The organism is Bacillus sp. FSL K6-2431 (assembly GCF_038005165.1).
Lineage (GTDB): Bacteria > Bacillota > Bacilli > Bacillales > Bacillaceae > Bacillus > Bacillus pumilus.
Genome location: NZ_JBBOSQ010000001.1, coordinates 2,359,777 through 2,475,119, shown reverse-complemented (window position 1 = coordinate 2,475,119; position 115,343 = coordinate 2,359,777). Strand labels below are relative to the sequence as shown.

Below are 115,343 nucleotides of genomic sequence, written 5' to 3'. Positions count from 1 at the left end.
TTTTGAGGACCGGTTTATGAGGGTTATTTCTCTTCCTCTTTATCGTCTAAATCGTCTTCGTCAATTTCTGTTAAGCCGTCATCATCTTCGTCATCATCTTCGTCGAATTCTTCTATATCTTCCTCAATTTCCTCATCATCGTCTAGGTCGAGATCATCGTCGTCTTCAACAAGATCAAGGTCTTCTTCAAGCTCTTCGATTTCCTCTTCCTCTTCAATTTCATCGAAGTCTTCTTCAACGACAGCTGCTTTTGTTTTTTTCTTTTTCGCTTTTGTTTTCACAGCTGGCTGAACTTCTTCTTCGATTTGATCAACTGGATACCAGCTGCGAAGTCCCCATCTCTGATCACCTAACGAAATAAAGCGGCCATCTATATTTAAGTCTGTATAAAATTGAGCAAGGCGATCATCAAGATCAGATTTTTGTATTCCTTGTAAACGGACCATTTCATCTATTAACTCGGAAAACGTAATCGGTGTTTTGCTGTCTCTGAAAATTTCATAGGCAAGTTCAACTAAAGACATGTGCTTGAGCTGTTCCTGTGAGTATTCTTTCAAACTCAAGGTCAGACACTCCCTTTCTATTACATGTATGTATCCATTTATCAGTGAAATAATAAGTGTTTATCCCTTATTTTTACGACAAACCATACCTCTCATTATAAACAAATTAGGGGAGTTTATGCCACCTTTAATCATGTTAATTTTTGATTTTTTCTCAAGGGGCTCATCATCTGCATGAAATGGGTCTGGCTTTTGTGTATGGTATGCTTTTTGTCTTTTAGTTTGTTCATCTCTATTTTAAAACGGGATTCTCTGAATGAATAAGATCACGATAGCAATCGTACATACCATTCCCGCAGGCATGAGGACAAATAGTTTTCTGCGGCTGTTTTCTTTTTCTTCCTTCTTTTTTGGAGACTTTGAAAGCTCTGTGGAGACCATAATCCAAATGATCATTGTGACTAATCCTAAAATACCCATAAATGTTGTGTTCATCATGAAAACCTCCATATTGATACTTTTGCCAATTTTATCATAATGATAAGGTGGCATGGGACAATTTTGGAAATAATTTAACATTTGAGGACTAATTTTCGCACCAAAACAGACCACCTCACATCAGGTGGTCTTTGCTTTGTTTCTACATATCTAGCAGTTTGCGCGAGATGACTAGGCGCTGGATTTCCTGTGTGCCTTCATAAATTTGGGTGATTTTCGCATCACGCATGTATCGTTCGACTGGGTAATCCTTTGTATAGCCGTAGCCGCCGAAGATTTGGACGGCTTCTGTTGTTACCTTCATGGCTGTATCTCCAGCAAAGAGCTTGGACATAGCTGATTCCTTTCCATACGGGAGCCCTTTCGTTTCGAGCCATGCTGCCTGATAAGTGAGCAGCCTGGAGGCTTCAATTGCGGTCGCCATATCTGCTAGCTTAAAAGCAATTCCTTGCTGCTGAATGATTGGTTTGCCGAATTGCTTGCGCTCCTTCGCATAATCGACTGCCGCATCAAGAGCGCCTTGTGCAATCCCAACTGCCTGTGCAGCAATGCCGTTTCTGCCGCCATCGAGGGTCATCATCGCTATTTTAAAGCCTTCTCCCTCTTGTCCGAGCCGGTTCCTTTCATGAATCCGGCAATCTTCAAATCGAATTTCGGTCGTTGGCGATGAACGAATGCCCAGTTTGCTTTCCTTTTTGCCAACAGAGAAGCCCGGTGTCTCTTTTTCTACAATAAAGGCGGTCGTATTTCGAGATGTAGCTTCTTGGTCAGTCACAGCAAACACAATATAATAATCCGCAATGCCTCCATTTGTAATAAAGATTTTCGCACCGTTCAGGACGTATTCATTGCCTGCCTTTACTGCCGTTGTCTTCATTCCGCCGGCATCTGAACCCGAACCGCTCTCAGTGAGTGCATATGCCCCTACCTTCTGTCCTTCTGCAAGCGGCTTTAAATAGGTCTCTTTTTGTTCATCTGTTCCGAAAGTATAGATGGGCCACGAGGCGAGAGAGGTGTGGGCGGAGAGGGTGACGCCTGTAGAGGCGCACACTCTTGAAAGCTCCTCCACTGCGATGACGTAGGCTAAATAATCACTACCGATCCCGCCTACCTCTTCCGGCCAAGGGATCCCCGTTAAACCGAGCTCCGCCATTTGGCGAAAAATAGTTGGATCATACGTTTCTGTCTCATCCCGCTCTGCTGCTGTTGGCTCTACTTCATTTTTCGCAAAATCCCTCACCATTTTTTGAATCATTTCATGTTCATCACTTAATTGAAACTGCATCATGAGCCACCTCGTTTCATATTAGCTGTTTACAAATGACCAGCCTTTGAATTTCACTTGTTCCTTCATAGATTTCACAAACTTTCGCATCACGAAAGTAACGTTGTGCTTGATAGCGATTCGAATAACCATCCATGCCGAGCAAATGGATCACTTCTGTACTGATCTCAACTGCCGTTCTTGAGGCAAATAGCTTTGCCATGGATGCTTCCTTTGTGACCGGACGATTCGCCTCTTTATAAGAAGCCGCTTGATAGACTAATAGTTTGGCTGCTTCAAGCTTCGCTGCCAAATCACCCAGCCGAATGGTCGTTTCTAGACCTGCCGGGTGCTGCTTTAAATAAGTCACTGCCTCAGTTAATGCGGCTTCTGCAATGCCGAGGCTTTGAGCCGCGATACCGATTCTCCCCGCATTTAAACTAGACATGGCTATGTGAAAGCCCTCTCCTTCTGCACCGAGCAGCTGCTGTTTTGGAATCCGCACAGCATCAAAATGAAGCGTAACGGTTTTTGACCCGTGCAGTCCCATCTTTTTCTCATCTTTTCCGATCGTAAATCCTGGTGTATCTTTCTCAACAATGAATGCCGATATATTTTTTTTCGCAGAAGCAGGATCTGTCACGGCAAAGACAAGATACAGTTCTGCTTCCCCGCCGCTTGTGATAAACATTTTTGTACCATTTAACACATAATGGTCGTCTGCCCGCTTTGCCCTTAGCTGAATACTGGAGGCATCTGAGCCTGCCTTCGGTTCAGTCAGGCAAAATGCTCCCAGCTTCTGCCCAGATGCAAGCAGCGGAACATAGGATTCTTTTTGCTCATTCGTTCCAAAAGCCAAAATAGGCATCGTCACAACAGATGTATGAACGGACACAATGACACCGATGGTCGCACTCACTTTGGATAATTCATGAATGGCGATGATATACGTTGTAAAATCTGCTCCTAAGCCTTGATACGATGCTGGTATTGGAATCCCCAGAAAGCCTTGTCGTCCCATTTCTGCTAAAAGTGTTCTTGGGAACTGACCTTGTTCCATGGCTTCCACTTCAGGGAATATACGCTGTCTTGCAAATTCTGCTGCCTGTTCTCTCCAGAGTCGCTGTTGATCCGTAAGCAAAACATCCATTTTGACTCCCCCTATGAGTGGTCGTGGTATGTGTAAAAACCTCTCTTTGTCTTTTTGCCCAGCCAGCCTGCATTCACGTATTTTTTCAAAAGAGGACAAGGTCGATATTTGCTATCCCCAAGTCCCTCATGAAGGGTATTCATAATAAATAAACATGTATCTAGTCCGATGAAATCAGCGAGACGAAGTGGCCCCATTGGGTGATTCATTCCAAGCGTCATGACACCGTCAATGCTTTCTGCATCTGCCACGCCTTCATAAAGGGTGTAAATGGCTTCATTGATCATTGGCATCAATATGCGGTTTGATACAAACCCTGGGAAGTCTTCCACTTCAATTGGGGTTTTGTTTAATGTCTTTGCTGTTTCACAAACGAGTTGATACGTGTCGTCACTCGTTTGCAGCGCTCGAATGACCTCAATGAGTCTCATGACAGGCACCGGATTCATAAAGTGCATGCCAATCACTTGCTCCGGTCTCCCCGTAACAGCTGCTAATTCAGTGATCGACAAGGAAGATGTGTTTGTTGCAAATATCGTCTTCGCCTCTGCAAATTGATCAAGTGTTTCAAAGATTTGTTTTTTTACACTCATTTGTTCAGATGCAGCTTCAATCACTAAGTGAGCCTGCTGCACGTCCTTTAAATCTGTAGATACAGCAAGCCGCTGCGTAATATCTCGGACTGCCTGATGGGCTAGCTTTCCTTTTTCTGCCCGTTTCGTCAGTTGTTTGGTCATGGAGGAAATGGCCCGATGAATCTGCTTTTCAGATGCATCATGCAGCAGGACTGTGTAGCCAGACTGAGCAAAAACTTGGGCAATGCCTGATCCCATTTGACCAGCTCCAACGACCATGACGGTTTCTTCTGTACTCATGACGATGAACGCCTCCCTTTTAATCTACCTTTATCATGATGGCATCTCCTTGACCGCCTCCACTGCAAATCGCCGCAATGCCAATACCGCCGCCTCTTTGTTTCAATGCATGAATCAATGTCAGTATGATACGTGTTCCGCTTGCCCCAATGGGATGACCAAGCGCCACTGCCCCACCGTTGATATTCATTTTGCGCCGGTCCAGCCCGGTTATTTTTTCACATGCCAGCGCCACTGCTGAGAAGGCTTCATTGATTTCAAATAAATCGATATCCTCTAGACGCTTACCTGTTTTCTGTAAAATTTTCTCGATAGCAAAGGCTGGTGTTTTCGGAAAATCCTTTGCCTCTACAGCTACCTGCGTATGACCAAGCACGACTGCCATTGGCATGACGTCATGCTGCTTTGCATATGTGTCTTTCATTAAAAGAAGCGCACTTGCTCCATCATTGACACCTGGTGCATTTCCAGCGGTAATGGTACCAGTTTGATCAAAAACAGGCATGAGCTTTGACAGCCGTTCATATGACGTATCACGCCGCGGGGATTCATCTTCTGTGATCAGCCGCTCTCCCGTTTTCGTCTTGACGGTGACGGGAGTGATTTCATGCTGAAAAAAGCCGTTTTTCTGCGCTTCGATCGCTCGTTCATGACTTCTTAATGCCCAAAGGTCTTGCTCTTCCCGCGTGATACCGAGCTCCTTCGCAGCCATGCTCCCATACTCACCCATATGAACGCCTGTAAACGAACAGGTTAATCCATCTAAAATCATCGCATCTTGTAGCGCACCATCTCCCATTTTGTAGCCCCATCGCGCTTTTTTTAGCAAATAAGGGGCGTGTGACATGGATTCCATACCGCCCGCTACGATGACCTCCGCATCTCCAGCTCGGATGATTTGATCTGCTGTGCTCACACTGCGCATTCCTGATGCACAGACTTTATTGATGGTTTGCGTCGGAACGGACCACGGAAGATCAGCATATCTTGCTGCTTGCCTTGAAGGAATCTGACCTTGTCCTCCCTGCAAAACACTTCCCATGATGACCTCATCCACATGATGTGATCCCTGCACTCTTTCCAGCGCAGCCTTGATGGCCCTTCCGCCTAGTTTTGCGGCAGTCAACCCACTGAAAGCACCGCCTAGTTTTCCAAATGGTGTTCTTGCTCCAGATACAATGACCGTCTTACTCATGTATGTCCCCTCCAGTTTGTTACCGCTTACATATTGTCTAAACAGCAGATGTACAGCGCCATGTATAAGCCGATGAACATTCTATTCATCGGCCTGTTTTGTTTACGAAACCTGCTTTCCAGCCTCGCCAAACACTGATTTTTCAAGAAGCTCTGCGACATCAAATGTACCTACCTGATCCTCTACTTCCTTTGCCTTCGTGCCATCTCCCAGCATCGTTAAGCAATAAGGACACCCTGAGCTAATGATGGACGGCTGCACCTGTAACGCCTGCTCCGTTCGGGCAGTGTTAATTCGGGTACCTGTCTCTTCTTCCATCCACATTAAGCCCCCGCCTGCACCGCAGCACATACCAGTTTCACGATGACGTTCCATTTCTCTCAGCGTCACACCAGGGATGGCTTTTAAAATGTCTCTCGGCGGATCATACACTTCGTTATATCTGCCTAGGTAGCAAGAGTCGTGGAAGGTGATGACCTCATTCACTTCATGTACAGGCGTTAGCTTCCCTTCTTTCACTAGCTCTGCCAGTAATTCTGTATGATGGTACACTTCTGCCTCAAGTCCGAAGTCTGGATACTCATTTTTAAATAAATTATAGGCGTGCGGATCAACCGTAACGATCTTTGTGACACCGTTTTTCTGGAATTCTTCAATGTTTTTCGCAGCAAGCTCTTGGAATAAAAATTCGTTTCCAAGCCTTCTTGGTGTATCACCAGAGTTTTTCTCCTTATTGCCTAGGATGGCAAAGGAGACTCCTGCTTCGTTGAGAAGCTTTGCAAAGGCAAGCGCAATCTTTTGGCTTCGATTGTCGTATGCCCCCATTGAACCAACCCAGAATAAATAATCGAAGGTTTGATCTGCTTTTTTCAGCTCTTTTACTGTCGGCACGTGCACATCTTCTCTCAGTTCACGCCAATTTTCTCTTTCTTTCCGGTTCAATCCCCACGGGTTCCCTTGGCGCTCTATACTTGTCATGGCACGCTGTGCATCTGCATCCATTTTCCCTTCGGTCAGCACAAGATATCTGCGCATATCAATAATCTTGTCGACGTGTTCATTCATGACAGGGCATTGGTCTTCACAGTTTCGGCACGTCGTACATGCCCAAATTTCTTCCTCTGTAATGACTTCACCAATAAGAGAAGGATGATACATCGAGCTGGCAGCCGATTCCTCTGCACCTGCTCCTCTCGCCTGCAGCGCCAGTTGATTTCCTGTTGTCTGCCTGAAGGCAAGCTGCGGAACCCAAGGCGTCTTTGATGTAATGGCGGCCCCTTTATTGGTTAAATGATCTCTTAACCTTAAAATCAAATCCATAGGAGACAGCATTTTCCCTGTACCTGTTGCTGGGCACATATTTGTGCAGCGCCCGCATTCCACACAGGCGTAAAGGTCGATCAGCTGTGACTGACGGAAGTCTTCAATTTTTCCCACACCGAAGGTCTCTTGTGTCTCATCTTCAAAATCAATTTTTTGCAGCTTGCCTGGCGAGTCTAATCTGCTGGCAAATACGTTCACCGGCCCTGCAATGAGGTGAGCATGCTTTGACTGCGGGACATACACTAAGAATGTCAGCAAAATCAGGAGATGCACCCACCATGCGACATAAAAAACGACCGTTGCCGCAAGAGGTGAAATACCGCCCAGCAAGAAAGCAACACTGGATGCGATTGGCTCAGTTGGTGATAAAGAGTGTCCATGCCAGATGATATTCATCCCGTTCCCAAGTAAAACGGTCAGCATCAAGCCGCCAATAAATAAAAGCACTAGACCGGATTTAAAGCCACGCTTTAAACGGACAAGCTTCTCCACATACCTTCTATGGAACGCCCAAACAACAGCTACTAAAATGAGAAGTGTGACTACCTCTTGGAAAAAGGTAAAGACACCGTAAAGCGGACCTAAAGGGAGTCCGCTATCTGGAACGAGTCCCTTCATAATAAAATCAAGGGCTCCGAACTGTACAAGGATAAACCCGTAGAAAAACAGCACATGAATGATGCCGCTCTTCTTGTCCTTTAACAGCTTCTTTTGCCCAAATACATTGACCCAAACACGCTCTAAGCGTTTTTTCATGTCTTGTTGGAACTCTTCTTTTTTACCAAGACGAATGTACGCTGCTCGTGTTCGAATGAGATAAATAAACAAATACACAGCGTAAGCGGTCACCGCCGCAAATGCGATCATGTTCATGATTAAAAGGCTATTCATCTTGCTCCCCCTTTCATTCCCCAAAACCCACTTTGTTCCGTTTCCATGTTGTACCTCTATCATAAATAATGAATGAGTATTCAGTCAATATTTTTTACACGTTTGGGTACACTATTGAAATATGCAAAAAAGGAGGAAGCAACATGATCGCATTGATCATCCTACTCGTACTCATTGTCATCGTTTGTCTCATATTGTTAGACCTTTATATGGGAAAGAAATATTTTTCTACCCGCGCTTTTGAACGATCTTTTGATCAAACAAGCGGTGATGCCGCCTTTTATCATGATGGCGAACCACTCTTTGATCAGCTGCTCACCGATATTCAGCACGCCTCTTCTTCTATTCATATGATGTTCTTTATTGTAAAGAACGACAAGATTGGTCAAAGGGTGTTACAAGCTTTGAAAACAAAAGCGGAACAAGGGGTTTCAGTCTTTTTGCTGACCGATCGACTAGGGTCCTATCCGTTTGATCAAAAGTCCATCGACATGCTAGAGAAAAGTGGCATCCAATTTTACTTTTTAAATAAGCCTCGTTTCCCTTTTTTGATTTATCGGTTAAACATGAGAAATCATCGTAAAATCACGGTGATTGATGGAAAGATTGGCTATATTGGCGGGTTTAATATTGGCGATGAATATGTTGGGAAAAAGGGTCGGTTTGGCATTTGGAAGGATTATCATTTGCGCATGACGGGGCAAGTTGTCGCAGATCTCCAGCATGTGTTTTTGAATGATTTATACCGGTCATCTGGTATTCATCAGCTGCAATATGAGGTTTTTCCTGCTTTGGAACCGGGAACACTACAATGCACAACACGCGCGACTGCTGGTTTTTCTTTAGAAGCTTTGTTCCTCAAAGATATTCAGCAGGCGAGGAAACAGATCATCATCTGTACGCCTTACTTTATTCCATCTGCTCCTCTTCTGAGTGCACTGCTTGATGCACGCAAGCGAGGCGTTACGGTTGAAATCATCATCCCAATGAAAGCAGATCATCCACTCGTCAAAGAGGCTGGATTTCATTATTTGAAGGACCTCATTGCCTCCGGCTGCCTTGTTTATCGTTTTTATAAAGGATTTTATCATGCGAAAGCCATTCTAATTGACCAGAGACGCTGTATGATCAGTACGGCAAATTTTGATAAACGCAGCTTGTTTTTAAACGAGGAAGTAGACGTCGCCATTGATGATACCGATTTTACTGCCCACGTAGAGGAAAGGATTCGCGAGCACATAGAAGTGTCTGAGCTTATGACAGAAGAGAAATTGGCACAGCGTCCGCTTCTGTCACGTCCGCTGGAATGGGTTGCCGCCATGTTCTCTTATTTTTTATAAAGGAGATGACCTATGCGTTATCGATTCGGTTATGTATCCAATGCCGTCACCTTGTGGGAGGCTTCTCCTGCCAAGTCGCTGACCTTTGCAAGATACAGCAAGCTCTCAAAGGAAGAAGGAAAAGAGGCGTTATTACGAACAACAAAGGCCAATCTCGTGAATACATTAAGAACGCTTTATTTCGCCATTGCTCATGATATCCCGCTTTACCGTTTTTCGAGTTCGATCGTCCCGCTTGCGACCCATCCCGAGGTACGATGGGACTTTGTGACACCTTTTCAAAAGGAGTTTCTTGGAATTGGCGAGTTGGTGAAACGGCATGGGCTTCGTGTGAGCTTTCACCCCAATCAGTTCACCTTGTTTACTAGCCCCAAGCCTTCAATCACAGAAAATGCCGTGATCGACATGGCGTACCATTATCAAATGCTTGAGGCGATGAAGCTTGAAAAGGAAGGCTATATGAACATTCATGTGGGCGGTGCGTACGGTGATAAAGAATCGGCGCTTCAACGTTTTGATGACAATATCAAACAGCTTCCGGCTCATATTAAGGCGAGAATGACGCTTGAGAACGATGACAAAACATATACGTCGCTGGAAACGCTTGGTGTATGTGAAAAACATGACATTCCGTTTGTTTTTGATTACCATCATCACGTGGCCAATAAAGATGACGATGCCGCGCTTGAAGACATCCTGCCAAGAATGTTCGGCACTTGGACGAGCACTGGTATTCCGCCTAAAATTCATTTATCCTCACCGAAATCAGAAAAAGCCATACGCAGTCATGCAGATGGTGTAGATATGTCCTTTGTCTTACCGCTTTTTCATGCATTAAAACCGTATGGGCGTGATGTAGATTTTATGATTGAGGCGAAGTCAAAGGATCAGGCCCTTCTTAGACTCGTCGAAGAACTATCTGCGATAAGAGGCAACAAGCGAACCGGCGGAGGAACCATTGAGTGGAAATCATAGAGAAAGGTTTATCTCTGTGCAAACAGGGGTAACAAAGCTATTGTGAGAAAGTAATCAACAGGAGGATATGAAGATGTCTCAGATCTATTCAATCCAAATCGCTGCGAAAGCATTGAATTTACATAAGCTTATTTCTCTTTATGAAAAATGCCACCAGGCTCAACATCGTCTATATGTGTATTCTAAAAAAACAATGTGTAACATCAAGAACATCGTAGAGCTTGAAACCTTCAGGCTCACTCATTTAGAATCTGACTACTTAATTGTCGTAGAGGGAAAAAAAGCGCAAGATCTCTTGCAGCCATTTGAAAAAGAGAAGGTTTCATAAAAAAGAGCAGCCATCAGGCCGCTCTTTTGTTATATCCACTCTTTCGTTAACCACACTTGTTTTGAAGCTGCATCCATTTTCACTTGTGCCCCAATTGGCATCGTAAGCATCGGGTGTGTATGGGCACAGTCAAAATCTGCGATGAGCGGTTTCTTTGTCTCTCCAAGCACCTCAAGTAAAATCTCGTAAGGTTCTTTGCCCGTTCCCTCATCATCAAACAGCTCATGTTTCCCCAAAAGAATCCCTGATACCCGCTCAAACACTCCATTTACTTTCAATAAAGAGAAGTTTTTTTCTACAACTGAAGCGGTTTTCATGCAATCTTCAATGAGGAGAATGTCTCCTGTTTGGATCGCTGGCATGAATTCACTGCCCCATATGCCGTACATTGCATTCAGGTTTCCGCCGATCAACCTGCCTTCTACCTGTCCTTCTATGACGCACAGCCAATCGTTCGGACGCTGCCCTTTATCACGTGTCTTTTCTTCCCAATTGATTCGTTCATCCGTCCAAAAGGGTGGTTTTTTGATCTGATAAGGAATGAATTGAGGCTGCATCAGGATGTCTTCGAACGACTGATATGTATAAGCAACGAACGGTTCAAACTCCCCAAAAGATGGAACAAGCGCCGGTCCGTAGAATACAGGCAATCCCGTTTTTTCGTAAGCGGCTAAAAGAATCGCTGTCGCATCTGAATAACCGATCATGATTTTCGGATGTTGTTTCAGCAGCTCAAAATCAAGATAAGGCAGCATACTATTTGAATTTGTCCCGCCAATCATTGACATGACGCACGCCAAGTCCTCTCGAGCCATTAGCTCATTCAACTCATTGGCTCGTTCTTGAATTGTACCTGAACGGTAGTGGTCCTCTTTCCCTGTTAATGATCCTGGTACCACAATGAATCCTTTTTGCTCAAGCCACTCCTTCGCCCGCTCATACCTAAGTGGCGAGGTCGCTGATGCAGGACTTGAAGGTGAAAAAATACCGATCTTATCGCCTTTTTGTAATCGCCGAAGCCCCTTCATTCCATCAGATCCTTCCTACACGAGTTTTTTCTATCCTAACAAAAAAAGACCCTTATCAAAAGGGCTTTATCTTTCTTTTTAATGACCAAACTGCGCTTCGTGCAGTCTGCTATATACGCCGCCCATTTGAATTAAATCTTGGTGGCGGCCTTGTTCTTCAATACCTTCCTCTGTCACGACAATGATACGATCGGCGTGTTTAATTGTTGCAAGGCGGTGGGCAATGACGAGTGTCGTCCTGCCGACAGCTAGTTCGCTCAGTGCATCCTGTATGGCTTTTTCTGTTTCTGTATCAAGTGCTGATGTGGCTTCATCTAGAATGAGAATGGACGGGTTTTTCAGGAACATCCGTGCAATTGATAGACGCTGCTTTTGACCGCCTGACAGTTTGACGCCGCGCTCACCTATCACGGTATTTAACCCTTCTGGGAAACGCTGAACGAGTTCCTCTAAATGCGCACTTCTTACAGCCTCCCAAATCTCTGCATCGCTGGCTTCTAAGTTCCCGTACGCAATGTTTTCACGAATGGTGCCTGAGAATAAAAAGACATCCTGCTGCACAATACCGATCTGCTGCCTTAAAGAAGACAATGTCATCGACTTTGTGCTTATACCATCAATCGTGATCTCCCCTTCATCCACATCATAAAAACGAGGCAGCAGACTGCAAATTGTTGATTTCCCCGCTCCTGAAGGGCCGACAAACGCAACCGTCTCTCCTTGTTTGATCTTTAAATCGATATTCTTTAACACATGACTGTGTTCATCGTAGCCAAATGTTACGTTTCGATATTCAATTTCACCTTTCAATCCGTGTACATCACGTGCTCCCTCTGTATCCTTCACATCCGGCTCTGTGTCTAGCAAATCGACATAGCTTTTAAAGCCCGCAATGCCTTTCGGATACATTTCAATGACCGTGTTGATTTTATCAATCGGTCTAAATAAAACATTTGTGATCAGAACAAATGCGATAAAGCCACCTGCCGTTAATTGACCTTGCAGGACAAACCATGTACCTGCGAGAAGGACAAACAGTGTCACAAGACGTGTGAGAATATAGCTAATCGATCCATTGACCGACATAATTTTATAAGAAAGAAGCTTCGCCTTACGAAAACGGTTGTTGTTTTCCGCAAAACGCTTTTTCTCGAAATGTTCATTGGCAAAGGCTTGAACAAGACGAATGCCCCCAATATTGTTTTCAACCCTCGCATGAAAGTCTCCAATGTCATTGTTGAGCTGTGTAATCGCCTTCGTCATCTTTTTATTAAAATGTAGGGCGAGCCAAATGATGACAGGCATGATGAGGAAGGTTAAAATGGCCAGCTGCCAGTTAATCATCAGCATGACTGCAAAGGCACCAAGAATCGTCATAATCGCTATAAACAAATCTTCAGGACCGTGATGCGCCACTTCTCCAATGTACATGAGGTCGTTTGTCATCCGTGACATGAGCTTCCCCGTTTTGTTGTTGTCAAAGAATTTAAAGGATAGTCGCTGAAAGTGATCAAACAGCTTTTTCCTCATATCTGTTTCAATATTGATGCCAAGCATATGCCCCCAATACGACACAATAAATTGCATAACCGAGCTGAGGGCATAAATGACAAACAGCGCAAGTGCCGTCCAGACAATGACTGTCCAGTTCCCTGTTGGCAACAATGTATCAATGAAGTAGTTCACGATAAGCGGGAAACCCAGTTCCATCAATCCAACGGCGACAGCGCAAAAGAAATCTAAAAAGAACAGACCTCGATAGGGCCTGTAATAGGCGAAAAAGCGTTTTAACATATGTAAAAGAACCTCATTTCCTCTATAATTGATAATCATTTTCAATTATAGAGGAATCCTCTTCAAAATACTAGATTAGGAAATGATTTCTTTGACTAGAAATCCTCATAGAACGCCAGAAAACAACCGAGCAAATGATTCCTTTAATCGCTCTTTTAAGCCTCTTTTATAAAAATGAACAGGTCCCATTTGCTCACATTCTTTCATATCTTCTTCATAATGTGCCATCAGCTGCTCAATAGGCTTTTTCGCGGCCGTAAAGACATTGACCTCAAAATTGAGCTGAAAGCTTCTCATATCCACATTTGCGGTACCGACAGAGGCAAGTTCTCCATCTGCAATCATCACTTTTTGATGCATGAAGCCCTTTTGGTAGTGATACACCTTGATGCCCTCTTTTAGGAGCTCAGAAAAATAGGACCGTGTGGCGTATTGTGTGAGAAAGCCATCATTGATCTCCGGAACCATCACCCGGACATCCACCCCTCTTGTCGCAGCAATTTTCAATGCCGTACGAAGGGATTCATTTGGGACAAAATAAGGTGTCGCAATCCAGACAAATTGTTTCGCATTTGAGATGAGTGCATCATATAAATCACTCATACTTTCTTTCATATCGGGTCCAGTTGGTACAACCTGAATGACATCCTCTCCCGTCACAGGATGCGGCGTATGATATTTCGGATCATCAATTAATACTTCATCTGAAACATACTCCCAGTCGAGCATAAACACAGAGTGAAGGGTTTGGACAGCCTCACCCTTTAACATCGTATGCGTATCACGCCAAAAACCGATATTTTCATCACGTCCGACATATTCTTTTCCGACATTTAACCCGCCAACAAATCCTGTCTTCCCATCAATGATCACGATTTTTCGGTGATTGCGGAAATTGATTTTTTGATTAAAGAAACCATATTTTAAAGGCAGAAAAGGAGCGACCTTGACCCCTGCCTGCTTCAAGCGTTTAATATCTTTTCGGGAGAAGCGAATGCTGCCAGCCGCATCATAGATGAAGCGAACCTCTACCCCTTCTTTCACTTTTTCTATCAAAATCTCCATCATCCGGTGCCCGAGGAAATCCGATTTGAACATGTAGTATTCTATATGGATGAACGATTTTGCCTTTTTTAATTCTTCAAAAATACGGGGAAACGTCTCCTCCCCATTTTTTAAAATGTCCATATCACTATTTGTGTTCACATGCATGCCTGTTGCTTTTTCTGTGTAATGAAAAAAAGTCCGCTGATTTTCGGTTAGACTTGATTCATCCGGCTTGCTCTCAAGCTCAGATATTCTACGTAGTTTTTCACGGTTGTACATTCTTTTTGATTTGAATAAATGACCTTTCACATAGAGCTGTCCCGAGAACAAATAAAACATATAGCCAATGATTGGGAAAAAGATTAGCACATACATCCATAAGAGTGTGTGCTGTGATGTACGGTTCTCTAGCATGAGCGAGATGATACTAAATAAAATAATGGCGATATAAACTGCTGCGTACAACTGGACACTCCACGCCGGCACCGGCCACCAATACACCACATATGCCCCGAATATCATAAAATATAAAAATAAAAATTCCAGTCTCCTCTTTTTCACATTCTTCGCCCTCATTCTGTCTTTTTCTTTTCCATACCCTTTGCACAGCTTGTATGAAACGCACGGTCCACTTCTTTCTTCTAGCTTTTACAGACTTGGACCATTTGATCCGATATAATGGATAAATATGTGATGGAAAGGAAGATTTGTTTATGCATACACCACCTCCTTTAAAAAAAGACAGTCATCTTCGTGTCATTGCCCCAAGCCGAAGTGCCAGCATTTTATCAAAAGAAGGAATCGCTCAGGCAAAAAAGCGTTTAGAGATGTTAGGTTTCACTGTTTCCTTTGGACAGCACACGTTTGAATGTGACCTTCACTCCTCTTCATCTATTGAGCACCGCTTGTCTGATCTGCATGAGGCGTTCATGGATGATGAAGTTGACGGTATTTTGACAGCAATCGGAGGCTTCAATTGCAATGAGCTCTTGCCTTATATTGATTACGACTTGATTCGTCAGCACCCAAAAGTTCTTTGCGGCTACAGTGATATTACCGCACTCGCAAGTGCTATTACTGCCAAATGTGAGATGGTGACATACTCTGGACCCCATTTCTCCAGCTTTCAAATGGAACAGGGACAAGAGGAGCAGACCGCTATGTTTCAAGCCTGCTTGATGAATGGTAGTGAGTCTTTTAATGTGAATCCTTCGACAAAGTGGAGTGATGATGCGTGGTATCTTGATCAAGCGAACAGACAGTTTCATCCGTCGAAATGGGGAATATATCAGGAAGGAACAGCCGAAGGTACCTTGTATGGCGGTAACCTTTGTACACTGAACTTACTGCAAGGGACATCGTTTATGCCTCATATTAAGGATGCCATCTTATTTGTGGAGGATGATGATTTGGTTTTCCCTGAAATGTTCGCCAGAGACCTCACATCCCTCTTACAGCATGCAGAATCCATTAAAGGGCTGATCATCGGACGCTTTCAGAAGAAATCCAAGATGACAGAGGAACATTTGAGATTCATCCTAGATAAGCACCCAATGCTCAAACACATTCCAGTGATCTACGATGTCGATATCGGACATACACAGCCGGTCTTCACCTTACCGATTGGCGGAAACGTTCAGCTAGCGTGTGAAAATGGAGACGTGAAACTGCGTATTCATTCATAACTAATAAAAGCCAAAAAGCACCCGAATACGTGGTGCTTTTTTCTATGCCACCAACTTTTTTAAAAATTTTTTAGAAAAAGTGATCCAACCCTCCATCCCCTTCGTTAAGTAGATGTAAAAAGAAAAGAGAGGAGGCAAAAACATGTTTTCTGATGTACTTAGCCAATTATTTGATTCTATTTCTAACATTATTAATACGCTTGGGTAATGTTCAACATCCGCTGTCCTTAGAAGATAGCGGGTGTTTTTTCATATTAAAAAGCCCCACTCCTATAGTAGAGCGGGGCTTATTTGTATTACATCTTTTCCGGAGCCGATACACCAATTAGTTTTAATGCATTCGCAAGCGTAATTTGTGTTGCTTTCATGAGTGAAAGACGTGCTGTTGTTTTTGTTTCGTTTTCTACATCAATGACCTTCTCGGCATTGTAGAAGCTGTGAAGGGCTGATGCAAGGTCATAAATATAGTTCGTCACGCGGTGCGGAATACGCTTTTCAGCTGCTTCTGCTACAACTTCTGGGAAGCTACCAATGATTTTGAGAAGATCGTATTCTTTTTCCGATTGAATGTGAGAGAAATCTGCTTTTTCAAGGTTTGGCTCGTAGCCTTTTTCTTCCCCTTGACGCAGCATGCTGCAAATTCTCGCATGGGCATATTGTGCGTAGTACACAGGGTTTTCGTTAGACGTAGAAATCGCTAAGTCTAGGTCAAAGTCCATATGTGTCGCCGCACTTCTCATCGCGAAGAAATAACGAGTGGCATCTAGGCCTACTTCTTCAATCAGATCACGCATGGTGACGGCTTTTCCTGTACGTTTACTCATCTTCATCTTTTCACCGTTTTTGTATAGGTGAACGAGCTGAATGATTTCTACTTCAAGCTTGCCAGCAGGATATCCAAGTGCTTGAATCGCCGCTTTCATTCGAGGGATATAGCCGTGATGGTCCGCTCCCCAAATGTTAATGAGCTGATCAAAGCCTCTGTCTAATTTGTCTTTATGATATGCGATATCTGGAAGCAAGTAAGTGAAGCTGCCGTCTTTTTTAATGAGCACGCGGTCCTTGTCATCGCCAAAATCAGTTGAACGCAGCCACGTTGCGCCGTCTTCTTCAAAGACATAGCCTTTAGCGCGAAGTGTTTCCAGCGCTGGTTCGATTTTACCGTTTTCATATAAAGAGGTTTCTGAATACCATACATCAAATGGGACACGGAAATTCTCAAGGTCTACACGTAATTTCTCTAACTCATATTTTAAGCCGTATTCACGGAAGAACATCATACGCTCTTCTTCTGGCTCATGCACGAAACGGTCACCAAATTCATCTGCCAGCTTTTGCCCGATGCCTTTGATGTCTTCTCCTCTATAGCCGTCTTCAGGCATCTCTTTTTCAAGACCGAGCGCCTCAAAGTAACGTACCTCTACAGATAAAGCGAGGTTATTGATCTGATTGCCTGCATCGTTGATATAGTATTCACGGCTCACCTCGAACCCTGCTTTATCAAGGATGTTGCAAAGAGAATCACCTACAGCTGCTCCGCGGGCATGTCCAAGGTGAAGGTCACCTGTTGGGTTGGCTGAGACGAATTCAACTTGCACCTTTTGGCCGCCGCCTGTATTCGTTTCACCATATGCCTCTTTTGCTTCAAGGACAGCTGGGATCAGCTTTGTTAAATACTGATTGTTCATATAAATATTAATGAACCCTGGACCTGCGATATCCAGTTTTTCAATAGAAGCTTTCCCTTTATCAAACGCTTTGACAATGTCCTCTGCGATTTGACGAGGTGCTTTTTTTGCAATGCGGGCAAGCTGCATCGCCATGTTGGTGGAGTAATCACCGTGAGTTTTATCTTTCGGCACTTCTAAAAGGACATCTGGTACCTGGCTTTCATCAGCAAGTCCTGCTTTGACGACTGCCGCAATAATTTCTTCCTTTAACGCATCTTTGACCTGTTCTGCGATATTCATGAACGTAAATCCTCCTTATACGAAATCGATAATGTATGTAAATGCTTTTGATCTTCCCCTGTCAGCATATCGTACGTAATGTGCAGCAGTCCCTTGTCCACATCGAGATCAATGCCATGTGTGTGTACATCAAGCTGTAGTGTACCGAATGGCATCGTGTAATGTGTGACGGTCGTTTCTCCAATGAGAAAGCGCTGCTTCATTTGAATGGCCCCTGATCTCATGACAAAAATTTCTTTTTCACTCATTTTCACAACGGTTTTTACTTGACCCATTTCATGTTCTTCATGGTAAGTGAGATACGTTTTGTCATTCTTTTCTTGATACGTTCCAGTCGTGCGGAATTCGATCGTTTCAGCCGGCTCCGTCTCTGGTTTCATCACTGACTTTACATGAATTGAAATTTGGTTTTGTGTCATTTTGCACTTCCTTTGCTAAGACCCGTTTAACTAAACTAGTATACCATATTCATGATCGCCTATCATACCATCATTTCTCTTCTTCACTGCGATTAAACTTCGTTTTTGATCTTACACCATCCCTTTAGAAAAAAAGAAACAGGAAACTCACTAATACCACCAATCCAGCCTTTACGCCCATGTCTTTTCTTTTGATTAAATAAAAAAGAGCTTGTACGCCTGAACTTGCCAAAAATGCCTGAAAAAAATCAAATGGCACGATCTGTGCTCGCTTAAATACCACCTGCATGAATAACGCAATGGCCGTCAGATAGAAAAAGCCTCGATCTTGAAACAACCCCAACATCTCTTCCTTTGCTACCTTTTTCGAAGCAAAAACGGGCGGCGCAGCTGCGAGCTCTCGTTTCAGAGTGAGAAAACCCGCCGCTAACACACAAAAGGCGAGAAGCACCATCAATATAGAAGAAAACATGAACTGCCTCCTTTATTTTTTGATCCATGTAAAAAAAGAGCTTGTCCACATGAGATGACAAGCTCCTCTATCAAGGTGTTATTTCACAAATCCAAGCAGCATTTCGCGTAAAAGCTTGCTCGCTGTATTCGCTGTTTGGTCGGAATGATCGTATACAGGTGCTACCTCTACAAGGTCTGCACCGACTACTTGAACCTCAGATCCTGCAATGGCATGAATGGATGCAAGCAGCTCTTTTGATGTAATACCGCCAGCATCCACCGTGCCTGTACCAGGTGCATGAGCTGGGTCGAGTACATCAATGTCGATCGTCACATAAACTGGACGCCCCTTCAGCTTTGGCAATACTTGCTTCAACGGCTCCAGCACTTCAAATTTAGAAATGTGCATACCCGCTTCTTTTGCCCATTCAAATTCTTCCTTCATCCCAGAACGAATCCCAAAAGAGAACACATTCTCAGGTCCAATGAGTCCTGCTACTTTACGAATCGGGGTAGAATGAGACAGAGGCTCACCCTCGTATTCCTCACGAAGATCCGTATGTGCGTCCATATGGATAATCGCCAAATCAGGATATTTCTTATGCATCGCGCGGAAAACCGGCCAAGACACAAGATGCTCGCCGCCCATTCCTAATGGAAACTTCCCTTTTTCTAAAATGCTGTCGACATACTCTTCAATTAAGTCCAAGCTTTTCTGAGCATTTCCAAAAGGAAGCGGAATGTCACCGGCATCAAAGAATGGTACTTCGTGCAGCTCACGATCTAAATAAGGACTGTATTCTTCTAATCCAATCGAAACTTCACGAATACGGTTTGGACCAAAACGTGAGCCTGGTCTATAACTGACGGTCCAATCCATCGGCATACCGTATAAAATGACTTTTGCATCTTCCCATGTCGGATGACTTCCAATAAACACTTTTCCTGAATAAGCCTCGTCGAATCTCATGCAAGATTCCTCCTTTTACGCTTCAAAAAATGCGCAAACTGTTATTTGCGCATTTCCTCTTCGCTTCATTTATTTGATTAAGTCGCTCACAAATTTCGGCAGAACGAATGCTGCTTTGTGCAATTCTTTTGTGTAATATTTAGTGTCAATATCAAAGAAACGGCTGTCTTCTACAGCAAGTGGATCATATTTTTTTGAACCGATGGTAAATGTCCAAAGACCACTTGGATACGTTGGAATATTCGCTGTATAAAGCTTCGTGATTGGGAAAATCTCTTTCACATCACGCTGTACATTTGTAATCAGCTCAGGTGTGAACCAAGGGTTGTCCGTTTGTGCCACGAAAATACCGTCTTCTTTGAGTGCTTTTGAAATTCCTGCGTAAAATCCTTTAGAGAACAGGTTCACAGCTGGTCCAACTGGTTCAGTTGAGTCCACCATGATAACATCGTACTCATTGTCAGCTTCAGCAATATGCATAAAGCCGTCTCCAACTTTGACATCTACACGAGGATCGTCTAGTTTCCCAGCAATCGAAGGAAGGAATTTTTTCGAGTATTCGATGACTTTGCCATCAATATCAACAAGTGTCGCTTTTTTCACACTTGGATGCTTCAGGATTTCACGAATGACACCGCCGTCTCCTCCACCTACGACAAGAACATTTTCCGGGTTTGGATGAGTGAAAAGAGGAACATGTGCCACCATTTCGTGGTATACAAACTCATCTTTCTCAGACGTCATCACCATACCGTCTAAAAACAGCATATTGCCAAACTCTTCTGTTTCCACCATTTCTAAATGCTGAAAATCTGTTTGTTCTGTGTGAAGGGTTTTGTTCACCTTCAAAGTAATACCAAAATTCTTCGTTTGCTTCTCTGTATACCAAAGTTCGCTCATTGTCCATCTTCCTCTCATCCAATAATAAACAAACATCTATTGTTAGCGCCTTTAACGGCTATGACTATATCGATTGTCCAAGAAAAAAGTATAGTGGATTCATATCAAATTGTAAAGAACTGCATGAGTTCTCTTCAATTTTAATGCACGCTCTTGCAATCATTTGTTTAAAACGGTTTTCTTTGTTCCATACTGATAAAAAACCGTCAAAATGGGGGCTTTGCATGGACACAATCATGAGTAATAAAAAAATCCGCATGACCGTGAAAACGATTCGAGCCTGTTTTTTTATTGGCTTGCTCGCTTTTCTATTTGCAGGCACTGTCTTTTTGACGATTCTTTTAATAGCCAAATGGCAAGGCGCCCCTTCTGTTCAAGTTCCCCAATCTACGACGATTTATGCAGCCGATGGTTCAAAGCTTGGAGAATCCAGCTTTGGAGAAAAGAGATATTGGGTGCCCTTAAAGGACATGTCCCCTCATATCAGGCAGGCAGCTGTAGCTGTTGAGGATAAAACCTTTTATGAGCATCATGGCTTTGATGTGAAACGGATGGCGGGTGCTGCAGTGGCTGATATTCGTGCCATGGCTAAGGTACAAGGCGCAAGCACGATCACCCAGCAATATGCACGAAATCTGTATTTAGATCATGATAAAACGTGGAAGCGAAAATGGAATGAAGCCTTTTACACGATTCGCTTAGAGCAAAACTATACAAAAGATGAGATTTTAGAAGGATACTTGAACACCATTTATTATGGTCATGGAGCTTATGGCGTAGAAGCGGCGTCCCGTCTGTATTTCGGGAAAAAAGCGAAGAATTTAACCCTCGCTGAATCTGCCTTACTTGCCGGTATCCCAAAGGGCCCTTCTCTCTACTCCCCTTATGTGAATGAAGAGAAAGCCGGCGCAAGAAAGAATATGATTCTGAGGCACATGCAAGAGGACGGCATGATTACGAAAAAGGCAGCCGCTGAAGCCGCGAAAGAAAAACTGTCCTATCGCCCTTTGCAAAAGAAGCAGCTGCAAGCAAAGCAAGCTCCGTATTTTTATGATGATGTGATTCGTGAGTTGAAACAAAGCTTGGGGTTAACTGAGGAGCAGATCGAAACCTATGGCCTTCATATCCAAACGACTTTAAATCCAGAATTACAGAAAATGGCTGAGAAGACGTTGAAAAGCACAATCTATTCGAAATCAGATATCCAAATCGGCTTTACTGCTATCCATCCCCAAACAGGTCATGTACTCGCCCTCATCGGGGGAAGAGATTATGAGAAAAGTCCATTCAACCGAGTGACACAAGCGAAAAGACAGCCCGGTTCAACAATGAAGCCTCTTCTTTATTACATTGCCTTGCAAAACGGGTTTACACCAGCAACCGTCATGCGCAGTGAAGAAACGGTTTTTGAGCTCGATGATCAAGGAAGCGGTGCTGCTTATTCACCAAGCAATTACCATGGCTATTACGCAAATGATGGCATTACGATGCTTCAAGCCTTGGCGCTGTCTGATAATATTTATGCCGTGAAAACCCATCTATTTTTAGGAATGGAACAGCTTGTACGTGCGGGTAAAACATTTGGCATCAACGAAAAACTAGATCAGGTGCCATCACTTGCCCTAGGCACGTCTCCTGTCAAACCAATTGAAATGACCAATGCTTACGCAATGCTTGTCAATGGCGGAAAACGAGTCAAACCCACCTTTATTACAAAAGTAACGGATGCTAAAGGCAACGTGCTTTTTGAAGAAAAACAAAAACGAGAGCAAGTCCTAGATGAAAAGGTAGCCTTTGTCACCACCGACATGATGTCAGGAATGTTCAATGATCAGTTAAACGGCTATACGAGTGTCACAGGCAGCACCATTATGAAGGATCTCACGCGAACATACGGAGGAAAATCGGGAACGACAGGAGCCGACAGCTGGATGATCGGCTTCTCTCCCCAGCTCGTCACAGGTGTGTGGACGGGCTATGATAAAGGGCGTACCATTGACTCGGTCGAAGAAACAGCCTATGCAAAAAAGATATGGGCATCCTTTATGGAATCAGCCCTCTCCAAACAGCCAGCCTCCTCCTTCATGCCGCCAGACGGCGTAAAAGGTGTGTATATCAATCCAAAAACCGGCGATCTCGCAGGCCCAGGATGTGAATCAAAGGTATTCACCTATTTTATAGAAGGAACGGAGCCGACAGGTGTGTGCTACGGTGCTGAGGATAAATCATCTGAGCAAGATCCAGTTCAAGATCAAAAGCCAAAGAAATGGTGGGAAAAGTGGCTGAAACGTTAAAAAAAGACATGAAAAACCCCGAGATTTACATCTCGGGATTCTCCATGTCCTAGCTTTAACACCAGTTTACTCAAAAACCAGCTGGAATTGGTAATGATCCGCCATTCTTCACAAAAAATTCACAATTATACTGAGACAGACAATCCTTCTTTTAATTCATCTGTGGATGCTTCCCATAGTGCTTCATTATGACTCTTCAAGAAATCAGCCAGCACCTTTTTCGATACATCATCCATATGACTGACGACGATATTTCGCTTCATTGATTTATCCATGAAATTCACATGCTCTGGAAGCGACTTATACCCGCGGCGGATTGAACGGTCGACGGTCATTTCGCAAGCCGTCACACCCGCATAATAAGGACCTTCTTCTCTGCGGTCAATGGTCACCCATACGAGCCAATACGGCTTTCCGTTCGGTACCTCTTCTTTGCTTTTCAAAAATTTAATTCCTTTTTCCACGGCACTTCTTGCATGCATCGCACCAATATCAATGACAGCTTCCTTTTCCTCTACGTCAATGATCACCGGCGAAATGTTATCTAGGCTGAGCGCACCAGCTCCAAAGCCTCCGTGTCCGTCGGTTGCATCTGTTTTTTTAATGATGTTAAAACCAATTGGTTTCTTCTTTTTACCTTCCATTCATTAAACCTCCTAAAGCAGCGGCTTCAAAATAAGATTAAACCATTGAATGATTTGATCCCGCATTCCGATCAATGGACCAAAAACAAACTGTCCTAGCGGCGTGATCACGAATATGAGAAAAATAATGATCCCATATTGTTCGAATTGCGTCATTTTCGCCCGGATACGGGGGCTGACGACGTCCTCAATAATACGATACCCATCCAGCGGCGGAAGTGGCAATAAGTTAAATAGGAACAAAATGACGTTCAAGTTAATAAATATCCGGAAGAAATGATCAACTCCCGGCTCAAAGCGCATGAGCGACTCCCCGCCAAACTTCTGAAGAAGCACGTACACGAAAAAGCCTAGAAACGCCAACACTAAGTTACTTAAAGGGCCAGCAATCGAGACGCAGATTCCTGCTAAGCGCGGGTTTTTAAAATGGTAACGATTGACCGGTACAGGTCTCGCCCAGCCAAACCCGGCGACAAAGATCAAAATCGTCCCAAATACATCGAGATGCTTCAGTGGATTTAATGTGAGTCTCCCTTGGTTTTTAGCTGTCGGGTCGCCGAAACGATACGCAACATATGCATGCGCCAGCTCGTGCATCGTAAATGCAACAACAAGCGTAATGGCGACATATGGAATCAGTTCTAATGGATACACAAGAAATTGGTTCAAAGGCATGAATCCCTCTTTCTTTCTATACAATGATTTACTTCATTCAGTATACTATAAGAAGTCCCTTAAACTAAAGGGAAGCGTAGCATGAAAGGAAAAAGGAGGTTTTCGCATTGCCGATTGTCACCGTACAAATGCTTGAAGGAAGAACAGACGAGCAGAAACGAGCGCTTGTGGAGAAAGTCACTGATGCTGTTGTTGAAACAACAGGCGCAGGTGTAGAAAAAGTCTCTGTCATTATTGAAGAAATGAAAAAAGAACACTATGCCGTAGCAGGAAAACGCATCAGCGACCTGTAAGCATAAAAAAAGGACAAGCACATAGATGTTTGTCCTTTTTTCTCTTATTTTATCTGTACCACGCTTTGTTACGGTTCACTTGATTTTTATGAGCCGCATCAAAGAAATCGACTGTGTAGGAATAATCATAATTCATTAAGCAGACAATGCCGCTTCCTTGAGGGTCGTGCGGTAAGCCAAAGTTATGGCCGTATTCATGCGTAGCCGCTTTTGCTGTATTCGCTGTTCCTTGGTCAAGGTTAACGGCGAATGCACTTCCGCTTGGTGCACTATTGTAGACATAAGCGATTCCGCCAGCATCAAAGTTTGGATTTGCTGTAAATCCAGTGACAAAATCGTATCCTCTGCCATCAAAGCTGCGCGCAAGGTTAGACAAAATTTGCTCTGCATTTGATCCCGAAGACGTCCAAGATCCTACTGCTTGTACGACAAAGTCGACATCATGATCACGGTTAAACGTGACATCTGCTTGCTCGATGATGCTGACAATCCGTGTTTGCCAGTCACTATATTTCGCACGATACTGCGCATCAGCAACCGCATAGACAGTGACCTTCTGACTGCCTGTACTTGCCTTTGTTGAAATAGAATCTCCTGTATTCGCCTTAAAGGTTCTAGAGCCCACCTGCTTACCAGACTCATCTAATACCTTTGTTGTCACATCTCGTTCAATTGGAGGTGCTTTCGTCAAATCTTTAAAATCGTTTGCCTTTGGCAACCCCTCACTAATATGTGTTTCGAACGGCGCATGACCATGATCATGCCCATGACCAGCACTCGCGACTGGTGCTGAAGCTGAACTTACTCCCGGTAACAAACTACCTACCAATAAAAATGACAAAAAGACTGAACGCTTTTTCATTCCTATCCCTCCTTTGATTTTCACAAAGTTATATATTCACTGAAAATTCACCACTTTCCTTCTATTCAGTCAAAAACAGGGAATTAGATACACAGGAAGAAAGTCGAAATACGTCATATTCACTAATTTTTCGGATATTCCGACACAGATTTCATCGAAAAATAGCGCTTTTGGTCTGGGTCATTTACTTAATAAACTCCCATGGTTTTAAGAAATGATGTCATGGACTCAATGACACATCTGAAAGAAACAAAAAATGATATTAGAAAAGATAAAGTCATACTTTACTGATACCAATTATACTTCTTTACGATTCTACCTTATGATGAAAAACATAAAACATGGCTATTTCAAAACAGAAGGGACGATCCGCATGTCTGAAAAAAAGCACATACAATTTGGATTAATGTTACATGGTCCGGGAGGTCACATGAATGCGTGGAAGGATGAATCAGTTCCAGCAGATGCAAGTGTTAACATTGATTATTATCAAACGATGACCAAAAAGGCAGAATCAGCGGGTTTCCGTTTTGTCTTTGTCGCAGATGGCTTATATATTCATGAACATTCGATTCCTCATTTCTTGAACCGATTTGAACCATTAACCATCTTATCCGCTCTTGCTGCAGTCACCAAACAAATTGGACTTGTGGGGACCGTATCCACTTCCTACAGTGAGCCCTTTACCATTGCCAGACAATTTGCCTCCTTGGATAAGTTAAGCAGAGGCCGGGCAGGATGGAATGTTGTGACTTCACCGTTAGAAGGTTCTGCTGAAAATCACATCATCCGTTCTCATCCTAGCCACTCCCTTCGATACGAAATTGCAGAAGAGTATTTACATGTAGTGAATGGGCTTTGGAGTTCATGGGAAGAAGATGCTTTTATAAGAGATCGTTCAACAGGTGTCTTCTTCGATCGAGATAAACTACACACATTAAACCATCATGGGAAACACTTTTCTGTCAAAGGTCCTTTAAATATTGAACGATCTGAACAAGGGCAGCCCGTGATTTTCCAAGCAGGTGCTTCAGAGGCAGGAAAAGATCTAGCCGCAAAAGAAGCAGACGCTGTATTTACAAATGCCGATTCACTTGAAAAGGCAAAAGCCTATTACCGTGACGTGAAAAATAGAGCCGAAGCGCTTGGTCGAAAACCATCCGATATCAAAATATTCCCTGGCATCCACCCGATTACAGGGAAAACAGTCGAAGAAGCAGAAGAAAAATATGAAGCCATTAAACATCTAGTCTCTATTGAAGAAGCCCTGCATTACCTCGGCAGATTCTTTGATCATTTGGACTTTAGTCAATTCCCGCTTGATGAACCTTTTCCTGATATAGGTGACGCTGGTTCAAACAGCTTTCAATCTACAACAGAATCCATTAAAAAAATGGCCAAAGAACAAAATTTGACCTTAAGAGAAGTCGCTTTACAAGTGACCACTCCAAAAAGTGCCTTTTTCGGCACTTACGAACAAGTGGCTGACAAATTGATTCAATGGATCGAAGAAGATGCCGCAGATGGATTTATTTTTGGCGCTCCGATTTTAGCTAGTGGTTTATCCGAATGGACAGAGCATGTGATCCCGATTTTGATAGAAAGAGGATATTATGATCCAAATTATCAAGCTCATACCCTTCGCGAAAATTTGGGTCTGCCTATTAAGAAGAATCAGTTTCTTAAACAAACCGTAAAATAAACATGAAAGAGGGGTCAGCACAAAGGCTAACCCCTTTTTCATGTTGTTCGATGCAATCGATTTTCAATGAGATCAATAAACTGGAGTACAGCTCTTCCAGGCGCATCATTTGTTTTCCTCAATAGACCAACTGGCGGGGACACTTGAATGCCCTTTATTTCTAATACCTTTGTACCGGGGAGTGTAAAAGAATGGGCGGTTCGAGTAAAAAGAGACACTCCTAATCCAGCCTGAACATAGTGTTTATGGGACATGCTGCTCGTAATCTCTAACTTATTGTAATTGCTCCCAATGACGTTAACGATTTGTTGTTCAATTTGGATGCGGATGGGGCAATTGTGAGGTGTGAATAATATGGTTTCATTTTCTAAATCTGTTACCTCCGCTGCATCTTTTTCCGCCAATCGATGGGAAGACGGAACCAACAAAACAATATCATCTTGAAAAAGCGGCTTATAGCTATTTTCCATCGAAGCTTCTGGTGCGCCGCAAATCGCAAAATCAATCTCATCATGGGAAAGCAAGGAACTCAGTGTATTTGCATCTGCTACTTGCACAGAAAATTCTACATTCGGAAACCTTTCCTTGAATTCTGCAAGAAGCGATGGGAACTCTAAGCTGGCTGTGGGCTCAGAAACACCGATGCGAATGAACCCCGCAATGCCTACCTCTAAATCTTGGAGCGTTTTCGTCAGTTTCTCATATTCATTGAGTAAAGAATTGGCTCTTTCATAAAAAAGCTGTCCTGATGCTGTTAACTTTAAGGTCTTCCCTCTTTCTAGAAGCTTCTCTCCAATTTCCTCTTCTAAATGTTTGATGTGCAAAGTAATGGTTGGCTGAGAATAATTCAGCGCTGCTGCTGCTTTTAAAAAATTTCCGTATTTCACGATGGTGGCAAAAGTGCGTATCGCTCGAATCTCCATGAAAACCCCTCTTCTCCCTGTATTTTAAATATCTGAATCGTGTATTTATGATTACTAATTATACTTTTCTATTGGTTTGCCTTATTATAATTTATATTATCAACTATTCCAAGTTGTTTAGACGGAATTGTAAGAAATGGAGGAGACGAATTGACGAAAGTAACGATTATAGCAGGAGGTCATTCCGTCCAATCTCGATTAACGGGTGTCCTGCAGCATATTCAGCAGCAGTTAACATTCAATGGAATAGATGTACATACCATTCAAGTTCACCAGCTGCCTAGCAGCGCACTAATAGGAGCAGACTTTTCAAACGAAGAGATTGTCAAGGCCATTGAACTCGTGAATGAGAGTGACGGTGTCATTGTGTTAACGCCTGTCTACAAAGCGTCATTTTCCGGTATTTTAAAAACGTTTTTAGATTTACTTCCCCAAAAAGCATTACAAGGAAAACCCGTCCTTCCGTTCGTTTTAGGAGGAACCTATGGTCATCTGCTCGTCATTGAATATGCTCTTAAACCGATTATTCACCAACTTGGTGCAACAGTTGTTCAATCTGGTGTGTATGTCGTGGATCAACAGGTCAAAAAGCAGGGTTCAGATAATTATTTAATTGATTCAGATGCCATAAACAGGTTAAACCTCGCATTATCTCAATATCAAAGTCTGATAGGAGGAACAGCCAATGTCGATCACCCTTAGTATTCTTGATCAAAGCCTTGTCGGTGAAAACGAGAACGCAGAGGCGGGCATTCAGCATACTGTCAGATTAGCTGAAGCAGCGGATCAGCTTGGCTATCACAGGTTTTGGGTGTCTGAACATCACAATAACCCTCAAGTAGCAGGTTCATCCCCTGAAGCCCTTGCCGGCTATCTATTAGCAAAAACGAGCAATTTGCGAATTGGTTCTGGAGGTGTCATGCTACAGCATTATAGCCCATTTAAAGTAGCTGAAACATTTCATGTACTGGCATCACTAGCGCCTGGCAGAGTCGATTTAGGCGTTGGGAAAGCACCAGGAGGGCTGAACCTCTCGACACAAGCACTTCAGGAGGATTATCAAGCGTCACGGAAAGATTTTTCTCAAAAATTAGTAGATCTCAAAACCTACCTTACGGAACAATCAAATGAATTGAATGCTCAGCCCATCCCACGTTTGTCACCCGACATCTTCCTTTTAGGGGGAAGTACGGAGAGCGCTAAATTCGCAGCAAAACTCGGAATCTCCTTTGTATTTGCCTTCTTTATTAATGGAGATGAATCATTATTAAAAGAAGCAAGGGAGACCTTCCAAACATATCAAAAAGCGGGCACTCGCCAGCAGTTCCTTCTCGCCATCACCGTTTCCGCAGCCGAAGATCATGAACAAGCACTCTTGCACATCAAACAAAAGGAAACAGTAAAGGTCTCCTTTTCCGATGGAAGAAAGCTCAATGTCACATCAATAGAGGATGCAGAAAAGCTAGTGAAAGGAACGAAAAAAGAACACTACAGCATTCACGTACAAAAAACCGGCTATACCGCTGGCACAAAAGAAACTGTTCATCACCGGCTGACTGAGCTGGCCGAGACATACGATATCAATGAATTCATCGTACTAACTCCGATCGTAGACATTGAGGCAAGAATTGCGTCTGTCACATTGTTAAAAGAAGCGTTTAACCATGAACAAACAGCAGCTAAAAAAATAAATCACGAGGTGAACGTCTAATGTCAAACAGTCAAAAAATCATTTTATGGAGCAAAAATGGATGCAGTTATTGCAAGGACATTCAATCCTATTTCAACGAACAGCAGATCCCTTATTCAACGATTGATGTCACTGAACATGATGATTACAGAAACATTTTAGAGGAAAAATACGGCGTCCGCTATGTGCCTGTAGTTGAGATCAGTCATGACCCCCACGTGTATCAAGCATTGTTGAATCCAGATATCGAGACTTTAAGAAAAGCAATAATCTGACATTACATTTTGAATGGAGGTTTGTCATGAGTCGAGATATTTTTCGTATCGCTACCGAAGAAGATGCGCCAGCCTTTTTAGAATTGCTGTCCAGTGCATTTAAACCACTTGGGGAAATGGGCATTGATTGGCCATCCACGAACGCCACACTTGAAATGGTCATAGAAAACATTACACAGTCCGCTGCCGTTGTTTTAGAACGAGACGGGCGGCTCATATCAACCATCACCATCCGTTTTCCTTGGGAGAGTACGCAACCGGTCTCAGGATATCCATTTGTTTGGTGGTTTGCGACAGCTCCTGATTTAGCAGGGCAAGGGATTGGAAACAAGCTGCTCGATTATGTGGAAAACACCTTGCTCCGCCAAACATATAAAGCGCCTGCGTATACACTGGGCACTTCTGGCCGGAAACACCCTTGGCTTTTAGACATGTACGAACGAAAAGGATACACAAAATATATTGAACGTGAAGCCGAAAATGGTGACTTAGGTATCTTGATGTATAAAGTACTTATCCCAGAACGGTTCGATGCTGCCATATTAGGCGCGCCACCCGCAGAAGAAAAAGTCGAAACGACTTCTACATAGGAGGTGATTCAACATGGGTGAGTTTTTCAAATGGGAGTATGTGGTCACACTCTTCCCTAAAGTATTATCAGCCCTTCCGACCACCTTGCTGATCGTTTTATTTGCCACTTTGATTGGCAGCTTTCTTGGATTCATCCTTGCTTATTTCCGAATTGAGCGTATTCCTGTCCTGCATCAGCTCAGTGCAATCTATGTCTCATTTATTCGCGGAACACCTATCCTTGTTCAAATGTTTATTGTCTTTTATGGCCTGCCAGGTGTGCTCGCAACAATTGGCCTTGATATCTCCATGTGGAACAAATTGATCTTTCTTTATATTACATATGGACTCAATACTGCTGCCTACTTTTCAGAAATATTCCGATCAGCCTTATCAAGTGTCCCAGCATCTCAATATGAAGCGGCTGCCTCGATTGGGCTGACAAAATGGCAGATTTATAGAAGGACACTCATTCCTCAAGCAGGAAAAATCGCACTACCGAATATTGGTGTGGCCATCGTCAACTTATTACAAAATACCTCTCTCGCCTTTACACTGGGCGTAATGGATATTATCGGAAAGGTTCAAACATTAGGGGCATTATACTACCGCGTATTAGAAGGATACTTTATTGCTGCCGTCATTTTTATAATGTTAAGTCTGCTGCTAGAAAAAGCGTTTGACCTATTGGAAAAGTGGATCAATACACCGAAAACAAGAAAACAGCGTCAAGCAACGTTCGTTTCCTTAAAAAGAGCGGAAACGGCCTTTACAGTCGAAAAGCGTGCGAAGTAAAACGAGGAGGATTTCACATGAAAAATAACAAACAATTCAAAAAACATTCCATCATCGGTCTGCTTACACTTGGCTCATTGCTGCTTGCTGCCTGCGGAAATACGGAACAATCGAATGAAGTCAAAGCAGAAGCAACGAATAATGATCCAGATGCGAAAGAAATCATCGTTGGCACAGGGAACGCTTACCAGCCTTTCGTTTACTTAGATGAAAACGGCAAATTAACAGGCTATGAGAAGGCTGTATTAGACGAAGTCGATCAGCTGCTTCCACAATATCAGTTTAAATATGAATCCTTTGAATTTAAAAATATTCTGCCCGCTTTAGATGCTGGTAAAGTAGATCTCGCTGCCCATCAATATGAAATCAATGATGAGCGCCAGAAGAAATATCTATTTGGAAAAGTTGGCTACACAGACTATACAAGCTATGTGGTTGTTGATAAAGCATCCGGTCATGATTTTCAAAGCCTGGACGATTTGGCAGGACACAAGGTACATACTTCTACAGGGAGTAATTTCGCTTATCTGCTAGAACAATATAACGAAAAGCACGATCGGAAAATTGACATTGTCTACGGAGATGGCGGGAACGAAATTCTAGTCAAAAACCTTCAGAATGGCACAGTCGATGCAGCCTTGCTCACAAAGTATGACGTCAATAAGCTAAACAAACAGTTCAATGCCAATCTTGTGACATCTGGAAAGCCTGTAAATGTATCTAAAACGTACTATCTTTATCAAAAAAACAATACAAAACTTCAAAAAGACATTGATCAAGCATTACAAAAGCTGATCGATAACGGCAAGCTCGCTGAATTGTCTAAAAAAATATTGGGCGGAGACTTTACTACATCATAAGAAAGGAGCGATCTGAGTGGATTTTGATGTCGCCTTTATGCTGCAGGCCTTTCTAGCTGCACTTCATTATTTGCCAACAACTCTGCTGTTAGGCTTTCTACCGCTAATATTTGGCTCTGTCTTTGGATTTGGTATTGCCCTTATCCGTTTTTATCAGGTGCCTGTATTATCTCAATTGTTCAAATGGTTTGTGGCTATTTTTAAAGCTATTCCTGTTGTTCTAATTTTGCTCGTATCTTATCTTCTTTTTTCAGACTCGCTAGATCATTTGGCTGCATCTCTTTCTCTTCAGATTCGTTTCAGTGATTTGGACAGACGATGGATTGCCATTTTCGCCCTTACTTTATATGCCGTAAGCGGGTTATCCGAAATATTTCGAAGCTCTCTTGCATCTATTCCAAAGGGTCAATTCGATGCCGCATTATCCGTTGGTTTCACCAGCAAGCAGGTCTTAAGAAGGGTCATCATTCCACAAGTCTTTCCCATCTCCCTTCCTCTTCTGAACAACATGCTGATCAGTTTAATCAAAGCCTCTTCTCTCGTCTCTATGGTGTCTGTGGTCGATATTTTAAACGGCGCTTTAATCAAAGCCAATGTGAACTATCGTTATCTTGAAGCATACATCGCCGTTGCCCTGATTTACTGGGCACTGTGCGCCTCTATTGAAGCCATCACAGCCGCATATGAGAAATATGGACACAAAAACAAAAGGAGACGATTGGCATGATTAACATAAAACAGGTGCATAAAGCGTTCGGCAAGAACGAGATTCTAAAAGGAATCGATTTATCAGTGGAAAAAGGCGAAGTGGTTGTCATATTAGGTCCGAGCGGTTCTGGGAAATCAACCTTTCTGCGTTGCTTGAATTTTCTTGAGCGTGCGGATCAAGGAGAAATTAGCATTGATGACACGACTGTCAAGTTCAATCAAGCCAAGCCTAAAGCCATTCTCGCACTTCGAAGAAAAACCGCCATGGTCTTTCAGCAATACGATCTATTTCTTCATAAAACAGCACTTGAAAACGTCATGGAAGGTTTAGTCATTGCCCGTAAACATCCGAAAGATCAAGCCTATGACACAGCTCTTCAATTGCTTACAAAGGTTGGATTGCTAGAGAAAAAGGATGCTTATCCGCATCAATTATCTGGCGGACAGCAGCAGCGAGTTGGCATTGCACGGGCACTGGCTTTAAATCCAGAAGTCATTTTGTTCGACGAACCGACCTCTGCATTAGATCCCGAGCTTGTAGGAGAAACGCTTGATGTCATTAAACAGGTAGCGCAAACCGGGGTCACCATGATCATCGTCACGCACGAGATGAGCTTTGCCTATGATATTGCCGACAAGGTGATTTTCATGGAAGATGGGGTCATCGTCGAATCAGGTACGCCGGAAGAAGTCTTTGAACAGACGAAAGAAGAACGTACAAAACAATTTTTAGCGAGATTCTCTTATCACCATTCATAAAATACAAGTCGATCCATGCGGTCGACTTGTTTCTGCGCAAAATAAAAACCAGTCTGTTCTAGCCATTAGCCATCACACACTGGTTCTTCTCGTTAGTTCAATTCCTTCAACTGATCAATATAAGCAAGAGCATCCTCAAATTCTTCGTCCGTATAGCGCTGCTTGCTTTTAATGGTGAAGACCTTTTCCTTCACCTCATCTTGTGGCAGATCATCAAAGTATAAAATCGTAGAGACGAGCTCTAGGAAACGAGACGACTGCTCGTTCATCTGCTGCGTCAGCACTTTGAGATCAGGCATGTCCACTTCACACTGATCGAGAAACTCTTTCCCATTGTCCGTCAGCGAATAGCGATATTGATAGTATCCACCTTTTTTTTCCTTCATTTCGTCCAAGAATCCAAGGTTGCACAGCTCTTCAATTCTGAGCGTCAACTCCTCTGAATAGGGGCCATAAAAGTGAAAATCGTATTTCTCGTAAAAAGGCAAATCTAGCTTTTTTGCTATGTAAATCATCTTTTGCAGCTTCTTCCGTCCAACGATTTCCCCGGATTCAGAGAATACCTTCATCAACTTTGCATGCTCTTTCAACAAATTCCCGACATCTCCTTTTTCAGTACTTCCTTATCCCAATCCAAGCAGCTTCATGATCGCCTTCTTTTCTTCAGCTTTTTCCGACATATCTACAATTAAGTCCATCGGGAAATAAAGTTTATGATCGGTTCTTCGTTTACCGGAAATGGCATCAACAATATCTGACTGTCTCGACAGCTCTTTAATATGACCGCTTTGCGTCAAAAGGTGGATCGGCAGTCTCTCTTCTTCCTCCCCTGGTCTGTAGAAGTCGTATGGCAAGTCAGAGGAAGAGTCGACGACTAAATAATAGTCAGGATCAATGCCTGCCTCCTTGAACAAGGCGGTCAGCTTGAAATATTTCGTCATTTCTTCATTCGGATTAAACTCTGTATATTGGAACAATCGGCGGTTCATAAAACGGCGGCACAAATCAGCCAGCACGTGATCTTCTTCATCTTCCCACGCCTGAAAATAAAATAAGACAATGGATTCATCCAGTTTAATATAGTCCTCTGTGGTGACATTCCCTTCAAAAATCGAATAAAAATGAACAGGGGCATGTGTGAAAATATAGCCCGTTTCATGCAGCTCTTTTGCACGATGGAGAATTTTCGTTAAGATGACTTCCGCACTGCGTGTCACCGGGTGGAAATAGACTTGCCAATACATTTGATAGCGGCTCATAATATAATCCTCGACTGCATGCATCCCGCTCTGCTTCATCACAATCTGATCTTCTCTCGGACGCATCACGCGCAAAATACGCTCCATATCAAAATGGCCATAGCTGACGCCTGTATAGTAGGCATCACGCTGCAAATAGTCCATACGGTCGGCATCAATTTGACTTGAGATCAAACTGACCACCTGTTTGTTTTGATACGTTTTGGCAATGACTTCAGCCACATGCTTCGGGAAATCATCACTCACCCGGCGAAGCACTTCATTGACTTCGGTTTGCCCTAAAATAATATCTCTTGTAAACGATTCATGATCTAAGTGGAAGACCTTTTCAAAGGAATGAGAAAATGGTCCATGTCCGAGGTCATGAAGCAAGGCCGCACTCAGGACAAGCTCGCGTTCTCCCTCATCCCATTCCGGCCGTCCTTTGAATACATCATCCACAATCCGTCTCACAATCTCATATACACCGAGTGAATGATTGAAACGGCTGTGTTCTGCACCATGAAACGTCAAATAAGTGGTTCCTAGCTGTTTAATTCGGCGCAGGCGCTGAAATTCTCTTGTTCCTATTAAGTCCCATATTAATGCGTCCCGTACATGAACATAACGGTGCACAGGATCTTTAAATACCTTTTCCTCAGATAATTTCCCTTTTGGATACGCCATCGTTTCGTCCCTCTTTTTTTAAGACGTGTTTCTATTATATCGGGTAACTTTTCCCGAAAACATCCTTGAATTTGCTCGTGAATGTGTTCTCAACGATTGCATGGACGTAAAAAGCCCGACCTGACAGGGACGGACCTCTTTTTAGGTCGACTGAACACATTCAGTGACATTTATTTGACTTTTTTTTGAACCTTTTCGAGTAACTCATCTTCTGTTGGTGCGGATAATGGGCGATTGTTCACAAACGCAAAAGCCTTTTTTCGTCCTGGACCACAATAGGATTGACAGCCAATTTCAATTTTTGCATCAGGGTCAACCGATTTGAGTCGAGGCAGCAACGTCTTTAGGTTCGTCGCATCGCAATCGTCACATACGCGAAACTCATTAGCCATGGTCTTACGCTTCCTTTCAATGATGAACTTCATTTTATATGAAACAGTTGGACAACCAAGAGTCATAATATACCACCCAACATTGTACATCGAAGCGGCTGGACTTGCAAGACGCATTGTAAACGCTGAGACGCGCTCATTAAAAAGCTAGTATTTTCCACTATCCTTTTAGCAAACTTGTATAAACCTTCTTGAACTTGGCTAATCTAATACCATCAAATCATATGGGGGTTTAAACATGTCAAAACAAAGACAAGATGCTTGGTCAGAGGAAGACGATCTCCTTTTGGCAGAAACCGTCTTACGTCACGTCAGAGAGGGCAGCACACAGCTGAATGCGTTTGAAGAAGTAGGAGACAAGCTAAATCGCACCTCAGCGGCATGCGGTTTTAGATGGAATGCTGTTGTGAGGCATCAATATGAAAAAGCTTTAGCCCTTGCCAAAAAGCAGCGGAAACAACGGATGCGCGCACTCGGCAATGGTCAGCCTGCAAAGAAACGATTACTCTATCAGCCGCAAGTAGAAGAAACGGTCATGCAAGAGGAATTCTCACAGGAGCTGGAACCAGCGCAGGAAGAAACGTTTGCACCAGCATCTGAAACAGCCGAGCAGCTCCAGTTTGTAGACCAAAGCTACAATGAAGAGTTAGCTAGTTTATCACATTTATTGTCACAGGCTTCTCATGTCGCAGAGAAAAAGCCAGAAGCCAATCCTTTTAGGCAGCAACAGGATTTAACCATCGAAGATGTCATTGATTTCTTGCGCCGCTATGAAGGCGATGGACAGCAATCCTCTGCCTTACGCATGGAAAACAGCCGGTTAAAACGAGAAAATAACGAACTTTCACATAAAGTCACACAGCTAGAAGCAGAAGTGAAAAAGCTTGAAAAGGATCAGCTCACGATTCAAGAAGATTATGAAACACTCGTCAAAATCATGAACCGTGCAAGAAAACTAGTTTTGTTTGAAGAGGACGACACTGCCGCTCCAACCTTTAAAATGGACCGAAACGGCAACCTCGAAAAAATGGCAGAATAACAAAAAGTGCTCCCCATCTGCGGGAAGCACTTTTTTAAATGCCTAAAAATAGCATCACACTAAAAAGAACATTAATCAAAAAGACGAACATAAAAATATACCTGACCTGCCTTACCTGAAAATCACCAAATATAAAAAGATAAAGACCTGCGATACCAAGTGTCAGTACAGGCTGAAGAAACGGCACCATTAGTGAAATACCGTAGCCGGCTCCCATGAGGACAGGAAGCCATAGTAAATAGAGGTAACCGCCGTTTTTTGATTTCAAGAAACCACTCCCTCTCTTTCTTCTATCTGCTTGATTTCAGGTTGAATAAACTTGAGTCCGACAATTGTGCGGCCGCGCCTTTTTGAAGTCCAAACGGCAATTGCCGGCTGATCTGTCAGAGATTCTGCGTCAATGGTGATCAGCACTTTCTCATTTAATTCAATTGAAGCTTCAGACTCGATTTTGCATCCAGATAAACTAATATCATGTATGTTCACCGGCACCTTCTCTTCTAACCGGCCCTCATAGGACAGCGTGCCTGCCACACCTTGCAAAGGCCTTCTCATCCATTTGCGCTGCAAGGCCTTTGGTACCTTCTTCGTTTCTCTTACAAAGCGGAGAAATGTCCGAACAGCATAGGATTTTTTCTCACGATCCGTTATCGATACATGCTCTCGTGTGAATAGGAAGCGGATCAGTGATAGATACTCTGATTTTTGTGTGTCAGTAAAAGCAACACCAACCATCAGCTTGTCTCCCTCTGGATGGCTCCAAACCACATCACACGCCACACTTTCATCCTCTAAAAAGAACAATTGCGTTTGTCCTTGATAAAGAGAAGAAGCTTGATCCAATGGAATGGATAGACGCGCACCTGAATCACTCATATCTAGTAGAAAACAAGCAATCGACTCATCTTGATGATCAGAATGAAGCTGTCCCTCTTTTTCAATGACAAACCGCTCTGATTTTCGATAACGCGGACGGTCAAACGCCACAAGCAGTGCCATGAATAGACCTGCACCGTTATACATCACCCAAAATATATTAATCAACATGAGATCAGCATTCATCGTCCCATTTACCTTCACATCGTATCCTATTTTCACTAGGACAAGCAATGAGAGCAGCAAAAAGATCAAATGGGGAATCATCGTTTTCAAATGAAAGTGTCTTTTGTCCGTTTGAATTCCCTTTGGTGTGACAAGAAATTCCACTCTCTTTTTGAAAAACAGCTCACTTAAAGCCACACCAGCCAGGTGGAATGCCATAGAGCTTTCATAAATATGACTCCAAAACATGCTTCTTTTTTGATTCGACACTAGTTTAAATGCTAAATAGGAACTAAAGAACGCCGGTAACCAGAACATGAAAATGGACTGGAAATCTGCCCAGAAACTTTGAATACCAAACAATAAAAACAAAATCGGTGTGAGAATGTAAATCATTTTAAACAAACCGTTAAACCAATACACAATACCATCTAAATAAAGAACTCGCTGCATCAGCGTTAAGCCACGAACCTTCAAAGGATTAAACTTACGGGCACACTGAATGTTCCCTCTCGACCACCGATCTCTCTGCTTTAACAGATCCAGCCAGCTTTCAGGTGCCAGACCGACGGCTAATACTTCTCCGACAGACACAGATTTGAACTTTCCTTGGAGTAGCATTCCTGTCGCCATGTCTTCTGTAATCACCCCAGTAGCAAATCCGCCAATTTCATCTAAGGCGATTCTTCTAAAGACAGTATTACTACCGACATACATCACAGCATTAAACCGATCCTTCCCAGCTTGGAGGGTTTGCATGAAGAAGTCCTGCTCATTTGGAATTCGATCCTTCGAGAACATATTATATTGGAAAGGATCTTCGTTATAAAACGCCTGTGGAACTTGAACAAACGCCGTCGCTCCATCATGAAAGTAAGGCACTGTTTTTTCTAAAAACGAAGGAAGGGGGACCATATCCGCATCAAGTGTGAGAATCAGCTCCCCATTTGTTTGAGACATCGCATGGTTTAAGTTACCCGCCTTCGCATACTTGTTATCTGTTCTTGTCAGATAATGAACACTAAACTCAGAAGCAAGCTGCTCTACAGACGCCCGCTTGCCATCATCACATAAATAAATGTGGACTTTGTCCTTTGGATAAGAGAGATTCACACAACCTGCAACAGTGCGTTTCAGCACTTCAATTGGTTCATTATATGTAGCTATGAAAATATCAACTGTTGGCAGCCTGTCAAGATCACTGATCATGACTTGTTTCCGATTGGAAGGCTTCCAAACAAGTGTATAAAACACAAGCAGCTGTAAAAACCCAATGCATTCACAGGCAACAAGCAAAATACCCATCACAATATTAAAAATACCTTCATGCGGCAGTGTAAAGAAAAGACGCCAGCAAATATAGGCAGCATTTGTTAACACACAGAGCACAATGATGATTTTTTTAACAGTAGTGGCCACCGGCTGAATACGATACATTACATACAGCACAGATAAAACACAAAGCATAAACAGCGGGTAATACGTGGTGAATAATGACAATACATTTTCCTTCTTTCTTATGCCATAAATGACTATTACATATAAAATTTCATAACAAAGGAAGGGGTTTTTTCATAACATTGCCCCTCCAATTCTATTCAAGTAGCCAAATCAACTATTATTTCCATAACCTATCTAACTGATTTGAATAAAAATCAATCGCCTTTCGATAACTTAAAATAGCAGGATCTTTTGTCGTTTCAGTTAAACAGTTCAGTAATATTTCCATCGCTTTGCTATGTTCCTTTAAATTATACAAAGTCATGGCATAGAACGTTTGAATGGCTTTGTTGTCTGGATAAGTTTCCATCCCTTTTAGGAATATCTGTTTTGAATTTTCATATTCTCCCAAAGTTCTGTATGTACTTCCTAACCCTAGTAAAGCGTCTTCTAGTTCTTCTGAAGACAATCCTAACTCAATGGCTCTTTCATAAAAAAAGACAGCTTGCCTTTCCTCTCCTAACAAGTCATAACTCCAGGCACATTGATAATGAATAGAGGCATCGTCTGGATACTTCTCTACAAGATAAGAGAGCATTTTATTTGATTCTTGAAGGTGTCCACTTTTTCGAAGTTCAATGGCTTTCTCAAGCTTCGTTTCCATCACTTCACCTCTATGCTTTTCAAGATTTTTAAGAGAACACCTTTTCATTCCGCTCAATCATCCGCGTCATGTTTTTTTCAAAATCCAGCTGTTCTTCTGCGTTCAGTCCTGACGCTGTCAGCTGATCACTGAGCGTTTGAAGCTCTTCTAGTAAAAGACGCATAAGAAGCGCACAATCAATTGGTTCTCCAGTTAATTCTGATAAAGAAGCCATCGTATCTGGCTGTATATCAGGAAACACAGCCTTCACTTCTTCTCGTTTGTCCTTTAAAGCGGCGTCATAAAAACGGCGGATCAAGTCGGCACGTTCCCGCCCGCTTCCATCTGCACACAAATAAATTTGCACAGCAACTCCACCGCGTAATCTACGCTGAGAAATGCCTGCAAATTTCTTTCCATTGATGCTTAGATCATAGCTGCCCGGACAATAAGAGCCGACAATCTCATAGGCTTCAATGTCCACCTCATACTTAGACAGCATCCGGCGGACCAATTCCACCATCGCATCATACCCGCGGTCAATATCAATGCCCTTCTTTTGTTCCGCAAAGATTAACGACACATTTAAGACACCTTCATCCAGCACCACAGCAAGACCGCCTGAGTTACGTACAATGACGCGATACCCCTCTTCCTCAAGCAGTTTCACACCATCTTGGAGAAATGGAAGTCTTGTATCCTGAATCCCAAGCACAATTGTATTGTGATGAACCCAAGAACGCGCAGTCGCTGGTGAGAGTCCTTTCCCGACTGACGCACAAAGCGTATCATCCATCGCAAAGGATTGCTTCGGGTCCACATAGAGACCTAGGCTCGATTGATCTATGATTCGCCATTTCGGCTGTGTCAGTAACTCAATAGGTTCATTTTTCATGTCCTGCATATCCTCTCGTTCATAAACTGTGTTTATTATAACATGGGATGAATGGAGGGAGAATTAGAGAGATCGTCAAAAAAGCTCCATGACATTTGACGTCACAGAGCGTTCAGTTGGATGATTCAGTTTTACTTTTCAGTGATTCATGTATTTGAAGGCTGTGATCATTCAATGATACATCCCCCACTCACCCACTCCAGCAAGTTTTCAGTCACCAACTCTGCATGCTGAGGGTCCATTACACCAGCATCCACAATCCACACCTTTTTCTCCTCTTCGGCCTGACGCATGAGAAATACTCGCCCGCCGCCATCGTCGCCAATCGCCACATAGCCGCTTGCATATTGCTGAACCTCCCATGTTGCATTTCGTTCCGTAATGTCCTCAGTGCCGTATAGTAGGACATCGCCGCCAATGGAACATCCATTTGTCTGTTTCAGCAAGTTTTTATAAGCATCGGGTAGCACCATGTTTAGTTGGGATTCTGCCTTTTTGATGTTTATATCAGTTCCTGGATTGTTGATGATTAGGCCTGGGATTTGGGATAAATCGACCATTTGGATCCTCCTAGATAAGTGAATGTTTATGAAGTTTTGCTTTATCTTTAGATTTACTTAACAGGTCACTCAATCCACAATTATATTCCAATTTATGAATTTCCCCTTGTCCAATTCTCATATATGAATTGATCAATGGCAAAGTAAATCTTGAAAGGCTTTTAATAGTCTACTAGTAAATCTAGATAATATTTATCATCCTCTTGGATATTGGTTAAAAACTCCTCTAAAGAATTAGCGATTTGGATATCATAATAGTATATTGCGCTTCTATCCTTTTCATTCAATTCAATTGACATTAAAGCTGTCTCATTTGCTTCAAAAAATATTAATTTGTTATTCTCAAATTCATCATAGATTTCAATGTCTGGATAGAATTCAAAATCATTAGCCCTTAATCGAAAGTCTCTTACAGAATAAGGGTCCATAATACGATTAATGTTAAACTCAGACCCATTAATAAAACCGTAACCTACCTCTATATAAAAATTAATTAACTCCTTGGGAAACTTTAAATCAAGTTCCTTTTCAACATCTATTATTTCTTTTTCAGTTACTAAAAAAAAACTATTTTCTTCGTTTTTCTTAATAAACTCATATCTCATTATTTTTTAACTCCTTTAAATAATGTATTTGCTGGTGAACCTGCACCATGTATACCAGCTTGATGCTCATTTGGAAATTTTGCAGGATGCATATTCCACCATTCATGCTCCCCTCCAAAAGTATTTTCAATTATATGGTGAGCATCATACTTATCTCCTTTTTTTCTAATTACTTTACCGGTTTTTTCCGAAATAATATTTTCATTATACACTGGCCACTTTTGTCCAGTATTTCTTTCCCAATCTTTGATTACTTTATTTTTCAAACTATCAAATTTCGCCCGATGCTTAGCCGTTTCTATGGGTGACATTTTGTTATACTCTTTATTTCTTAATGCTGCTTTCAAATTATCTATTTGGTTTTTAGGTAGCTCTCTTCCTGTTCGTCCTTCTATATCCCTAACATATTTTCTTATTGTGTTAGAATCTATCTTGCTCCCTGTACTAATAGTAACCCTTTTCACCGCATTCTTCCCTTGATCCATCTTAAAAACATATTTCCCTACCTTCACTATTTTAGCGATTGGGATAATTGAAGCTACGGACAGAACTTGGTCTGTTCTGCTGATGTTTTGGCTGGTTTCTGGGTCTTTGCCAGTAACGGCTCGATATCCGTCGTAGATGCCGCTGTATTCTAGGATGATGTTTTCGGCTGTTGAGACGACTTCACCGTCTAATATGCGTTTCGCGTTTCCTCGGCTGCGGCTTTCTGGGATTTTGTCTACTTCTTCTATTCTTACTTTACCGTTCGCGATATACGTTCGGATGATTTGTTTATTGGCGTAAACGGTGTATCGGCCGCCAATAAAATCAATATCGGATGAATCGGTGACGACTTCATCTGCGATATCGAATTCTTTTAATTTTTTAATGCCTTTGACGTTGTATAGTTTACCATTTATGACCCTGATGTCTCTATGAATCTTGTTTTTTCCGTTCACGGCTTCCCTTTGCAATGTCGTAAGGGATGGGTCGTTGACTGTGACTTGTTTGTTGATGTGTTTATGTGTGTCATCCAGAACAACCGTCTCCACATTCGTCCGTTCTTTCTCTCTCAGCTTCTTCAGCATGATCATCATCGGGTTGTCTTTCGGGTTGTCTATTTTGTCATTCAATCCACTGATGGTGCTGCTTATTTTTTCTTCTTTTTCATTTTTGAAAATAGACCCTTTTTGATAGCTCATGATGTCGATTTTTGGGCCGGTGAACATGGTGCTTAACGTGTTGATGTATTGCTTCATTGTTTGAAGGGAGCTTTTTGTTTCTTGTAAAGCGCTTGTCTGCTCTCTGTCAAATGCATGAAGCAGACCAATGGTTCTTGATGTCTCAAGCCATGCCTTTTGATAGTTCTGCTGAAAAGCTGATTCGTCTACATTTGGTAATTTAACAATATGACCAACTCTGCTAATAGCTTGGTTCACCTCTGATACGATTTCAGAAATCATTCGTTCAGCTTTTTTTAAACCTTGATCAAGTTCGTGTTCAATAAATGCTTGTGATATAAAGCCATGCCCGTTTGATTCAAGTGCATGAAGCGCCTGTTTTGTGCTTTTCAGCGCAGTGCTGTATTCCTCAATGACGACCTGAAAGAATTGCAGGAAGGGAATATGACATTCTGTATAAAAGGAGCGGATGGCTTGTCCCGCCTCTCCCTTTAGTGCGCCATCAAGTGAAATGATGTGATGGATTTGTTTTTCTATGGAGCTGATTTGTTGTGATTGCTGCTTTAATGTATTCAGCGTTTGGTCAATTCCGTTTATTAGCGCAAAGGCGTCAAGGGTTTTCATCGCGTTCTCCTTTATTTTCTTTTATTGCTGGAGGCAAGCGCCTTGTCCGTTTCGATCATGGTGTTCACCGCTTGTTCTGTTTGTACAAGCTGTTTCTGAAGAATGCCTATGTAGGATGTACTTAATTCGTTCAACTGTTGATTGATTCTTTCTAATGTATCTGCTGCTAGGAGCTGGTTTCTCCCTTTGATGGTTGTTGGAAGTTTTGTATTCATTTGAGCGCCTGATTGTTTGGTATGTTGTAAAACTCGTTTGATTTCACTGGCATCTATTTTAATTTCTCTACTCATGTGACTTCCCTCTTTTTTCTTCCAATTGTTTCTGCTTTTCTTTCTCTATTTTTCTTTCAACGGAATGGATCTCATGTTCTAACGAATGGATTTCCGATTTTAGGTCACTGATTTTCTCATCAATTCGATTCACTAGATTGGTCAGTTGTACACCTTTTATCTCTTGACTGGCGGATGCCATCTCGTCTCGAATGTCATCAAACGTATCTGCAAGAAGGCCAAACCATGTATGTGATGTCAGATCTGGATGAGTGATTTTTTTACCAGCATCTGCCAGATACAATTTTGCTTCTTTTATTTCTTTTCGACACATGCTCAGTTCTATGATTTGTTCTTTTTTTATGGATATGTCTGCCTTTAACGAATACAAGGCTGTTGTATAACCGATGATGGCTCCAGACATCGTCAAACACCTCTATTCCTTAAATAGTCCTCCGTTATGTTACCATTTCCTAGCACAAGAGGCATATGATTGAAAACGAATTCAACGAAAAACGAATCGTACGTATTGGGTTTTTATACCTATTTCACACGCGCAAAAAAAGCTGAATTCACCAACTGAATCCAGCTTTTGACGCTTATTTGATCGAATCACCAGCTGATGCTGATGGTTGATCGCTAAATGACGTGTCTTTCTTTTCAGAAATATAATGAAGAGAGAAACCAACAAGACTAAAAAAAGCGCTTAATACCAGTGTAGGATTTTTAAATAGGTTCGTACTTGCTATGATCAAATCTCCATTCTGCAAGAGAATCCCTAGTATTTGACCGAATACCAACAGGGTACCTGACGTTAAGAAAAGGACAAGCAGCACTTTAAATAAAAATTCCATCAATGCTCTCATGTGTTTCTCCTTTCTATACTGGAAGTATGCCCATTCCGATGAGCCAGCCAATTCCTACAATCGGCAGCATATAGTAAAGAATGAGCGGTATAAATGTTTTCTCCGGCCGGGCTCCTGCAAGACCAGAAGCGATGAAAATTGACCCAGATGCCGGCGGGGAAGCGCCTTCTGTTGATGAAAAAGCAAGAATGGCGACAACAGCGACAACAGGGTCTACTCCGACTGAGATTAAAGCTGAAAATGAGACAAGCCCAACAGCTGTTAATGTGGCAGTTGAAGATAATGGTCCAGCCACCAGCGTGACAAGAACACCAACAATGAGCACCATGAGCCACTTCGGAATGGCAAGTACTGACGTGATTTGCGTCAAATCTTCTGCGAGTCCTAATTCAGCAAGCACCTGACTAGCAGCAACAGCAAACAGCATCAAGGCACCGATCGTTGTAAACTTAGGAATGGCCGACTTGAAAAACTGAGACCAATCTAACGCAGACGCTTTTTTTCTTCCAATTGTTAAGCTAATCAGCATCATGAGAATCGGAATCCACGTAATTAAAGAAATTTGATCCATTGCCTCTGGTCCAATGTTTGGATTACTTTTTAAGTAGTTTGCTAGCGGACCAATTGTGATGATGATAGGGATCAAGGCACCGAAAAAAATAAAAATCGATTTCCATCCCTGTTTCACAGCTTCTCTAAAGGGAACAATATCATCTGGCGGCATCGCTTGGATTTTATTCTTTTTCACCAGAATATACACCAAAATAAACCGGTATACGACTTGATACAGTCCTCCTATTAAAAGAGCAATATATAAATCACCTTCAGAGACAAGGGCTGCAACTGGTGCAAAGCCCAGCATGATAAACATGGAAGAGTTTGGTGGCAGCGCGGCTCCAAGTCCGCCATTCCCGGCTAGAATCGTGGCCGTATGGGTTCGGCTCCATCCTGATTTAATCATCCAAGAAGCCGTAATAGAGCCAGTGGCAGCTGTGTTTGCAGAATTTGAACCTGAAAGAGCACCTAAGACTGCTGAACCTAACGTACTCATATAAGCCGCTCCCCCAGGAAGCTTGCCGACAACCGAATTCAGGATGCGCAAGAGTGCGTGAATTAATTCCAGCTTTTCGATTAAATAGGCCATGAACACAAACGCAACGGCTGCATAAAGCACCTCATATGTGGATGCAAATTTTAAACCATCCCAGAACAGTCTAAGCGCATCCATTCCGCCAAACAAAGTGGTTGCAATAAAGCCTAACAGCATGGCTTCTCCCATATTTCGTTTCACGACGACATTCCATATAATGATGACGGCTATGAATACAATTAATGCAATAAAACCCATGTCGTTTCTTCGCCTCCCCTTTCTTAAATAAAACGCTTACAAAAATCACCCTTGCTGCATCACGTCAATGACTTCTTTCCAGCTGACCGGCTTTTTCCCATTAAACCGTTCAACGAATTGAAAGTCTGCTAATCTCTCTAGCTTCTGTTGTGCTGCCCGGGACATGCTCGCATCAATATGAGCTGAATCCAGCATTTCAATAGAGCCAAGTAATTCGACCGCTCGTCTTTTTGCATGTAATGCACTCCCTGTCACAAGACGATTCATCGTCTCTTCAAAACTTTTGCTGTCCAGCGTTTCGCTTAGTGAAGAAATCACTTGATCTTCGACATTATATTTTTTAGAAATTTCCAAAAATTCAACAAGTAAACCGACGATCCCTTTCATATAAATGCTTCTTATTAGCTTTAAGGCTGAAGCATCTCCAGGCTGATCACTGATTTTTGTAATATTCATACCGTATTCTTTCGTTAATTCAATGAATCGATCTGTTCCACTTCCGCTAGCAGTGATTGGAACCTTGTGTTTGTTAACCGGAAGAGATCCTAGCATGGCGGCATCTACAAATAGAGCTTCTTGCTTTTTAATTTCGTCTGCCACTTGTTTTTTAATATCTGGAGTTGATGCCGACACATCCACATATACTTGATTTTTTTTCAAACTTCCTAATACGGATTGAGCCACTTCTAGGGTTTTATTCGCTGGCACAGCCGCAATGACAATGTCAGATTTTGCAATGACTTCACTCACATTACTTGTTAATTCGACGCCTGTGCGGGCTGCTTTTTCTTTCATTGGTCCAGCAAGTTTCTCATTCTGTAATAGTACATCATACGCATAAAAATGATCTAATCCTTCTGTTTTCAATCCCGTTGACAGCTCATATGCAGCTTCTCCATAACCGATAAAGCCTATCTTCATCACAGATTCCCCTATCTCTGGAATTTTTTCATTCTGCCCTCTAGCCATGCAGGCGCTAAGAGACTGATATCCTGCTTTCCTTCGCTCATATAATGTTGAATGGTTTTTAATCTTTGATGTTCATATGCTTGTTTCTCTTCAGCCAACGACAGCATCTCTTCTGCTTTCTCCTTCGGAACAATCACCACTCCATCATCATCTGCAATGACTAAGTCACCTGGTGATACTTTGACCCCTCCACACGAGATGATTCCATTCAATTCACCAGGCCCATCCTTAAAAGGTCCATTCGGCGTGAATCCCTTACTATAGATTGGAAAAGCTAATTCCTCTAAAGCGACTTTATCGCGGACAAGACCGTCGATCACGATTCCTTCTATTCCAACAGCTTTTGCTGAACCGGCCATCAATTCTCCTAAATATGCGTGACCCCTATGATCTTTCCCATCAACGATGAGTACATCGCCTACTTGTGCAGAATAAATCGCTTGGTGAAGAAACAGATTATCTCCTGGCCGTAAGCTCACGGTAAAAGCTGTGCCGACTACATTCATGCCTCTCGCAACTGGTTTGATTTGATGATCCATCGCGCCGGTGCATCCCATCACGTCTGACAACAAGGTTGAGTTAAGCTTTCTTGCCCTAGCTATAAGATCATTTGACACGAAATGAACAGTACTCATTGTTTCCATCATCCCCTTCGAGTTATATTCATTACATTTAATTCATTTAAAGTAATATATATTACTTTCGTGATATGATCATACCATCTCATTTTTAATTAGTAAAGCGCTTTCAAAAAAATAAAAAATGAGTCCCCACACGACTATTGTGTTGTGTGATAACTCATTTTCGTTAACATATGATTGATTTGATCTAAACGTGGTTTTGTTCTTTCTGGATCATTCATCGCTAATGCACTTAAGATGAAATCGACGATAAAGATAGCAGATACGACAGAGTTATGAGAGCCTACACTTGCTGAGGAACACGGTAATACATATTGTGCATATTTAGTTAGTGGAGAGCTGTAGCTGTCTGTAATTAAAAGGACTTCCACCCCATAAGACTTTGCTGCTTCCATCAAATCCTTCATACGCTTTGCATAACGCGGATAGCTGACCGCTATAATGAAATCACTCGAGTTGAAATGAACCAAATCATCCACCCAGTCACTTTGATCTGCATCAATATACTGGCAATTCCCCAATAGCCGATTGATTCCTAACGACATGTATTCGCCAACAGGTCTTCCACTTCGGACACTTGTACACAAAACGTGGCGCGCATTGGCTATTTTCCCAACAATTTGCTGAAAGGTTTCTTCCGTGATATTGTCCAATGCGTACTGGATATTTTGAAATTGCAATTCTACATGGTTATGCAGGAGCTTACTCTTATTTGAATGCTTGAGATTCGCCTCAAGTCTTGTTTGAGGGTCAGCTTTATGCTTCATCGCTGATTGAAGCTCTTTTTGAAACTCAGAAAAACCAGAATACCCCACAGCAGCAGAGAAGCGCATGATGGTTGCTGTACTCGTCCCGACTTTTGACGCCAATTTATCGACAGTTAAAAAAGCGACCTCCATTGGATGTTGTACGATATAATCTGCAATTTTCCTCTGTGCATCGGTTAAAAAAGCGACCTTATGCTGAAGCTTATGTATTAAATCCTCCATTTTAGCACCTGCCCATCCTATCGGCTTTATCTACGATCAGATTGTTTTCTTTCTATATTGTACACATTTGTCCAAAATAAAAAAACAGCCAGCACGAATCTATCGCGCTGACTGCTTTAGCCGAGATGCTATTTTATAGTGCTTGAGCTGCTGTGATAAGCGCAAGGTTGTAAACGTCTTCAGCATTACAGCCTCTTGAAAGGTCATTTACTGGTTGGTTTAAGCCTTGCAAGATTGGACCTACAGCTTCAAAGTTACCTAAGCGCTGTGCAATTTTGTAGCCGATGTTTCCAGCTTCTAGGCTAGGGAAAACAAATACGCTAGCATCGCCTTTAATGACGGAATCTGGTGCTTTTTTCGCTGCTACTGAAGGAACGAAAGCTGCATCAAATTGGAATTCTCCATCAAGTACAAGCTCAGGTGCCTTTTCTTTTGCAATACGAACTGCTTCAGAAACTTTTTCTGTTTCGTCTGATTTTGCTGAGCCTTTAGTAGAGAAGCTAAGCATTGCCACACGTGGTTCGATGTCGAACATTTTGGCTGTGTTTGCACTTTCGATCGCAATTTCAGCTAGATCTTGGCTATCTGGTGCAATGTTGATTGCACAATCAGCAAACACATATTGCTCTTCGCCACGAGCCATGATGAAGACGCCAGATGTTTTCTTTACGCCTTCTTTTGTTTTAATGATTTGAAGTGCTGGGCGTACTGTGTCAGCAGTTGAGTGTGCTGCACCGCTCACAAGTCCGTCTGCAAGACCTTTGTACACAAGCATCGTACCGAAGTAGTTTTCATCTAGTAATGCTTTTCTTGCTTGCTCTTCTGTTGCTTTGCCTTTACGTCTTTCTACGAAAGCTTGTACAAGCTCTTCAAAACCTTCATATGTATGAGGATCATACACGTCAACACCATCAAGTGTAAGACCTAATTCTTTTGCTTTTGCTTCAACTTCTTGTGTTTTACCTACAACAATTGGCTGCAAGACTTTGCCATCTGCTAGTTTTTGAACGGCTGTTAGAATGCGTTCGTCCATTCCCTCAGGAAAAACGATCTTTACTCCTTTACCTGCAACCTTTTCCTGAACTGTTGAAAAAATATCTGCCACTTATATACCCTCCTTGATTTTACAAAAAAAGCGTTCTCTTTCAAGCATACTCTTCTTCTACATAAATTCAAACTACCAACTTACATTATAGCGCTTACAAATTAAATTCATATTTTTCAAACTAATTTAATCAATTTCCATAAAAGCTGACTTCGTCGTTCAAGTTTTGATCACATCTCCATTTGGACAAACTATGTTATAGTTGGAACAGATGGAAAACTGTAAATAGGAGTGAAATAAATGAGCGAACAACATACAACCAATGAAGCAGCTCAAACACTAGACGGCTGGTATGCACTGCATGATTTTAGAACCTTTGACTGGACAGCTTGGAAGCTGCTGACAAGTGATGAGCGCCAAGCGATTCTTCATGAGTTCACAGGTCTATTAGAAAAATGGAAAACAGCTGAGCACGATAAGGCTGGAAGCCAAACAATCTATAGTATTGTCGGCCAAAAAGCAGATATTATGCTCATGATTTTGCGTCCAACCATGGAAGAACTGGGTGAAATTGAACTTGAATTCAACAAGACACGACTAGCAGAGTTTACGATCCCAGCTTATTCATACGTTTCAGTTGTTGAACTTAGCAACTACTTAGCAGGAGGCGGAGATGGCGGAGACCCTTACGAGAACCCGCATGTACGTGCACGTCTATACCCAGAGCTCCCTTCTTCTCAATACGTGTGCTTCTATCCAATGGATAAAAGACGTTCCGGCAACGACAACTGGTACATGCTCTCTATGGATGAGCGTAAATCACTCATGAGAAGCCATGGCTTAATCGGCCGCAGCTATGCTGGTAAAGTAAAGCAGATCATTACAGGCTCCGTCGGTTTTGATGATTATGAGTGGGGCGTCACTCTTTTCTCTGACGATGTGCTTCAATTCAAAAAATTGGTTTATGAAATGCGCTTTGATGAAGTCAGTGCACGCTACGGCGAATTTGGTTCCTTCTTTGTCGGAAACCGCTTAGCAAACGAGCAGCTGGCGTCTTATTTTCATGTATGATAAACTCTTAAGGCTTCGGATCTTTCCGAAGCCTTTTTATGTATTTTTTAGAAAGGTGATCACATCATGAAAAACTTCCCCATCGCTATTTTTACTTTAACGCTCGGTGCGTTTTCGATTGGTATGACTGAATTTGTCATCAAGTGTTGGAACAATAACTAGACATGTATAAACCTTTTGTCTTTTGCTTGTTATACTCTTTTCTGTATATACTGCATAAACCATCAAACCTATTGAAATAAAGACATAGTGTAAGACCCATAAAGAAAGAACTACATGATGTGTTTGCCATTGAGAAAATTCCGTATACGGCCCTCAGCAATGCAGTTAGGATGAACATCATTTTATTTCTTTAGCCTACTTTCAATAAATTGAAGTGTGTCAGCTGCTATTCTCTTTCTAGATAGAACAATTCCAGCATGCCCACAACTGTATACGTGCCTTTTAGGTTGATTCCAGCTATTCCACAGAGTATCAGCATCGTTTATGTCGATATACATGTCATATTTTCCTGATATTAAGAGTACATTTTCTTTGTCTATGAGAAGTTTTGCTTTACTAGGGTTCATAATGTCCCAAGCTTTGTCGAGTTCTTCATACGTTGTTCCATGTTCCTCCAGATCTCTTCGTATATACTTCCCAGGAAGAGTGTTCCAGATGGAATGCGCAATATTATTCGCATAAAAAGCTGATACAACAATATTCACGTCTTTCTCGACTGTTGCTAATAAGTTTGTTAGCCACCCTCCTAAACTAATACCAACTACGATTATTTCCCCACCTTCATTTTCCTTAATCCATTTAATCAGCCCTCTAAGTTCAACAATAGCTTGCTGGGAGGATTGCACTGTTCGACTTATATTGGCGCTAATCATGTGTTCACCTGAATATGTTGAATTTTGTGGTTCCCTATCGAAATGATAAGGCAGCGTGTAGTAATACATATTCCAATCATAATTTTTAACGATTTTATCGTGATAAATCTTCTTAATCCTGTCGTATGAATCCATGCGCCATCCATGTACGAAGATTATATTGGGCTTGTGCTTAGACTCTTTTCGTAAAAACACTTCCCCAGTAACCTTGTCATTCCTATCTACACCAGATCTGATGCTTGAATGAAAAGAAAATATCCCACTTTTTAAGTTTGCTGTATGGTTATTGATTTGAAATTCTAAATCAATTGGCTGAGCACTAAAAAAATGATCCCTATTACCAACGTCAATAGGCAAATTATTATAGTGACTTTCTTTGCTCCTTGTTCTGTGCATATCCATTAATGCTGCGTAATCTATTACTTTTAAAAGCTTCAAAAGAATTAACTCCTCTAATCTCAAATTATTACTATAAAAAAAGGTTATTTTTTTAGAAACATGAGTTTAAAGATTAATATAAATCCACAATCAACAAACTCACATCAGCCATAATACCTTATTAACAATTCACATTTTTATAAATATATTTAGTCTGTTTAAGATATCTTGGAATACAGAATTTTATTTTCTATATATGCCCTCAGCCATTATCGGGAATGCCGGCGGTGCAGCGCTTGGCGGTCTTGCCATCGAAATCACACATTTACAGCTTGTTCCGTTATTTGCTGCAGCTGTAACCTTCATTGGACTTATCATTACGATCATGAGCTATCAGTCAGATAAACGAACAAAAAGGGCCTGAGTCAGGTCCTTTTTTACTTCACCACGGTCATTTCTGGCTCTTCTATTTGTTTCACACGTTCCTGAATGGGATGAGAAAAAGAGTGCCCTGATAAGACGATATGAGATACTGTTTTTGTAAACCCAGACACTGCCTGAATAAAGGCTTCAATTTCTTCAAGGGAAGCGACTGACAGCTTAATGAAAAAGCATGACTGCCCTGCCACTCGATAAGCAAAAAAAGCGCGTGGGTGCTGATTCATAAAAGCCACAAAACGTTGATACTCCCCGTTTAGCACTGTGACTTCCAGCAGGCAGTCAATCATAAGCCCTAATTTTTTATAGTTAACCTGAACCGAATACCCTTCGATAATCCCTGCATCTTCTAATTTACGCACTCTTTCTGCTACCGCAGGGGCGGATAAATTGACTCTTTTGGACAATTCCCTCATAGATAAGCGGGCATCTTCTTTCAATTCATTTAAAATATGCACATCAACATCGGTGATTTTCATTCGTACCTCTCCTATCCAAAAATCGTTCCATTTGAAAAGTATTTTATGATAATACTTATGATGCGAAATGTAAAATAAAACTAAATAATGGTAGAATTTATTTTAACGGAATTGAATGAAAAAGCAAGTTTGGAGGGATCACCTGATGAAAGAATCTTTAGACAGCCAGGCTTCTAAAACATTTCCCATCACACTTGCCATTGCGCTCACACTTGGCGTCTTTGCGGCGGGATCGGAAGAACTGGTGATTTCACCACTGCTGCCTGATTTATCAAACTCTTTTCAGCACTCTCTTGATATTCTCGCCCTTTCCATCAGCATTTATGGGTTAGCTGTGCTGGTTGGAGCCCCGCTGCTTGTTCCTTTAGGGGACCGGTATTCAAGGGAGCTATGCCTGATTATCGGGCTTTCTTTCTTTTTGATTGGCACCGTAATGTGTGCGGCTGCCCCGAATCTGGCCGTATTTTTTGCAGGCCGTGCTATTTCTGGGCTGGCGACCGGTGTATTTGTGCCAACAGCCTATGCGCTCGTGGGTGACCGGGTTCCTTATGAATATCGAGGCAAAGTGATGGGGCTCATTGTGTCGAGTTGGTCTCTTTCTCTTGTCCTTGGTGTACCAATTGGCGCCTTCATCGGGCAGAGTTTAAACTGGCGATGGACCTTTTGGATTTTCGCCATCATGAGTCTCATTGTCCTGCTGCTCGTCATCCTTGAATCTCGTAAACAAACCGCCACAGCGAATACAGGAACACCTCAAGCTAGGGAGAAAGCTGGCTCTTTATGGGGAGCTTTGAAAATTGATCGTGTCCCCGCCTATTTGACCGTGACATTTTGTAATATGCTTGGATTTTATGGCATGTACTCGTTTTTAGGAGCGTATCTACAAAGTTTGTTTTCTGGAGGGCAATCGACGGCAGGACTTCTGATCATGGCTTACGGTGTCGGTTTTTCCATGAGTGTATTTACAGGGAAATTAGCAGACTGGTTTGGCAAAACTCGTTCTCTTTTCTTTGTGCTGGGCGGCATTACGCTCGTTCTCGCCTTACTTCCTTATGCTCCTTTCTCATGGACATTGCTGATTTTTGCCCTATTTATTTGGGGTGCCATGCAAAGTTTATCTGTCACGCTTTTGAGCACTGTTCTAAGTGACTGCTCCCAAACCCACCGAGGCAAAGTGATGGCTTTTTACAGCCTTGCGTCCAATCTTGCCGTTATGCTTGGTTCCGCTCTTATGGGACCTGTCTATGTCCATTTCGGCTATCATACGGTAGGGCTTGTATGTGCTCTCGTTACGCTTGTTGGTTTTCTTATTAGCTTCGTCAGCTATAAACGTGAACGAACCTTACAGCAGAAACATAAAAACACATTTGAAACGTAAGTTCAATTCACTGCACATCTAGGTATGTGCAGTTTTTTAGATCAATTTTTAATATCATCATAAAATACATTTTTTATAAATTTTGTTGACAATTGCCAATTTTATTTTTTATAATCTAGTAAAAATTTGAAAAAGATTGGATGGTAAACATGATCTTAAAGAATGATGTTTTTCATTTCAAAGAAGAGCCCATCGTTTCACCTAAGATGTTTACAGTCAATACACTAGGCCCTAAGGGGACAAGCAGTGAATACGCAGCAAAACACTTCATCTCTCATTCCACCACTACTCTCGGCACTCATACGAAACTATCCCTTTATGACACATTCGAAACTTGCATTGAACATACTCTCTCTCACGCACTCCAATACACTCTCGTTCCACACGCATACGAAGGAATCAAACACTTCTACATGAGACCTGACCTGCAGCTCTTACAAATTTTCAGATGTGACACACCCATGTATGGCTTGGCTGTCAGACCAGATTTTCCATTTCAAGAACAAATGCTTCACCATTTAAAAATTGTCTCTCACCCTGCACCTGTCAATTTGATTCAATATTTCATTCACCAAAATGCTGAATTTGAGCTAGTCAATTCGACAAGTACTGCCGCACAAAAAGTAAGAGACGGCGAATTTGATTTCGCTTTAACCAATGAGGTAGCCAGAGCCACATATGGCCTCACCTTCGTTCGAACGTTTAAAAGTATTCCTATGAGCTGGTCCATATTCGGAAAAGGAGAGATATAATATGCAAACTGAACAAAAAACGCAAGAACGATATTTTCCACAAGCCAAAAAAATAGAATGGGAGAATGGTGTCACACAATATTCCACGGTCAGAGGTGATACGGAAGTGCTCATCTCATACGTCCCTCCTCACACGATCATTAAACCTCACGAGCATCCCGAAGCACAAATCGGCATCGTATTAAAAGGCGAGCTTCAAATGACAGTCGGCCCATCGACCCAATTGCTTACCCCTTTAGAATCAGCGTATATCGCACCACCTTTTGTCCCTCACGGCGCTTCTAACCTGACAGATGAAGAAGTGATTGCTATTGATATTAAGAGATTAAAAGATGGCGAGGAATACACGGCGCCTCCTACTTATTTCTTAGACATTTTCAAAACACGAGATTTACTTCCTGGCATGGAAGTGACCTTTTTTGTTGAGGATTGGATGGAGCTCATGATAGCCAACATTCCTGGAAATGGCGGAGAAATGCCTTTTCACAAACACCGGAATGAACAAATCGGCATTTGCATTAGCGGAGGTTATGATATGACGATTGAAGGCTTTACAGAGAAAATGGAATTTGGTACTACCTACTTTTGTGACCCTAGGGAAGACCACGGTGCGATAAATCCAAAGCTGGAAGCATCAAAGTCTATTAATCTCTTCTTCCCTCCCCGCTATAATCGGTTGAAGCCAAAAGCGTCTAAGGTGAAGAAATGAACCTCGATGGAAAAGTCGTCCTGATTACAGGAGGTGCATCGGGAATTGGGCTTGCTGCAGTCAAGCTTTTCCTTGAGCACGGAGCAAAAGTCGCAGTGGCTGACATCAATGAAAAAAGCGGCAAACAGCTCGTCGAATCATTGGCGCACGAGCATGTTGCGTTTTTCAAAACAGATATTACGAATGAGTCTGACTGTCAAAAAACCGTTCAGTCTGTGCTGACCCAGTTTGGGACAATCGATGTGCTGATTAACAATGCAGGCATTGAAATTGTCTCTCCCGTTCACGAGATGACACTAGAGGATTGGAACCACATTGTACAGGTCAACCTGACGGGTGTATTTCTCATGAGTAAGCATGCTTTGCCGCATATGCTTGAAAAAAAAAGCGGAAGTATTATCAATACCGGATCTGTCGGGGGTCTTGTCGGCTGGCCTGACATCCCTGCCTATAACGCAACAAAGGGCGGTGTCATCCAGCTCACCAAATCGATGGCGGTCGACTATGCCGCCCATCAAATCAGAGTGAACTGTATCGCCCCAGGCATTATTGATACACCATTAAATGAAAAATCCTTTTCAGACAATCATTCAGAAAGCCTTGAGGTTGTTAAAAAGGAAAAAGCAAAGGTGAACCCATTACTTCGTCTCGGAAAACCCGAAGAAATTGCGAGCGTCATGCTGTTTCTCGCCTCTGATCTATCCAGCTATATGACTGGAAGTGTTGTCACAGCAGATGGCGGTTACACCGCTAGATAAAAAGGAGTGCTTTCATTGAGTAAAAAAACCGTACTTGTCATTGCTGATCTAGGAGGATGCCCGCCCCATATGTTTTACGAAAGCGTGGCTGCATCGTATCATATCGTTTCTTATATCCCGAGACCTTTTGCTATTACAAAGGGACACGCTGAGCTAATCGAAAAATACTCTATTGCGGTCATCAAAGATCGAGATTATTTTGACAAAAACCCTTCTTTTGAACACCCAGATTCGATTTACTGGGCACATGATGATTATCTAAAATCCGAGGAAGAGGTGGTGGACGACCTAGTTCGCGTCGCTTCCTTTTTCAAAGCGGATGCGATCACCACCAATAATGAATTATTCATTGCACCAATGGCAAAAGCCGCTGAGCGACTTAGGCTGCGCGGCGCTGGGGTAAAGGCGGCTGAATTAGCGCGTGATAAAAGCCAAATGAGGGCTGCATTCAACGCGGCTGGGGTCAAAGCAGTAAAAACTCAGCCTGTCACGACTTTAGCTGATTTTCAGCAAGCCATTGAACATATTGGTACACCGCTTATTTTAAAGCCTACATATTTAGCAAGCTCCATTGGCGTGACCCTTTTTCATGACCGATCCGGCAGTGATGATCTCTTTTTAAACGTACAATCCTATTTGCAAACCATTCCCGTTCCAAACGCTGTGACGTATGAAGCACCGTTTGTCGCTGAAACGTACTTAGAGGGGGCTTACGAGGATTGGTATCAAGACGACGGCTATTCTGATTATGTCAGTGTAGAAGGATTAGTTGTTGAGGGTGAATATATCCCTTTTGTCATTCATGATAAGACCCCTCAAATCGGCTTTACAGAAACGGCTCATATCACTCCGTCGATCCTAGACAATGAAGCACAGCAAATCATCATTGAGGCAGCGAAGAAAGCAAATGAAGGATTAGGTCTTGAAAACTGTGCCACTCATACAGAAATCAAGCTTATGAAACATCGAGAAACCGGACTGATCGAATCAGCAGCTAGATTTGCTGGCTGGAATATGATTCCGAATATCAAAAAGGTCTTTGGGGTGGATATGGCTAAGTTGCTGATTGATGTATTAGTCGATGGAAAAAAAGCTAATTTGCCAAAAGAACTACTTTCTGGACATACGCATTATGTAGCAGACTGTCATTTATACCCTCAGCATTTCAAAGAGAGCGGACACATTCCGCCTGAGGCCACACACATCACCATTGATCATGTGCATATTCCGCAGGACACTTTAGTTGGAGATACTGTCATCATCAGCGAATCTGTCCCACCTAAAGGAACCTTTGTAGATCTATCTTTATTTGAAGCATTTAATGGCATCGTGTCTCTTGAATTAAAAGGGTCGTCTTCTCAGGATGTTGCCGCCTCCATCCGTAACATTCAAAAGCAGGCAGCCATTCAGTTAATGGATGAATTAGTGAAGGGATAAGAAAGAGAGGATGTCGTGGTGAAGATCTTACCATCTAACATGATTGAACGGCTGCCAGAACAAAAATTTGGAACCGTATTTGAGAAAATTGCGCATAAAACACAACACGGAGCGAACATTGTGAACCTTGGTCAGGGAAATCCTGATCTTCCTACTCCGGCGCACATTGTGAATGCCCTTCAAGAGGCAGCAGGCTCTTTGCAATTTCAGCAATATGCACCTTTTAGAGGCTTTGACTTTTTCAAGCAAGCCATTGCAGATTTCTACAGAAAGGAATTCGGCATTGAGGTTGACCCGAAGAAGGAAATTGCCCTTTTCAATGGAGGAAAAACAGGGCTTTATGTGATGAGTCAGTGCCTGCTTGATCCAGGGAACATTGCCCTCGTCCCCGATCCGGGATACCCAGAATATCATTCAGGTATCTTGATGGCGGACGCAAAGCCACATTGCATCCAGCTTGAAAAGAAAAATGGTTATTTGCCGAATTTCTCTTCAATTGATCCAGACGTGTTAAAAAAGGCAAAGGTGCTTTTCTTAAATTATCCGAATAACCCAACTGGTGCTGTGGCGAATGAAGCTTTTTTTGAAGAGGCTGCAGAATTTGCGTCCGCTCACGATCTGCATGTGATTCATGATTTTGCTTATGGTTCCTTTCATTATGAGCAAAAACCAGTGAGCTTTCTAAAGGCTCCTCTTGGGAAAAACGTAGGAGTGGAATTATATTCTTTATCCAAAACATTCAATATGGCAGGATGGAGAGTCGCTTTTGCTGTAGGCAATGAGGACATCATTCATGCCATTAACGCCTTCCAGGATCATGTGTTTGTCAGTATGTATGGTGGATTTCAACATGCCGCCACCGTCGCTTTACAAAGTGATGACTGTCATATTCAATCATTGAAAGAAGTCTACATTGAACGAATGGCTTTCTTCATCCGTCAAGCGGAGAAGCAGCTTGGCTGGACCATTGAACGTCCAGCCGGCGCCTTTTATTTGTGGGCACCGATTCCTGATGATTTCGAGGATTCTCATGCATTTGCCGACTATTTACTCGAGCATGCAAATGTCGTCGTGACGCCTGGGGGTGTGTTTGGAACACAAGGAAGACATCATGTCCGCATCTCAATGGTGGCGCCAATTGAACAGCTTGCCCTTTTTATCGATCGGCTGCATATACTGCCGATTCGTTTTCATCAAAAAACCCGCATATAGCGGGTTTTTCATATTTATATACTTTTCATCGAACCACCATCGACAGATATTTGCTGTCCGGTGAGATACGAGGCTTCCTCTGAAGCAATAAATGCCGCCAATGAAGCCATTTCACTCGCTGAACCTACTCTTTGCATCGGGATTCCTGACGCAACAGCCTGTACAGCTTCTTCCCGTGATAATGACTGCTCACGCATCATGTTTTCGATAAACTGTTCATATCGATCTGTAGCAATAAATCCTGGGTTTAAACAATTCACTGTGATCCCTGAAGGCGCAAGCTGTGTGGCTGCATTTTTACTAGCATTGATAATCGCTGCATTCATCATACTGTTCGTAAACATTTGATCACCAGGTTCCTTCCAAAGGTTCCCGACAATTTGAATGATCCGGCCATATTCATGTCTTTTCATCATCGCTGCCGCACGTTTCATCATATCAATGTACGCTAGGGCTTTCTGAGAAAATGCTGCCAGCATCTGCTCACTTTCACATGAATTAAAAGTATCTGGCTTCCCTCCTGGAATGTTATTAATCAACACATCCAGTCTGCCAAACTCTTGATCTATTGCCGAAAAGGCCTCAGCTCGCACTCCTTCATGCGACATATCACCACAGAAAAGAGACACTGGCTCCTTTGTTTCTGCCATACGCTCAATATGCTGCCGCGCATCTTCTAGTAAGGATTGATTTCTAGAATTGATGATGACCTTTACATGGTCCTGGGCGGCAAGCTTTATGGCGATTGCCTTTCCAATCCCTGTACTTGCCCCTGTTACAAATGCAATTCTTTTAGACAAACTCATCCACATCCCTTTTCTGCTTAACTTATAAAAATACATAAAATGACACTTATAGAATGTATTTCAACAAAAAAAGACCTTTCTCCTGCGAAAGGCCTTTGTTCTTTATTTAAATGTCGTTTCCCAATCAAATCCGATTGTCTCGTCATTCCAAGCGATTCTCTTTTCATCTGGGTTTTTCGGGTCATAGGATTCTGTCGTGAAATAGACAATTTGCAGCGGCGTCTCGCCTAGTACCCGGTAGCCATGTGCGACACCCTTTGGGATGAGGAGGAGCATTGGATTGTCTTCCCCCATATAATACACATCGGTTTGACCCTTTGTAGGAGAGTCCTCACGCAAATCGTATAAAACGACCTGAGCATGACCTGCCGGGAAAAACCAAACGTCATCTTGCTTTTCATGATAATGAAAGGCTTTGATCACACCTGGAAAGCTTTTCGACCACGATGCCTGCCCAAAACGTTGCAGCATGGGCTCATCATCTCGAATGAGCTCTGCAAAAAAGCCGCGATCATCACAATGTTTCATGAGTTTTTTCGTTTGTACACCATCAATCATGCTGATGCCATCTCCCTTCTTTCTGCAAAAATTCGTGAAGCGCATCCTTCCAATGTCTCGGCTTCCAGCCTGTGGCTTCAATCGCTTGAAGGTCTAACACAGAATAGGCTGGACGAGGTGTTTGGAAGCCGTACTCTTCTGTGGAAATTGGCTCAATGGTCGTAGACAGGCCGCTTTTTGTCACAATTTCTGACGCAAAGTCAAACCAGGAACAGCTTTCTCGGTTACTGACATGATAAATTCCTGCCTGTTGATCAAATAAATGAATGATGGCCTCTGCGACATCTTTTGTATAAGTAGGTGAGCCTATTTGGTCATTCACGATGCGCAAATGATCCTTTGTTTCTGCGAGCCGAAGGATGGTATTCACAAAATTATGTCCCTCATGTCCGTATAGCCACGATGTACGGATAATTTTCACTTCGTCTGATACAAGATGAAGCAATTCCTCACCAAGCTTTTTACTTTTTCCATAAATGGTGTGAGGATCTGGCTGTGCATCGACTTGGTAAGGCGTGTCTGCTTGCCCGTCAAACACATAATCTGTACTGACATGTAGCACATCAGCCCCTATGTTCTTAGCCTCCAGCGCTGTATAGTAGGCGCCAATGCCATTAACAAGATACGCCTTTTCCGTTTCTGTTTCACACTGATCTACAGAGGTATATGCTGCTGCACTGACAACAATATTAGGGCGAAAGTGTCTCATCGCGTGTCTGACTGCTTGCTGGTCTGCGATATTGAGCATGCTCCTCGTTAAGGCAATGATGGTGATGTCTTTCTCCTTGAGCTGTCTGCTCAATTCTTTCCCTAGTTGCCCGCCTGCACCGGTGATTAAAACTTTCATCCGTCACCCTTCTTCGCTCTGATCATATTTGGCATGATACCAATTGATCGTTTTTTCAATACCTGCTTCAAATGATGTCTCCTGCGTCCAGCCAAGCTCCCGTTTTAGCTTACTGGCGTCAATCGCATACCGTCTGTCATGTCCTTTACGGTCTTCAACAAACGCAATACGGTCATGACTGATCCCGAGCTGCGTCAGAATGGTTTTGGTTAAATCGAGATTCGTTTTCTCGTTGCCGCCGCCAATATTGTACACTTGCCCAGCTGTTCCGTTTTCAAGGACCTGCTTTACAGCTCTCGCATGATCCTCTACATACAGCCAATCGCGAATCTGCTTGCCGTCTCCATAAATCGGGATCTTTTCTCCATTGATTGCTTTTCTAATAATCGTCGGTATTAATTTCTCTTCATGCTGATGCGGCCCATAGTTGTTGCTACATCTTGTGATCATTGCGGGTAATTGGTGAGTGTGGATATAAGATTTTACAAGCAGGTCTGAGCTTGCCTTGCTTGCTGAATAAGGATTATTCGGTGAAAGTGGTGTTTGTTCTGTGAAAGCCGGATCATTCAGTTCCAAATCTCCATATACTTCATCTGTTGAAATATGAATAAGTTTTTTCGCCTTTCCTTTTAAGACCGCTTCAAGCATACGATAGGTACCGAGGACATTTGTTTGAATAAAAGGCTCTGCCGATTCAATACTGCGATCAACATGGGATTCCGCTGCAAAATGAATGATGGCATCATAGACTTCATCAAACGCTTGATCTAGCTCATGTTGAAGAGCGATATCCCCTTGAATAAAACGAAAATGAGACAGCTTTAATAATTCCTCCATCTCCTCTGGATGACTGGCATATGTTAACTTGTCAAAAACAGTGAGCCGGACATCTGTTTCCTGAAGCAACAGCTTCACAAAATTCAGTCCAATAAATCCAGCTCCGCCTGTAATTAAATAAGACTTCGTCATTCGTATCCCTCTTTTTTCTTCATCGTTTCAAACATTTTCGTCGATGCTTGGTGGAGAGATTCATGTGTTCCTGCATCAATCCACCACCCTTTTAACATATCATAGGTCAGCTGGCTATTTGAGATATAGAGATTGTTTACATCTGTAATCTCTAATTCGCCTCGATCTGACGGCGAGATTTTCTCAATATATTGAAAGACTTCTTGATCATAAAAATAGATACCCGTGACGCAGTAGGATGAACGCGGATGCTCCGGTTTTTCCTCAATTGATAAAATTCGGTGGTGGGTGGCATCAATTTCTGCAATACCAAACCGCTTTGGATCTGCCACTTCTTTCAACAGAACCTTCGCTCCGCTTTCTTGCTGCTGAAAGGCTTCAACAAAAGGGGTTAGCGAATCCTCAAATACATTATCACCAAGCATTAGCACAAACTTTTCCCCTTCTACAAAGGGCTTTGCGTAGGATAAGCCGTCCGAAATTCCAGAAGCTTCAGGCTGGACCTGATACACAATGTTCATCCCTAGTTCCTGATCGCCTTCAAGTAGCTTTTGAAACAGCGGGATTTGTTCTGCTTGTGATATGACCATTACATCCAATATTCCCGCTTCTTTCAATTTGAACAATGACCAATAAATCATCGGATATGGGCCAACCGGCAATAAATGCTTATTGAAAATCTTTGTTAAAGGTGCCAGTCGTGATCCCTTTCCTCCTGCTAAAATAACTCCCTTCACATCTACACATCCTTATGTTCTTTTTGGTGATGATTCATGAGGTGTATAAGAATGTTTTTCACTCGTTCGGTTCCTTTTCCATCAATGAGTGACCGTCCATTGAGATGGATGCTCCTGCGGAGAAAGTAGCTGCCGGATAGTCTGCGAGTAGCACGCCATATATCCTTTTCATCCACAAGGCGACCTAATCCAAGATGGTGACAGGCTCCCTTTTGTGCAAAACGAGTGGCTGTTACTGCTTGGTGGTCTACTTGCGAAAGGACAATGCTGGGCACTCCGATACAAACGGCCTCATATAACGTCATCCCGCCAGCAACAATCGCTAGATCGGCTTCTGCAAGACGGGCAGGTAATTGATCCGTATGACGAATGAATTGAATATGTGCAGCCTCGATTTCTTCTTCGATGCGAGAGGCTTTTCCTGTAACCGCTAGAATGTGTAAATGGCAAGCTTCGAGAAGTGCTGATACAGCCTTTGTTAATAATCCGCTTGGATCACTGCCTCCAAGGCTGATCACCACCTTCTTACATTCTTTGCGAACCTCATATGAGTCTTTTAATTTGCTGATCTCGTGATCTAACAATAAATAAGGTGTTCCATAAAAGTAGTCCGTTCCATTTACTTGCAGGTGCTTTTCATCCAGTCCACCATAAATGCCGTTTACGACAGCATCAGCAAGCTGGCAAGCTTCTGTTCTTTCTTCTTCAAATAAGACCAGTTTTGCATTTCTGGAGGACGCTTTGATCGATCGAAGGAACTGAAGGTCACAATCAAGGACATCGATTAGCAGAAGATTAGGATTTAGCTCTTTTATGTCCTGCTCCATTTGAAGGAATACGTTTGATTCCTGCACCAAATGAACGTGCCATGCTGGATGCGAGAGCATTTCTACACAAATCTGTTCATTTGTATAAAAATATAAGTCGTTTCCTTCTTGAATCAGTTCCTTTGCCAGCCGTTTCATTCTAACGACATGCCCCATCCCTCTTAAAAAACCACCGTACACAACAATCATGATTTTTTTATTCATTCAGCATCCTTCTGTCTCACAAATTGATTCAACCGAACAATATTAGGGTCTTGTTCACAAATGGCGATAAGCTCAGCCGTAGGCACAGTAATAGATCCACCGGCTTTCTCAAGTAAACGGGTAGCAAATACATAATCTTCTTCTGTATCAATCGTGAATCGATAAGCAGGATATGCGAGTTCTTTGGGCGGTGTGAATAATTGCAGTTGAAATCGATCAGGATGCTTTCGGATATACAGCGTGACATGCTCACGCTCCGGCTGCGTAAGGGGAAAATTGTCGATTTCACGTAAAATGGATGCGTCGATCATTTCCCCGGAAATACCGAGTGGCGTTCCAGTCGTATACGTATAATCAGCCTTCTTCCGTCTATGTTCTTCAAGCATTTTCGACAAAAGCGCCGGATCTATAAATGGATTATCTCCCGTTAAACGTACAATGGTTTGTGGTTGAAAATGTTGAGCTATCTTTGCGAATCGCTGCAATACATCCATCTCACTGCCACGAAATACCTTATAGCCCTTTGATAAACAATAATGAGCCAATAGATCATCTTCTGCTTCGACTGTTGTGGCGATCATGAGGTTCTGCGTTTTGTGATTGTAATGATCTGATTGCTTTACCCGTTCAACGATGAAATCGATCAATGCCATACCTCCGATCGGCTTCATCACCTTTTTTGGCAGTCTTGTTGAGCCCATTCTAGCCTGTATGACAAAGAGCACATCATTGATCATTTGTAGACTCCTGCATGAGCACATCTTTCCACGAAACCCCTGTATGGGCTGGAATGTCTCTGACAGCCTTGACGCCAAGTAAAATCTCCATGTACCGCGGATGCAGACCTTGGCTTTTTTGTCCTGGACGTAATACGGCTAGATTTTCTTCGGTCAATGTCTCGCCCTTTGCAATCCCTTTTGTCGTAAAAATCCCTCGATACGCAAATTCACGAATCTGCCCTTCAATGGCTGTTGTCGTTTTAAAAGAACTGCCAAGGAGCTCCTCTGACACAGAATGAGCGTCTGTTTCTGATTGATTTCGGTCCTTTTCTGCCGCTCGAATATGCTGAACCATTTCCTTTAATTCTTCGGGATCGAGTGCAAAGGAATGATCGGCGCCAGGCAGCGTCTTATCTATCGTAAAATGCTTTTCAATCATGGCTGCCCCAAGCTTCACAGCAGCAACAGGGGCTTCAGTAGGATGCTCACTATGATCGGAAAAGCCGATGACTGCCTCAGGAAAAGCGGCGGCTAAGGTTTGGAGCACACGAAGATTCGTATAAGCTCTAGGTGCTGGATACTTTGCGACGCAATGCATGATGGCGACCTGATCGTTTTGCACGCTTGTAACCGCCTCATATGCTTCATGAACATCTGCAATAGTGGCCCCGGCTGTTGAGAAAATGATGGGCTTTTGAAAAGAAGCTGTGTGACGCAAAAGAGGCAAATGATTGATTTCATAGGATGCCAGTTTGAAAGCTGGTGGATCGGTTTGATTTAATAAATCCGCAGATTCTTCGTCACACACTGTGCTTAAAAATATTAGCCCTTTTTCCTCACAGCGGGTTAATAACACCGGCAGCCATTCTGGCGGCAGCTCCATTTGTTCGACTAAGGAAAAAATGGACACCTCTTCTCCCTTGGCTGTTTCGTATAAACCTGGTTCCTTTTGATACATCCGATCAGCTTGGAACATTTGAAACTTCACTGCATCGGCACCTGCTTCTTTTGCCACATCAATTAAAGCAAGCGCCTGATCCAGCTTTCCATCATGGTTAATGCCTGCCTCTGCAATGATAAAGACAGGCGCGCCATCCCCCACTTTGCGATCTCCAATGTAGAAATGCGCCATCTTATCTCTCTCCTTTTTTCGGCCATACATGGTAATACAAGAAGGCATTTGTTGTTCTAAATCCCATCTTTTCATACAGTTGAATGGCGGTTGTGTTATGCAGCTGTGTTCCGGCAGAAATAAAACGATGCCCTCTCTCATAAGAGACCTTCATCATCTCAATAAACAGCTTTTTCCCGATCCCTTTTCCTTGTACATCCGGTCTAATCGCAAACAGCTCAAGCGCCAGCTCATCGCCCTTGGTCATCCCTTGTATCAAGCCCACGACTTCATCGTTCACCTTTGCTACGATATTGATATCTGCACGTCCGAGCACATTATTTCTCATCCACTCTTGATAGAAATGCTGGACGACATTCTGGTCTAAAAATGGATCGAGGGCATACCGGCTTTTGACAAATGCCTGATAAGCGAGTGACACCGCCTCATCGTATTCCTTTTCATCCGGCAGACTGATGACCACATCTTCACCTGTTGATGGCATTTCCATGTGAACAGGTGGCGCTTCAAGACGAGTGAGACCGCCCACATAGTACACATGTGACAGCCTTTGGACGATGCGGTTTTTTTCAACATCCGCCGCTTCAAGACGTAAAAAGAAAAAATCGCATTTTTCTGTTCTCATCCAATTGATGAAGCGCTCCATCAATTCCTGAAAAGCAGATGCTGACTCAGCTTCCGCAAACTTCACATGAAAAATATGCTGATCAAATATGCCGCTTTCCCATTTTGACCAGTCGTATAACAGCACTGCTTTCAGCTGGGCGCCACTGACAAGACCAAACTGTTTGAAACCTTTCATTTGTTCAATTTGTTGACCGTATTTCTCAATCCAAGCGGACAGCACCTGATCGTCTATTGCATGAACGGCCTTCATGAAGATGCCTTCTGTTCTTTTAAAATAGACAGCACCGCAGTGATGATATCCTGCACATCTTCATCTGTCATACTTGGATAAAGAGGCAGTGAGAGAGTCCGCTTGTAGTACGCGAGTGACTCAGGGAAATCCTCTGGTGAATAGTGATAGGTTTGTTGATAGTATGGATGCAAATGAACAGGGATAAAGTGAACACTCGTGCCGATTTTATAGTCCTTTTGCAGCTGATCAATCAGCTCATTGCGTGTGATGAATGCTTCTTTCGGGTCCACTTGCAGTACATATAAATGCCATGCATGTCTTCCCTCATGATGGACTGGCGGCAGGATCAGCCCTGCTTCCTTTTGAAATGCTTGATTGTATGCTTTCGCAATTTGTTCTCTCCGTGCCTGCATATCATCTAAACGGCTTAGCTGAACAAGCCCTAACGATGCCTGCACATCAAACATGTTCATTTTATAGCCAGGTTCCTCGACCTCGTAGTACCACGTTCCTTTTTCTCCATAACGATTCCATGCTCCTTTGCTCATCCCATGGAGTGCTAGTCTTCTGATCCGAGCGGCAAGCGCATCATCATTCGTCGTCAGCATGCCGCCTTCTCCGGTCGCTATATTTTTCGTCGCATAAAAACTAAAGGCAGTCGCATCACCAATCGAACCAACGGGCTGACCGTGGTACGTTGTGTAAAGAGCATGAGCGGCATCCTCAAGCACAAATAGATCGTACTTTTTGGCAATGGCTAAAATTCGTTCCATATCGCACGATTGACCAGCAAAATGAACAGGGACAATCGCTTTTGTGTGTGGTGTAATCGCCGCTTCTAGTTTCTCTGCATCGAGGTTGAGTGTCGCTGGGTCAATATCGACAAATACAGGAGCTGCCCCTGTATGAATGATCGTATTGGCTGTTGCGCAGAATGTCAGAGGCGTTGTGATCACCTCATCCCCATTCCCAATCCCTCTTGCTTTTAAGGCTAAAAATAAAGCAGCCGTGCATGAATTGACAGCGATCGCATGTTTTGCACCGGTCAGCTGCCGAAACTCTTCTTCAAACTGTCTGACTTTTGGTCCGGTTGACAGCCAGCCGGATTTTAATGTTCCAATGACTTCGTCAATTTCTTCCTGCTCAATCAACGGCAGGGCATAAGGAAGAAATTGTTCTCTCTTTTTTTCCATATCGCTTGCACACCCCTATCCTCATCTCTGAAAATCCACACCTGTTTTTGTTTGAAGCAGAGAAAGCAGAACATCGGTCGATCGCGCATGCGGATAATGTTGTTTAATGAACTCAGCTCCTTGCCTCTTTGCCAGCTTCATTTCTTGATCATCCGACAAAATACGAATGGCTTTCTCAGCCAGTTCAACAGGGTTTTCCATATGATAGCTGCCAAGCGACTCGTAATAAGGGTATCTTCTGCCTTCTGTCATTTTCCCGATCAGCACACTCTTTTCAAAGAGCATCGCTTCAAGACCGACGGTTGATGTGAGCGTAATGACCATATCCATATAAGGCAATAGGTCATACAAGTCGATTTCTTTTTTAATCAATCTCACATGATTTCCTGCTCGTTCAATGGACACATACTCATTTAATCGGTTTCGGGCAATTTCCCACGGATGCGGCTTCATGATCAACTGAATGTCTTTCCGTTTTGCAATCGTTTTAAGCACATCACCATAGAAGGCTTCTGAAAACGGCTGCGTTGCCACAAGCACGGTCTTTTTGGCAGGATTGAAGTTCAATTTTCGAAAGACCATTTCCTGTTGAAGCGGCGTTCGATCCTTCACCAAGTCAAACCTCGGATGACCTGTGATCTCCACCTGTTCCGGCTGACAGCCTTTGTGTACATACCAGTCTTTTTCATACTTTCCAAACACCCCGTGACACGTCGTGAAAATCGGCAAAAAGGCTTCGTCTCCCATCAGTGCGCCGTGCTGAAGACAGATACTCGTGAGCTGGCGTTTCACAGTTTGCAGTGCAAGTACGCGGCTGTAAGCATCCTCCGTTGTCCCCACAATAATGGCTGCAATTGGCTCCATCTGAAATAGCACTTCTGTCTGGTCAATCACATCAATAAATTGCACAATGTCCTTCCGAAGCTTTTCTCTAAAAAAGACATTGCCAAAGACGGGGTGCTTTGCGTAAGGTTTAAGGAGAGCATTTGCTTTCTCAATATATTCAGCATGGGCTTCTTTATTAACCTCTCCCGCTAATTCCGGCTTGCTGATGACCGGTAAACCAAAATAGTCTGCCTTCTTCCAGCGAGCAAGCACCACCGTTTGACTCGGATGGAACCGCGTGTAATTTTGTTCAGTAAAACGCAGATGTTCAAAGTGAAGCAAGACCTTTCCATTCGCCGGACGATAAGCAATACGCTTGATCTGCTGCTTATGTTGATCAAAAAATGGCTGAATCTCTTCCGGCAATGGACAATCGGTTGTCAATTCATGGCCGAATGCTTCATCCTCCATACGTTCCCTCACTTCAGGACTGATATATTGATAGAAATTGCTGATCAACCCAAGAGGAATTTGTTGATAGGACAAATCCTTCATGAGATTTACATACTCAAAATACACCTGCCAATAATGATGAATATAGTGCGACACTTTAGGTCACCTCCCATGTCTTTGTTTTAATATATGGCGGAGCTCCCAGCAGGTAGACTGCTCAGGAAGTGCTTGAATAAAGGCACTTTTCTCTTCTTCCGCCAATTGATAGTGAATCGACTGTTCTGTGATGTAATTTGTATCTAACACTTCATCATAGGGATAGAACGGATAAAAATGATTTAATCGAAAAAAGAACCGGGCATCCCCTATTCGATAAAAATGCGGACTCTCGTCCCAGTAAGACCCAAATTCAGCATGAATTTTTGTTAAAATAGAAGCACGATGAACGACCGAGCAATGATCTATGGCACAAGGTGCATTCCATTGCACCGTTTGCGCAGGTCGAATCGTTTCCTTTACTGGCTCTTTATTGCTATTTAAATAGATTACTTTCGATGCAGAATAGACAATATCTTCACCTGGTCGAGCATCTAGATAATGTGTGAGCTTTTCTAAACGGTCCGGGGCATAGACATTGTCATCTGTGGCATAGGAAATATACTCGCCCTTTGCTAGTTCTAAAGCTTGATTAATGAGGACGGCGTATCGGGTTTTCGCTGTTCTCTCCTCCAGCGATTTGACACCGCTTTGGATAAAATGAACACGGGGATCTTTGCGAAAGGGCTCAATCGCGTCAAGGGTTTTTTCATTTGAACCATCGTCCATGATAAATAGTTCAAAGTCTGACAGCGTCTGCTGCAAAACCGCTTCAATCGATCTGCCGACGTAAGCCGCCTTGTTGTAGCTCGTCATAATGACAGTTACTTTTGTCAAAGTTTTCACCTCGGTCTCTTTCAAACTATGTTTATCATATGTGTCTCCTCTTAAAGAGACTGTAGAGTGACCTATTTTTTATAAAATTGTATTTTTTTAATGATCTATCTTTGAAAAACGCGAACTTTTTGGTAATATAAGTAATCATTTATGTGTATTAAAGGAGTAAAGAACATTGGAAGCTATGAAGAATGATCACTCCCAACAAGAGGAAGTAAAAGGTTTTTTTCGATTTTTCAAAATTTTTGTCGCAACAAAAACGATTATTCGCTCATATCAACATTCCTATATTCCCATTTGGCTGATGATGCTCCTTGCAAGTATCGCTGGTACAGGCTGGGTCTACGAAGGGTATTTTAGCGAGTATATGGGCAATCATATTCCATTTCCTTTTATTTTGTTACAAGGTGCGGGATATGGTATTCTCGCAGGCAATCTCGGTCTATTTTTCGGTGTACTCATCCTAAAGTGGTTAGGGCGTCTTTTTTTCGGCAGTCAAACGGCATATCGAGATGTACTCAAAGCCTTCACGCTGACGACCTTTTTCCCTTCCGCTTTATTTGCACTCAGTTGGATTTGCACGATTGGAATGCTTGGTCCGTATACGTTTGTCAAAATCTCACCCTATTTAGATCAGCATTTTGAGGTATGGTATTATCTCGATCTTTTGACACTGATTGATGCTTATGCAAAGACGTGGATATTTGGAATGACTGTTTTAGGCATTGTCGCTGTGATGAAGCTGAAATTATGGCAAGCCTTCCTCATCGTGATCACACCGCTTGCGGCATGTTTTCTTATCATTACTCTTTTATTTGGTGTCCAGCGCGCTGTAAATTGGATGATGTAAGGCCTGACAAAGAATGCGAGGGTTTGCCCGCGCCTAAGGAACTGCACCACAGTTCCTTTTTTTCGTTCAATGTACATATTCTCCCCTCCTGTCTCATAGTGTGAAAGAGAGAAAGAATGCTATGGAAACAACAGGTGCTCAAGCGCCTTCTGTTTAGAACACCATGAGGAAAGAGGAGGAACGTTATGAAATTGAAAAATCAATTTGGGCAAGGTTCGGGTTTCGAAGGTCAAGATTTTCGCCAGCAACAATATGGAGCAAATCCGTATCCTGCGCAGCAGATGGGTTATTCAGTCCCTCCCCAAACGCAGGGTCAAATGCAAGGACAAATGCAGCAGGGATTTTCACCAATGCCGTCTACTGGTTCTTCACCAGGGGGGCAGGGCACGCAGAGCGGCGGGCAGCCTTATCAAATTCCTTCTGGACCGATTTATCAGCAGAATGTCACTGGTCAGCTGCCAATCGAGCAGTCCTATATTGAAAATATTTTACGATTGAACCGCGGCAAGGTAGCCACGATTTATATGACGTTTGAGGCAAGTAAGGAATGGAACTCGAAGATTTTCAGAGGCGTCATTGAAGCTGCAGGACGTGACCACATTATCATTAGTGACAACAAGACAGGAACACGATACTTACTATTAACGATCTATCTTGATTACATTACGTTTGATGGGGAAATTCAATACGACTATCCATACTCCATGTCCACGTATTCTCCGAGGTAGATAACGCACATATCGCAAAAGCAAGGAGCAGGCGTCCTTGCTTTTTTCTTTTGATTAGGTTTTTGTCACACCTCTAGGGCGCTCGTCATAAGATGCCTAGTAGTTTTTATCAAACGCCTAGAGGTGACATTCATGACTGTTGAGCTGGATTATACATCACCAAATGTTAAATATTCATACGATCTGAATCAAAGCCCCCTTGTGAAATACGATCAGCATAACCTGATTAACGTTTTAGGAAAAAAACAATTAAATTCGTTGGATCAAGTATCTCTGCTGGATATATATTTGAGTAAAAGCAAAGTCGTAGAGCCTCATTATCATCAAAATGCCGCAGAGCTTGTTTATTGTATAGCCGGTTCTGCTGCCGTCTCGATGCTGAATCCATTTACAAAAAAACTGCACACCTATACCATCACCCCAGGACAGGTAGCAAACGTACCTCAAGGCTGGTGGCACTATGAAGTTGCCCTTCAAGACAGAACTCATTTGTTAGCCATTTTCAACGCATCTACGCCAGAAGTGATCCTAGGCTCAGACCTTCTCACCCTCACCCCTGCTCACATCATGGCACATACGTATTGCATGAACGAAACACAGTGGAAACAGGCGACACAGCCGGTGAAGCCAAGTGTGTTTATCGGACCATTTTGCCACAGAGAAGAGGAAGCACAAACGAACCCTGTCCCTCCGTCTCACTACATCCCTTATTATCAAGCACCGCCAAACTACGCCCCTTACTGGAATTAAGAAAAAAACCGATGCCCCTCTCAGAGCATCGGTTTTTTAGCTTATAAATTTTTTGCTGCTGCAATGACAAGCATGATCCAAGAAGCAATAAACGCCACTCCGCCAATTGGGGTAATGGCACCTAGAATCTTCACCTGAGTCAATGCTAGGACATAAAGGCTTCCTGAGAAGAAAAGGATACCTGCAAGCATCACCCAGCCAGCGGTTGGGACTAGAGAAACACCTGACAGCTTATCTGCAAGAAAGGCGACAATAAATAGTCCAATCGCATGGAACATCTGATATTGAACCCCTTTGTTCCAAATCTCTATATACTTTTCCGGGATTTTCCCTTCAAGACCGTGCGCGCCGAAGGCTCCGAGTCCAACAGCTAGCATCGCATTAATCGCACCTAAAATGAAAAATAGTTTCATTCGTCATTCTCCTTATCTCGTCAATTATATTTATCATAGCGCGGGTGACAGACGATATTCAACTTTCCCTTTACGTTGACACGAGATTGTCGGATTTCTTTTTCTTTCGTAACAGAACTTGATCGACCGCGATCGCAATGAGTGTACCTAGAACAAGTCCATTGCTTAATAATGAAATGAGCACAGGATGCATGCCTTTCAAGGCTTCCTGCGGTACAAACATCGCCCCTACACCTGCTAAAACGGCAATCCCTAGGACAAAGCGAATCCGCGGAATTTCTTCTTTCTCATACTGATCAAACTCAGACATCGCAATTCCAATCATCGAGGAGAACACCACAAAGTTTACAGCAAGCCCCACAGGTGATGGCAATGCGGAGAAAAAGCTCATGAGCAGCGGGAATAAACTAATGAGTACAATGAGCAGACTTCCTATGAAAAATGGCTTTCTCGATGGAATTTTCGTTGTCTGGATAAATCCTGCTGCCCCGGAAATAGGTACAGGCGCAATCGCTCCGATCAATCCGCTCAGTAAGTGACCAAATGCTGCGACAAAACCAGCCGGACGAGCTCTCTTCCGCTCACGCAGTTCACCAAATGCCTTCACTGAACTTTCCACAATTCGAATACTTGCCAGCATGTTCACAATGAGTAATATCGTAATGAAAAAGGACGTGACAAGCAATCCACTGTCAAAGACTGGCATGCCGAATGGGAAAAGCTTCGGAAACTCGATGATTTTTTCTGGAATTCGAACCGGCTTTGCCAACCCGAGTAAAGCGAATAACAACCAGCCTCCTGCAAGGGCAAACAACACAGAAAACTGTCTTAAGTAATGCCATTTTGAGCGGCTGATCATGAAGGTAAGGATAATAATGAAGATTGATAAGCAAAAGACAAGCCCATCCACCTGATTTCCCCTATAGCCGATGCCCATCAGCCCTTTCATGATCGGCTGACTTAACTGGACAACTAATAATAGCAAGTAAATGCCTGTGACGACTGGCGTAAATAAAGACGCGAGCCAATTAATGATTTTAAATAAACTAAAAATAAAAAAGAAAGCGGCACTAAAAATTAAAGCCCCTTGTAGTGCTTGCAGAGTTTCAGGATACGTCGCAAAGATGGTTCCTGTCATACCTGCATAAAGGGTATACACACCCCACCAAAGCCCCGCTGGACTTTCATTGATCGGCAGCATATGGCCGCATAAACATTGCACCATCGCCACAAGACCAAGTGAAAAGAATGTACTTTGAATCAGCTCCGCTGACTGCACTTGGTTCAATTCAAATGCTTGTGCAATCGCAATTGGTACAGCAATAGAAGCTGCGATAAAAAATGCCATCCACTGAATGGCGCCCAAAAATAGTTTCAAACCGATCACCTTCCCTTTGTCGTGACAAGACCATTAAAAATCAAAGATAGAGTCGCCGTTCCCATCCTTCTCTTTTTGCCCCTCTTCTTGATGCTGAAATTTCTTCGCACCACTCGCACCCATCAGTTTCTCAAGCATGGCTTGATCTGAGGATACGGGCGGCGCGGGCGGTGTCTGTATCGAAGAAGGTGGCGAGATAACTGGCGTTTGCGGCATTTGCACCTGTGATGGTGCATCGAGAATGACATCACATAGTGAAGAAATCGCCGCCACTTGGCGTTTCACCTCTTCATCATTTTCACTTTGTTTCGCCTTTTGAACCGCTTCCTCCATTTTTTGAAGCAGGCTTGATATATGAATATTCAAGGGTAGACCCTCCAATCTAAAAAAGTCTCTTTTCAACATTATTTTACCAAATGAACAAACGAAATGGGTTCATTTTTTCAAAGCAGTCTGCTCCCGCCTCTCTTATTTGACCCGACATAGCCCTTCACACATAATAAAGGAAACAACATCGTTTATGAAAGGATTGAATAATGGACAAACTCACTACTCTTTTTCAGAAACAAAAAGTCTTTCAAAAGCCTCCGGTGGAAGAACGCATCCGTCTTCTTAAAGACTTAAAAGCAGCCATCAAACAGCATGAGAAGGATATTTTACAAGCCTTGGCCCATGATTTACATAAATCCGAACAGGAGGCCTACACAACAGAGATCGGGATGGTGTATGAGGAAATCAATCATACCATCAAGCACCTCCACAAATGGGCAAAGCCAACACGCGTGCGAACGCCCCTCACTCATATCGGGTCGAAAAGCATGATTATGAAGGAACCTTATGGCAGTGTGCTCATCATTGCCCCTTGGAACTATCCTTTCCAATTGGCCCTTTCTCCATTAGTTGGTGCCATTGCTGCGGGTAATGCCGTTATTTTAAAACCGTCTGAGCTGACGCCGCAAGTCTCAGAAGTAATCAGTGCAATGGTCGAACCTGTATTTCAAGAAGACCATGCAGCTGTCGTAGAAGGCGGTGTAGATGTGAGTACAGAGCTGTTGAAACTGCCCTTTGATTATATCTTCTTTACAGGAAGTGTGGCAGTTGGCAAAGTCGTCATGGAAGCCGCCGCAAAGCATTTGACCCCTGTCACACTTGAGCTTGGCGGAAAAAGCCCTTGCATCGTCACGCCTGATGCAGATATCAAATTAGCAGCAAAGCGAATCACGTTCGGCAAATTTACCAATGCTGGCCAAACGTGTATTGCACCAGACTATTTGCTTGTTCATGAATCCATTAAAGACGATCTTTTACGGGAAATGACAGCCTGTATCCGTGACTTTTATGGCGACCAGCCTGAAACAAATCCGCACTTTGGGAAAAATGTCAGCCAGCGTCATTTTGACAGGCTCTCACAATTTCTCTCAAATGGAACGATCGTTACAGGTGGACAGCGCAACGAAGACGAGCTCAAAATTGCACCAACCATATTAGACCACATCACATGGGAAGATCCTGTCATGCAGGAGGAAATTTTCGGACCGATTCTGCCTGTCATGACCTTCGATTCTCTGCACGAGGCAGCTCATATGATCAAAACAAGACCGAAGCCGCTTGCGCTTTACTTATTTACAACAAGTAAAGAAACAGAAGCCTATATTCTAGACCATCTCTCATTTGGCGGAGGATGTATCAATGACACGCTCATGCATGTCGCTACTCCTTACCTGCCATTCGGAGGCGTGGGTGAAAGCGGCATGGGACGATATCACGGGAAAGAAAGCTTCTTTACGTTTACGCATGAAAAAAGCGTCCTGCGCCAAACCAATCGCTTCGATTTTTCCTTCCGTTATCCAAATGCGAAAAACGGACTCGACTTGGTTCGTAAATTTTTAAAATAAACAGGACGAAGGGTCTCTCCCCTCGTCCTCTTTTTACTCAATATCTTGGATACACCAGTTGATTTCTTCAATCCCCATTTGCTTTAAATACGCGTTTACCTTTGAAAACGGACGACTGCCAAAAAAGCCGTTTCTTGCAGAAAAAGGACTTGGATGAGGTGACTCAATGATGTAATGCTTGTTTTGATCAATGCGTTCTTTCTTATTTTGAGCATGTCTTCCCCACAGCACAAAAACGACGGGCTGATCACGTTCATTCAGCACATCAATCACGCGGTCTGTCACACGTTCCCAGCCTTTGCCTTTATGCGAGTTCGCCTCGCCCTTTCTCACGGTTAGCACAGTGTTTAAGAGCAGCACACCTTGCTCTGCCCAGCTCACAAGTGAGCCGTGATTTGGAACAGGACAGCCAAGATCATCCTTTAGCTCCTGAAAAATATTTCTCAATGATGGCGGATGCTTCACACCAGGCTGAACAGAAAAGCTTAATCCATGTGCCTGACCTGGACCATGATAAGGGTCTTGTCCCAAAATCACCACTTTGACCTCTTCATATGACGTCAAATGAAGGGCACGATAAACGTCATCTGGTTTCGGAAAAACGGTCTGCGTGCGATATTCTTCCTTCATCCATTCACGTAATTCTTGATAATATGGCTGTTCAAATTCACTTTTCATCACAGCCCACCAGCTATCATTTAAAAATGGCTTCATTGGGGTTCTCCTCCTTGTGTCTGCTGCGTTAGTCTGGAGATCATCGGTTTTCCATCCCACACAATCTCACTCTCTGATTCTCGTTTTTTCATTGCTGGTTCTTCTAATAAGACAGCAAAGTTCGCTGTCGGAAGGTCACCCAGCCCATGCTTTTCACTTAGATCATCTAAGTAGTTCTTCCTTGTCTCACCAAGATCACTAGACTGATTCCCTCCGCCGTCAAAAAACGCATAGATCACGCTGGCAGCTGGCACTCGTTTGATCCGGGCATGCTGTGATACACGCAAAAAGAAGTCCCAGTCCCAATAATGATGCATCGCTGGATCAAAATAGCCAATCTCATCGTGTATACAGCGTTTATACATACTGCCGGAAGGAACATATGTAGAAAAGACACGCATATCCTCAATAGCAGCTGTATACGCAAACAAACGTCTTGACACCGGGAAGCGGGTCGCGCCTTTTTCTTCAAATGACACAATTTCTGCATCAGAAAAGACAAAATCGGCGTCCTCCAGCGCCTTACTCATACGTTCAATATGACAAGGTGTAAAGTAATCATCGTCGTCACTCAGCATGATCACATCGCCAGTCAGCTCCCGCACCCCCACGTTTCTAGCATTCACATGCTGGACGTTCTCATCTAAATGGATCAAGCGGATCGGAAGTTCGGGGTAGAGTTCCTGAATGATCTCGACGCGCTCTCCTGCATCATTCACAACCACAATTTCAAAAGGCTGTACGGTTTGTCTCGTAATAGATTCAAGCAGCTCACACAGTGCGCTGAGCCGGTTATGTGTCACAATTAATAAGGAAATCTTCATATTCAGCTAACTCCTTTAATAGATTCGTCTTTTTCCATTAAAACATAAAATGACGTTCTTCTCATGATATAAAAGGCGGTTTGATGTGACGGGAAAATGGGAATTTTCGATGGAAAGGAGTGATCACGATGGAATATTTCATAGTAGAAAATAGCAAAGAAGCGAAGCAGACCATTGAACAAATACGCTCAGCAAAGGATGATATTTTTGTTTTTGCATACGATCCAGAACGCTCTGATACCGTCACAGAGCATACGAATGCCAAAAGCATGACAGCGGTCGATCAAGGAATTTTAGATCAAATTGCCAATGTCATCCGCACTCGGGATGACGAGCTCATGGCCAAAATGATGTCAGTTGGCGCCGATCAGGAATTAGCTTTAACTCTTTTAGACGAACTGAAAAAGGGGGAATTGGTGATTTTTAAAAGGTAAGGGGTAAGGGGTAAGGCGTTCCTCCTAGAGTGGAACGCTTTTTTATGCCGTTTCATTGTGATAAATGAAAAAGCTGATTATAATAAGGATAGAACAGTAACTGTTACACATCACATTGGAGGTTCAGCAACTATGTCTATGAATAAAGCACTCACCATCGCAGGCTCGGATTCAAGCGGCGGTGCAGGTATCCAAGCAGATTTAAAAACGTTTCAAGAAAAAAACGTCTACGGGATGACAGCTTTAACCGTTGTCGTTGCAATGGACCCTCATAACCATTGGGATCATCAGGTGTTTCCAATTGATACGGCGACGATTCGTGCGCAGCTCTCTACCATTGTAGAAGGTATTGGGGTAGATGCGCTGAAAACGGGTATGCTCCCAACAGTAGACGTGATCGAACTTGCGGCTGACACCATCAAAACATACGATCTAAAAAATGTCGTCATTGATCCTGTTATGGTTTGTAAGGGTGCGAACGAAGTCCTTTATCCAGAGCACGCGGAAGCACTGCGCGAAAAGCTTACGCCACTGGCAACAGTCATCACGCCTAACCTTTTCGAAGCAGGTCAATTAAGCGGAATCGGTGAGATCAAAACGATCGAACAAATGGAAGAAGCAGCAAAACGCATTCACGAACTTGGTGCCAAGTATGTGGTCATCACTGGAGGCGGTAAGCTAAGCCCAGATAAAGCGATTGATTTGCTTTATGATGGACAAACCTTCGAACGACTTGAAACAGAGAAGATCGACACAGAATACACACACGGCGCAGGCTGCACATTCTCAGCAGCAGTCACAGCTGAACTGGCAAACGGCTCAGACGTGAAAGAAGCCATTTATGCAGCAAAAGAATTCATCACAGCTGCCATCAAAGGCTCTTTCCAGCTAAATGAATACATCGGACCAACAAAGCATTCTGCTCATCGTTTTGACAAATAAAACAGAAAAAACCCGATTCGCCTTGTTAGAAGGTGAATCGGGTTTTGTTTATCGATAGCTGCGTCTCTGTGCAAACAGCCAATCTGTTAAGCCTGGTGTCTCATAAGCAGGCGTCCATGATGCATGGTCATATCCATACTTGCTTGCGTACTCCGTATAAAGCGGCTGGCCGCCAGCTTTTTGAATAGCTTGAATTGTATTTCTCGCATAGCTGATAGGGATAATGGAATCATCTTCTGCATGAAATGCCCATATCGGCTTGTGCGCTAAAATTCCTGCCTTGCTTGGATCTGCACCCCCCGCAATAGGAATCATCGCTGCAAACAAACGAGGATATGTGATGTTCAACTGGTACGTCCCAAATCCACCTTGTGATAAACCCGTCGCATAAATTCTTTTCTGATCAATCTGATAAGAAGTTAACACATGCTGAAGGACATCATAAGCTTTGTGTAAATCTGGTGAAAATTGAAACACGTTTGTCAGATCGATTTCATTTTGCAAATTTCTTGTTAATGCAAATCCTCCATCGACAGCATTTCGCGCCTGAGGTGCTAGTACGTACGAAGGATGTTTCTTTTGGACTTCAGGGGAAGCCCATAAAACTGCACCATCATTCGCAAGTAACTGCTTTTGATTGTCTGTTCCCCTCTCCCCGCCTCCATGTAAGAACAGGACTAGAGGATAGGCTTTACCCCTCTTACGGTTTTTTGGAATATACAACCGATAAGGCATTCCTTGGTATTCGAAAGATAAAAAAGATGATGCAATGTCCTCTCGTGTGACAAAGCGATAATTGTACGTAGACGTGGAAAGGCGGTGGTTTTTCTTGTAAGCGCTTACTTTTAAAGTCGTATCAGTTTCTATATGAATGGGCTTTTTGTATAACTGACTTTGAGTTGTCGGCTGGCTGCCATCTGTTGTGTAATAAAGAGAAGCTTTTTGAACGTGAGAATGCAGAGCTACCTCTTGTGAACGATAATATTGACCAGATGGGACTGAAGCAGTTGATGCAAAATACGACGTATGATTTCGGGCAGAAGAAACGGAAGGAAAAAGAAAACTCATAGAAAATAGGACAATGATAAAGGTGATCAGGCATTTCTTGGTTGTATGGTTCATATCGTTCCTCCTGTACATGCTCAGATGAATTTTTATTTATTATTTATCATGACAATAGAAATGTCAACGCTTTCATTTTAATTTCTGAATCATCTGACCGAAATAAAAGAGTGCACTCGCACGCAAGTACACTCTTTTATCCATAAATGAATACCTACTTTTGCTGATCAGATTCTTTCGCCATTTTTCGAATAAAGGCTTCAATGGATTCAACAAATAAGGCATATTCTTTCATTTGTTTATACGTATCTGACAGCTTCTCTTTTAATTCTTCCTGCTCTAGAGAAGGTTCACCGAGAATAGATTGGACTTGAATGAGCAATTCTTTATATTCTTCACGTTTATCTTCAACATGATCTGCCATTGTCTCCAAGCGTTTTCTAGTCGTCGGCTGCTGTTTTGAATTCAAATAAACAACCCCTTTTTGTCCTACCGCATTTGGATAAACGTCAGCCTCAGCTGTATATATTTTAAAATGATACCATAATGCCACTTGATATCCTATATGTAAAACGTCATCAAACCGCTTCCAGCCAACCTTGTATATACACGTTATAGGCTATAAGATACAGGTTGATTTTACTATTAAAACCAGAGCAGTATAATGAAATGGGCTAACCCCAGCTAAACATGTCCAATGTTTGGGCTGACCTGTTCAGTTGGATAGTTATATTCTTTGTCGTTTTCATTGGCGTTGAATCGGCTTATAGAACAATTCATAAAATGAAACATCGAACTGAATAAAGACGAACAAAAAAGCCCTGTGGACAGGGCTTTTTCTTTGTTCTTTTTTCAATCAATCATTAATGGAGTTGCTTTTTATTCCAGTACGCCTTTTTGCTAACACTAGAAAGCCCAATAGAAAAAGTAAACTTGTGGAGAGTCTACTTCTCCTAATGCTTATCCAAAGTATCCGTTTTCTGCGGTTTGAAAATCATTTGAGGAATTTATATGTACAGTAGTTGTGATCCCCATTAATAAGGTAAGGCTCAATATCATAACTTTAAAGTGATTCATTAATTACCTGCCCCTTTCTATTCACCACAATTTAGACTTATTATCGCAGATGACGATTTATTTTCCAACATTTGTGTAAAAATAAGTAATATGTAGCTTGTCATATGTTATATGAATTACTCATTTTCCCTCTTAGAGTCGGCTTGATTTTGCGGTATACCGAAAATTTGCATAAATAGCGCATCTGTTCGATTTTAGAATAGTTAGACATGTTAAAGTATTGTATATAATTGGTTTTATAGGAATATGAAGGGGGAGTATATATGGGTGGTTCTATCACTTATGACGAGGTTGCGATCAAACTGAATGAATGGTATTCAGCCATCAAAAAAGATCAAATAACTGATGCTGAATTTCTAAAAGCGGATGTTAAACGACTCTTTGACAGTATGGAGGAAAATCAAACTGTTTTATTATATTTTAGTCTTCTAGAATTTCGACATGACTTAATGCTAAGCTACCTCAAGCCTAAGTTATCTAGCCAAGAGTTAGATGAATATATGGTTCAGATAAATGAGCAGAAACATAAGATTGATCAATCACTTCACGAAGACAAAGATCAAATTGAAAAGATGTTAAATTTTTATTTCTGGTTTTTTAAAGGAATGCACGAATTTAGGAAAAAACAATTTGACGAGGCGATCAGTTCTTATAAATCTGCTGAAAAAGTTCTCCTGGATATTGAAGACCCTACTGAAAAGGCTGAATTTTACTACAAGTTATCAGAAGTGTACTATCATATAGACCAGTATCAAATTTCTGTCATGTATGCACATAAAGCATTGAGTCTATTTACAGAACAACCATTAATGCAAGAAAAAATAGCCTGGTGTTATTCAGTCATCGCTGGAAATTATCTATCTAAGCTACAATATGCTGATGCACTTACTTACTTTGAAAAATCCCATTCTTTTGCACAGCAGACGAAAAACGAATACCTTATATCCTCTACGATCTTTAACTTAGGCAAGTGTTATTTCCACTTAGAAAAATATACAGATGCCCTGTCCCACTTTGATACTTCTTGTGAACTTTTTGAAAAGAATGAAACATCACATGTTCCAAAAGCCTATTTTAACAAGCTATACACCCTCTTGAAATTAGGACAGGTTGTTCCAGCAGCCGAAACATATGAGAAAGGAGTCTCGGCAGCCCAACAACTGAATGACAAAATTTATGAAGAAGAAATGAAATTTTTATATTGCCTTTATTTTCAATCTAAGACACCAAATGCGATCACAGAGTTAAAACGTTGTCTTGACAATATACAAAGCAAAAATCTTTACGAAGATGTGTACCAACTAGCTTTTGAAGCTGCGCAATACTATAATAAAAGTAGGCAGTTGGAAATTGCTGTCGTTTTTTATGAAAGAGCACTTGAAGCAAAGTCGTTAATTCAAGGAGGGGAATTGTTAAATGTTGAAGAGTAGAATTTTTGTTCCCATCATGCTTGTAACTGTAGCATTAGCGTTACCAATTTTTCATTCTACTGCTGTCTCACATGAAGTGGCTGACAAAGTGATTACATCGAGTGTAGGGAAAGAAGCTGGAAATACAATATAAGATCAAAGAAACGGTTCTGTGACATCCATTGTCATAGAACCGTTTTTTTAACTAACTGCTTTTGTAAACAACTTAAATCAGTGGTACGATACTGAAAAACATATAATTATTCATTAGGGTTCTTCTTTCAAGGGGGCAAGACAAATGTCTTTCTGGCTACTCACAACCATCCTTACAGTTATTATACTAGGTATCTCTTTAATCTTTAAAAAAAAGAAGTCATCTTTCCAGTATGGATTTCCATCAGTTTTAATGCTGGTAAGTATCATCTTATTGCTCATAAGCTTTTTTGTGGGAGGATGGGAAGGTTTAGGGTTAGGAGCGATCAGCGTTTCTTTGCTGATTGCGTCAGTTATCGCTTTAATTATTACAAGCATTTTGGGTTTGAGTTATTTTAGTGGTAAGAAACAAAAATAAAGCTCATGTTCGGGAACACAAGCTTTGGCTGGTTATTATGCTCTTTTATAGCGATCATACATATATCGAATGATTTTTGTGATGACAGTGGTACACATGCATAGAAAGGTCATAGCCACTACCCAATATATAATCGACAGGTCGAACCCAGTATAGGCAAATATGAAGATGGTTGAAGTTATAAATGTGATAATTAGCACCACATGAACCTTCTTAAAGATTAAATAGCCAATAATCCCCTAAGCCAAATACAACAATGGCAATGTGAATAACACAAGCCACATGGGTTCAAGATAATGTAAGTTAATTTACTCCACGCTCCTCGTCAGTTATTTTACAACTTCCAAGCTTGTCATTTCCCAATCTCTATCAGATTTTAGAGATATCTCTTTAGAGTCTTTGCTTTCAATATTATATTCAATAATTCTGCCAATAACTCCATCCTTATCTCTATCAAACATTCTTACCAATGCATAAATCTTACCGTCTAAAATCTTGACCTCTTCTAAACGTTCGTCATCTGATTTAAAATTAAGTGGAATTTTTTCAGATGATATCTCTTTGAAGTCTCTGTTGAATGTCTTGACTTCTCCTTCATAGGAAACTATCGTGACTCTATCCTTGTCTACATTGATCTTGTAGATAATGAATCCTTTATCCATTACTATTTCTCTCTTCTTATCGAGAGTTTTTTTGTCGAGTACAACCAACATCGATTCTTTCTTACTGTCAACGCCATCGTTTACGGCAAGAATTAATTCTTCATTGTTTAATGACTTCAAAGATTCATTATTGTCAGGAAAGAAGACTGAGTCGACGTCTAACTTTTTTCGTTTTTCTTTATGAGTTTTAGGGTCTATTGAAGACACTGTGACACTTTCATCATTACTGAGAATGGCATAGATTTTTTTGTCTTCAAATATAGCTGTTGTTAATTCTCCGTCTAATTCAACTTGATTTTTATCGTTGTCATCTTCATTCCAATATACTAATTCTCCTACTAAGCCATCCTCTGTAAAGCCAACGTTAATGTCGTGTATAACATACCCGTTAGAGTAGTTAATAAAGAATGCACCCTCGTCATCTGTAGACTTTGAAAGTGATTTTGTATTCAAAGGCTCTACCTTCCCAGTCTTCTTATTTAGAGATACATGATAATTAGACCTATTAGATGAAAAGTACATATTATTATCGCTCTGAGTAGATGAGGTAAATCCCACACAGTTTTTCATTCTAATACTCGACAATTTTTTTCCTTCGTTGTTATAGTTGACCACCTCGCATCCTCTATCCATTACCTGCGAATAAATGATAGCAAATTTACTATCTTTCATATTGCTCAATTCTCCCTTAGGAGAATCCCCCACAGCCTCCTCTTTCTTTGAACATGCTGTACATATTAATGCTATTGCGCAAGCTGATAAAAGTAACTTAAAGTATTTCATTCAATCATCTCCTTTCAATTTTAAACAAGCAAAGCAATCGGGGGAAATCCCCGACTGCTTATTAACTTACTTTTTATGATAAAAGACCTTCGTGTTGTTAGAGCTAACTAATTCCATCGGTGACACAACTGAATCTTTTTTATTATTGTCAATATCATGACCTTGATTTTTCCAAGCCCTCCAAGCTAATTGAGAGCAATAGAATTTTTTTGTAGTTTTCTTGTCAAAGAAGTTCAAATTGTATGGCTTCTTATCTTTAGCTTGTTTCTCGGCATACTTAGCTACATTTACATATTTGGTATTATTAGACTTATTCACCCATAGCCCATATACCTTCTTTCTAGCACCCCATGTATTATTGTACTTTCTGACTCCATGCTGTTTAATTGGACTCCAAAGCTTATGCCAAGATTCTACTGTCTGTTTTTTTTCATTAGAGACAATTGCGGCATGTCCCAAGCCAATTACTTTATTTTTGTCTACTCGATCCAACATCTTGATGACTCGCTTGTAATAGCAACCTGTTTTCTCTACTTCTTCTCTTGAAACAACAATTACTAGGACTGGCTTCTTTTTGTCTTAGAAAACCAAGACAATGTCACCCTGTTGCATCTATCCTATTAGTCTTTTTAGAATATGTCACTTGAAAGGTTTGGGTTTAACCTTCAATTCCCCGTTCCTTTTCCAACAATGGAACGCTGTAATTGTATTTCTTTCATTGGTCATGTACAAACACTTCCTCTGCGCTTTTAAGGAAAATAGAGGTTTACTCACTGCTCAAAACAAAAAGAAGCAGGCTATCCCTTCCTGCTTCTTTTTCGCTCTTCTTTAGCTTTAGTAGTGATATTTCATACAGGTAGATTTCTACCTATACAAACTCATGATTCATCTCTTTTTTCTTGTTTGACATTCCTTATCCTTGATCGGCACCTTTTCTATCAATCGTGAAGGCGGCTGAAGAGTTCCCTTATTTATAGCATTGCGCTGTTTCTTGGTACTTATCAACTGGAAAATTCAATTTCACATCATACTGATCATCGTTGTAGAAGACGTAGACGTTTCCCTACTTGTTGAGCAGATCAACGACCTGCTTCTCTTTGTAAATGCCATGTTTTTAGTTTAAGATTTGTTTCATTTCTACCACTGATCGAGATTGATTTATTTCCCGGGGAAGGAAAGTAACGAGCAGTCAATACTTCCCGGCCTCCGTTTACAAAAATCTCAATCGACGATGCATCGATAAAGATGTGAAGATCGTGTAATTCCTCTATTGCTACTTCTCGAACTTCTTTTGATCGATCTTCAAATCGATCTCGCTCTAGTGTCAGTTTGCCCTCATCTTTATCATAAATGATACGGGCTGCCGCTCGAATACAGCATTCAAACCCTTTTTGTGTATCAATTTGATCAATGAATAACTCTGCGCTCGTAATATCATCTACAGGAATCGATTGAACGGAGCGTTTGATATGGAAAATATGCTCTTGTTCGTTGGTTCTCATCGCCTGAAGCTCAGTGACTGGCTTTTGAATCAGATGTCCGTCATCATCTAAACGCAGCTCTCTCGGAATGGTGAGGCAGTGTATCCATTGATACGAAATCGTTGGGTGATGCTCTTCTCCTTGATCAGGCACTCCCATCCATCCGATTAAAAGACGTCTGCCTGATTCGTCTAGAAAGGTTTGCTGCGCATAGAAGTCAAAGCCTCGGTCCAGCTCCTCAAATGCTCCGTGCGTATATTGATAAGTATGGTCATCCAATCTCCCAACAAAATAGCCTGATTGATGTGTATTATGATATTTTAAGCCATCTGGCTTGAGCCCCTGCGGCGACACAATCAATACATCCCGGCCATCTAATTCAAATAGATCTGGACATTCCCACATATAGCCGAAATCCTCTAATCCATTTTTCCCACTGCCTGCAATGATGCCTTGAAACGTCCAATTATCTAAAGTATCAGAGGTAAACAAGACGAGATTCCCTTTCAGGTTCAGGCTTTGTGCACCTAGAACCATGTACCACTGGCCATTTCGCTTCCATACTTTCGGATCACGAAAATGGGCGGTGAATCCATCTGGCAGCGTCGCCACGACTCCTTTTTTCTGAAAATGAATGCCATCCTCTGAAACAGCTAAACATTGATACGTCTCGCGGTTCCCTTGTTCATCGCGAACGTTGCCAGTGTACATCACATACATATGTCCATCGTCAATGACTGCACTGCCAGAATAACAGCCGTTTTGATCAAACCAATCACTTGGCGCAAGGGCGGCTTCCTCGTGCTGCCAATTTACTAGATCTGTCGATGTGTAATGGCCCCAAAATTTTGCGCCGTGACCCGTTTCGAATGGCTGCCACTGATAAAAAACGTGGTAAACGCCTTTCCACTGAATCAACCCATTCGGGTCATTTAAAAGACCTACTGGCGGCATTAAATGAAAATGCTGGCGGTACACATCTTTTTTCACCAAATGCTCGTAGTTTCGAATACGTTCTGCTACCTTTTGACGAAGTACTGCGTCAGTTGTTGTCATGACTGTGACCACTCCTTGATTATTTTTCGACTTCTTTTACTTTAAAGATGATGGTAAGAGTAAATGAAACAGCAACAGCGATTAACATACCAATCACATAATTCACCACATTTTGCACACCGAATGGCGCTGCAATCGCAATCATCGGAATCCCCGTTAAACCATAGGCGTTGGCGGCTACCTTTGTGAAGACAACAAATGCCCCGCCTAATGCGCCTCCGATCATCGCGGCAATAAACGGTTTACGATAGCGGAGGTTGACACCGAATATAACAGGCTCGGTAATCCCTAGGAAAGCTGAGAAGGCTGCAGGAAGTGCAATTTCTTTTGTTTTCGCGCGTTTCGCTAAGAAAAAGACTGCCAAGCCTGCCCCGCCTTGCGCTACGTTGGACATCGCCCAAATTGGCAGCAAATAGTTCCGCCCAATATCATTCAGCAGTCCTGCTTCAATCGCATGGAAGCTATGATGAACCCCTGTGAGCACAATGAGAGAGTAGGCTCCTCCGAAAATGAGTCCTGCTAAGAACCCTGCGTGATCATAAATAAATGTCAGTGCATTCGAAATTCCTGTACCGAGCATTCTTCCAAGCGGTCCAACAGCAATAAACGTCACAAATCCAGTCACAATCACCGTCACAAATGGGGTCACAAGTAAATCAATACTGTTCGGAACCACTTTTCTTAAATTCTTTTCAACAAGACACATGATGTACACAGTCAATAACACTGGAATGACTGTTCCTTGGTAACCAAGAAGAGCAATATCAAAATTGAATAAATGCATATACTCTGGTTTCGCATCCGTCAGTCCCCACGGGTTGAGCAGGTTCGGGTGAATCATAATCCCCCCAATAACGGCTCCTAAATACGGATTTCCACCAAACTCTTTCGCTGCACTGACACCAATTAAAATCGGTAAAATGATAAAGGCTGCACTTGAGAACATATCAAGCATTTGGAAGATCGCGGAGCTTGGGTCAGCCCATTTGAAGGCTTTCATCATGCCTAAAAGCCCCATTAATAAACCGCTTGCAACAATGGCTGGAATGATCGGTACAAAAATATTTGATAACGTCTTTGCAAAACGTGCAAGTGGATTCATTTTTTGTTTCACTGCTTCATCATGGCTGACAGGTTTTTCTTTCTCGTCGTCTGTCTCAAGGCCGGTCTCACGAGCAAATGGTTCATATACTTTGTTGACCGCTCCCGTTCCAAAAATGATTTGGAATTGCCCCGAGCTTGAGAAAGCCCCCTTTACCCCTTCAAGTTCCTCAATGGCATCTTTGTCAATCAGTTCCTCATCTTTCATCACCAATCTGAGTCTTGTTGCACAATGCGTGGCACTGATGACATTTTTCTTGCCGCCTAATAGTTCTGTTAATTCTTTGGCTGTTTTTTGATAATCCATGTTGTCTCCTCCTTTTTTAAAACAAAAAAGACCTAAAATTCACTAACGATAAAAGGACATACACGTCCCCTCGTTACGCAAATTTTAGGTCTTGCCTGCCTGACAGTCACAATCCCGCGATATCAAGTTTTGATTACGCTTTCATCATAGTATAAGAGCGTCACGTGCGTCAACCTCTTTTTTCGAATCTATTGACCCATATACACTATTTAAAGTAGTGTGCATAAAAAAAAGCCTGCATGCAGGCACAACCACTAAACCAATTCGGCATCCTGCAGACGCTGGACATGCAGCGTGATGTAGCCGATCTCCGATTCAGGGAGATGAAGTTCATATTCATTTTTTAACAATTCAGCGAGTCCACGTGCACACTGGTAAGCCAAATCATACTTTGTTTGGATAAAACTCAGCATGTCATCGTCCATGATTTGAAATGCCTCATTTGATTCCAACCTGCCTAATGCATACCTCAAATGTGTCACAAGTCGCTGATAGGAAATACTATCCTCATCAATTGAATGCTGAAAATAGCTTTCTATATGCTCGATCATTTCTTTGATCATCGTTGTATATTTCACGGTTTTTTTCATAGACTCCGTATTCATTTTGGCCGTATGAATATGGAGTGCCACATACCCTGCCTCATCGTCCGGCAGTTCAACCCCAAGCCGATCCTTTACATAACGAATGGCATACTTTCCAATTTCATATTCCTGCTTATATAAGACTTTGATCTCACCAAGCAATTTATTATATAGCACAATGCCCTTTTGAATGCGCTCAATGGCAAAGGATAAATGGTCAGTCAGTGATATGTGGATATGATCACTAAGCGGCATCATCAGTTCACCCTCTGCATAACTGATGATATGCTCTGCCACCTCAATATGCGCTTCGGGCAATGTCGCAAGAATTTGTTTGAATTTCTCATTTTCTTCACGCACAACAAAGATTTTCTCTATTTTTTGAACGGGAATGACGTCATTTTTCCCCTTCTGAAAAGCAATTCCGGGCCCCATCACAATTTTCTCCTGATCACCCTCCTTTACAATCACCGCATTGTTATTCAATATCTTATATATCTTCAAGGGGTATCCTCTCCCACTAGATAACGTTTCTTATGTGGGATTTTACCCTGTTTCATCTCCCATGTAAAGGTAAGAGCGGACCAGCACGCGCCTCTCTCGTCGTCTTCTCATCAAGCATCATCAGACTTTGCTTAAACGGTTTCTCTGACCTGCGCTTCTTGTTCTTTTCTTCTGCCAGCTTCTCTAGCTCTCTCTCGTTCACAACTTGAAAGAAACGATCATCCACCGCAGCCGCCTGAAAACGTTGCTGCTTCATCATCACACCAGGATTCACAAGCACATTCATCATGAAACCAAACCATACACTCAACCAGTTTCTGAATTTCCTCACTGAACATCCCTCCGCTTTTCTTAGAATCTAGCAGTTCTAGCAAAACAACTGCTCCTATCATATCCCGAGAAAAAAGAGAGGTTTGTCACAATCTGGGTGAAAAAACAAACTAGTTTTCAGAAGTTTTGTTGAAAAGTGCAGAAAATCATCATGTACGAGGGTGTTTGAATAAAAATTTTATACACACTATATCCAAAAGATAAGCACACCTTATCAACAGGGTTTATCCACATATCAACACCCCATTACTAGATTTTGTGTATGAGATTTTTTTGTTTTCCATATATATATCTAAATAATTGAGTTATCAACAGGAGTTTGTGTATAAGTGAGACTTTATAAACAAAATAGTTCTTTATAACTATGTAAAATAAGACCATTTTAGTAAAGGAATTGTTTTCATCGTATTGAATACTTAATAACGGGCAGTGAATCTTTCCTATTTATCCACAAAAAGAAAGGCTATCTCCCTAAAAACACAGCTAGAAAGGGGAAAATTAATGAAAAAGGTCATCTCTCGTTCTTCTGTTCTATTGTTCTCCACTATTTTTATTTTATCCACATTCTTTACAGGTCAACAGGCTAGTGCCGCTCCATCGAACAAACAGGTGGAACTGGAAAAAGCAGAAATCTTCGGTGAAATCAATGTCAAATCTAGAAAACATACCACTGTCATTGTTGAATTAAAGGAAAAATCCTTAGTTGAAGCTAAGCAAGAAGGCAAAGCTCAAACAAAGGCCTCCCTCAAAAAATCTCGAACAAAAGTAAAAAATGAAGCACTCAAAGAAATTGATAAAGCGAGTGTTCGTCAAGAATACGAAAAAGTCTTCTCTGGTTTCTCGATGAAACTTCCTGCAAACGAAATTCCGAAGCTGCTCGCAGTTGACGGAGTAAAAGCCGTTTATCCGGATGTTACATATCAAACAGATGAAGTGAAAAAAGAAAGCATCCAGCTTCCAAACGAAGATGTCTCCCCCCTTATGGATAAAAGCGCTCCATTTATCGGTGCCCCAAAAGCTTGGGATGCCGGCTACTCTGGAAAAGGGGTAAAAGTCGCTGTCATTGATACTGGAGTAGACTATACCCACCCTGATTTAAAAGGAAACTTCGGTTTATACAAAGGCTATGATTTTGTTGATAATGATTATTCTCCGCAAGAGACACCTAAAGGAGACCCTAGAGGTGAATCGACAGACCATGGCACACACGTCGCAGGAACAATTGCTGCCAATGGACAAATTAAAGGTGTCGCAAAGGATGCCTCACTTCTTGCGTACCGTGTACTTGGACCAGGCGGTTCTGGGACGACTGAAAACGTCCTTGCAGGCATCGACCGTGCTGTTACTGATGGAGCAGATGTCATGAACCTCTCTCTCGGAAATAGTGTGAATAATCCTGATTATGCTACAAGCATCGCACTCGATTGGGCCATGTCTGAAGGCGTTGTCGCTGTCACATCAAATGGAAACAGCGGTCCGAACAGCTGGACAGTCGGATCTCCCGGCACGTCAAGAGATGCAATATCTGTCGGAGCAACTCAGCTTCCTTACAGCCTTTACAATGTGAAATTCCCGAACTATTCTACTGCAAAAGTGATGGGCTACTACCAAGAGAGTGATTTAAAAGCACTTGACCAAAAACAAGTCACACTCGTCCATGCAGGTATCGGTGACGAAAAAGCATTTGAAGACATCGATGTGAAAGGAAAGGTTGCCGTGATCGAACGAGGAGCCATTGCCTTTGTTGATAAAGTCGACAATGCAAAAGCTGCTGGTGCAATCGGCGTTGTGATGTATAACAACACCGATGGAGAAATTCCAGTCGATGTACCGGGTCTTGCTCTTCCTACGATTAAGCTTTCAAAAGCTGAAGGAACGGCACTTGTCAAAGCCATTGAGGCTGGAAACAATACAACGACTTTCTCCATTCAATTTGTCAAAGAACTTAGTGAGCAAGTCGCTGACTTCTCATCTCGTGGACCAGTTGTGGATACGTGGATGATTAAACCTGATTTATCAGCGCCAGGCGTCAGCATTGTGAGTACAATCCCAACGCATGATCCTTCTCAGCCTTACGGATATGGCTCAAAGCAAGGGACAAGCATGGCTTCACCGCATGTGGCAGGGGTTGCAGCGATCATGAAGCAAGCAAAACCATCTTACTCAACAGAACAAATCAAAGCATTACTCATGAATACAGCAGAAAAACTATTTGACGCAAACGGCAGCCCATTCCCTCACAACACACAAGGGACAGGCAGTGTTCGAATCATTGAATCACTCCAAGCGTCATCTATCGTTTCTGATGCGAGTTATTCTTACGGCACTTTCTTGAAAGAAAAAGGCGTTCAAATCAAAACAAAGAAATTCAAGGTAGAAAACCTTTCAAAAGCACCGAAAACGTATACCATTGATTACAAATTCCATGGCAGCGGCATCAGCACAAACGGAACGAAAAAAATCACTGTCAAAGGGAATTCCACTGGGTCCTTTACTTCCGCGGTACAAGTGAAATACGGTAAAACGAAAAAAGGAACGTACCAAGGTAGCATTACCCTTCGCGAAAATGGCAGAAAGGTCACAGAAATTCCGACTTTATTGATTGTAAAAGAGCCTGATTATCCTCGCGTCACTTCGGTTTCTGTAGAGCCGGATAACCGTGCTGGAAGCTATGTCATTAGCAGCTATCTGCCTGGCGGAGCTGAAAACCTTGCATTCCTCGTCTACTCGACAGATGGAGAGTATTTAGGTGAAGCAGGTGTTTATCAACATGTTGATAAAGGAGAACACCGCGTAAAATGGAATGGCACAATTAATCAAGGTCAAAAGCTCGAATCTGGTGAGTATACAATGCTTGCGTATGCAAGTTTGAAAGGGAAATCCGACACTGTTCAAACGAAGGAACCTTTCGATATTTATCCTGAATAAATGTGAATCACAAGAAAAGCCTTGTATGAGTGGATCGCTCATCAAGGCTTTTCGATCATATATGGAGGAAAGAGAGATTGATGTTGATATTGCTATGGATCGTTTCTTTTTTTATTGCTTTTTTTCTAACGATCACCTTGGTGTATTTTTTCACCCTTTTATATGCGAACCATCCTCGTCCTTTTCATCAAGCATGCGAGCTGACGGTCTATGTGTCCTTCATTTACCCGCTTAGTTTGCTGGTGACAGCCGCGTTTATTTTCATCATGATGCTCCTCTTCCCTATCTACCGGCTGCGTGGACGGTAAACAGACATACATACGTTATGCATCAAAGGCTTCTTTTAATAAACGATAAGATGTGAGCCGGTCTTGCATGCGGTGAGTGATGGTCACGGCGATCACTTCATCTGTACGATAAGCCTTCGTTAATGCCGTCAGCTGTTTTTTCACAGAAGATGGCGTTCCAACCACCATCCTTTGACGATTGGCAGCCACTCGTTTTTGTTCATACGGACTATAGGAATAAGCCTGTGCCTCTTCATATGAAGGAAAGCCCCCGAGGTTTTGCCCCTGTTCATTGGCGAGTAAGGATAAATCTAAGCTGACTGCCAGTTTTTCTGCCTGTTCCTCTGTTTCAGCACATAAAACGAAGACCGCCAGACTAACGCGCGGCTCATCACCGAATGCTGAAGGTTCGAACCGGTTGATATATTGCTCCACAGAATCTTCTCCGCCTTCGCCATTGATAAATAGCGCAAACGTATAGCCTGCACCTGCTTTCGCCGCAAGTCTTGCACTTCCTCCAGAGGAACCAAGCATCCATACCTCTGGTGCAGTCTCTACCTTCGGAGAAGCGGTTAAATGGGGCAGCGGATAAAATTCATCTGCTAGGTCGTGTAAATAGACCTTCAGCTCTTCTACCTGCTCAGGATATTGATCACCTAGACGTTTTCGTTCACCATGATGAAGAGCTATGGAGGAAATGGGCATACCACCAGGAGCACGTCCAATTCCAAGATCGATTCTGCCAGGAGCGAGGGCTTCAAGAACCCTGAAGTTCTCTGCTACTTTATAAGCACTGTAGTGGGGCAGCATCACACCGCCTGAGCCAATACGTATGTTTGACGTAACGGCTGATAAATGACCAAGAAGCACCTCTGGACTTGATCCTGCAAGCCGGTTTGAAAAATGATGCTCTGATACCCAAAAACGGTGATAGCCCCACTTCTCTGCCTGCTTTGCCAATTCAACCGTTTGCTTTAAGGCTTCAGCAGGTGTTGCATCTCCAATCAAAGGAGATTGATCCAGTATACTTAATTTCATCTTACTGCACCTCTTACAGAAATCCCCCTCTCTCAATCGAAAGGGGGGATGTCTTATTTATTTTCGATTAAAGCCCTTCTCTTTCACAAATTCTCCAAGGAAGGCACGCTTTGGCTGACTAAAGCCGCGAAGCATCTGCTTAGACCAAGTATCTGTTCTCTCTCCGTTTGTCCGTTCTTCATAATATGATGAAATACGATCATCGTATTCTTTTAAATAACGATCCACATGCGTTTCATCTTGCTGATATGAATTTTCATGATAAATGAGTTCAACTGGCAGTCGTTCCTTTTGTGACGATTGACTCGCTGGATGTCCGACAACCAGACCAAATAACGGCAGCACATATGATGGCGTTTCAAGCAAATCAGAGACTTCTCTCAGTTGATTACGCAGACCGCCTATATAGCAGATCCCAAGTCCCATTGATTCTGCGGCTATACTCATATTTTGCGCAGCGAGCGCTGTATCAATGACGCTAATGAGAAAGGCTTCTGTATTCTCAAGCGCCTCCTGATGATTCTTCCCTGCTTTTTTTGCAATATCATCATGACGTTTCAAGTCTGCACAGAAGACAAAGAAATGCCCATTCTTCTCAACGTATGGCTGATTCCCAGCCAGTTCAGCAAGCTTGGCCTTCTTCTCCTGATCTGTCACCCCAATAATACTATACGCCTGTACATAGCTTGATGTCGAAGCAGCCTGTGCACTTTTAATAAGTGTCAGCACCTCTTCTTTGGACAAACGCTCGTCTGTAAACGAACGGATGGACCGATGATTTAATATCGTTTCTATCGTTTTGTTCAATTCGAAGACCTCCTTCACTTCTACTATCATAAGGCAAAGCCATATGGCTTTTCAAAAATTAAAACTCGAATGAAAAAAGACAGTCTATGCTTAGACTGCCCTTACCCGTTTTATTTAAATAAATAACTTTGGTATTTCGTTAATTGAACACTTGCATTATAAGCAATCCCGAATCCAATGAGAACAGATAAAACAGAGCTTCCTCCGAAGCTGATAAATAGGAGCGGAATTCCTGTTACAGGCATCACACCTATGTTCATCCCAATGTTCTGGAACGTATGGATCACAATAAGTGCTGTATATCCCACACAGAAGAATGACGCAAATCGGCTATAAGGATGGATACGGTCAATCAGCACGACAAGCCGGTAGATCAAGAAGAAGAACATGATCACAACAAACGCACAGCCGATAAAGCCAAAGGCTTCTCCTATAATGGAGAAAATCATATCTGTTTGTGCTTCTGGGACATAGACCTTTAAGTTTTTAACCCCATTCCCAAAAATCTGTCCAGCACCAATAGCCATAATGGCCCTATCAACCTGAAACTTATCACTACTTGTAGCATCTTGTATTTTAGCTTCTTCAGAGTTCGCAGAACTATCTGGAATCCAAGCAGTAATCCTATTGATTTGATATTGTTTAACACCGAGACTTTCTTTAGCGAAATCTGGAAATAATAAAACTACAGACAGAACCGTAATTATTAAGAGTACAACAACAGAACCAATCAATGAAATTATCTTCCAATTAACTCCAGATAAAAATACCATTACCATTACAATAAACATACAAACAGCAGCAGTACCAGCATCCTGCAAGAAAATTAAGCCTACTGGGACTATGGAAACTCCTGCAATTTTTAATAGTAGATATATGTCATCTTCTAATCTTCGTCTTCCTTTAGGTGTTGCTTTGCCAATTACCGAAGCCAACATCATGATCAAACCTATTTTCATAAACTCTGAAGGCTGAAATGTTCCAACACCCGGCAGAACAAACCAACTTTTTGCACCATTTATAGTAGGAGCAAAATCATGACTTCCAATTTTTGCAGGAGCGATTTTTAGAAAAATTAACAACAGTATGCCGCCTATAAAAATATAGAGACTGAGCTTCTCTAATTGCTCCAAGTCAAAGTAATTTATGGCTACAATAAATATGACCCCGATCATGTAGTAAATAATCTGTCTGGTCCATGCATTAGATCCATACTGCCCAAATTGACCCGCAGCATAAATCGCAATGACACTGATGGCAAAGAAGGCTAAAAATATAAAAATTAAATCCCCTTGATAGTACGGAGATGTATTCTGCTTGTTCATGAACTAACCACCCTTATTACAAAACATAAAAGCCCTTATTTATATTAGATTGAAATTTTCACAAAAGCAACTCACCTTAAATATGACGGAAGATACATCCGAAAGGTTCCAATCATTTTTCAAAAAATGAAATACTTTTCATCCTAACAATAGGAAAAAATTCCTCTATACTCTTTCCATTCAACCGATCACGAGTCCTTTAAAAAGATTATTTTACAGATATTAAGGGGAAAATTCAATGACCTATGTGGCAATATGACAAGCAATTATCAAGTCAGCATAAGTTTTATGAAGAGAAAAGGAAAAAGCCACTTTCTACGGAATAAGGCCCATTTTCCAATTATTGAGTTTACTTCAAAGTCAATTGTGGTATAATACTTGTAACAAAATGTTCACAATATCTCCTAAAAACAGACACAATTGCATCCTGACCTCTCATTTGAATTGAACATCAACTTACAAAGGAGTTGGATACGATGGATATGTTCTTTGCGTACCTATGTATTGCAACGGCTACACCCCTGTTTTTATGGCTTGAAAACAGAAAAATTGCGCTAGCTTCAATTCCACCCATTATGATTATGTGGATTTTCTTCGGTCTTTACATGACAAGCAGTTTATCTCCAGCAGGACATACCTTCATGATCGCATTCTTTGCCATTAACGTCATTTTGGCACATATTGCAGCGTTCCTCATTTATGGACTTCCATTCATTCGCAAAAGATTCAGTAGCACCAGATAAATAACGCACCACTTATTGGAGACGTTATCAACATCATGATAAAAACCACTCACCTTTGAGAGATGAGTGGTTTTTTATTATTTCTCTGAATGCTCCGATTGCTTTGGCGCAGAAGGTGAATAACCGTCTTTGCTGTTCTCTCCGTGGCTGTAGTGAGCCGCAAAGATCCAAACAGATCCGATAACGAAGATAATCGCACAAAACAGACCAAACAATGTATTTCCGACTTGAACAGTTCCGTTCTCGCTTTCTGTCATGTGCATAAACATGAATAGCTGCAAGAACGCTTGAATGAAGGCAAAACCAAAGATAATCCAAAGTTTTGCAGAACTGCCAATTTCAGCTCCAATGGCAATCCAGAATGCTAAGATGGTTAGCACGATGGATAGGATGAAGCCAACTACGTGTTTCCAAGGGAAGTGTTCGTGCTCTGCTGAGGAATTTGTTTTTCCAGCCATATCACAAAAGCCCCCCTAATCCGATCAAGTAAACAGCTGTGAAGATGAAAATCCATACTACATCAAGGAAATGCCAGTATAGACTTGAGATAAAAATCTTCGATGCTGTTTGTGGAGTTAATCCACGTTTTTTAATTTGGAACAAGACCCCGGTAATCCAGAAGATACCGATGGATACGTGTAGTCCGTGAGTTCCTAAGAGTACAAAGAATGCAGACCAATACGCACTTGTATGGATGCTCGCGCCCTCATGTACATAATGGAAGAACTCGAAAATCTCAAAGCCAACGAAGCCTGCACCTAGAAGCAGTGTCAGAATCGTCCAAATGACAACCCCTTTTGTACTTCCACGGCGCATTTCATGAACGGCAATCCCACATGTAAATGAACTAACCAATAGCAGGAATGTCATGATCAATACAAGCTTCATATCAAACAGCTCAGCTGGTAAAACGCCGCCAGCTGTTCTGCCATGAAGAACAAAGTAGGTCGCAAAAAGTGTTGAGAATAACACGATTTCCGCGCCAAGGAATATCCAGAAACCAAGGATGTTTAAACGTCCCGTTTCAGACTGATATTCAAGCGGTGCATTTGCATAGCTGCTATCATTATGTCCCATTACTTCTGCGCCTCCTTATTCTTTTTCTCTGTTTCAATCACTTCTTCAACAGGAATATAGTAGCCATCGTCGTATTCGAATGAACGTAAAATCATCGTTGCGAATACACCGATTAAGCCAATAACGCCAATCCAGTACCATTCAAATACAAGACCGAATGCACCAAGTCCGAAGAATGCAGACATGATAAGTGGTCTGCCTGAATTGTGCGGCATGTGAATTTTCTTGAATTCTTTTTCAGGATGAACGTCTACATTGTTTTGCTTCCAGTGATGGAATGCATCTGGTGTTGTCACTTCTGGAAGTGCTGCAAAGTTATAATGCGGCGGAATTGCAGAAGATGTCGCCCAGTCAAGAGTACGTCCTTCTCCCCAGCTGTCTCCAGACACTTCACGTTTCGCGTGTCTCCAGCTGTAGTAAATGTTGTAGCAAAGGATGATGAATCCGACACCCATCATAAATGCACCAATTGTTGAGATAAAGTTTAGTGCAGTCCAGCCATCTTCTGGTCCATACGTATAAATACGTCTTGGCATTCCTTGCAGTCCTAAGAAGTACTGCGGGAAGAAACAGATGTTAAATCCGATCATGAATACCCAGAAGAACCATTTGCCGATTCTTTCGTTTAACTTGTAACCAAACATTTTTGGATACCAGAAAACAAGACCAGCAAAACAAGCAAAAACAGTACCTGCGATTAATACATAGTGGAAGTGGGATACAAGGAAGTACGTGTTATGGTACTGGTAATCCGCAGCTGCCATCGCAAGCATAACCCCAGTGACACCACCGATAACGAAGTTCGGGATGAAACCAAGTGCCCAAAGCATTGGTGATGTAAAGCTGATACGGCCTCGATACATCGTAAAGAGCCAGTTAAAGATTTTCACACCTGTTGGTACAGAAATTGCCATTGTTGTAATCGAGAAGAATGAGTTAACCGCTGCACTGTTCCCCATTGTAAAGAAGTGGTGAACCCACACAAGGAAACTAAGAACAGAGATTGCCACAATCGATACAACCATCGCTTTGTAACCAAACAACTGTTTTCTTGAGAACGTCGCAAAGATTTCTGAGAAAATACCGAAAGCCGGCAGGATCACGATATATACCTCAGGATGTCCCCAAATCCAGAAAAGGTTCGCCCAAAGCATTGGCATACCGCCTGCTTCGAGTGTAAAGAATGCAGAACCGAATAAACGATCAAATGTCATAAGTGCTAAAGCAACTGTTAGTACAGGGAATGCGAATACGATGATGACAGACGTGATCAATGTTGTCCATGTAAACATTGGCATACGCATAAGCGTCATACCTTTTGTACGCATTTTTAAAATGGTCACCATGAAGTTAATACCAGTCATAAGTGTACCAATACCTGCAATTTGGAGCCCGAGCAAGTAATAGTTCTGTCCAGGTCCTGGTGAGAAATCATTTCCGGCGAGCGGCATGTAACTCGTCCAGCCTGCACTTGGTGATCCTCCAATGACGAAGGAAATGTTGAACAGCATCGCTCCGACCATAAATGTCCAGAAGCTCAGGTTGTTCAAATAAGGGAATGCAACGTCACGTGCACCAATTTGAAGAGGTACAACGACGTTGATTAAACCAATTAAAAATGGCATCGCCATGAATAGAATCATGATCGTACCATGCGTTGTGAAAATTTCATTATAGTGGTTGGAATCTAAAAACGTATTATTAGGAAGCGCCAGCTGTGCGCGCATCATCAGTCCGTCTACCCCACCGCGGAAGAACATAATCACAGCAGCAAGGATATACATGATCCCAAGCTTTTTATGATCAACTGATGTTAGCCATTCTTTCCAGAGCCATTTCCACTTTTTAAAGTAGGTTAAAACAAACACGATAGCAATGGAAGTAAGAGCGATAGAAATTTGCGCACCAAGAATTAATGGGTCTCCAGTTACAAAAAACTCATCCCATTTCAAATGCATAACGGCCTCCTCCTTTCCTTAGTCAGTTTATTCATTATCTAGTTTTCTTTTATAGTTCTTCACATTCTCGAAAGGATCTGTTTTGGAATGCGGAGAAACTGATTGGTAACCTAAACGTTTGCGTGCTTGGAGTGCGTATTCAGAATCCTCTCCATGCTTCGCAAAGGATAAATGTGTTGATGAGAATGTCTGCACATCTGCAGCATCAGGAAGCATCAAGTAGTCATACGTTTTCTTCGTTAACTTTGGTGCTTCTTTTTTCGTTTTGCTTACCCATTTATCATAGTCAGACTGCTTCATCGCATTGACTTTGAATTTTTGCTGAGCAAAGCCCTCGCCTGTGAAGTTGGCGTTTCTTCCTTCATATGTGCCAACTTGATCAGCTTGAAGATATTGTTCCATCTCCATTCCAGCCATCGCATACTTCTCCCCGCCTAGCTGAGGAATCCATAGTGATGCCATTGTATCAGCAGAAGTGATTTTGAATAAAACCGGCTGATCTTTTGGAATGTTTAAGTAGTTCACTGTCTCAATATTTTCCTCTGGATAGCTAAAGATCCATTTCCAATCAACAGCTGTAGCATAAACGACAAGAGGATCTTTATGGCTTGTTGCTTGAGGTGCCTCTTCCAAAGAGTAAATTGTTTTTACAGTTGGAACTGAAAGGGCAGCAACGATTAATATTGGGATCACTGTCCAGATAACTTCTAGAAGCGTATTCCCGTGTAGTTCTGGATTATAAGAGGCGTTTCCAACGTCCTTACGCTCACGGTATTTTACCAAAATGATGGTAAACAGTACAAATACCGCACCAACGATAAAGAGCATGAATCCGATGGATAAAAGGATTAAGTCTTTTTGTTGTGCTGCGACAGGTCCTTTAGGATCTAAAACAGCGATATTGCTGCAACCTCCTAATAAAAAAACACTCACGAGCATCGCTAATAAAAGCATAGGTTTAATGGCTCTGAACAAGAAGATCACCATCCTTCCTTAGATAATGTATATATTGCTGAATAATTGTGAAAAGCCATCTGCCTTCGAAAACTTTTCTTCCCTTTGTAATGCTATCAAAATCTGTTAGAGTTAGCTTCCCTTTTTTCAAAAGTTCATTTATTTTTCAACAGATTTCTATTAAAATGTCATAAATTCGACATAAATTTATATTATTGCACACACAATAAATTTCTAGGATTTTGAAAAGTTGAGAGTTGAAGGCAAAGGACAAACAATCAAGAACTTTGTCAAATTTAGGTTTACCACAATAAAAAAGTTTGGTCAAATTTCAATTTAACTTAATGAAATTTTATCTAGGTAAACAATTTCAAAATAGGTATCCCCACATTTAACAAAAACCTTACTCATTTTAACGCAAGTTCACAAGAAAAGAAAGTATCGATCCTCTGTGTATACGCTGTAAGAATTGGTAATGATGCTGAATTAGTGGAATCTCGCTAAAGACTTCCAACAAAAAACCGGCTCAGCGCCGGTACTCTGCATTTATTCATCTCTCACTAAGATGTCAGGTCGTCTATAGATCTTCCCTTCATGTTCAATGTCCATGTACGTCCACTTGCCTGTATACGTTAAAAAGCGGTTGCCCTCTTTTTCTACAACAATCGTATCCTCTGATTTCAGTCCAGGCAATGAAGGGTTCCATGTAAACACTTGATGAAGCTTAATTTCTTCCTTCGATGAGGGAACAGCAATGATTTCCCTAGATACAAATCCCGTCTTCCCCCCTTGATGAAGCTTTTTCCAGCTATCAGGGAAGCCCTCTTTTTCGTACTGAGCAATACCTGCTTTCAGAACATCTCCTAATGTTTCCCCAGGACGTGTGGCGGCATTCATGACCGTGTCAATTCGTGCTAGCCGCTCTTTGTTCTCTTCAAGCTCCTTCGGAAGCTGACCAAAGTAAACAGACCTTGTAACATTTGCAACGAGCCCGTGCCGCTCCGCGCAGAGAACAACAAGCGCGTGCTTTTGAAGAGCTTTATCTGTTGGAATCGGGTGACGGTATTGATGGATCCGGTCATCCGTGGCCACAAGCAGGACTTCTATCGTCATCCCTTGCGCAATGGCTCTTTGAGCAACAAGCGAAGCAATCTCGTGCTCGGTCTGCCCTGGAACGATTTCTTGACAGACACTTTCTACAATGACCGCTGTTTCATGACAGAGCGTTTCATATTGTCTGAGCTGTGAGGCAGTTAGGATCGAGCGAATATTCGACAAATCCGGTTCGATCCATTCGAATCCATCCATTTGAATGTCCGTCCCAATTCGTTTACCTTTTGTGAGTTCTTGAATGTATGGGGTCTCATCCTCATACCAATCCATTGTGACCACTTGAAACGGATGATCGACGTACGCCATTTCCTCTTCAATGATCCGCTTTTCTTCCATTTGATTCACAATGAGAACGAGGTCGTCTTTTAAGACGAGCAGCTGGCACACGCCCTCTGGCGTATTTAACACAATATGATTCCTTCTTCCGCCTGTCAGCCAGGAGAAGTTATTTCGCTTTTGAATCAAAACACCTTCAAGCTGCTTTACTTCCATTAGTTCTCTTACTTGTTCAATCATCTAATCACCTGCCTGTTTGAAGTGTTTGAATGAAACGGTTAAAAGCTATTTTCCCTTGCTCAGTTCTTTTAAACACACCTGCCTGCGAGAGAATTCGAGAAAAAATAAAGCCAATTTCTTTTTGTAAAATGGTTTCGGTATTGTTCTCTGTAAAGGAATTCTCTTCAAGCAGCCGCTTCGCCCAAGCCTCGTGCTTCATGATAGCAGGACGGGCTTTGATTTCTTCAAGTGGATTTTCGGATAGCAAAGCCTCTTTTAATTGGCTTATTTCCTCTGCTAATCTACCAGGAAGCACAGCAAGGCCCATGACTTCAATTAATCCGATATTCTCTTTTTTAATATGGTGGACTTCTTCGTGCGGATGGAAAATGCCGTCCGGGTGCTGCTTGTTTGTACGGTTATTACGAAGCACTAAATCTAATTCATAGTCATCCCCGTGGCGCCTCGCAATAGGTGTAATGGTGTTGTGAGGTGTCTCTCCTGTATGAGCGATGACCCCCACCTCTTCATCTGAATACAGTTTCCACTCATGTAAGATAAAGTCTGCTGCGTCTGCGAGCGACTGCCGCTCACTGCTTCGAAGGCGGATCACAGACATCGGCCATTTCACAATACCAGCTCGCACACCTGGAAAGGCATTGAGAGAAAAGACCTCTTCCATCTCTGCTTTTGCCATCGGAAATTCATGTGAACCGCCCTGAAAATGGTCATGACTTAATATACTGCCTCCGACAATCGGAAGGTCGGCGTTCGACCCGATGAAATAGTGCGGGTATATAGATATGAAGGAAAGCAGTCGTTCAAAGGTCTTTTTGGTGATGCTCATTGGCTCATGTTTGCCTTTGAACACTATACAGTGCTCGTTGTAATACACATAAGGTGAAAATTGCAGAAACCACGATTCACCTGAGAGTGACACAGGAATAATCCGATGATTCTGTCTAGCTGGATGGTTAATCCGTCCCTCGAACCCAACGTTTTCTTTACAAAGGAGACAAAGAGGATATTGCTTTTGGCTGAGCTTCTTGGCTTCAGCGATGGCTTTGGGGTCCTTTTCCGGCTTCGATAGATTAATGGTGATCTCTAGCACACCATCTTCTGTTCGTGTAAACCACTGTACATTTTTGGCGATCCTGCCTGTATGAATGTAGTGTGCATGCTGCTGCATCTCATAGAACCAGCTCGTAGCTGCCTTCGGTCCTCCCTGCTGACGTTTTTCCTCAAACTTCGCATAGATGACACTTGGAGGTGCCACCAAGCAGCCCATGATTTTCGCATCTAGTAAATCACGATACGTATCCGTCCCCTCAGGAATAAGTTCTGTTTCTACTGCCCAATCGAGCATCGGCATTAAGATGTCTTCAAGGTCTTCTTCTCCTGAGACTGTTCTTGCTTCCGCTTCATCGAGTCTGAGCACCTCAAGCAGTCGATTTCTCGTATATTCGATATCTAGTGATGTTATCAGCTCTTTATTCATCCCGTATTGAATCAGCTGTTCCAGCTTTTCAAAAATATCAATCGCCATTCCCTCTGTCCCCTCTCTTGCCTGCCTTTACGTTTTATTCACTTTGGTAGCCATCTGGATGCTTCTGAAACCAATCCCACGCACTCTGAATGATCGTGTGAAGGTCAGCATATTGAGGTGTCCATCCCAATTCTTGCAGTGCTTTTTCAGAAGAAGCAATCAGCTTTGCTGGATCTCCCGCGCGCCTTTTTGCCACTTGTGCAGGGATGGCATGCCCGGTGACTTTTCTGACGGCTTCTACGACCTGCTTCACAGAGAACCCTGTTCCATTCCCTAAATTGTAGGTCGCACTGCCTTTTCCAGCACGCAGCCGGTCAACAGCTAAGATGTGTGCCTCTACTAAATCCATCACATGAATGTAATCTCTAATACACGTGCCATCCTCTGTCTCATAATCATCACCGTAAATCATGATTTGATCCCGTTTTCCTAAAGCAACTTGCAGAATAATTGGAATGAGATGCGTCTCAGGCTGATGATCCTCTCCGACAAGTCCTTCTGTATGGGCACCAGCTACATTAAAGTAGCGAAGTACCACGTATTCTATTCCATACGCTTGCTCAGACCACTTCAGCATTTTTTCAATGGCTAGTTTCGTTTCTCCATAAGGATTCGTTGGGTTCGTTTCATCCGTTTCATCGATCGGCACCCGCTTCGGTTCACCGTATGCAGCAGCAGTGGAAGAAAAGACGATGTGTTTCACATCAAATTCATTCATGACTTGTAGTAAAGCAGTTGCTCCGCCGACGTTGTTGTTATAGTACTTAAGCGGGTCTGTTACACTCTCCCCAACAAGTGAATCTGCCGCAAAGTGCATGACCGCTTCTATTTGATGCCTTTTGAACACCTGTCTTAAAAAGGCGTGATCTCGTAAATCACCCTCCTCTAAGACAGCTCCTTCCAAAACAGCTTCTTTGTGGCCTGTCTGCAAATTATCCACTACCACTACTCGTTCGCCTTTCGCTAAAAGAGCCGCCACCGCATGACTGCCTATGTACCCTGCTCCTCCACAAACTAAAATTGTCATCACACTTCCCCCTTTGTGAGTTCTCTTGCGCCGCCTCCAATTCCAGCTGTGTAAAAAGAGGCTTGAATCCCTGTTTTCTCTTGATATATCGCACCAGTTTCTTCTATAAATGAATCTAGCAGCTCTTCTTTCACGATGCTGATCGTACATCCGCCAAAGCCTGCACCTGTCATACGGGAGCCAATCGTCCCCGGGTGCCGCCAAGCTGCTTCAGCCAGTGCATCTAGTTCAAGTCCTGTTACTTCATAATCATTCTTTAAAGAAAGATGAGAAGCCTTCATGAGCCCACCTAGTTCTTCCATTTTATCATCTTTCAGAAAATTTACTGCTTTCATCGTCCGCTCGTTTTCCGTCACGACATGTCTTGCTCGTTTGCGGCAGACGTCATCTTCAATCAAGTGGGCAACCCTCGCAAATTCATCCGCAGTGAGCTCACATAAGTGGGCAATGTCGATTTCTTTCTGAAGATCATTTAAAGCGGATTGACACTCTGCCCGGCGCTCATTGTATTTGGAATCAGCCAGTGTCCGTTTTTTGTTTGTATTGGCGATGACAAGCGCAAGTCCCTCTTGCCGAAACGGACTATATTCAAAGGCAAGGGTGTCACAATTGAGCAAAATGGCGTGATCTTCTTTTCCAAGGGCAATCGAAAACTGATCCATGATCCCGCAATTGACACCAATAAATTCATTCTCTGCACGCTGTGAAAGGAGGGCAAGTTGGACATTTGAAACGCTGAATGAATGCCATTCATTGATGAGAACAGCGGTAACAAGCTCAATGGAGGCAGAGGAAGACAGGCCTGCACCATTTGGAATATTGCCACTGTACACAATGTCAAAGCCTTCTTCTATCTTCATTCCTGCTTCTATAAACTGTTTGAACACACCCTTCGGATAATTTGCCCAGCCGTCCGATTCTACGTAAGCGATTTCAAAAAGATTGAATTCTTTCACACCCTCGCGATCAAAGTTCAAGGAATACATTCTCACGCGGCCATCTGACCGCTTCGCACAAGCAGCATACGTCCCGAGAGTAAGCGCGCATGGAAATACATGTCCTCCATTGTAATCTGTATGTTCACCAATCAAGTTCACTCTTCCTGGGGCAAAAAAGTAGCGAAGTTCTTCTCTATCTCCAAATTGCTGGTGAAATGCCGCGCGTAACGTATCGATCATATCCATTCCCCTTTTCTCTTCTGATACTTTTTATTTTAGTTGTCCCAGCAGCATCAGTTCAATGGTAAAAAAATCGTTAAAAAATACCCTTTTTTTGCTGTGAATGGTACGATGTGATATGAGGTGTAACATGATTCTAAATAGAAAAAGGTTGTTTTTTGCTGTGAAGGAGGGTTTCCAATTTGAAGAAAGAAGCATTTGCATTTCGTTTTCACCATTCTGATGTGACATTGCCAGCACAAATCTGGTCTGTTGGCTGGGAAGTTCAATCTTCTTCGTTATATAGCTGGAATGGCGTGGAGCGGAAGGATCAGGGCAAGTGCATCTTTCAGCTCACACTGTCTGGACATGGCATGATTGAAATCGGAGAGAAACGTTTCAAAGTATTGCCGGGTCAGGCCTTTCTCGTGAAAAGCCCAAGTGCCTACCAATATTATTTTCCAGAAGACAGTGAGCATTGGGAATTTCTTTATTTAACGCTTTACGGGGAAGCCTGCGATCTTTGCTTTGACCAATTTATTGACCAAGGAAAGCAGGTCATGCGTTTTCATCCGAATTCCAGACCTATCCGCCTGCTCAAGACCATTTATGATGAAGCCAGTGAAAGACGGATTACCAATCCATTTGAGGGGTCTAGCCTTGCTTATCAATTTGTCATGGAACTGTATTCATATTTGCCAAAGCTTGAGGGACAAATGGAGAAATGGCCCGAGCCTATCGTTCAAGCGGCATTGTTTGCCAGCCATCATTTTCACGAGGAAATTGGCCCGGACGATATGGCAGCTGCGGCACGTTTATCCAAAAGTCATTTTACGAGGGAATTCAAAAAGGCCACTGGCTTCACACCTATTCACTATCTAACCAATATTCGGTTAGAAAAGGCGGAAACGTTATTGAAAACAACAAAATACTCGATTGAAGAAATCGCCATACAGTGCGGCTACAGAAATGCGAATTACTTGAATAAAGTCTTTCGAAAGAAAATCGGCATGTCTCCAAAGCAACTGCGGGAAACAAGCGATGCATAATAAAAAGCAGCCGCTTTCACAATTGGCTGCTTCTTTTACGCTTTCGTCAGGTCAACATGAATTCTCCCTTGTCTTAAAACAATGGTCATTTGCGTGTCAGGTGTCATTAAGTTTTCCAAAATGTCCGTTGCTGTTTGAAGCGCAATGTCCATTCGGTTGATCTTTTCCTTTTCTTGTTCCGAAAACGCTTCTGGATGTGCGGTCATTTCTTTGACTAGCCTCAGCACTTGTTCATGCTGCTTTTCTGTTTGCTGATATATGACATCATATAATTCGTCTGGCCTGCTGCTCATTTCATATCACCTATCTTTTTTCATGTGTTAAATCGCATCTTCTTTTGTTTTCTTGAAGACGAACCATTTACTGGCGACATAATTCACGACCACAATCACAAAGTTGACAAGAATTTTTGCGACAGTTTCATTGAGCGCCATTTGGGTCACAAATAAAATCATCAGCCCTAGATCTACACCTAGAGACATGAGACGAACACTAAAAAATGAAGAAAGCTCACGCATAAGGCTTTTCGTATCACGGGCCTTTTGCTTGAAGACATACTTCTTATTGGTGATATAAGCAAAGAGAACAGCAAATACCCATGAAACAACTGTAGCTGTTTTATAATCCATGGAAAACATCTCAACGAATAAGTAGAAGCTGACAATGTTGACGATGGTTGTACACACACCCATCACAAGATACATGACAACTTCTTGATACTTTTGAAAAAGGCTATACATGTCTTTCTTCATTCCTTCTTGGTGGTTTCTGTTTCTTTTAGAATACCATCTTGAGAAGAACTTCCCAAACGAACAATATGTACGTCCTGCACAGATGAAATTTGTTCTACTCGATGGCATATGTCACCTAATTGGTTTATATAAGCCAAATGTTTTAGGTCTTTTTCATTATTTTAATTTATAATCTTTTAACTGACTTTACAATTGTTTATTATTAGAAGTAAGAAATCAATATTTATGGGTTTTTTAGTCATTTTTTTAGGAACGTGGTAGGTGATAGATTTTACAAAATAGGTTAAATGTCATCATTTTTCGACAAAATCTATTTTGCGCTGTTTTCATCCACACGTACAGTTACTAGACGGTTTGTTCAAGTCATTGGTTGCAGATGAATATGTCTTATTGAACTGGAGGATATTATGGATACGCAAGTGAAAAGAAGAGTTGACGAAGAGTGGGTTTATTTGATTCAGGAAGCGAAAAAAATTGGACTAGCCATCGAAGAAATACAAGCTTTTTTAACATCCAACGGTGATCAGAAGATGATAAACAAACCGTAAATCAACGCCGTTATCCTTTGTCTTTCAGACTGCTTTGGCTAAAAGTTCTGACTTGTCAATTGACCTTTTAAAAATCCTTTCATGACGATACGCTACAGTAGAACACCCCTTCATACCAATCCCTTCCACTCATGGGGTTCTGTCTTTCTATATTAGGAGGACAGTCCGTTTCCCGTTCTTTATATGATCCCTTTTTAGCCGCCATTCATAAAAATTGTTCTTCTCTCGTTATAAAACCAAGCTCCCCACCCATATATTAAGCATGAAAACAATGAGAAAGCAGAAAGGTGGGTAGAGCGTGAGTTCAGATTCCCTTTCCTATTATCACCAAAAAAAGGATCAGTATTATCATGGCGTGAACCCGGTCATTGTCAGCCGTATTCGTGAGGAATGGACGTCTTTATTGGATATCGGATGCGGCACAGGCAAGCTTGGAAAAGTCCTGAAACAAAAGGGCCGGACCATTTATGGAATTGAATCGTTTGAGAATGCAGCAAAAGAGGCTGAGCAAGAGCTAGATCATGTGCTATGCGGAAATATTGAACAGATGACGCTCCCTTACGAACAGGAACAATTTGACTGCATTATATTCGGAGATGTCCTTGAACATTTATTGGACCCGTGGGCCGTTTTAAAGAAGGTCAAACCTTTCCTTAAAAAAGAAGGAGCCATCCTGTCATCCATTCCAAATATCGGTCACATATCAACCGTTTTAGAATTATTAGCCGGCAGATTTACTTATACAGATGCAGGATTAATGGATCAAACTCATTTACGTTTCTTCACTCTTCATGAAATTCATGCACTTTTTCATTCAGCAGGCTTTCGTATTCGCGAACTCGAAACCATTCGCGTACAGCATCCTACCTACGCGAGCGTGATGAGTGATTTACATGAATTACTTATGAAGCATGGCATTCGTTCAGATTTTCATGAGGCCGCTACCGCCTATCAGTATGTGGTTGAGGCGGTTCAGCTTCATGAGTAACCCCACCATCCTGTTTGTTTTATGTGTAAATGATGAGTCTATGTTTCAGGCTTGCTTTCGGCAGCTCGCTTCACTTCCTGCTCCCCATGGATATCATGTGGAGGTTTTGCCGATTAGACATGCATCCAGTATGACCTCTGCTTATAATGAAGCCATCACTCATCCAGCTCAGTTTAAAATTTATCTTCATCAAGACACCTTGATTGTCAAACAGCATATGCTGCTTGAGTTGATCCCGCTTTTTTTACAGCATCCATCACTTGGAATGATTGGGGTCATAGGTGCAGAAAGCGTGCCTGACAATGGGATCTGGTGGGAAAGTTCTGATTGCAGGGGGAAAGTCATTGAATATCGTCACGACACCTATCAGCTGCTTTCGTTTGAAAGTGGTCGTCAACAGGCAGAAGCGCAAGATTATATGAACGCTTCGGCGATTGATGGTCTTTTCATGGCGACGCAATATGATGTGAAGTGGCGTGAGGACCTCTTTGATGGCTTTCATTTTTATGATGTTTCGCAATCCTTTGAATTCATGCAACAGGGCTATGAGGTTGGCATTGCGAAACAAGAAGAGCCTTGGTGCATCCACAAATGCGGAGATCATTTTGATGCGGAAGCATATGAAAAAGCGAGACAAACATTTCTTGCAAATTATCGATAGAAAGCACCCTTTTCGGGTGCCTTTTTTATGATATACTGTCATAAACAGCCAGATCGTCTCATATGCATTGGAGTACCTTGTCCCTAATTCGTACAAAGGAGGAAACAATGGCAGACAAAAAAGTTCATTATAAGAAGGTTGCCGCTTCAGAGGATTTTCGAAAACTTCTCGAGGAAAAACGCAGATTTATCGTACCGATGACGATTTTCTTTTTTCTCTTTTACTTTTCACTTCCGGTTGCTACATCCTACTTCACCTTTTTGAACACGCCGGTAATTGGCGCGATCTCATGGGCGTGGTTATTCGCCCTCACACAATTTGTGATGACCTGGGTATTATGTGGACTTTATGCGAGGAAAGCAGCTCAGTTCGACAAATATGTAAGCGCTTTAAAAATTGAATCGAGAGGTGATGACGAATGAGCATGACCGCTTTTATTTTATTCATAGCGATCGTAGGGCTCACATTGGTCATCACGTATTTTGCTGCGAAAAAAACGAGCAATGCAAGCGATTTTTACACAGCAGGTGGAGGTCTGACTGGATTTCAAAACGGACTTGCCATCGCCGGGGACTATATGTCTGCCGCATCATTTTTAGGAATCGCTGGAATGATCGCGTTAAATGGATTTGATGGCTTTTTCTATAGCATTGGCTTTCTAGTGGCGTATCTTGTCGTACTTTACGTTGTAGCCGAACCGCTTCGAAATCTAGGGAAATATACGATGGCCGATATGATTGCTGCACGATTTAAGCGTCCTGCCATTCGAGGAGTTGCTGCGTTTAACACAATCACAGTCTCTACTTTTTATATGATTGCACAGCTTGTTGGGGCAGGTGCATTAATCAAGCTGCTTCTTGGCATTGATTACTGGATTGCGGTACTGATCGTCGGTGTCTTGATGACCATTTATGTCGTGTTTGGTGGCATGATTGCAACCAGCTGGGTACAGATCACAAAGGCTGTGCTTCTCATGCTTGGGACACTGATTATTTCACTGCTTGTATTTGCAAAGTTTGATTTTAGCCTGCTGAAGATGTTTGAGGAGATGAAAACAGCGACCCCGCTCGGTGGGGCATTTCTTCACCCGGGAAATAAATATGATGTGCCTTTAGAGACCCTGTCTTTGAACCTTGCTCTAGTGCTTGGGACAGCAGGTTTGCCGCACATTTTGATCCGGTTTTATACGGTGAAGGATGCCATTTCTGCGCGTAAATCTGTTCTATCCGCTACGTGGATCATCGGTATTTTTTATCTAATGACAGTTTTCCTTGGCTTCGGTGCTGCTGCCTTTGTTGGAACAGAAGCGATCACAGCAGCAGATGCAGCCGGAAATATGGCCGCTCCACTGCTCGCCCAAGCCCTTGGAGGAGATTTGCTATTTGCCTTTGTTTCCGCTATAGCCTTTGCGACCATTTTGGCGGTCGTAACTGGTCTCGTCCTATCCGCCGCGTCTGCCTTTGCGCATGACTTTTATAGTCAGATCATCCGCAAAGGGAAAGCGAGTGAACGTGAACAGGTAAAAGCGGCACGCTTTGCTTCCATCGGCGTGGCCATTCTTTCTATCATTCTCGCATTATTTGCCCAATCGTTAAACGTTGCTTTCCTTGTGTCACTTGCCTTCGCAGTGGCAGCAAGTGCAAATTTACCATTGATTATCTTCACTGTTTTTTGGAAACGATTTAATTCTACGGGTGCCATTGCAGGGAGCTTAGTAGGACTTTTGAGCGCACTGATTATCGTCTCGCTCAGCCCAAGCGTCTGGGACCCATCGGGAGCAGCCATCTTTACAGGAGACCCACTCATCCCGCTGTCGAACCCTGGAATTATCTCGATCCCGCTTGGATTCCTTGCCGCTTACTTAGGCACGATCTTCTCCTCTGAAAAAGCAGATGAAGATACCTTTACAGAAATTCAAGTAAAGGCACATACAGGGATGCATATGGATACTGATTCATAAGGAAGAGCCGGCTGATGAGCCGGCTTTTTGTGTTCTTCTCAAAAACAAGTTTCAGTAAGGTATAAATTGACCTTTTAACTTATTTTTATACTTCTCTAATCTGGCAAACCTTCTACGTGTGATCAAAGAGCAGCATGTGACGAGGATCAACAAAATTTCATGCTCTTCTCCTCTATTATCAATCACACTTTTCATCCCTATCACCTCCTTTTTATGTGTGTTCAAACATCCTCCTACACAACATCATTCATATGTTATCATTTTATACACATACTGGAAATCATTTCACATGTTGAGAAACTCTCATTTGAACAAAAAAAGCTGCAAGAAAGAAGTGACATTACTTATGCGTCAAATATATTCTGCCAAGTTATTATTCGAATCCATCTCATCACCAAGCAGTATGCCCGATAAAATATTTGAAGAACGAATCATTTTGGTACGAGCAAAAAACCATTGTAAAGTAAAGGATATCATCCAAAAAAACTTTCCAGAAGAAACCTTTGATAATGCTGAAGGCGGACAAACGACCATAAAATTAGCAGCCATATTAGATGTCTTTGAGCTTGTAGATGACTTAGATCAAGAACCACTGCATTTAAGTGAGGTGTACAGCCGCCACCTTATTTTTGATAAAGAAACATCAGCGAAAGAAGCCATCGAGGCTTATTCTTTAGACAAATAAAAGAAGCCGGCTGATGAGCCGGCTTTTTATTTAATAGCGTTGAAATAACTCTGGATTTTTCGGAACGTTTTCTAAATAAACGATTTTTCCTTTGTCGTCCAGTTGTGCAATATCAATTCCTTCTGCTGTATAAACACGGCCATCCGAAAGTTTTCCACAAACGGCCCAGTTGGTTTCATACTTTCCGTCTTCTCTTTTTTTCCACCCATCCCACATATGCTTGATGTCTTCATGCACGTGGAAAAATGTGTTTAAAAACTGTGTAAACGCTTGGATCCCAGGCTTCTCTGCACCATTTAAAACAATCATGACATGGTCAGAAAACAATGCGAGCAATTCATCCATTTGCTCCTGCCCTTTTCCAGCTTCATCGTAGCAGCGAAAATACGTATCGAGCACTTCCATTGTTCATTCTCCTTTATTTACCTGTTATTTCGACAATAATCGAACAATTTGATTGTACACAATTGTTTCTCACCTGTCTATTTTCCCCGAAATCAGAAAAGACATGAATTGAGTCAATCCATGTCTCCTCCAGATTAAAGAGATACTTTTTCTGATGCAACAAGTGCTTTCAATTCTTCTGCTGCTTTTTTAGGATCAGCGCTCTGGCTAATGGCGCTGATGATGCTAATACCATCTGCCCCTGCTTGTATGACTGGTGCTGCATTGCCATATGTGATACCCCCAATGCCAACAATCGGAATATGAAGACCATGATGACGCACTTCAGTGATCAATGATACTCCTTGGACACTGCGTGTATCCTTTTTCGTTTCTGTTGGATAAACTGGGCCCATGCCAACATAATCTGCGCCGTCCTTCATGGCTTGTTTTACTTCATCTAGGTTATGCGTAGACACGCCTAATATTTTATTCCCAATCCTTTGTCTGACATCTTTTGCGTTTGTATCTTCCTGGCCAACATGAACACCATCTGCATCAAGATCTATCGCTAGCTGCACATCATCATTCACAATAAAAGGAACATTCGCTTCTTGGCAAAGTACTTGAAGTTGGCGAGCCAATTGTTTTTTCTCTTCTCCTTGCAAAGCCCCCTCGCCCTTTTCTCGAAATTGAAACATGGTGATCCCGCCTTGAATCGCCTCTTTCAAAACATCAAGCGGTTGCCGGCTTGTATTCGCTGTTCCCATAATAAAATAAACCGATAATTGCTGTTTGATTTGCTGTTGATCAGCCTTTGTCATGTGACATTCCCCCTATTTTCCCTATCGACAACACATCATCGCCAGTTGTGTGTGAGAGTGCATTGAGCAATTCCATTTGAAACGTACCTGGCCCTTTATTCTCGGTGTACTGAGCTGCCTTTTCAGCTGCGACACCATAAAATAATAGAGCAGCTGCCGACGCGTGAAGCGGCCTTTCACCTACTGCACAAAATGCCCCGATGACAGACGTCAGTAAACAGCCGGTTCCCGTCACCTTGGTGAGCCATTCATGTCCATTATGAATAGACAACACGTCCTCTCCATTTGAAACTACATCGACTTCCCCTGTGATCACCACAACTGTCTGAAGTGTCCTCGCTGCTTGTTTGACTAGTGCCGATACATCTCCGTTCGCTGCTTTCGCATCCACGCCTTTTGACTCCCAGCCATCCACTTCAAGTAAATGAGCAATTTCTGCAGCGTTCCCTCTGACAACTGTCATGTTCACTTGCTCTAACAGCTGTTTTGCCGCTTTCATTCGAAACGCCGTCGCACCAACG

124 protein-coding genes (1 of these 124 running past the window's edge) are annotated in these 115,343 nt (G+C 42.4%); 43 read left to right on the top strand and 81 right to left on the bottom strand.

The features are described from left to right. Positions 1-23: 23 nt before the first annotated feature. The 7 genes from rpoE to MHH40_RS12315 form a co-directional block, all read right to left on the bottom strand. A complete protein-coding gene (gene rpoE, locus MHH40_RS12345; protein WP_003214586.1) occupies positions 24-563 on the bottom strand; it encodes a DNA-directed RNA polymerase subunit delta in 540 nt (179 codons plus the stop codon). A 237-nt stretch (positions 564-800) separates the two neighbouring features. After that, positions 801-998, bottom strand: a complete 198-nt coding sequence (locus MHH40_RS12340; protein ID WP_050944448.1) for a hypothetical protein — start codon at positions 996-998, stop codon at positions 801-803. Between the two features lie 145 nt (positions 999-1,143). Beyond that, complete coding sequence (locus tag MHH40_RS12335; RefSeq protein WP_050944449.1) at positions 1,144-2,286, bottom strand: acyl-CoA dehydrogenase; 1,143 nt, start codon at positions 2,284-2,286, stop codon at positions 1,144-1,146. A gap of 16 nt (positions 2,287-2,302) precedes the next feature. Further along, positions 2,303-3,415: an acyl-CoA dehydrogenase family protein gene (locus tag MHH40_RS12330; protein ID WP_050944450.1), complete on the bottom strand. Its 1,113-nt coding sequence runs from the start codon at positions 3,413-3,415 to the stop codon at positions 2,303-2,305. Positions 3,416-3,426: 11 nt separating this feature from the next. Continuing rightward, complete coding sequence (locus MHH40_RS12325; protein ID WP_050944451.1) at positions 3,427-4,290, bottom strand: 3-hydroxybutyryl-CoA dehydrogenase; 864 nt, start codon at positions 4,288-4,290, stop codon at positions 3,427-3,429. Between the two features lie 19 nt (positions 4,291-4,309). Next, complete coding sequence (locus tag MHH40_RS12320; protein WP_050944452.1) at positions 4,310-5,485, bottom strand: acetyl-CoA C-acetyltransferase; 1,176 nt, start codon at positions 5,483-5,485, stop codon at positions 4,310-4,312. Positions 5,486-5,587: 102 nt separating this feature from the next. Next, the gene (locus MHH40_RS12315) at positions 5,588-7,699 is read right to left on the bottom strand and encodes a heterodisulfide reductase-related iron-sulfur binding cluster (RefSeq protein ID WP_340901144.1); all 2,112 of its coding nucleotides are present in this window, start codon (positions 7,697-7,699) and stop codon (positions 5,588-5,590) included. A gap of 143 nt (positions 7,700-7,842) precedes the next feature. On the opposite strand from MHH40_RS12315, the gene cls (MHH40_RS12310) reads away from it, so the two are divergent. The 3 genes from cls (MHH40_RS12310) (at position 7,843) to MHH40_RS12300 (ending at position 10,342) form a co-directional block, all read left to right on the top strand. Further along, complete coding sequence (gene cls / locus MHH40_RS12310) at positions 7,843-9,039, top strand: cardiolipin synthase (RefSeq protein ID WP_050944454.1); 1,197 nt, start codon at positions 7,843-7,845, stop codon at positions 9,037-9,039. A gap of 12 nt (positions 9,040-9,051) precedes the next feature. Next, positions 9,052-10,014, top strand: coding sequence for a UV DNA damage repair endonuclease UvsE (gene uvsE / locus MHH40_RS12305; protein ID WP_050944455.1), 963 nt, complete (start codon positions 9,052-9,054; stop codon positions 10,012-10,014). Positions 10,015-10,087: 73 nt separating this feature from the next. Beyond that, positions 10,088-10,342, top strand: a complete 255-nt coding sequence (locus MHH40_RS12300) for a hypothetical protein (RefSeq protein WP_003215306.1) — start codon at positions 10,088-10,090, stop codon at positions 10,340-10,342. 29 nt (positions 10,343-10,371) lie between these two features. Here the strand turns inward: MHH40_RS12300 and MHH40_RS12295 are convergent, their stop codons facing one another. The 3 genes from MHH40_RS12295 to cls (MHH40_RS12285) all read right to left on the bottom strand — a co-directional run bounded on the left by MHH40_RS12295 (position 10,372) and on the right by cls (MHH40_RS12285) (position 14,772). Continuing rightward, positions 10,372-11,370 (bottom strand): S66 family peptidase, encoded by a 999-nt coding sequence (locus MHH40_RS12295; RefSeq protein ID WP_050944456.1) that lies wholly within the window; start codon positions 11,368-11,370, stop codon positions 10,372-10,374. A gap of 78 nt (positions 11,371-11,448) precedes the next feature. After that, positions 11,449-13,164: an ABC transporter ATP-binding protein gene (locus tag MHH40_RS12290; protein WP_050944708.1), complete on the bottom strand. Its 1,716-nt coding sequence runs from the start codon at positions 13,162-13,164 to the stop codon at positions 11,449-11,451. A 105-nt stretch (positions 13,165-13,269) separates the two neighbouring features. Then, on the bottom strand, positions 13,270-14,772 hold the full coding sequence (gene cls / locus MHH40_RS12285; protein WP_050944457.1) for a cardiolipin synthase: 1,503 nt from the start codon (positions 14,770-14,772) through the stop codon (positions 13,270-13,272). Between the two features lie 152 nt (positions 14,773-14,924). Here cls (MHH40_RS12285) and MHH40_RS12280 point away from each other — a divergent pair, with 152 nt between their 5' ends. Next, a complete protein-coding gene (locus tag MHH40_RS12280) occupies positions 14,925-15,896 on the top strand; it encodes a S66 family peptidase (protein WP_050944458.1) in 972 nt (323 codons plus the stop codon). 296 nt (positions 15,897-16,192) lie between these two features. On the opposite strand, the gene argS is transcribed toward MHH40_RS12280, so the two are convergent. The 5 genes from argS to speE all read right to left on the bottom strand — a co-directional run bounded on the left by argS (position 16,193) and on the right by speE (position 20,608). Further along, positions 16,193-17,866, bottom strand: a complete 1,674-nt coding sequence (argS, locus tag MHH40_RS12275; RefSeq protein ID WP_050944459.1) for an arginine--tRNA ligase — start codon at positions 17,864-17,866, stop codon at positions 16,193-16,195. Next, entirely contained in the window at positions 17,863-18,285 is a 423-nt protein-coding gene (locus tag MHH40_RS12270) for a DUF1934 domain-containing protein (protein ID WP_003215400.1), read from the bottom strand. Before MHH40_RS12270 ends, argS begins: the two co-directional genes overlap by 4 nt. Positions 18,286-18,409: 124 nt before the next feature. Next, positions 18,410-18,757: a hypothetical protein gene (locus tag MHH40_RS12265; protein ID WP_050944460.1), complete on the bottom strand. Its 348-nt coding sequence runs from the start codon at positions 18,755-18,757 to the stop codon at positions 18,410-18,412. Between the two features lie 78 nt (positions 18,758-18,835). Continuing rightward, a complete protein-coding gene (gene speB / locus MHH40_RS12260) occupies positions 18,836-19,708 on the bottom strand; it encodes an agmatinase (RefSeq protein ID WP_003214818.1) in 873 nt (290 codons plus the stop codon). A 69-nt stretch (positions 19,709-19,777) separates the two neighbouring features. Continuing rightward, positions 19,778-20,608, bottom strand: a complete 831-nt coding sequence (speE, locus tag MHH40_RS12255; protein ID WP_003214614.1) for a spermidine synthase — start codon at positions 20,606-20,608, stop codon at positions 19,778-19,780. A 224-nt stretch (positions 20,609-20,832) separates the two neighbouring features. Between speE and MHH40_RS12250 the strand changes: the two genes are divergently transcribed. Continuing rightward, on the top strand, positions 20,833-22,902 hold the full coding sequence (locus MHH40_RS12250; protein ID WP_050944461.1) for a transglycosylase domain-containing protein: 2,070 nt from the start codon (positions 20,833-20,835) through the stop codon (positions 22,900-22,902). A 125-nt stretch (positions 22,903-23,027) separates the two neighbouring features. On the opposite strand, the gene MHH40_RS12245 is transcribed toward MHH40_RS12250, so the two are convergent. Together MHH40_RS12245 and MHH40_RS12240 are read right to left on the bottom strand one after the other, a co-directional pair. After that, entirely contained in the window at positions 23,028-23,546 is a 519-nt protein-coding gene (locus MHH40_RS12245; protein WP_050944462.1) for a YwhD family protein, read from the bottom strand. Between the two features lie 12 nt (positions 23,547-23,558). Then, on the bottom strand, positions 23,559-24,215 hold the full coding sequence (locus MHH40_RS12240; RefSeq protein ID WP_223251196.1) for a site-2 protease family protein: 657 nt from the start codon (positions 24,213-24,215) through the stop codon (positions 23,559-23,561). 113 nt (positions 24,216-24,328) lie between these two features. Here MHH40_RS12240 and MHH40_RS12235 point away from each other — a divergent pair, with 113 nt between their 5' ends. Next, a complete protein-coding gene (locus MHH40_RS12235) occupies positions 24,329-24,514 on the top strand; it encodes a 2-hydroxymuconate tautomerase (RefSeq protein WP_050944463.1) in 186 nt (61 codons plus the stop codon). Positions 24,515-24,563: 49 nt separating this feature from the next. Here MHH40_RS12235 and MHH40_RS12230 read toward each other — a convergent pair whose 3' ends face one another. After that, complete coding sequence (locus tag MHH40_RS12230; RefSeq protein ID WP_050944464.1) at positions 24,564-25,376, bottom strand: zinc-dependent metalloprotease; 813 nt, start codon at positions 25,374-25,376, stop codon at positions 24,564-24,566. A gap of 373 nt (positions 25,377-25,749) precedes the next feature. Here MHH40_RS12230 and MHH40_RS12225 point away from each other — a divergent pair, with 373 nt between their 5' ends. After that, positions 25,750-27,078, top strand: a complete 1,329-nt coding sequence (locus tag MHH40_RS12225; protein ID WP_050944465.1) for an LLM class flavin-dependent oxidoreductase — start codon at positions 25,750-25,752, stop codon at positions 27,076-27,078. 38 nt (positions 27,079-27,116) lie between these two features. Here MHH40_RS12225 and MHH40_RS12220 read toward each other — a convergent pair whose 3' ends face one another. Next, entirely contained in the window at positions 27,117-28,001 is an 885-nt protein-coding gene (locus MHH40_RS12220) for a LysR family transcriptional regulator (protein ID WP_003214906.1), read from the bottom strand. A 150-nt stretch (positions 28,002-28,151) separates the two neighbouring features. On the opposite strand from MHH40_RS12220, the gene ssuE reads away from it, so the two are divergent. Genes ssuE through MHH40_RS12180 form a run of 8 tightly spaced genes read left to right on the top strand, consistent with a single transcriptional unit; the run spans position 28,152 to position 33,658 of the window. Continuing rightward, the gene (ssuE, locus tag MHH40_RS12215) at positions 28,152-28,703 is read left to right on the top strand and encodes an NADPH-dependent FMN reductase (RefSeq protein WP_050944466.1); all 552 of its coding nucleotides are present in this window, start codon (positions 28,152-28,154) and stop codon (positions 28,701-28,703) included. Next, the gene (locus MHH40_RS12210) at positions 28,687-29,712 is read left to right on the top strand and encodes an LLM class flavin-dependent oxidoreductase (RefSeq protein WP_003215315.1); all 1,026 of its coding nucleotides are present in this window, start codon (positions 28,687-28,689) and stop codon (positions 29,710-29,712) included. The genes ssuE and MHH40_RS12210 overlap by 17 nt, the downstream gene beginning before the upstream one ends. Continuing rightward, entirely contained in the window at positions 29,712-29,966 is a 255-nt protein-coding gene (locus tag MHH40_RS12205; RefSeq protein WP_003215313.1) for a glutaredoxin family protein, read from the top strand. The genes MHH40_RS12210 and MHH40_RS12205 overlap by 1 nt, the downstream gene beginning before the upstream one ends. A gap of 26 nt (positions 29,967-29,992) precedes the next feature. Then, entirely contained in the window at positions 29,993-30,556 is a 564-nt protein-coding gene (locus MHH40_RS12200) for a GNAT family N-acetyltransferase (RefSeq protein ID WP_003215102.1), read from the top strand. Between the two features lie 13 nt (positions 30,557-30,569). Then, positions 30,570-31,331, top strand: a complete 762-nt coding sequence (locus MHH40_RS12195) for an amino acid ABC transporter permease (RefSeq protein ID WP_003215084.1) — start codon at positions 30,570-30,572, stop codon at positions 31,329-31,331. Positions 31,332-31,348: 17 nt separating this feature from the next. Next, positions 31,349-32,191, top strand: a complete 843-nt coding sequence (locus tag MHH40_RS12190; protein ID WP_003215163.1) for a transporter substrate-binding domain-containing protein — start codon at positions 31,349-31,351, stop codon at positions 32,189-32,191. A 16-nt stretch (positions 32,192-32,207) separates the two neighbouring features. After that, positions 32,208-32,918, top strand: coding sequence for an amino acid ABC transporter permease (locus MHH40_RS12185; RefSeq protein ID WP_003214542.1), 711 nt, complete (start codon positions 32,208-32,210; stop codon positions 32,916-32,918). Then, positions 32,915-33,658, top strand: coding sequence for an amino acid ABC transporter ATP-binding protein (locus MHH40_RS12180; protein ID WP_003215167.1), 744 nt, complete (start codon positions 32,915-32,917; stop codon positions 33,656-33,658). Before MHH40_RS12185 ends, MHH40_RS12180 begins: the two co-directional genes overlap by 4 nt. 92 nt (positions 33,659-33,750) lie before the next feature. On the opposite strand, the gene MHH40_RS12175 is transcribed toward MHH40_RS12180, so the two are convergent. The 3 genes from MHH40_RS12175 to MHH40_RS12165 form a co-directional block, all read right to left on the bottom strand. Further along, entirely contained in the window at positions 33,751-34,251 is a 501-nt protein-coding gene (locus MHH40_RS12175; RefSeq protein WP_050944468.1) for a YwgA family protein, read from the bottom strand. Between the two features lie 30 nt (positions 34,252-34,281). Further along, positions 34,282-35,583 (bottom strand): HD domain-containing protein, encoded by a 1,302-nt coding sequence (locus tag MHH40_RS12170; protein WP_007497716.1) that lies wholly within the window; start codon positions 35,581-35,583, stop codon positions 34,282-34,284. A 170-nt stretch (positions 35,584-35,753) separates the two neighbouring features. Further along, positions 35,754-35,975, bottom strand: coding sequence for a DUF1450 domain-containing protein (locus tag MHH40_RS12165; protein ID WP_003215259.1), 222 nt, complete (start codon positions 35,973-35,975; stop codon positions 35,754-35,756). Between the two features lie 238 nt (positions 35,976-36,213). Here MHH40_RS12165 and MHH40_RS12160 point away from each other — a divergent pair, with 238 nt between their 5' ends. Further along, on the top strand, positions 36,214-37,014 hold the full coding sequence (locus MHH40_RS12160) for an RsfA family transcriptional regulator (RefSeq protein ID WP_044140194.1): 801 nt from the start codon (positions 36,214-36,216) through the stop codon (positions 37,012-37,014). Between the two features lie 34 nt (positions 37,015-37,048). Here MHH40_RS12160 and MHH40_RS12155 read toward each other — a convergent pair whose 3' ends face one another. The 15 genes from MHH40_RS12155 to pta all read right to left on the bottom strand — a co-directional run bounded on the left by MHH40_RS12155 (position 37,049) and on the right by pta (position 50,172). Continuing rightward, complete coding sequence (locus MHH40_RS12155; protein WP_050944469.1) at positions 37,049-37,282, bottom strand: DUF5970 family protein; 234 nt, start codon at positions 37,280-37,282, stop codon at positions 37,049-37,051. After that, positions 37,279-39,555 carry a glycosyltransferase gene (locus tag MHH40_RS12150; protein WP_050944470.1) on the bottom strand — a complete coding sequence of 759 codons (2,277 nt, stop codon included), beginning with the start codon at positions 39,553-39,555 and terminating at the stop codon, positions 37,279-37,281. Before MHH40_RS12150 ends, MHH40_RS12155 begins: the two co-directional genes overlap by 4 nt. A gap of 118 nt (positions 39,556-39,673) precedes the next feature. After that, positions 39,674-40,159: a tetratricopeptide repeat protein gene (locus tag MHH40_RS12145; protein ID WP_050944471.1), complete on the bottom strand. Its 486-nt coding sequence runs from the start codon at positions 40,157-40,159 to the stop codon at positions 39,674-39,676. 28 nt (positions 40,160-40,187) lie between these two features. Next, complete coding sequence (locus tag MHH40_RS12140; RefSeq protein WP_050944472.1) at positions 40,188-41,033, bottom strand: lipoate--protein ligase family protein; 846 nt, start codon at positions 41,031-41,033, stop codon at positions 40,188-40,190. Positions 41,034-41,200: 167 nt separating this feature from the next. Beyond that, positions 41,201-41,593 (bottom strand): SMI1/KNR4 family protein, encoded by a 393-nt coding sequence (locus MHH40_RS12135; protein WP_050944473.1) that lies wholly within the window; start codon positions 41,591-41,593, stop codon positions 41,201-41,203. 161 nt (positions 41,594-41,754) lie between these two features. Beyond that, on the bottom strand, positions 41,755-42,198 hold the full coding sequence (locus tag MHH40_RS12130) for an SMI1/KNR4 family protein (protein WP_050944474.1): 444 nt from the start codon (positions 42,196-42,198) through the stop codon (positions 41,755-41,757). Next, positions 42,198-43,985: a T7SS effector LXG polymorphic toxin gene (locus tag MHH40_RS12125; RefSeq protein ID WP_050944475.1), complete on the bottom strand. Its 1,788-nt coding sequence runs from the start codon at positions 43,983-43,985 to the stop codon at positions 42,198-42,200. The genes MHH40_RS12130 and MHH40_RS12125 overlap by 1 nt, the downstream gene beginning before the upstream one ends. Before the next feature lie 11 nt (positions 43,986-43,996). Then, positions 43,997-44,275 carry a YwqI/YxiC family protein gene (locus tag MHH40_RS12120; RefSeq protein ID WP_050944476.1) on the bottom strand — a complete coding sequence of 93 codons (279 nt, stop codon included), beginning with the start codon at positions 44,273-44,275 and terminating at the stop codon, positions 43,997-43,999. Continuing rightward, positions 44,268-44,678 (bottom strand): YwqH-like family protein, encoded by a 411-nt coding sequence (locus tag MHH40_RS12115; protein ID WP_050944477.1) that lies wholly within the window; start codon positions 44,676-44,678, stop codon positions 44,268-44,270. The genes MHH40_RS12120 and MHH40_RS12115 overlap by 8 nt, the downstream gene beginning before the upstream one ends. Before the next feature lie 175 nt (positions 44,679-44,853). Beyond that, a complete protein-coding gene (locus MHH40_RS12110; protein ID WP_003215032.1) occupies positions 44,854-45,120 on the bottom strand; it encodes a hypothetical protein in 267 nt (88 codons plus the stop codon). A gap of 13 nt (positions 45,121-45,133) precedes the next feature. Further along, a complete protein-coding gene (locus MHH40_RS12105; RefSeq protein ID WP_003214816.1) occupies positions 45,134-46,468 on the bottom strand; it encodes a TRAP transporter large permease subunit in 1,335 nt (444 codons plus the stop codon). 45 nt (positions 46,469-46,513) lie between these two features. Further along, a complete protein-coding gene (locus tag MHH40_RS12100; protein WP_050944478.1) occupies positions 46,514-47,389 on the bottom strand; it encodes a prephenate dehydrogenase/arogenate dehydrogenase family protein in 876 nt (291 codons plus the stop codon). Positions 47,390-47,400: 11 nt separating this feature from the next. Next, positions 47,401-48,072 carry an RraA family protein gene (locus MHH40_RS12095; RefSeq protein WP_080984763.1) on the bottom strand — a complete coding sequence of 224 codons (672 nt, stop codon included), beginning with the start codon at positions 48,070-48,072 and terminating at the stop codon, positions 47,401-47,403. A gap of 143 nt (positions 48,073-48,215) precedes the next feature. Beyond that, positions 48,216-49,067 carry a MurR/RpiR family transcriptional regulator gene (locus tag MHH40_RS12090; protein WP_050944480.1) on the bottom strand — a complete coding sequence of 284 codons (852 nt, stop codon included), beginning with the start codon at positions 49,065-49,067 and terminating at the stop codon, positions 48,216-48,218. 133 nt (positions 49,068-49,200) lie between these two features. Continuing rightward, positions 49,201-50,172 carry a phosphate acetyltransferase gene (gene pta, locus MHH40_RS12085; RefSeq protein WP_003215086.1) on the bottom strand — a complete coding sequence of 324 codons (972 nt, stop codon included), beginning with the start codon at positions 50,170-50,172 and terminating at the stop codon, positions 49,201-49,203. Between the two features lie 240 nt (positions 50,173-50,412). Here pta and hemQ point away from each other — a divergent pair, with 240 nt between their 5' ends. Next, positions 50,413-51,183 (top strand): hydrogen peroxide-dependent heme synthase, encoded by a 771-nt coding sequence (gene hemQ, locus MHH40_RS12080; RefSeq protein WP_003215092.1) that lies wholly within the window; start codon positions 50,413-50,415, stop codon positions 51,181-51,183. A gap of 344 nt (positions 51,184-51,527) precedes the next feature. Here the strand turns inward: hemQ and MHH40_RS12075 are convergent, their stop codons facing one another. Next, positions 51,528-52,496: an alpha/beta hydrolase family protein gene (locus MHH40_RS12075; protein ID WP_106918397.1), complete on the bottom strand. Its 969-nt coding sequence runs from the start codon at positions 52,494-52,496 to the stop codon at positions 51,528-51,530. A 196-nt stretch (positions 52,497-52,692) separates the two neighbouring features. On the opposite strand from MHH40_RS12075, the gene MHH40_RS12070 reads away from it, so the two are divergent. Continuing rightward, the gene (locus MHH40_RS12070) at positions 52,693-52,860 is read left to right on the top strand and encodes a hypothetical protein (RefSeq protein ID WP_233421712.1); all 168 of its coding nucleotides are present in this window, start codon (positions 52,693-52,695) and stop codon (positions 52,858-52,860) included. Positions 52,861-52,873: 13 nt separating this feature from the next. On the opposite strand, the gene MHH40_RS12065 is transcribed toward MHH40_RS12070, so the two are convergent. Next, the gene (locus tag MHH40_RS12065; RefSeq protein ID WP_050944481.1) at positions 52,874-53,353 is read right to left on the bottom strand and encodes an Lrp/AsnC family transcriptional regulator; all 480 of its coding nucleotides are present in this window, start codon (positions 53,351-53,353) and stop codon (positions 52,874-52,876) included. Positions 53,354-53,498: 145 nt separating this feature from the next. Here MHH40_RS12065 and MHH40_RS12060 point away from each other — a divergent pair, with 145 nt between their 5' ends. From MHH40_RS12060 to MHH40_RS12035, 6 genes are all read left to right on the top strand, one after another. Further along, complete coding sequence (locus MHH40_RS12060) at positions 53,499-54,731, top strand: MFS transporter (RefSeq protein ID WP_050944482.1); 1,233 nt, start codon at positions 53,499-53,501, stop codon at positions 54,729-54,731. Positions 54,732-54,880: 149 nt separating this feature from the next. Next, the gene (locus MHH40_RS12055) at positions 54,881-55,483 is read left to right on the top strand and encodes a hypothetical protein (protein ID WP_003215386.1); all 603 of its coding nucleotides are present in this window, start codon (positions 54,881-54,883) and stop codon (positions 55,481-55,483) included. Between the two features lies 1 nt (position 55,484). Further along, positions 55,485-56,192 carry a cupin domain-containing protein gene (locus MHH40_RS12050; RefSeq protein WP_050944483.1) on the top strand — a complete coding sequence of 236 codons (708 nt, stop codon included), beginning with the start codon at positions 55,485-55,487 and terminating at the stop codon, positions 56,190-56,192. Then, positions 56,189-56,950 carry an SDR family NAD(P)-dependent oxidoreductase gene (locus MHH40_RS12045; RefSeq protein ID WP_050944484.1) on the top strand — a complete coding sequence of 254 codons (762 nt, stop codon included), beginning with the start codon at positions 56,189-56,191 and terminating at the stop codon, positions 56,948-56,950. Before MHH40_RS12050 ends, MHH40_RS12045 begins: the two co-directional genes overlap by 4 nt. A 15-nt stretch (positions 56,951-56,965) precedes the next feature. Then, a complete protein-coding gene (locus MHH40_RS12040; protein WP_050944485.1) occupies positions 56,966-58,387 on the top strand; it encodes an ATP-grasp domain-containing protein in 1,422 nt (473 codons plus the stop codon). A gap of 18 nt (positions 58,388-58,405) precedes the next feature. Next, positions 58,406-59,599 carry an aminotransferase class I/II-fold pyridoxal phosphate-dependent enzyme gene (locus MHH40_RS12035; protein ID WP_335355797.1) on the top strand — a complete coding sequence of 398 codons (1,194 nt, stop codon included), beginning with the start codon at positions 58,406-58,408 and terminating at the stop codon, positions 59,597-59,599. A 14-nt stretch (positions 59,600-59,613) separates the two neighbouring features. Here MHH40_RS12035 and MHH40_RS12030 read toward each other — a convergent pair whose 3' ends face one another. From MHH40_RS12030 to MHH40_RS11975, 12 genes are all read right to left on the bottom strand, one after another. Continuing rightward, positions 59,614-60,405 (bottom strand): SDR family oxidoreductase, encoded by a 792-nt coding sequence (locus MHH40_RS12030; RefSeq protein WP_324617522.1) that lies wholly within the window; start codon positions 60,403-60,405, stop codon positions 59,614-59,616. A 102-nt stretch (positions 60,406-60,507) separates the two neighbouring features. Beyond that, positions 60,508-60,963 carry a dTDP-4-dehydrorhamnose 3,5-epimerase family protein gene (locus MHH40_RS12025; RefSeq protein ID WP_003215275.1) on the bottom strand — a complete coding sequence of 152 codons (456 nt, stop codon included), beginning with the start codon at positions 60,961-60,963 and terminating at the stop codon, positions 60,508-60,510. Beyond that, positions 60,956-61,810, bottom strand: a complete 855-nt coding sequence (gene rfbD, locus MHH40_RS12020; RefSeq protein WP_050944487.1) for a dTDP-4-dehydrorhamnose reductase — start codon at positions 61,808-61,810, stop codon at positions 60,956-60,958. The genes MHH40_RS12025 and rfbD overlap by 8 nt, the downstream gene beginning before the upstream one ends. A 3-nt stretch (positions 61,811-61,813) precedes the next feature. Next, positions 61,814-62,779: a dTDP-glucose 4,6-dehydratase gene (gene rfbB, locus MHH40_RS12015; protein WP_284907457.1), complete on the bottom strand. Its 966-nt coding sequence runs from the start codon at positions 62,777-62,779 to the stop codon at positions 61,814-61,816. After that, positions 62,776-63,516 carry a sugar phosphate nucleotidyltransferase gene (locus MHH40_RS12010; protein WP_050944489.1) on the bottom strand — a complete coding sequence of 247 codons (741 nt, stop codon included), beginning with the start codon at positions 63,514-63,516 and terminating at the stop codon, positions 62,776-62,778. The genes rfbB and MHH40_RS12010 overlap by 4 nt, the downstream gene beginning before the upstream one ends. Positions 63,517-63,518: 2 nt before the next feature. After that, positions 63,519-64,547, bottom strand: a complete 1,029-nt coding sequence (locus MHH40_RS12005) for a PseG/SpsG family protein (RefSeq protein WP_340901124.1) — start codon at positions 64,545-64,547, stop codon at positions 63,519-63,521. Then, on the bottom strand, positions 64,544-65,284 hold the full coding sequence (locus tag MHH40_RS12000) for a glycosyltransferase family protein (protein ID WP_340901123.1): 741 nt from the start codon (positions 65,282-65,284) through the stop codon (positions 64,544-64,546). Before MHH40_RS12000 ends, MHH40_RS12005 begins: the two co-directional genes overlap by 4 nt. Next, on the bottom strand, positions 65,274-66,398 hold the full coding sequence (locus tag MHH40_RS11995) for an N-acetylneuraminate synthase family protein (RefSeq protein WP_327839477.1): 1,125 nt from the start codon (positions 66,396-66,398) through the stop codon (positions 65,274-65,276). Before MHH40_RS11995 ends, MHH40_RS12000 begins: the two co-directional genes overlap by 11 nt. 1 nt (position 66,399) lies before the next feature. After that, on the bottom strand, positions 66,400-67,275 hold the full coding sequence (locus MHH40_RS11990; RefSeq protein WP_050944493.1) for a GNAT family N-acetyltransferase: 876 nt from the start codon (positions 67,273-67,275) through the stop codon (positions 66,400-66,402). Further along, a complete protein-coding gene (locus MHH40_RS11985) occupies positions 67,272-68,450 on the bottom strand; it encodes a DegT/DnrJ/EryC1/StrS family aminotransferase (RefSeq protein ID WP_050944494.1) in 1,179 nt (392 codons plus the stop codon). Before MHH40_RS11985 ends, MHH40_RS11990 begins: the two co-directional genes overlap by 4 nt. A gap of 21 nt (positions 68,451-68,471) precedes the next feature. Then, on the bottom strand, positions 68,472-69,884 hold the full coding sequence (locus MHH40_RS11980; RefSeq protein WP_003214910.1) for a capsular polysaccharide export protein, LipB/KpsS family: 1,413 nt from the start codon (positions 69,882-69,884) through the stop codon (positions 68,472-68,474). Positions 69,885-69,890: 6 nt separating this feature from the next. Continuing rightward, a complete protein-coding gene (locus tag MHH40_RS11975) occupies positions 69,891-70,661 on the bottom strand; it encodes a glycosyltransferase family 2 protein (protein WP_050944711.1) in 771 nt (256 codons plus the stop codon). A gap of 184 nt (positions 70,662-70,845) precedes the next feature. Here MHH40_RS11975 and MHH40_RS11970 point away from each other — a divergent pair, with 184 nt between their 5' ends. From MHH40_RS11970 to MHH40_RS11960, 3 genes are all read left to right on the top strand, one after another. After that, entirely contained in the window at positions 70,846-71,511 is a 666-nt protein-coding gene (locus MHH40_RS11970; RefSeq protein ID WP_223251281.1) for a YIP1 family protein, read from the top strand. Positions 71,512-71,696: 185 nt separating this feature from the next. Continuing rightward, on the top strand, positions 71,697-72,239 hold the full coding sequence (gerQ, locus tag MHH40_RS11965; RefSeq protein ID WP_003215192.1) for a spore coat protein GerQ: 543 nt from the start codon (positions 71,697-71,699) through the stop codon (positions 72,237-72,239). Between the two features lie 132 nt (positions 72,240-72,371). After that, positions 72,372-72,989 carry a cupin domain-containing protein gene (locus tag MHH40_RS11960; RefSeq protein WP_050944496.1) on the top strand — a complete coding sequence of 206 codons (618 nt, stop codon included), beginning with the start codon at positions 72,372-72,374 and terminating at the stop codon, positions 72,987-72,989. A gap of 41 nt (positions 72,990-73,030) precedes the next feature. Here the strand turns inward: MHH40_RS11960 and MHH40_RS11955 are convergent, their stop codons facing one another. The 3 genes from MHH40_RS11955 to MHH40_RS11945 all read right to left on the bottom strand — a co-directional run bounded on the left by MHH40_RS11955 (position 73,031) and on the right by MHH40_RS11945 (position 75,146). After that, entirely contained in the window at positions 73,031-73,402 is a 372-nt protein-coding gene (locus tag MHH40_RS11955) for a DUF423 domain-containing protein (protein WP_003215282.1), read from the bottom strand. 70 nt (positions 73,403-73,472) lie between these two features. Further along, positions 73,473-74,780 carry a purine/pyrimidine permease gene (locus tag MHH40_RS11950; RefSeq protein WP_003214905.1) on the bottom strand — a complete coding sequence of 436 codons (1,308 nt, stop codon included), beginning with the start codon at positions 74,778-74,780 and terminating at the stop codon, positions 73,473-73,475. Between the two features lie 33 nt (positions 74,781-74,813). Then, a complete protein-coding gene (locus tag MHH40_RS11945) occupies positions 74,814-75,146 on the bottom strand; it encodes a YwdI family protein (protein ID WP_137054229.1) in 333 nt (110 codons plus the stop codon). Between the two features lie 170 nt (positions 75,147-75,316). Between MHH40_RS11945 and MHH40_RS11940 the strand changes: the two genes are divergently transcribed. Then, complete coding sequence (locus MHH40_RS11940; protein WP_340901122.1) at positions 75,317-76,675, top strand: aldehyde dehydrogenase; 1,359 nt, start codon at positions 75,317-75,319, stop codon at positions 76,673-76,675. A gap of 33 nt (positions 76,676-76,708) precedes the next feature. On the opposite strand, the gene MHH40_RS11935 is transcribed toward MHH40_RS11940, so the two are convergent. Both MHH40_RS11935 and MHH40_RS11930 read right to left on the bottom strand, forming a co-directional pair. Further along, complete coding sequence (locus tag MHH40_RS11935; RefSeq protein WP_050944499.1) at positions 76,709-77,389, bottom strand: uracil-DNA glycosylase; 681 nt, start codon at positions 77,387-77,389, stop codon at positions 76,709-76,711. Further along, positions 77,386-78,213: a glycosyltransferase family 2 protein gene (locus tag MHH40_RS11930; protein WP_003214726.1), complete on the bottom strand. Its 828-nt coding sequence runs from the start codon at positions 78,211-78,213 to the stop codon at positions 77,386-77,388. The genes MHH40_RS11935 and MHH40_RS11930 overlap by 4 nt, the downstream gene beginning before the upstream one ends. Positions 78,214-78,341: 128 nt before the next feature. Here MHH40_RS11930 and MHH40_RS11925 point away from each other — a divergent pair, with 128 nt between their 5' ends. After that, positions 78,342-78,647: a general stress protein gene (locus MHH40_RS11925; RefSeq protein WP_050944501.1), complete on the top strand. Its 306-nt coding sequence runs from the start codon at positions 78,342-78,344 to the stop codon at positions 78,645-78,647. A 132-nt stretch (positions 78,648-78,779) separates the two neighbouring features. After that, positions 78,780-79,589 (top strand): bifunctional hydroxymethylpyrimidine kinase/phosphomethylpyrimidine kinase, encoded by an 810-nt coding sequence (locus tag MHH40_RS11920; protein ID WP_044140232.1) that lies wholly within the window; start codon positions 78,780-78,782, stop codon positions 79,587-79,589. Between the two features lie 48 nt (positions 79,590-79,637). On the opposite strand, the gene MHH40_RS11915 is transcribed toward MHH40_RS11920, so the two are convergent. Together MHH40_RS11915 and MHH40_RS11910 are read right to left on the bottom strand one after the other, a co-directional pair. Beyond that, positions 79,638-80,711 carry a chitobiase/beta-hexosaminidase C-terminal domain-containing protein gene (locus MHH40_RS11915; protein ID WP_212045679.1) on the bottom strand — a complete coding sequence of 358 codons (1,074 nt, stop codon included), beginning with the start codon at positions 80,709-80,711 and terminating at the stop codon, positions 79,638-79,640. 154 nt (positions 80,712-80,865) lie between these two features. After that, the gene (locus MHH40_RS11910; protein WP_008359596.1) at positions 80,866-81,120 is read right to left on the bottom strand and encodes a hypothetical protein; all 255 of its coding nucleotides are present in this window, start codon (positions 81,118-81,120) and stop codon (positions 80,866-80,868) included. Positions 81,121-81,991: 871 nt separating this feature from the next. Here MHH40_RS11910 and MHH40_RS11905 point away from each other — a divergent pair. The 3 genes from MHH40_RS11905 to MHH40_RS11895 all read left to right on the top strand — a co-directional run bounded on the left by MHH40_RS11905 (position 81,992) and on the right by MHH40_RS11895 (position 83,708). Next, positions 81,992-83,158 carry a Rap family tetratricopeptide repeat protein gene (locus MHH40_RS11905; protein ID WP_050944503.1) on the top strand — a complete coding sequence of 389 codons (1,167 nt, stop codon included), beginning with the start codon at positions 81,992-81,994 and terminating at the stop codon, positions 83,156-83,158. Continuing rightward, positions 83,145-83,291, top strand: a complete 147-nt coding sequence (locus tag MHH40_RS11900) for a hypothetical protein (protein WP_159037607.1) — start codon at positions 83,145-83,147, stop codon at positions 83,289-83,291. The genes MHH40_RS11905 and MHH40_RS11900 overlap by 14 nt, the downstream gene beginning before the upstream one ends. A gap of 144 nt (positions 83,292-83,435) precedes the next feature. After that, positions 83,436-83,708: a YesK family protein gene (locus MHH40_RS11895; RefSeq protein ID WP_050944504.1), complete on the top strand. Its 273-nt coding sequence runs from the start codon at positions 83,436-83,438 to the stop codon at positions 83,706-83,708. Between the two features lie 329 nt (positions 83,709-84,037). Here the strand turns inward: MHH40_RS11895 and MHH40_RS11885 are convergent, their stop codons facing one another. From MHH40_RS11885 to MHH40_RS11860, 6 genes are all read right to left on the bottom strand, one after another. After that, positions 84,038-85,153, bottom strand: a complete 1,116-nt coding sequence (locus MHH40_RS11885) for a hypothetical protein (protein WP_050944505.1) — start codon at positions 85,151-85,153, stop codon at positions 84,038-84,040. 66 nt (positions 85,154-85,219) lie between these two features. Then, a complete protein-coding gene (locus MHH40_RS11880; protein WP_233421715.1) occupies positions 85,220-85,648 on the bottom strand; it encodes a hypothetical protein in 429 nt (142 codons plus the stop codon). Between the two features lie 584 nt (positions 85,649-86,232). Continuing rightward, the gene (locus MHH40_RS11875; protein ID WP_050944506.1) at positions 86,233-87,690 is read right to left on the bottom strand and encodes a sucrose-6-phosphate hydrolase; all 1,458 of its coding nucleotides are present in this window, start codon (positions 87,688-87,690) and stop codon (positions 86,233-86,235) included. A 19-nt stretch (positions 87,691-87,709) separates the two neighbouring features. Then, entirely contained in the window at positions 87,710-89,098 is a 1,389-nt protein-coding gene (locus MHH40_RS11870) for a sucrose-specific PTS transporter subunit IIBC (RefSeq protein WP_050944507.1), read from the bottom strand. A gap of 254 nt (positions 89,099-89,352) precedes the next feature. Beyond that, positions 89,353-90,186: a PRD domain-containing protein gene (locus MHH40_RS11865; protein WP_050944508.1), complete on the bottom strand. Its 834-nt coding sequence runs from the start codon at positions 90,184-90,186 to the stop codon at positions 89,353-89,355. 52 nt (positions 90,187-90,238) lie between these two features. Then, a complete protein-coding gene (locus MHH40_RS11860; protein WP_050944509.1) occupies positions 90,239-90,517 on the bottom strand; it encodes a hypothetical protein in 279 nt (92 codons plus the stop codon). 500 nt (positions 90,518-91,017) lie between these two features. On the opposite strand from MHH40_RS11860, the gene MHH40_RS11855 reads away from it, so the two are divergent. Continuing rightward, on the top strand, positions 91,018-93,444 hold the full coding sequence (locus MHH40_RS11855; protein ID WP_050944510.1) for a S8 family peptidase: 2,427 nt from the start codon (positions 91,018-91,020) through the stop codon (positions 93,442-93,444). 80 nt (positions 93,445-93,524) lie between these two features. After that, positions 93,525-93,752 (top strand): hypothetical protein, encoded by a 228-nt coding sequence (locus tag MHH40_RS11850; RefSeq protein ID WP_003214732.1) that lies wholly within the window; start codon positions 93,525-93,527, stop codon positions 93,750-93,752. A 15-nt stretch (positions 93,753-93,767) separates the two neighbouring features. On the opposite strand, the gene MHH40_RS11845 is transcribed toward MHH40_RS11850, so the two are convergent. From MHH40_RS11845 to MHH40_RS11835, 3 genes are all read right to left on the bottom strand, one after another. After that, positions 93,768-94,769: an LLM class flavin-dependent oxidoreductase gene (locus MHH40_RS11845; RefSeq protein WP_050944511.1), complete on the bottom strand. Its 1,002-nt coding sequence runs from the start codon at positions 94,767-94,769 to the stop codon at positions 93,768-93,770. 57 nt (positions 94,770-94,826) lie between these two features. Further along, a complete protein-coding gene (gene nfsA, locus MHH40_RS11840; RefSeq protein WP_050944512.1) occupies positions 94,827-95,576 on the bottom strand; it encodes an oxygen-insensitive NADPH nitroreductase in 750 nt (249 codons plus the stop codon). Positions 95,577-95,686: 110 nt separating this feature from the next. Further along, positions 95,687-96,901 (bottom strand): FtsW/RodA/SpoVE family cell cycle protein, encoded by a 1,215-nt coding sequence (locus MHH40_RS11835; protein ID WP_050944513.1) that lies wholly within the window; start codon positions 96,899-96,901, stop codon positions 95,687-95,689. 476 nt (positions 96,902-97,377) lie between these two features. Here MHH40_RS11835 and MHH40_RS11830 point away from each other — a divergent pair, with 476 nt between their 5' ends. Next, entirely contained in the window at positions 97,378-97,644 is a 267-nt protein-coding gene (locus MHH40_RS11830; protein WP_003215279.1) for a spore morphogenesis/germination protein YwcE, read from the top strand. Between the two features lie 77 nt (positions 97,645-97,721). On the opposite strand, the gene qoxD is transcribed toward MHH40_RS11830, so the two are convergent. The 8 genes from qoxD to MHH40_RS11790 form a co-directional block, all read right to left on the bottom strand. Continuing rightward, positions 97,722-98,102 carry a cytochrome aa3 quinol oxidase subunit IV gene (gene qoxD / locus MHH40_RS11825; RefSeq protein WP_003215204.1) on the bottom strand — a complete coding sequence of 127 codons (381 nt, stop codon included), beginning with the start codon at positions 98,100-98,102 and terminating at the stop codon, positions 97,722-97,724. Between the two features lies 1 nt (position 98,103). Next, on the bottom strand, positions 98,104-98,721 hold the full coding sequence (gene qoxC / locus MHH40_RS11820) for a cytochrome aa3 quinol oxidase subunit III (protein ID WP_003214975.1): 618 nt from the start codon (positions 98,719-98,721) through the stop codon (positions 98,104-98,106). After that, positions 98,721-100,679, bottom strand: a complete 1,959-nt coding sequence (gene qoxB / locus MHH40_RS11815; RefSeq protein ID WP_003215069.1) for a cytochrome aa3 quinol oxidase subunit I — start codon at positions 100,677-100,679, stop codon at positions 98,721-98,723. The genes qoxC and qoxB overlap by 1 nt, the downstream gene beginning before the upstream one ends. A gap of 27 nt (positions 100,680-100,706) precedes the next feature. Further along, positions 100,707-101,663 (bottom strand): cytochrome aa3 quinol oxidase subunit II, encoded by a 957-nt coding sequence (qoxA, locus tag MHH40_RS11810; RefSeq protein ID WP_095117964.1) that lies wholly within the window; start codon positions 101,661-101,663, stop codon positions 100,707-100,709. A gap of 516 nt (positions 101,664-102,179) precedes the next feature. Then, complete coding sequence (locus MHH40_RS11805) at positions 102,180-103,262, bottom strand: M24 family metallopeptidase (RefSeq protein WP_339206305.1); 1,083 nt, start codon at positions 103,260-103,262, stop codon at positions 102,180-102,182. A 4-nt stretch (positions 103,263-103,266) separates the two neighbouring features. Beyond that, positions 103,267-104,787: a UDP-glucose--hexose-1-phosphate uridylyltransferase gene (gene galT, locus MHH40_RS11800; RefSeq protein WP_340901121.1), complete on the bottom strand. Its 1,521-nt coding sequence runs from the start codon at positions 104,785-104,787 to the stop codon at positions 103,267-103,269. Positions 104,788-104,821: 34 nt separating this feature from the next. Next, positions 104,822-105,814, bottom strand: coding sequence for a UDP-glucose 4-epimerase GalE (galE, locus tag MHH40_RS11795; RefSeq protein ID WP_106032070.1), 993 nt, complete (start codon positions 105,812-105,814; stop codon positions 104,822-104,824). Then, positions 105,814-106,992: a galactokinase gene (locus MHH40_RS11790; RefSeq protein WP_050944712.1), complete on the bottom strand. Its 1,179-nt coding sequence runs from the start codon at positions 106,990-106,992 to the stop codon at positions 105,814-105,816. The genes galE and MHH40_RS11790 overlap by 1 nt, the downstream gene beginning before the upstream one ends. Before the next feature lie 182 nt (positions 106,993-107,174). Here MHH40_RS11790 and MHH40_RS11785 point away from each other — a divergent pair, with 182 nt between their 5' ends. Then, complete coding sequence (locus MHH40_RS11785) at positions 107,175-108,020, top strand: AraC family transcriptional regulator (protein WP_003214606.1); 846 nt, start codon at positions 107,175-107,177, stop codon at positions 108,018-108,020. Between the two features lie 35 nt (positions 108,021-108,055). Here the strand turns inward: MHH40_RS11785 and MHH40_RS11780 are convergent, their stop codons facing one another. Both MHH40_RS11780 and MHH40_RS11775 read right to left on the bottom strand, forming a co-directional pair. Further along, positions 108,056-108,313: a hypothetical protein gene (locus MHH40_RS11780; protein WP_003215318.1), complete on the bottom strand. Its 258-nt coding sequence runs from the start codon at positions 108,311-108,313 to the stop codon at positions 108,056-108,058. A 27-nt stretch (positions 108,314-108,340) separates the two neighbouring features. After that, the gene (locus MHH40_RS11775; protein ID WP_034620336.1) at positions 108,341-108,724 is read right to left on the bottom strand and encodes a GtrA family protein; all 384 of its coding nucleotides are present in this window, start codon (positions 108,722-108,724) and stop codon (positions 108,341-108,343) included. Positions 108,725-109,179: 455 nt separating this feature from the next. Here MHH40_RS11775 and MHH40_RS11770 point away from each other — a divergent pair, with 455 nt between their 5' ends. The 5 genes from MHH40_RS11770 to MHH40_RS11750 all read left to right on the top strand — a co-directional run bounded on the left by MHH40_RS11770 (position 109,180) and on the right by MHH40_RS11750 (position 112,929). Continuing rightward, positions 109,180-109,320, top strand: a complete 141-nt coding sequence (locus MHH40_RS11770) for an anti-repressor SinI family protein (RefSeq protein WP_003215413.1) — start codon at positions 109,180-109,182, stop codon at positions 109,318-109,320. A 298-nt stretch (positions 109,321-109,618) separates the two neighbouring features. Further along, a complete protein-coding gene (locus tag MHH40_RS11765; protein ID WP_050944517.1) occupies positions 109,619-110,308 on the top strand; it encodes a class I SAM-dependent methyltransferase in 690 nt (229 codons plus the stop codon). After that, a complete protein-coding gene (locus MHH40_RS11760; RefSeq protein ID WP_050944518.1) occupies positions 110,301-110,969 on the top strand; it encodes a glycosyltransferase family protein in 669 nt (222 codons plus the stop codon). Before MHH40_RS11765 ends, MHH40_RS11760 begins: the two co-directional genes overlap by 8 nt. A 107-nt stretch (positions 110,970-111,076) precedes the next feature. After that, complete coding sequence (locus tag MHH40_RS11755; protein WP_050944519.1) at positions 111,077-111,391, top strand: DUF485 domain-containing protein; 315 nt, start codon at positions 111,077-111,079, stop codon at positions 111,389-111,391. Continuing rightward, positions 111,388-112,929, top strand: a complete 1,542-nt coding sequence (locus tag MHH40_RS11750) for a solute symporter family protein (protein WP_003214799.1) — start codon at positions 111,388-111,390, stop codon at positions 112,927-112,929. The genes MHH40_RS11755 and MHH40_RS11750 overlap by 4 nt, the downstream gene beginning before the upstream one ends. 51 nt (positions 112,930-112,980) lie before the next feature. Here MHH40_RS11750 and MHH40_RS11745 read toward each other — a convergent pair whose 3' ends face one another. Further along, positions 112,981-113,124 carry a hypothetical protein gene (locus MHH40_RS11745; RefSeq protein ID WP_003215361.1) on the bottom strand — a complete coding sequence of 48 codons (144 nt, stop codon included), beginning with the start codon at positions 113,122-113,124 and terminating at the stop codon, positions 112,981-112,983. A gap of 151 nt (positions 113,125-113,275) precedes the next feature. On the opposite strand from MHH40_RS11745, the gene MHH40_RS11740 reads away from it, so the two are divergent. After that, entirely contained in the window at positions 113,276-113,614 is a 339-nt protein-coding gene (locus MHH40_RS11740) for a DUF4288 domain-containing protein (RefSeq protein ID WP_050944713.1), read from the top strand. Positions 113,615-113,644: 30 nt separating this feature from the next. On the opposite strand, the gene MHH40_RS11735 is transcribed toward MHH40_RS11740, so the two are convergent. The 3 genes from MHH40_RS11735 to thiM form a co-directional block, all read right to left on the bottom strand. Then, positions 113,645-114,019, bottom strand: a complete 375-nt coding sequence (locus MHH40_RS11735) for a nuclear transport factor 2 family protein (protein ID WP_050944520.1) — start codon at positions 114,017-114,019, stop codon at positions 113,645-113,647. A 134-nt stretch (positions 114,020-114,153) separates the two neighbouring features. Then, positions 114,154-114,822, bottom strand: coding sequence for a thiamine phosphate synthase (gene thiE / locus MHH40_RS11730; protein ID WP_268459138.1), 669 nt, complete (start codon positions 114,820-114,822; stop codon positions 114,154-114,156). After that, positions 114,809-115,343, bottom strand: the 3' portion of a protein-coding gene (gene thiM / locus MHH40_RS11725; RefSeq protein WP_340901115.1) for a hydroxyethylthiazole kinase. The gene runs 290 nt beyond the window's last position; the window shows 535 of its 825 coding nt (coding positions 291-825); the start codon falls outside the window, past its right edge; its stop codon occupies positions 114,809-114,811. Before thiM ends, thiE begins: the two co-directional genes overlap by 14 nt.

Excerpts from the sequence above, each read along its gene's own strand:
- MHH40_RS11915 (WP_212045679.1), bottom strand. The coding sequence starts at position 80,711 with ATGAACCATACAACCAAGAAATGCCTGATCACCTTTATCATTGTCCTA.
- MHH40_RS12090 (WP_050944480.1), bottom strand. The coding sequence starts at position 49,067 with ATGGAGGATTTAATACATAAGCTTCAGCATAAGGTCGCTTTTTTAACC.
- MHH40_RS11735 (WP_050944520.1), bottom strand. The coding sequence starts at position 114,019 with ATGGAAGTGCTCGATACGTATTTTCGCTGCTACGATGAAGCTGGAAAA.
- MHH40_RS12125 (WP_050944475.1), bottom strand. The coding sequence starts at position 43,985 with ATGAAAACCCTTGACGCCTTTGCGCTAATAAACGGAATTGACCAAACG.
- MHH40_RS12135 (WP_050944473.1), bottom strand. The coding sequence starts at position 41,593 with ATGGTCGATTTATCCCAAATCCCAGGCCTAATCATCAACAATCCAGGA.
- MHH40_RS12315 (WP_340901144.1), bottom strand. The coding sequence starts at position 7,699 with ATGAATAGCCTTTTAATCATGAACATGATCGCATTTGCGGCGGTGACC.
- MHH40_RS12170 (WP_007497716.1), bottom strand. The coding sequence starts at position 35,583 with ATGGCGTATCCAAAAGGGAAATTATCTGAGGAAAAGGTATTTAAAGAT.
- MHH40_RS12120 (WP_050944476.1), bottom strand. The coding sequence starts at position 44,275 with ATGAGTAGAGAAATTAAAATAGATGCCAGTGAAATCAAACGAGTTTTA.
- MHH40_RS12205 (WP_003215313.1), top strand. The coding sequence starts at position 29,712 with ATGTCAAACAGTCAAAAAATCATTTTATGGAGCAAAAATGGATGCAGT.
- MHH40_RS12110 (WP_003215032.1), bottom strand. The coding sequence starts at position 45,120 with ATGAGAGCATTGATGGAATTTTTATTTAAAGTGCTGCTTGTCCTTTTC.
- MHH40_RS12225 (WP_050944465.1), top strand. The coding sequence starts at position 25,750 with ATGTCTGAAAAAAAGCACATACAATTTGGATTAATGTTACATGGTCCG.
- MHH40_RS12165 (WP_003215259.1), bottom strand. The coding sequence starts at position 35,975 with ATGGCTAATGAGTTTCGCGTATGTGACGATTGCGATGCGACGAACCTA.
- MHH40_RS12025 (WP_003215275.1), bottom strand. The coding sequence starts at position 60,963 with ATGATTGATGGTGTACAAACGAAAAAACTCATGAAACATTGTGATGAT.
- MHH40_RS12220 (WP_003214906.1), bottom strand. The coding sequence starts at position 28,001 with ATGGAGATTCGAGCGATACGCACTTTTGCCACCATCGTGAAATACGGA.
- MHH40_RS12195 (WP_003215084.1), top strand. The coding sequence starts at position 30,570 with ATGGGTGAGTTTTTCAAATGGGAGTATGTGGTCACACTCTTCCCTAAA.
- MHH40_RS11740 (WP_050944713.1), top strand. The coding sequence starts at position 113,276 with ATGCGTCAAATATATTCTGCCAAGTTATTATTCGAATCCATCTCATCA.
- MHH40_RS12340 (WP_050944448.1), bottom strand. The coding sequence starts at position 998 with ATGAACACAACATTTATGGGTATTTTAGGATTAGTCACAATGATCATT.
- MHH40_RS11885 (WP_050944505.1), bottom strand. The coding sequence starts at position 85,153 with ATGAAATACTTTAAGTTACTTTTATCAGCTTGCGCAATAGCATTAATA.
- hemQ (WP_003215092.1), top strand. The coding sequence starts at position 50,413 with ATGAGCGAACAACATACAACCAATGAAGCAGCTCAAACACTAGACGGC.
- MHH40_RS11880 (WP_233421715.1), bottom strand. The coding sequence starts at position 85,648 with ATGTTGGATCGAGTAGACAAAAATAAAGTAATTGGCTTGGGACATGCC.
- thiE (WP_268459138.1), bottom strand. The coding sequence starts at position 114,822 with ATGACAAAGGCTGATCAACAGCAAATCAAACAGCAATTATCGGTTTAT.
- MHH40_RS12325 (WP_050944451.1), bottom strand. The coding sequence starts at position 4,290 with ATGAGTACAGAAGAAACCGTCATGGTCGTTGGAGCTGGTCAAATGGGA.
- MHH40_RS12060 (WP_050944482.1), top strand. The coding sequence starts at position 53,499 with ATGAAAGAATCTTTAGACAGCCAGGCTTCTAAAACATTTCCCATCACA.
- MHH40_RS11905 (WP_050944503.1), top strand. The coding sequence starts at position 81,992 with ATGGGTGGTTCTATCACTTATGACGAGGTTGCGATCAAACTGAATGAA.
- MHH40_RS11900 (WP_159037607.1), top strand. The coding sequence starts at position 83,145 with ATGTTGAAGAGTAGAATTTTTGTTCCCATCATGCTTGTAACTGTAGCA.
- MHH40_RS12070 (WP_233421712.1), top strand. The coding sequence starts at position 52,693 with ATGCCCTCAGCCATTATCGGGAATGCCGGCGGTGCAGCGCTTGGCGGT.
- MHH40_RS12270 (WP_003215400.1), bottom strand. The coding sequence starts at position 18,285 with ATGACACAAAACCAAATTTCAATTCATGTAAAGTCAGTGATGAAACCA.
- MHH40_RS11850 (WP_003214732.1), top strand. The coding sequence starts at position 93,525 with ATGTTGATATTGCTATGGATCGTTTCTTTTTTTATTGCTTTTTTTCTA.
- MHH40_RS11775 (WP_034620336.1), bottom strand. The coding sequence starts at position 108,724 with ATGTATCTTGTGATGGGTGTGTGTACAACCATCGTCAACATTGTCAGC.
- MHH40_RS12180 (WP_003215167.1), top strand. The coding sequence starts at position 32,915 with ATGATTAACATAAAACAGGTGCATAAAGCGTTCGGCAAGAACGAGATT.
- MHH40_RS11985 (WP_050944494.1), bottom strand. The coding sequence starts at position 68,450 with ATGGAAAAAAAGAGAGAACAATTTCTTCCTTATGCCCTGCCGTTGATT.
- MHH40_RS11935 (WP_050944499.1), bottom strand. The coding sequence starts at position 77,389 with ATGAAGCCATTTTTAAATGATAGCTGGTGGGCTGTGATGAAAAGTGAA.
- MHH40_RS12320 (WP_050944452.1), bottom strand. The coding sequence starts at position 5,485 with ATGAGTAAGACGGTCATTGTATCTGGAGCAAGAACACCATTTGGAAAA.
- MHH40_RS12250 (WP_050944461.1), top strand. The coding sequence starts at position 20,833 with ATGGACACAATCATGAGTAATAAAAAAATCCGCATGACCGTGAAAACG.
- MHH40_RS12055 (WP_003215386.1), top strand. The coding sequence starts at position 54,881 with ATGATCTTAAAGAATGATGTTTTTCATTTCAAAGAAGAGCCCATCGTT.
- MHH40_RS11970 (WP_223251281.1), top strand. The coding sequence starts at position 70,846 with ATGAAGAATGATCACTCCCAACAAGAGGAAGTAAAAGGTTTTTTTCGA.
- MHH40_RS12050 (WP_050944483.1), top strand. The coding sequence starts at position 55,485 with ATGCAAACTGAACAAAAAACGCAAGAACGATATTTTCCACAAGCCAAA.
- MHH40_RS11960 (WP_050944496.1), top strand. The coding sequence starts at position 72,372 with ATGACTGTTGAGCTGGATTATACATCACCAAATGTTAAATATTCATAC.
- MHH40_RS12145 (WP_050944471.1), bottom strand. The coding sequence starts at position 40,159 with ATGGAAACGAAGCTTGAGAAAGCCATTGAACTTCGAAAAAGTGGACAC.
- MHH40_RS11790 (WP_050944712.1), bottom strand. The coding sequence starts at position 106,992 with ATGATCGATACGTTACGCGCGGCATTTCACCAGCAATTTGGAGATAGA.
- rfbB (WP_284907457.1), bottom strand. The coding sequence starts at position 62,779 with ATGACGAAGTCTTATTTAATTACAGGCGGAGCTGGATTTATTGGACTG.
- MHH40_RS11930 (WP_003214726.1), bottom strand. The coding sequence starts at position 78,213 with ATGAAGATTTCCTTATTAATTGTGACACATAACCGGCTCAGCGCACTG.
- galE (WP_106032070.1), bottom strand. The coding sequence starts at position 105,814 with ATGACAATTTTAGTTTGTGGAGGAGCAGGGTACATAGGCAGTCATGCG.
- MHH40_RS11870 (WP_050944507.1), bottom strand. The coding sequence starts at position 89,098 with ATGGATTATCAAAAAACAGCCAAAGAATTAACAGAACTATTAGGCGGC.
- MHH40_RS12300 (WP_003215306.1), top strand. The coding sequence starts at position 10,088 with ATGTCTCAGATCTATTCAATCCAAATCGCTGCGAAAGCATTGAATTTA.
- MHH40_RS12210 (WP_003215315.1), top strand. The coding sequence starts at position 28,687 with ATGTCGATCACCCTTAGTATTCTTGATCAAAGCCTTGTCGGTGAAAAC.
- speB (WP_003214818.1), bottom strand. The coding sequence starts at position 19,708 with ATGAGATTCGACGAGGCTTATTCAGGAAAAGTGTTTATTGGAAGTCAT.
- MHH40_RS12200 (WP_003215102.1), top strand. The coding sequence starts at position 29,993 with ATGAGTCGAGATATTTTTCGTATCGCTACCGAAGAAGATGCGCCAGCC.
- MHH40_RS11845 (WP_050944511.1), bottom strand. The coding sequence starts at position 94,769 with ATGAAATTAAGTATACTGGATCAATCTCCTTTGATTGGAGATGCAACA.
- MHH40_RS11895 (WP_050944504.1), top strand. The coding sequence starts at position 83,436 with ATGTCTTTCTGGCTACTCACAACCATCCTTACAGTTATTATACTAGGT.
- qoxB (WP_003215069.1), bottom strand. The coding sequence starts at position 100,679 with ATGCATTTGAAATGGGATGAGTTTTTTGTAACTGGAGACCCATTAATT.
- MHH40_RS12130 (WP_050944474.1), bottom strand. The coding sequence starts at position 42,198 with ATGAGATATGAGTTTATTAAGAAAAACGAAGAAAATAGTTTTTTTTTA.
- MHH40_RS11855 (WP_050944510.1), top strand. The coding sequence starts at position 91,018 with ATGAAAAAGGTCATCTCTCGTTCTTCTGTTCTATTGTTCTCCACTATT.
- MHH40_RS11755 (WP_050944519.1), top strand. The coding sequence starts at position 111,077 with ATGGCAGACAAAAAAGTTCATTATAAGAAGGTTGCCGCTTCAGAGGAT.
- MHH40_RS12280 (WP_050944458.1), top strand. The coding sequence starts at position 14,925 with ATGCATACACCACCTCCTTTAAAAAAAGACAGTCATCTTCGTGTCATT.
- MHH40_RS12000 (WP_340901123.1), bottom strand. The coding sequence starts at position 65,284 with ATGATCAATGATGTGCTCTTTGTCATACAGGCTAGAATGGGCTCAACA.
- MHH40_RS11835 (WP_050944513.1), bottom strand. The coding sequence starts at position 96,901 with ATGAACAAGCAGAATACATCTCCGTACTATCAAGGGGATTTAATTTTT.
- MHH40_RS12005 (WP_340901124.1), bottom strand. The coding sequence starts at position 64,547 with ATGAATAAAAAAATCATGATTGTTGTGTACGGTGGTTTTTTAAGAGGG.
- MHH40_RS12160 (WP_044140194.1), top strand. The coding sequence starts at position 36,214 with ATGTCAAAACAAAGACAAGATGCTTGGTCAGAGGAAGACGATCTCCTT.
- MHH40_RS12105 (WP_003214816.1), bottom strand. The coding sequence starts at position 46,468 with ATGGGTTTTATTGCATTAATTGTATTCATAGCCGTCATCATTATATGG.
- MHH40_RS11760 (WP_050944518.1), top strand. The coding sequence starts at position 110,301 with ATGAGTAACCCCACCATCCTGTTTGTTTTATGTGTAAATGATGAGTCT.
- MHH40_RS11750 (WP_003214799.1), top strand. The coding sequence starts at position 111,388 with ATGAGCATGACCGCTTTTATTTTATTCATAGCGATCGTAGGGCTCACA.
- speE (WP_003214614.1), bottom strand. The coding sequence starts at position 20,608 with ATGAGCGAACTTTGGTATACAGAGAAGCAAACGAAGAATTTTGGTATT.
- MHH40_RS11875 (WP_050944506.1), bottom strand. The coding sequence starts at position 87,690 with ATGACAACAACTGACGCAGTACTTCGTCAAAAGGTAGCAGAACGTATT.
- MHH40_RS12045 (WP_050944484.1), top strand. The coding sequence starts at position 56,189 with ATGAACCTCGATGGAAAAGTCGTCCTGATTACAGGAGGTGCATCGGGA.
- MHH40_RS11780 (WP_003215318.1), bottom strand. The coding sequence starts at position 108,313 with ATGAGCAGCAGGCCAGACGAATTATATGATGTCATATATCAGCAAACA.
- MHH40_RS12330 (WP_050944450.1), bottom strand. The coding sequence starts at position 3,415 with ATGGATGTTTTGCTTACGGATCAACAGCGACTCTGGAGAGAACAGGCA.
- MHH40_RS12100 (WP_050944478.1), bottom strand. The coding sequence starts at position 47,389 with ATGAAGATAGGCTTTATCGGTTATGGAGAAGCTGCATATGAGCTGTCA.
- qoxC (WP_003214975.1), bottom strand. The coding sequence starts at position 98,721 with ATGGGACATAATGATAGCAGCTATGCAAATGCACCGCTTGAATATCAG.
- MHH40_RS12095 (WP_080984763.1), bottom strand. The coding sequence starts at position 48,072 with ATGAGTACTGTTCATTTCGTGTCAAATGATCTTATAGCTAGGGCAAGA.
- MHH40_RS12230 (WP_050944464.1), bottom strand. The coding sequence starts at position 25,376 with ATGAAAAAGCGTTCAGTCTTTTTGTCATTTTTATTGGTAGGTAGTTTG.
- argS (WP_050944459.1), bottom strand. The coding sequence starts at position 17,866 with ATGAATATCGCAGAACAGGTCAAAGATGCGTTAAAGGAAGAAATTATT.
- uvsE (WP_050944455.1), top strand. The coding sequence starts at position 9,052 with ATGCGTTATCGATTCGGTTATGTATCCAATGCCGTCACCTTGTGGGAG.
- MHH40_RS11830 (WP_003215279.1), top strand. The coding sequence starts at position 97,378 with ATGGATATGTTCTTTGCGTACCTATGTATTGCAACGGCTACACCCCTG.
- MHH40_RS11995 (WP_327839477.1), bottom strand. The coding sequence starts at position 66,398 with ATGGCGCATTTCTACATTGGAGATCGCAAAGTGGGGGATGGCGCGCCT.
- MHH40_RS12115 (WP_050944477.1), bottom strand. The coding sequence starts at position 44,678 with ATGTCTGGAGCCATCATCGGTTATACAACAGCCTTGTATTCGTTAAAG.
- MHH40_RS11990 (WP_050944493.1), bottom strand. The coding sequence starts at position 67,275 with ATGAAGGCCGTTCATGCAATAGACGATCAGGTGCTGTCCGCTTGGATT.
- galT (WP_340901121.1), bottom strand. The coding sequence starts at position 104,787 with ATGGCGATTGATATTTTTGAAAAGCTGGAACAGCTGATTCAATACGGG.
- MHH40_RS11745 (WP_003215361.1), bottom strand. The coding sequence starts at position 113,124 with ATGAAAAGTGTGATTGATAATAGAGGAGAAGAGCATGAAATTTTGTTG.
- MHH40_RS12265 (WP_050944460.1), bottom strand. The coding sequence starts at position 18,757 with ATGTTTTCTTCTATATTGATGGTGCTTCTCGCCTTTTGTGTGTTAGCG.
- MHH40_RS11925 (WP_050944501.1), top strand. The coding sequence starts at position 78,342 with ATGGAATATTTCATAGTAGAAAATAGCAAAGAAGCGAAGCAGACCATT.
- MHH40_RS11920 (WP_044140232.1), top strand. The coding sequence starts at position 78,780 with ATGTCTATGAATAAAGCACTCACCATCGCAGGCTCGGATTCAAGCGGC.
- MHH40_RS12290 (WP_050944708.1), bottom strand. The coding sequence starts at position 13,164 with ATGTTAAAACGCTTTTTCGCCTATTACAGGCCCTATCGAGGTCTGTTC.
- qoxD (WP_003215204.1), bottom strand. The coding sequence starts at position 98,102 with ATGGCTGGAAAAACAAATTCCTCAGCAGAGCACGAACACTTCCCTTGG.
- gerQ (WP_003215192.1), top strand. The coding sequence starts at position 71,697 with ATGAAATTGAAAAATCAATTTGGGCAAGGTTCGGGTTTCGAAGGTCAA.
- MHH40_RS11955 (WP_003215282.1), bottom strand. The coding sequence starts at position 73,402 with ATGAAACTATTTTTCATTTTAGGTGCGATTAATGCGATGCTAGCTGTT.
- MHH40_RS12245 (WP_050944462.1), bottom strand. The coding sequence starts at position 23,546 with ATGGAAGGTAAAAAGAAGAAACCAATTGGTTTTAACATCATTAAAAAA.
- MHH40_RS12140 (WP_050944472.1), bottom strand. The coding sequence starts at position 41,033 with ATGAAAAATGAACCTATTGAGTTACTGACACAGCCGAAATGGCGAATC.
- MHH40_RS11805 (WP_339206305.1), bottom strand. The coding sequence starts at position 103,262 with ATGATTGAACAAGTAAGAGAACTAATGGAAGTAAAGCAGCTTGAAGGT.
- MHH40_RS12190 (WP_003215163.1), top strand. The coding sequence starts at position 31,349 with ATGAAAAATAACAAACAATTCAAAAAACATTCCATCATCGGTCTGCTT.
- MHH40_RS12335 (WP_050944449.1), bottom strand. The coding sequence starts at position 2,286 with ATGCAGTTTCAATTAAGTGATGAACATGAAATGATTCAAAAAATGGTG.
- cls (WP_050944454.1), top strand. The coding sequence starts at position 7,843 with ATGATCGCATTGATCATCCTACTCGTACTCATTGTCATCGTTTGTCTC.
- MHH40_RS12295 (WP_050944456.1), bottom strand. The coding sequence starts at position 11,370 with ATGAAGGGGCTTCGGCGATTACAAAAAGGCGATAAGATCGGTATTTTT.
- MHH40_RS11940 (WP_340901122.1), top strand. The coding sequence starts at position 75,317 with ATGGACAAACTCACTACTCTTTTTCAGAAACAAAAAGTCTTTCAAAAG.
- MHH40_RS12030 (WP_324617522.1), bottom strand. The coding sequence starts at position 60,405 with ATGAGTTTGTCTAAAAGAATTGCATTTGTAACAGGGGCAAGTACAGGG.
- MHH40_RS12065 (WP_050944481.1), bottom strand. The coding sequence starts at position 53,353 with ATGAAAATCACCGATGTTGATGTGCATATTTTAAATGAATTGAAAGAA.
- rfbD (WP_050944487.1), bottom strand. The coding sequence starts at position 61,810 with ATGAAAGTTTTAATCACCGGTGCAGGCGGGCAACTAGGGAAAGAATTG.
- MHH40_RS11770 (WP_003215413.1), top strand. The coding sequence starts at position 109,180 with ATGGATACGCAAGTGAAAAGAAGAGTTGACGAAGAGTGGGTTTATTTG.